The organism is Yersinia sp. 2545 StPb PI (assembly GCF_052217125.1).
Lineage (GTDB): Bacteria > Pseudomonadota > Gammaproteobacteria > Enterobacterales > Enterobacteriaceae > Yersinia > Yersinia enterocolitica_E.
In genome coordinates this window covers 1-115,343 of record NZ_JAZGPY010000001.1, presented here as the reverse complement: position 1 = coordinate 115,343, position 115,343 = coordinate 1, and the positions used below count along the sequence as shown (strand labels likewise).

The following is a 115,343-nucleotide window of genomic DNA, read 5'->3' as shown; positions in this document are numbered from 1 at the left end:
CTTGCGTGGCATTTTGCTGATTGAAATACAGGCGCGCCAAGGCCATTCGCAGCGCGACATTACCGGGGTATTGTTGGTCAAGCGCGGCTAATTTCTGGGTGGCGAGAGCTTCCTGCCCCGGTACACGTGCGACCAACCGCCAGTATTCCACAGCAAGATCCAGTGTTGGTGGTTTGCCTTGCAACAGTTGATCATATTGAACTTTGGCCTCAGTCACCCGCCCGGCGGTCGCTAACAGACGCGCTTGTTGTAATTGTTGGCGAACCTCCGGCTTAGTCAGCGCCAACAGCAGTTTAGCCCGCTGATAAGCCTCTGAGTCGGGTGCCAATTGTTGCAGCTTATCCAACTGTTTTTGTGCTTCAGCCAAATTACCCTGTCTCAGAGCTTGGCGCATTCCTGCCGCCACCACTTCCGGGTTATTCGAGTCCATCATATTCAAGCGATACAGTGATTGCTTAACCAACTCGTCTCTATTGGTTGCTTCCCCGAGCCGTACCTGCTCCAGTAAAAACTGGGTCGGTGAGATAGGCTCAGCGCCCTGCGCCGGAGTGGTAAAGGCTTGGGACAACAGCGCTAAGCTTAAGAGCCAGTATATTTTAATGTTGCGCATTGACTGTTCCATGAGGGCTGAAGCTCACCCTGACGATTGAAACTATAACGATGCTGCGCCCATCCCTGACCAAACAGTGTTAGCACCGCACTGTAATAGGCATCTGCGGGCGGTGGCGAATCTTGCACACGTTGTTGTTGCACGCTCAAGGTTTGCTGATTATAGGGTTCAGGGCTACTGGCTAAAAATGGCAGTAATGCCGCCGAGAACCCTTCCGATCCCTTACCACTGGTTTTACCGTTGCTGGTATCCGTATTTTCTGGTGGTACCCCACGTTGTTGGGTTACCGCCGCCATTGGCTGGAAGCGCTGGATTAATACAGCCTTTTCTGGGCTGTTATTGGACAACATACCAACCCACAAATAGCTGCGTATCGCATCGTAGCTACCGACATCGGGCCGTGTCTCATCAGGTTGCCAGCCTTTGCCCTCTTGCCAAACCACCCAATCAGGGGAGAAACCATAGGGTGCCGTTTCAAGCAATAAGCGCTGATTGACTTTAACCATCGCTTTCCACGGCCCCGCCAAAGAGGCAAAGCGGGCCAACAGTTGTGGCGGCAGATAACTCGGGTTGAGCCGCCAACGGTCATCATCATTAAAACCAATTTTCCCCGGCAATAGCATTTCGCCAAGGCCCGGAATATTCACCACTTCCTCTTGAGCAATACGTTGCAGCAACAAAGTACCCATCGTCTGGTAACGGCGGCTATCCCATAACCGCCCCGCTTCCAGCAAGCTGTATGCAATCCATAAATCCGCGTCAGAGGCCGAATTGGGGTCCAGAACATCCCAATTATTATCCTTGCGTTGTCCCCATAGCCATACCGGCAGACGTGCGGTTAAATCCCCGGCGGCCAGGTTGTTTTCCGTCCAGGACAATAATTGGTCAAAGGTTTCCCGATCATTGGCAACCAGAGCAAAAAACAACCCATAACTCTGTCCTTCCGACGTGGTGACTTTCCTCGGGCTGCTGGGATCAATAATGCGCCCGCCATCGCTGACATAGTCATGTTTGAACTGCTGCCATGCTGGCCAATCACATGTTGCTGCGCTACCAAAACTGACGAGCAGCAGGGCACAGATCTGTCGCTTAAACATCACGACCTTCAACGTCAATCTCGCTCATCAGGTGATAACCGGCGGCGACTGATCAGACGTAATACACGCCAGACCATCATTGCAGCCATAACCACGACCAATACGGCCACCCCTGCCAACAGTACCGGATGGGTAGATAAGGTATGCCAGATACGTTCCCACCACGGTAAATGACCGACATCATAGGTCTCACCAACCCGCAGGCTGTTGACGCCCGACTCGCGAATAACCGCGACTGAGCCAAATATCGCTTCGCGTTTGCCAGTATCGAGCATGGCATTGTTCAGCAAGGTATAACCACGCGAGCTGTCGGCCAATAACGCCACAATACTGCGCTGAGGGAAGTGAGGTGACTGTAGACCGATAATCGCCGACATCGCCCCTTCAGAGCTTATCGTCGCCTGGCTGTCTGCTACCCAATCTGATTGCGGTACCATCATGGTTGGTAAGCCGGTTTGCCGATTTGGCATTTTTACCCAACTCAGGGTCTGTTCCACCAGTACGTTAATCTTTCGATCATTGCGCAGTTCTGGCGGAATGGTGCCAATAATCAACACATCCGCATCTTTCTCCGCCGCCTGTGACCAATCATCGGTAATGTTAATACCGACCGCGGGGTAACCCACCTGCGCCCCGATATTTCCCACCGCATTGAGTAGGGTGGTTATCTGTGCTGGCGCCGGGTTTGGTGGTACCAGAACTAGCGTTTCGGAGAGATCAGCCATACGGCTGAAGGGGAATCCAGCATTGGCAAATGCCCGTAGATCAGGCATTTCCATAAAGTGACGGTAACCGGAGAAATCAATAGTAGAGTTACCGTCAATTACCGCGTGATTCGGCGCGGTAGAATAGGTTTCACATCGCCCCTCGGCACCGCTTGCCAGCAAGGTGCTGTAATCAAAATCAAAACGTAATTGGTTAGTCGCGCCCAGTTTCAAGGACGGAATGCTTAGCCTTTTGGCAGCATCCTGTAAGCCTTGTAGCAATGGCAGACGCAGGATCTTACTGTCTTCGGGCATATTCGGTGACAGTGGGTAATCCTGCACAAACTGATTATTCAAGCTAATACTTAAGCGGGAACCATCCATCAAACGTGTTGAGGTGTAACGATATATCAAGCGCATATCGATACCAGCACTGCGAGTCAAGAACAAATCCGGTGGCAGATTCATCGCTAATGAAATCGGCGGCGGCAGTAATCCCGATGTTTGCAGTTGCTCAGGATATTGCTGCAACTCAGCAAATGTCATCGGGCGGTCGGTACGCACCCAATTTGGTGCATCATAAGGCAGGCGAGGTGCTAATGGCTCAACCTTATCCACCGTTACATTCTGACCACGAAACAGAATATTGCCTTGCGCGATCCCCTGTGCCGCAGTAATCAGGTCATTATCATCGCGCCCCAGAATCAGCAATAACTTCACATACGGGTTATTCGGATGACTGATGATTTCCACCGTTGGAGCTTTCACCAGCGGGTAATCTTTTAGGAAATCAGGGCGTTGAGCATTAGTCGCGAATACTACGCCATGCTGAGTAGGCAGTTGGTTATACAATACCGGGAAGTTCTGCCCATGCCATTGCGCCTTATCACCAAACCATGAGGCCAGAATAGCGGCGGCCCGCTGCTGCGACACATCAGGTGCAGCAGCAAATATCACGGGTAGAATCAGCGGGCGATTATCTCTCGCATCAAAAAATGGCTCAGGAAAGTGGGATAAATCATTTTTAACCAGCAGCGATTGATAGCGCAAATCCAGTGAGCTGGACTTACTGACATCCAACCACAGGGTATTGCTCGCTGGGTTCTCACAGATATTTTGATAATGGCCGACAAAAACTAACCGCAAGCGGTTGAAATCAGTGATGTAACGCGGATCGATCGGTAATTGAAGGTGGGTGGGTTTACCAAGCTGATCTTTGGTGATCGCCATGACGCCCATCAGTTCATCATTCAGCAAAATTTTCACCTGCGACTCCACCGGGATCAGCGAAGGTGATGGCGTAAACTCAAGATTCAAGGTCGCATGAGTCACCACCTCATCACTGCGCACGCCGAACTCAAGCTGGCCTTCAGGGTTAGTGCCACGCAAGGAGAAGGTCCCCGGCGGCGGCGCGATTTTGGCAAACGAATATTCTACGTCGCGCATCGGTACATCACCCGATATTGCGGGTATCTGCGCCACGTCAGTGGCCATGACCGCCGATTGAGCTGACGGTACCGTTGGAGTTTCAGCATGGGTGAATGACGTCAATCCCAAAGCCAATGCGGTAAACCATGTTATTTTTCTCATCACCATACCATCATCAATGTTGAGCCACTGTCTGGCCTTGGCTACTCGGAGCCTGATTCTTACCGACGCCATGGGGTACAAATGACGCTATCCAGGCAATCAGGGAAGTAAATCCTACCAATACATTTCGCATTACCGGTGGCGCATAGCTGGCCATACGGACATATCCTCTAAAGCCCAGCGCCAACACATCGCGCAGACTTTCAATCGGCTTATCTTCAGGAAAACCATCCTGCCACAGCGCCCAGGTATCGGCACGGGCAAAGGTACACTGTATAAAATCAATATGTTGTGCCACGCTCAGTTGATGCATTCGCATCCCGGCTTTAGTGCCGAAGGCTCGGGTCACCTCACAGGGGAAGGTGTACTCCTGCGCCCCACGTTTGAGCAGTAAATGAACCGCCTCACCCTCTTGCAGTAATCCGGCTTCGCGCATTTCAATCCCCACGCCACCATCGGAATAGTCGCGCAATGTACAGGAGAACAAGTGACCATCAGCACGGGCTACTGCGGCTGGCATGGCTATCTCGACCCGGTGTGACTGGCGCACTTGTTTAGCTTCAACTGCCACCGCGACGGCACCGCCTAAAATCGTCATGTTATAAATCACCCACACCAAGCTGATAACCACCGTCATAATTTCATTCGACGGGCCATGACCCAAACGCCACAAACCCGCAATCAGGCCGGCAACGTTGAGAAGAACCAGCGCGATATACGGGCGGGTGATCACCCAATCCACATGCTGCTCTTCAACCAACCCCCCTTTCGACGTCACATTAAACGTTCCTTTGTGTGGGCTGAGAAGTGCCATGGTGGTCGGACGGGCGATATACCATGCCAACACCGTTTCATAGATTTCACTCCAGAAGGAATGGCGGTATTTCCCTTGCAGGCGGGAGTTGGTCAGACTGGCATGGATCATATGCGGCAACACATAGAGTGCAATCGCCAGTGCCGGAGCAAAAATGATGTAAGCATGCAGCAACAAGAAAGCCAGCGGAGCGGTTAGAAAGATTAAGCGTGGAATACCGGATAAAAAGTGCAGCATGGCATTGGCATAACATAAGCGCTGGACTAACTTCAGCCCCTTACCCAGTAGCGGATTATCCAGCCGGAAGATCTGAACCATGCCCCGCGCCCAGCGGATACGCTGCCCGATATGCGCCGATAAACTCTCTGTTGCCAAGCCTGCGGCCTGCGGAATGCGGATATAGGCGGAGGAGTATCCTTTACGGTGCATACGCAACGAGGTATGGGCATCTTCAGTCACTGTTTCTACCGCAATACCGCCAATAGCATCTAACGCACTGCGGCGCAGCACAGCGCAAGAGCCACAGAAGAAGGTGGCATCCCACATATCGTTACCGTCTTGCACCAAGCCATAAAACAGTGTGCCTTCATTCGGCGTCTGACGAAAACGCCCCAGGTTTCGCTCAAAGGGGTCGGGAGAGAAAAAGTGATGCGGCGTCTGGAGTATGCCCAACTTGGTATCTTTAAAGAACCAACCCAACGTCAGTTGCAGGAAAGAACGGGTCGGCACGTGGTCGCAGTCAAAAATGGCGACAAACTCACCGTTAGCCTGTTTCAGTGCATGGTTAATGTTACCGGCTTTAGCATGCTCGTGGGTGGGTCGGGCAATGTAGTGCACCCCGACCTCAGCAGCGAATGCTTTAAACGCGGGTCGGTTACCATCATCCAAAATATAGATATTGATTTTGTCTTTTGGCCAATCAATACCAAGAGCGGCATAAATAGTTGGTTTAACCACGCCAAGATCTTCGTTATAGGTCGGCACCATCAAATCAATGGTCGGCCAACTATTGATATCATCCGGCATTGCCACCGGCTGGCGATTAAGCGGCCAAATGGTCTGGAAGTAACCCAGCACCAGCACCACCCAGGCGTATGTTTCAGCGAACAGCAACAATAAGCCGCATACCAGACTGACGGGGTCATCCCAGTTCAGAGTTTCGGTATAGCGCCACCACAGATAGCGGCAGGAGACGGTTAAAGACAGCACGATAAGCATTAAGGTTGGTAAGCGACCCGGCACCCGTCGCACCACCATCGCCAACGCCCAAAGCAACAGCACAAAAACGAACTGCGCCATCATGCCAAACGGCTGAGAAATACACAGCAACGCTAATATGCCGGTAAAAATACCCAAAATAATAAACAGGACTCGGCGGGTGCGCTTTGATGACGGGGTTAATCGGGTGATAAGCGATTGTTCCAGTCGCTGGAGTTCAAAACGTTCGGGCATATTCCCCAGCCAACGGATATAACCTTGTCTGGTATGTTTTACCCACTTTTTGCCGACTGCGGCAGGCTGGTGCCTCTTTTCATTGCGCGATTCAGGATAAGTCAGTAGCAGCCACAGCCCTTGCAAGAGATACCGTAGGCCATCGCCAAGCCGTGGGCGAATAGGTGAAATCTGTGGGAACCAGTAAGTGCGGTTTTGTATTACACGTTGCCAACTGGGCGACTCCAGACGCAGAAAAATCCAGCACAACGGCAGCGCCAACGTGGTCAAAAAGGCGGTGAGCACGGTGCAACCTTGCTGCATATACAGATGATAACGACGGCGCATCCCCTGATAAACCGGGGTCAGAAATAACATCCGCATCAAGTAGTTCATAGCCTATTGTTCGCCACAGTAATCAAACACCAATTTGCCAGTGTGGTGACCTCTTCAGCAGCCAAACTTTGCTCACTGTATTCACCCAATGGTTGTTTGGCCGCCAACGCTTCAGCCATTGCTTCATCGCGATGAATAAATGTAGGCAATAAGTTATCTAGACTTTGTAGCCAAAGCTGATGTAAATCCTGTTGTAGATGGCTACTGGCAGAAAATTGGTTCAGCAGGAAATGGCAGTCGACAGGCAGATTTTGCTGATGTAGACGAATATGACAACTGGCATCGGCATGGATCAATACCAGCACCAGATCAGCCAGCGCTAAAATTTGGCGCGTGAATATACTATCACCCGCAGGGATATCCAATAGAATCCAGCAATCGGGCGCGCTGGCTTGCAACGCAGACAGGTTTTCTCGCCATTGACCGGGGTGCTGTTGTAAGGACGAGTTCAGTTGCTCAGTTTCAATGAGAGTTAGTTGGCCAAATGGCAGAAAATCCAACCCTTCGGTATAGCGCATCGCCCCTTGCTGCCAACCTTGGCCCTCAATTTCAGCTTTGGCCCAACCACGGGTTTGATCAAACGGCATATTGAAATGCAACCGCAATAAATTATCCGGTGAAAAATCGATCACCAGAACTGATTCCTTCAGTTGTTGCAATGCCCAAGCAAGCGCGGCGGTTACCGATGTGGTACCAGTCCCCCCTCTTATCCCTTGTAACGCCAGTACCGGCATAAACTATTCACTCCCTGTGGATTGTGCCAGTTCAGCCAACAATGGCCAGCGAGCCATCATCTGAGTTAATCGTTCCTGACGGACGATATCGATATAACTTAACGTTGGTAATGAGAAAGCCTGAGTTAATGCTAGTAGATCATCCTGAGATTCGAGCGATGTTTTGGCGTGAAATCGATTTATTATGGTTTTCATTTATCCGCCTTTAGAAAATAGGCTATGGTAATTAATTATAACAATAATTCGAGTATACTTTCTCCCAATAAGATGAGTCTTAGATTATTATCACGGGAAAGACATTGGTTAATAATTATTGCAATGTTACAATTGTTCACTGAATTTATCCAGTAATTGGCCCAATCGCATTTTAACCAAGCAGATAAAGAATCTATGCCACGATCTTTCACATTAGGTATTCGAAAAATCTGGGATGAATTAGCCGTGATGCAGGCGCCTGGGTTTTATTGGGTCAATATTGAACGTCAAATTGATGCTAATTTATTCTGTCAGCAACTTATTCGTAACCAATCTGAAAATACTCGGGCCGCCTTGATTTGTTGCGGGCTAAAACCTGAGAAATTACTGGCAAATATTGTGGGTTATGGCCCCTATAAATTGCCACTTTTTACCTTACCGGCACAAAGAAAAGCATTACTACATTTAACTCAAGATTTAATGCGTTCATTACGGCCGCAACAGCGACTGTTCATTCTGTTAGCACCGGCCAGTTTATGGCAAACATTCACTGGCGAAGAGATGCAGCAGTGGCTACAGCATATTCAGCAATGGCTGGAGGCGCAAAACTGTACGTTAATCGTAATTTGCCACAGTTCTGGTATTAATAAAATTAAGAATCAATTAGTTAGCCAGCACCGTTATTTACAAGGATTGGCTAGCCTGCAATGGCAGCAAGATAATGCCCAGTATGTTGCCTCTTGGTGGAGCACTGAAAAAGGGGTTACGGCCAATCAGTTAGTCCGATTGGAAGCAGATGAACAAGGCTGGAGCATGGCGGATGAAGTTCAACAGGCACTGCCGCTTTCACGTAATGATGAGCATCTGTATTTGGCGGAGCGCACTATTTTGGAAGGCGCTCCGCCACTCTCTACCAACTGGCAACTACTTGATAATAATGTAGTATTGGCGCAGCGGGCAATAAGTGCTCATGCCGCCACATTGATTTTTGCCCTTAATCAAAGTGAGCAAATTGACGATTTAGCACATCAGATCCATAACATACGCCGCCAACGGGGTGATGCTATCAAAATTGTGGTGCGTGAAATGAACGCCAGCCTGCGTTACAGCGATGAACGTTTATTGCTGGCCTGCGGCGCGAATCTGATCGTGCCTCACATCGCACCGCTGTCACGCTTTCTTACCATGTTAGAAGGTATTCAGGGCCAACATTCCTCTCGACATGTTCCTCAAGATATCAATGCGTTATTGGAGGCGTTACGCCCACTTCAGCTTAAAGGTTATTTACCTCCCGCTGAGTTCTGCCACTCTGTTTTGCAACTGATGAACAACACGCTGCTGCCAGAAAACGGCAAAGGTGTCATGGTTGCTCTGCGGACAGTCCCTGGGTTACAGGCCAGACAAGCACTAACACTGTGCCATCTACGCCGCTATGGTGATGTGGTAACGGTAGCTGATAACCACGTGGTATTATTCCTTTCTACCTGCCGTATCAATGATTTAGATACCGCTCTGAAGTATATATTCCGTTTGCCGGTGGCTGAAATTTTCAGTAATCAACGGGTGTGGTATCAGGATCAGGCAATTATCGCTGAGATTCATCGGATGAATACCCCCGATGCATGGCAAATGACCGGTGACAAAAAATCCTATACGCAACAAATTGATACAGCTGAGCAAGCCGAAGTTAGCCGACGAGTCCCCGTGCCTCTGGCACTGAATGTCGGACCGAACAAGGAGCGAACCCAATGAATCTCAACGATATCTGGCAAATCCTGCTGTGCGCTGCGGTTATCTTTTTCCCTCTGGGTTATGTAGCACACCGTTGGTTTCCACGCTGGTGGGAGAAAAGACAACATCTGTTTTTATCTGCGCGATATTTAAAATCAGAAGGGGTTTGGTTGCGTAATGGCTCCTCTTCACTGACGAAGAAACAACCATGAATGCAAAGAATAAACTGCAAGAATCACCGAGCCCGTGGCGCTATTGGCGTGGTCTTTGCGCATGGAATTACTATTTCCTGCTAAAGTTTGCCTTGCTGTGGTTTGGTTACCTGAACTTCCATCCGCTGGCTAACTTGGTGTTTATTGCTTTCCTGCTATTTCCGATCCCGGCCTATAGGGTCCACCGCTGGCGTCACTGGATTGCGATACCAATAGGTATTGGTTTGCTATATCACGACACCTGGCTACCGGGGCTCAACAGTATCCTGAGCCAAGGCTCGCAGATTACGGGCTTTAGCTTCAGTTATCTAATTGAATTAATTAGCCGTTTTATTAACTGGGCCATGATAGGGACCGCCTTTGTTATTCTGGTGGGCTACCTGTTTATTTCACAGTGGATTCGAGTGACGGTTTTTGTTGTTGCAGCCATGATTTGGCTGAATGTTACCAGCATCGCCGCACCGGCATTTTCTCTGGCACCTGCCGCTGAAACGTCGGTAGCATCATCTCCAGTAACACTGGGGGCTGAGCCGCCAACGCCTAATAGTCATCAGGTGGCGGCCAATGGCCCACCAACCGATGCCAATCTGACTGCTTATCTGAATGCATTTTATGAGCAGGAGAAAACCCGCCATACGGCATTCCCTACATCGCTGCCAACAGATGCGCAACCTTTTGATTTGTTAGTTATTAATATCTGCTCGCTGTCTTGGTCAGACATTGAAGCTATCCAACTGGATAAGCACCCGCTGTGGAATAAGTTTGATATTCTGTTCAAGAACTTCAACTCTGCCACCGCCTACAGTGGCCCAGCCTCTATTCGACTACTGCGCGCCAGTTGTGGCCAGTCATCGCACAAAGACCTCTATCTGCCACAAGAGCAGCAGTGTTATCTGTTTGATAATCTTTCGAAACTTGGCTTCACATCTCAGTTGATGATGGACCACTCAGGTGTATTTGGTAATTATCTGCAAAACATTCAAGATGACGGCAATATGCGCGCGCCGCTGATGTCACAAAAAGGCATCAGTAATCAATTGGCGTCCTTCGATGGTGAGCCAATTTACAATGATCTGGAACTGCTCAACTGCTGGCTGGAACAGCAGCAGAAAGGGGGGGATAGCCGCAGCGCAACCTTCCTGAATATCATACCGTTACATGATGGTAACCGTTTCGTTGGTACCAATAAAACGGCTGATTACCACGCTCGCGTCCAAACGCTATTTGACCAATTGAATACGTTTTTGGCGGCGTTGGAAAAATCAGGCCGCAAAGTTATGGTGGTGGTGGTACCAGAGCATGGAGCCGCGCTGGTTGGCGATAAAATGCAGATGTCCGGCCTGAGGGATATCCCCAGCCCAAGTATCACGCATATCCCTGTTGGGATTACGTTAATGGGAATCAAAGCGCCACAGCCCGCCAGCCCGGTGATTATCAATACGCCAAGCAGCTATCTGGCGCTTTCTGAATTAGTATCACGTATGGTCGATGGCAAAGTATTTACTGCGCCGACTATCAATTGGCAGACCCTGACACAAGGATTGCCGCAAACAGCGGTAATATCGGAAAACGATAATGCCATTGTGATTCAATATCAGGGAAAACCTTATATTCGATTAAATGGCGGTGACTGGGTGCCTTACCCACAATAAAAACCGAATAGTATTGTCTTCGGCTATTTGATAAAGGGTGCATTCATTGCACCCTTTATTATTCACATATCAACAAAATGATGTTTACATCGATAGTGACTGCATTTGCCAGATAGAACTAAAAATGTGATCTATATCATTTTAAGCGAATGTTAATCTCGACCTAAATAACAGGAGTACTCGGTTATTAAGTCACATTCAGCAATATTAAATTGTTGCGTAACTATTTATTTACAATATTACATTCACATTTACAGTAATTATTTTTAAAATGAAGTTATAAATAGTCAGTGGAAGGCTATTTTCAGTTATAAAAAAACGCCGAATTATCGGCGTTGTTGTAATTGATATCGCACTCGTCGATTGGACCCCAACCAACAGCGCTGGGGCCTTAACTCGTGTTAGCTGGCTTTTTCTGCTTCATCCTGATCAACCGCAAAGCAGGCGACCATTTGATCACCATATTGCTTCAGTTGCGGCTGTAGTTGGGTGCAAGTCCCAAACGCCCGACGACAACGGGCATTAAATGCGCACCCCGGTGGCGGGCTCATGGGGCTAGGTAGCTCACCCGTCAATTTAATTCGCTCACGGCGCATATCAGGGTTCAGCCGAGGGGTAGCAGAGAGCAATGCCTGTGTATAAGGGTGGCGTGGGTTATTAAAAATGGCTTCTTTACTGCCTTTCTCAACACAGCGCCCCAGATACATCACCATCACTTCATCAGCAATGTGCTCAACCACTGATAAATCATGGGAAATAAAGACATACGACAGACCCAGTTCCTGCTGCAAATCCATCATCAGGTTCAATACCTGAGCCCGCACCGAAACATCCAGTGCAGAAACCGGCTCATCGGCAATCACCACATCGGGATTCAACATCAGCCCACGAGCAATGGCGATACGCTGGCGCTGACCGCCGGAAAACATATGGGGATAACGGTCATAATGCTCGGTTTTTAGGCCGACCTTTGCCATCATTGCCAATGTTTTCTCACGCCGCTCTTTGCTGTTGAGATTAGTATTGATTTGCAGTGGCTCTTCCAGAATCTGCCCCACTTTCTTACGTGGGTTCAGCGAGCCATAAGGGTTCTGGAACACAATTTGAATCTTCTGACGCCGTAGTTTTTCCGCACTTTCATCCGGCTTAAGCAAATCCTGACCCTGGTAGTAAAGCTCACCGCCAGTTGGGATCTCTATCATGGTCAGCAAGCGGCCCAGTGTGGATTTACCACAACCGGACTCGCCAACCACGGCCAATGTTTTACCGCGCTCCAAGGTGAAAGAAACCCCATCCAGTGCTTTAACCAGACGCTCTGGTGCAAAGAACCCTTTTTTGACCGGATAGTATTTTTTCAGGTCGATAGCCTGTAATAGCGGCTTGGACACCTGTGATTCTTTTTTCATATCAGTTGGTTGTCTCATAAGGTCGGCCTCCCCGCATCATCGAGCGGTGTATGACATTTAACCTGACGCCCCGCTGGCCCCAGCAGTTCTGGCTCTTCACGGCGGCAACGATCATTGGCATACGGGCAACGTGGGTTCAACAAGCACCCGTCAGGACGGTCATATTTACCCGGTACCACACCCGGTAACGACGCCAGACGCGCTTTATCCTGAGCAAACTCCGGTAAGGCTCGTAACAATGCCTGAGTGTACGGGTGCCGTGGCGCGCGGAAGATTTCCGAGGCTTTACCGGTTTCCACTACCTGACCGGCATACATCACAATAATATGATGAGCCGCCTCAGCCACCAGTGCCAGATCATGGGTTATCAACAGCAGCGCCATATTTTCACGCTGCTGTAACTCCAGCAGCAATTCAATAATCTGGGCCTGAATGGTCACGTCCAGCGCAGTCGTTGGCTCATCAGCAATCAACAATTTCGGCCGACAAGCAATCGCCATCGCAATCATCACGCGCTGGCTCATCCCACCGGAAAGCTGATGCGGATACACATCCAGACGTGACGCGGGATCAGGAATGCCCACCAGCGTCAGCAAATCCACCGCCCGCTGACGGCGGGTTTTACGGTTGCCGCCCTGATGCACCTTCAGCGCTTCCATAATCTGAAAACCGACGGTATAGCACGGGTTCAAACTGGTCATCGGGTCCTGGAAGATCATGGCCACTTCCGAACCCACTAACTGACGTCGCTCTTTCTCGGAAATCTTGGTCAGGTCACGGCCATTAAACTCCAACTTGTCAGCCATCACTTTGCCGGGGTAATCAATCAGTCCCATAATCGCCAGTGAACTGACCGACTTACCGGAACCGGATTCACCCACAATCCCTACCACCTGCCCTTGCTCAATGCTGTAGCTAATACGGTCTACGGCCTTGAACGGCGCACCTTCGTCACCGAAGTGCACCGATAATTTATCTACATTTAAAAGTGCCATCTCTCTCTACCTCTGTTACTGCTTGAGTTTGGGGTCGAGAGCATCACGCAGGCCGTCCCCCATCAGGTTAAACGCCAGAACCGTCAGCAGGATCGCCACACCGGGGAAGGTCACGACCCACCAGGCGCTTTGGGCGAACTGCAACACGTCAGAGAGCATGGTGCCCCATTCCGGTGTTGGCGGTTGCGCACCCATGCCGAGAAAGCCGAGAGCCGCCATATCCAGAATGGCGTTAGAGAAGCCGAGAGAAGCCTGCACGATTAACGGCGCAAGGCAGTTGGGCAAGATATTGATAAACATCTGGCGCATCGCACCCGCCCCAGCCACTCTTGAGGCCGTTACGTAGTCGCGGTTAACCTCAACCAGCACCGCGGCACGGGTTAAACGCACATAATGCGGCAAGGCAACAAAGGTCAATGCGAGCGAGGCGTTAACGATGGAGGGGCCAAATACCGCCACCAGCACTAATGCCAGCAACAGGCTTGGCAGTGCCAGCATGATATCGACAACACGCATGATGATGGCATCAACGATACCGCCAAAATAACCGGCCAATAAACCGAAAATCACGCCCATCACCAGTGATAGCACCACCACCAGACAACCCACCAGCAGCGAGAGGCGAGCACCGTACATCAGGCGAGATAAGACATCACGGCCCACATCATCGGTACCCAGCAGGAATTTCCAACTGCCGCCCTCTTCCCAGACCGGCGGCTTCAGTAACGCATCACGAAATTGCTCTGCCGGCCCGTGCGGGGCAAGCCAGGTAGCACCGGCAGCAATCAATAGCATAATAATAATGTAGAACAGGCCGATAACAGCCCCTTTATTGCGCTTGAAATAGTGCCAAAACTCCTGCAATGGAGTCATCGGCTTCGGCGCACTTTTTACTGTAGAATCAGTAAGTTGAGACATTCTGCGCCCCTTATTTCTTGTGACGAATACGCGGGTTAACTACGCCATAGAGCACATCTACCAGCAAGTTAACTAAAATAATCATGATTGCGACCAGCAACACACCACCCTGAACCACTGGGTAATCACGGCGTTGCAAAGCATCCATCAGCCAGCGCCCTAACCCCGGCCAGGAGAAGATGGTTTCCGTCAGGATAGCGCCTGCCAGCATGGTACCAACCTGCAAACCAATCACGGTAACCACCGGCAGCAAAGCATTACGCAGTGCATGGACCACAATCACCCGCATCCGGCTCAGGCCTTTCGCCCGCGCAGTACGGATATAATCTTCACCCAAGACTTCCAGCATCGAGGAGCGCGTCATACGCACGATGACGGCAAGAGGGATAGTCCCTAAAACGATGGCAGGCAAAATCATATGCATCACCGCGTCTTTGAAATCACCCGGCTCACCCCAAACAAAGGTGTCAATCAGCATAAAACCAGTCAAAGGCAGGCTGTCATCAAGGAACACCGTATCACTGACGCGCCCGGAAACCGGAGTCAGGTTCCATTGGACCGAGACCAACATAATCAGCATGATGCCCCACCAGAAGATAGGCATCGAATAGCCGGTAAGGGAGATCCCAACAGCGGTGTGATCGAATATTGAACCGCGTTTAACTGCCGCCAACACCCCCACCGGAATACCCACCGCGATAGCAAACAGCATCGCGCAGATCCCCAGTTCCAGTGTCGCTTTAAAGCGTGGGACGAACTCTTCCCAGACAGCAATACGGCTTTTCAGCGAGATGCCGAGGTCGCCATGTAATACGCCATTCACATAATGGAAGTATTGTTGATAGAGAGGCTTGTCTAGCCCCATTTCCGCCATGATTTGAGCATGACGCTCGGTGGAGATGCCGCGTTCCCCAGCCATGATGGTCACCGGGTCACCTGGGATCATATGGACAAAAGCAAAGGTCAGCAAAGTAATGCCGATAAACGTTGGGATAACTAACCCCAAACGTCGGAGTATGAACTGCAACATATCCCGAACTCTCTGTATAGAATGCCGGGCTGCTCGTGGGCAACCCAGCTTATTAAAACCTTCCTAATAAGCTATTTTACTTGCCATTTTGACCTAGGGCAGTGCTCACCACCGTCACGTAGCCATGATTTACAAGGTCATGGTGTCCGCTCCAGTGCTTGCGCGCTGTCCATGCTCAAAATTTCTGCGACAATGACACTTATTGGGAGAGGTTATATGGCTCACATCTGTATCTGTTTTAACCTATACCCTTCATACTTCAAACTGCATGTGCGTTGGCTACACTCAATCACCCGAATCACTTACTTCAGTAAGCTCATCGGGACTCATTCGCTTGCCGCCTTCCTGCAATTCGAATTATTTTGGGTATCAATAAGAAACCGGCGAATATGCTTTTACACATACTCACCGGTCTTATGCACGGTTAAAATTAATCCAGGGACACGTTCTCGAAATGGTGTTTACCCAACGGATCTACAACATAACCCTTCACTTCTTTACGCACTGGCTCATACACAGTTGAGTGAGCAACAATCAGCGCCGGAGCTTGATCATGCATAACAACCTGAGCTTGTTTGTAAAGTGCGACACGTTTGTCATGATCAGACTCAGCACGAGCAGGCTGAATCACGTCTTCAAACGGCTTATAACACCATTTGGAGTAGTTGGAACCTTGCTTGGCCGCATCACAGCTAAACAGGGTGGCGAAGAAGTTGTCTGGGTCCCCATTGTCCCCAGTCCAGCCCATCATCACCGTTTCATGCTCGCCGTCTTTAGCACGCTTGAGGTATTCGCCCCACTCGTAAGTCACTATCTTGGCTTTCACACCAATTTTCGCCCAATCAGACTGGATCATTTCAGCCATACGACGGGCATTCGGGTTGTACGGACGCTGAACTGGCATTGCCCACAGATCGATAGCGAATCCATCTGGTAGGCCCGCTTCTTTCAACAGCTCTTTCGCTTTAGCCGGATCGTAAGCGTAATCTTTCACGTCATCGTTGTAGCCCCACATAGTCGGTGGGATCAGGTTCTTGGCTGCTTGACCAGCACCCTGATAAACCGCATCAATAATCGCTTCTTTGTTAACAGCCATGGTCAACGCCTGACGAACCTTCACGTTATCCAATGGTTTTTTCTCAACGTTGAAGGAGAGGTAACCGACGTTCAAGCCAGGTTGCTCCATCAGGTTGATGGTTTTGTCTTCTTTCATGCGAGCAATGTCAGCCGGGTTAGGGTATGGCATAACCTGACATTCATTTTTCTGCAATTTAGCGTAACGGACTGACGCATCTGGTGTAATAGAGAACACCAAACGATCAATTTTCGGCTTAGTACCCCAGAAACCCTCAAAGGCTTTGTACAGGATACGGGAGTCTTTTTGGTATTGTTGCAACTGGAATGGGCCGGTACCGATTGGGTTCAAATCGACTTTTTCCGGGGTGCCTGCTTTCAGCATCTTGTCGGCATATTCAGCAGACAGGATAGAGGCAAAGTCCATCGCCAGATCGGCAAGGAATGGCGACTCAGGACGCGCCAATTCAAAACGCACGGTGTTGTCGTCAACTTTAACCACATTGGTGATCAAATCACCCATACCCATGCCCTGGAAGTATTCATAGCTGCCGCCAGACACTTTATGGTACGGATGTTTGTCATCTTTCTGACGCATGAAGGAGTAGATCACATCGTCAGCATTGAGATCACGGGTCGGTTTGAAGTCTTTATTATCTTGCCACTTCACGCCTTTACGCAGATGGAAAGTATAGCTTTTGCCATCTGGGCTAACTTCCCACTTTTCAGCCAGACCAGGTTCAATTTCGGTAGTACCGAGTTTGAATTCAACCAGACGGTTGTAGATGGGTACCGAGCTGGCGTCATACGTTGTGCCAGAGGTAAAGAGCTGCGGGTTGAAACCCTCAGGTGAACCTTCAGAACAATAGACTAATGTTTTTGCTTGTACACTGGCCGCCACGGTCAGTGCAATCAGCCCAATACCGAATTTCAGTATCCCTGTTTTTCCCAAGGAAATCGTCATCGCTTGTGCTCCATTATGGTGATGTGTGTTGTGTGTACGGCCAGACCCTATAATTTTTTCGTCCGTGGACTGTACCGTTTTGGCTCATTAGCCGCAGGGATGCGGGATTGAGATGTCGGATAAAAGCTATCACGACAGCAATTTTGAATGCATTGAATCACCCAAACTGCTCTCTATGACTCCCCCTGAGGGTACCAATTTGGCAACAGTTGGTGGCAACGTCAATACGGTCTGAAAGGTTTTATCAAGACAATGAGAAACAGCATGCAAACATAAAAAAAACTTCTCGTTAACATTATTAGCATGAAAAATTATGCTAGCGGTAATATACCAGCGATATTGACTGGCCAATTAGAATAAAGCAGTCGCAACATCCAGTGACAAACGAAAAAACTTTGTTGCTAAATGATGCATATCTGGTCGGATTTTTTTGTAATCTCGACAGAAAACAGGAGGAAATGCTGTCGTGACAGCCGATAAGTGACGTGATCGTTGTCACACCCAGCCAGAATTTCACACATCTTGCGTGCCGTTAAAAAAGCAAAGTCAGCTTGCCACCCCCCTCACCGTCCAAGAGATAGCAAGGCTTCATACGAAAGTGCACCCTAATGGTGCCCCTTATGAGTGCATGACTGCGCAACAGATATTATCGGTGACCAAATCATGTCAGTGGGGGCGATTTAGATTAAGGAAATAGCGGGATGGATAGGCAAATTTGGCAGAAAAAACACAAAAAAAACCCTGACTTAAAAGTCAGGGTTCTTAAATTTGGTCGGCGAGAGAGGATTCGAACCTCCGACCCACTGGTCCCAAACCAGTTGCGCTACCAAGCTGCGCTACTCGCCGAATCGGGGCGCATCTTACTGCTACGATTTTTGGCCGTCAATCACTTTTTAACAAACGCTGAGTGACTGTTGTTAAAAACATCACCAACGGCTAAAACTGACGCATTTGCACGTAAATCAGGCTTCCGCTTGCTTTAATTCTGGCGATTGCGCCCGTAGGAATGGCAGCAAGAAGAATGCAGATAAACAGGCCGCAATGGAAATAACCACAAAGAAACCATTCCAGTGCCAAACCTCCATCACGCGGGCAATGGGGTAGCCAGATAAGGCCGCACCCAAGTAGGCAAACAACCCAACAAAACCGGTAGCAGCTCCCGCAGCATCCTTATGTGAGCATTCAGCGGCAGCCATACCAATTAACATCTGCGGGCCAAAAATGAAGAAGCCAATGGCAAAGAAGCAACTCGCCTGCAAGATGTAACTGACACCCGGCATAATCCACAACGACGCCACCGAGAGGAAAATTCCAATAGCAAATATCAAGTTCATTGGCCCACGGTTGCCACGGAACCACTTATCAGAACCCCAACCTGCCACCAACGAGCCAATAAAACCCCCCACCTCGAACAGTGAAATCGCCGAGTTGGCCGTCATCAATGAATAACCTTTCTCTTGTGTCAAATAAAGGTTACCCCAGTCATTGATAGCAGTACGAACGATATAAACCAGCACGTAAGATACCGCCAGCAACCAGATATATTTGTTGGTTAATACATAGCGCTTCACAATCTCTTTATTTGATAGCCCCTGGCCTTCAGATTCCTGGACCAATTCCATCGCATCATTGCGCCACTTACCCACACTCGGCAACCCCATCGTGCTCGGCTTATCACGCAAGCGCCAACACATCAGTAAACCGATCACTACACCGATAATACCAGGGATAATCATGCCGTAACGCCAGCTAAAGTGCAGAGAAATAAAGCCGACCAACAAGGGAATCAGTGCACCACCAAAGTTATGCGAAGTATTCCACATCGCCCACCAACCCCCGCGTTCTGAGCGCGAATACCAACTGGTCAGGATTTTGGAACAAGGCGGCCAACCCCAACCTTGGAAGAAGGCATTAAGGATCCACAAAGAACCAAACACAAGCAGTGACGAGCTCATGCCGAACAGGATATTGATAACCCCGGTCATAGCCAACCCAATGCCCATAAAGTAGCGCGGATTTGAGCGGTCACTTATCATGCCGGAGATAAATTTAGAGCAACCATAAGTGATATAAAAGAGTGTGCCTAAAATCCCGACATCAGACATGGTCAGCCCTAAATCACTCAGCATTGCAGGCATGATGAAGTTAAAGCTTTTACGGGTGAAATAGAACGCAGCGTAGCCGATATACATCGTCCACATTAGTTGAATACGCCAATATTTATAAGACGAATCAATTTGCGCTTGATCCGTGACGGGCGGCACGTTATCGCGGCTTTTGAGGAAAGACCACATGTGAACCTCAGAAATTTTTTCAAGTAGAGTCATCATGTTCCTCGTGCGTACAAAACCAATGAGAAAAAACCCTGCAAAAACCGAGAATATTTCTTAGTTTTCATTAGCTGGCAGAGAAACTGTGGGCAAGATCACATTTAAACAGGTGCCGTTATCGACACTCAGCGTAAAATCCCCCCCTAAAGCACTCACCCGTGATTGCATACCTCTTAGCCCATAACCTGGGGTTAATGTCGCCAAATCAACACCTTTTCCATTATCGCGAATCGTCAGTGTTATCTGTCTATCATTCTGTTGTGCATTAATTTCAATCCGGCTGGCAGCACCATGGCGATAGGCATTGGTTACTCCCTCCTGACAGATACGGTATAGGGTGATTTTCAGTGTTTCATCTATATCAGCGTCACTGAGTTGCCAGTTAAGCACACCGGTCACTGATTGATCCTGCGGAATAAGTTCACGTATTAGTGCAGCAATAGCCGCCGATAAGGGCAGATTATTCAATGCCGCAGGCCACAGTTTCGCCAAAACATCATGGACACCATCGTAAACCCGCAACGCCAGCGTCTCGACCATTTCGGCACTGGCCAATACCTGTGGTTGGGTAGTTAACCGTTTGATAATACTGGCTTGGGTTCGGATAACCGTCACTGTCTGCCCAACCTCATCATGCAGTTCACGTGCAACATCACGCCGGGCATGTTCTTCGGCCACCACCAATGCTTTAGCCAACTCACGATTTTCATTCAGCCGTAGCTGTAATTGGTAATTTAACTCGCGCTGACGCTGGATCCCCGCACCTAATAATAAGCCGGTCAAACTCTGCGCCAATAACGACAACAACAAATCACGGTGTGAATCTAATTCTGCGGGGGTATTGATCAATAACACCATGCCATTGAGCAATGTGGCCACCACCGCCCCTTGCCAACCATAGCGATAAGACATAAATACAATCGGGATTGCCAAACAGAACGGTGCAAACAAATACAAATCTGACTCGGTGACATGATGTTGTAGCCATATGCTCAAGGCGAATAGCAGCAGATACCACAGGATATGGCGCAAACGTAGATTAATGGGTTTATGAATCAGCCCCGGCTCCAGCGGAGCCCAGATTTGACGCGCCAGATAGTGCCACAACAACAGACAAATCGGCGCGATGGTAAATCCACCCACCAACCCCAATAACAGCGCCATCGCACCCTGACCACTGTTAATTTGCCATCCTAATGCTTGTATCAATGCAGCACCAAAAATCACCACACCTTGCATCAAGGGCCACTTCCATTCACTGCCGCTGCTCTGATTGCGCAACAGCCAAGGAGAAGCGATAACCGCCAATAACGTGGTCGCCAGCAGTAAGGGAATCGCAGCCCACAGCAAGCTATAAGGATAGCCAAACTGATCGGTCAGCAGCCACCATAGCAGTGCATCACCCAACAGAATGCCCGGCCAATATTGACGTGGGCTTTGCAATAAAATGCCCATCCGCAGGCCAAACGGGAACAGCAGTAGTGCCTGTAACGGCCGATCAACTAATTGAGTGCCAACGGACCATAAACAGAAAGCTGCAGTGATATAAATAAATAACAATGCCAGCAGCATAATAAAACGCTGCATCATAGATTCAATACCTGCTTAGCTAACTCAACGTTATTACTGACACCGAGCTTGGAAAATAAGTTAGCGCGATGAACATGCACGGTTTTCGGTGACAGGCCAAGTGACTCGGCTATCTCGCGCACTTCCATTCCTTGCGCTAATAACAAGGCAACTTCCCGCTCACGTCGGGTTAAGGGGTCAACAGCAATACGAGTCAATTGTTGGGCGATTTCAGGCATCAGATAGACGCCGCCACTGCCAACGGTACGGACAGCGGAAACCAGATCTTCTGGCTTACAACGCTTGGATAGGAACCCCCGCGCACCACGCTCCAACGCCATTTCCACTAGCGCTGGGCTGTCGTGCATCGAGAGCATAATGACCCCCATCCCTGAAGGGAGGTCTTTCAGTAAATCTAAACCACTCTCATCAGGCATCGAGATATCACAAATACAGATATTCGCCTGTAGGCTAGGTAATCCGAGGCGTGCCTGTTTTGCTGAACTAAACTCCCCCACCACTTGAATATCGTCTTCCAGAGAAAGTAGCTGGGCAAAACCTGAGCGCACAATGTCATGATCATCAATAAAGGCAACACGGTAAGTCATGGAAGACTCCAGCCAGTAGGGATTGGAACTGGAGTATACCGTAACCTAAAAGTGACAATGGGATTGGAATCAAAAATCATTCCGTATCGGATTATACTTGTGCTAAATGTTTATTTTGCGGGCCGCCCCGGTGCCTGGCACCAGTTATTCTGGGCATTAATGCCGCCATCTGGCGAGGTATAACCTAAACAACCCAAAATAGAATCAAACAATTCAACCTGACGATGGGTCTTACCCACCCGCTGCTCAGCCTGTAGTTGCTCAAAAGCTGCGAGATGATCCGGTTGCGCCAGGAATTTGTCCGAGGCCCAAACCATCAATGGCACACGGAATTGCTCCGGGGGCGCCATTTCACGTGGTGTTCCATGGAAGTGGGAGTTCTCGTCAATAGACTCACCATGATCCGATGCATAAAACACTAATGCTTTTTTATCCCGCATTTGGTCAATCACATTTGCGATAAACGAATCGGTATACAGCACACTGTTATCAAAAGCGTTCACCAATTGCTGCTTACTGCAAAAATCATCGACCCCCATACATTCAGGCTGATAGCGGGCATAACTGCGGGGATAGCGTTGGGAATAGAGGTAATGTGAGCCTTTGGTATGCAATACCACCAAATGTTTGCCTACAGGATAACGTCCCAGAGACTCCTTCAATTCATCAACCAGCAGCATGTCATCTACCGGCTTATCATCGTTGCGCTTCTCTGAAGCAATCAATTCACGGAACGAGTAATTATCAGTATTCGCATTGTTGTAGAACCAAATTTCGCTCTGCATGGCAAACAGTTCAGAGGTAAAACCCAATGATTTCATCACCGTAAACACATTTTGCTCTTTCAATGTGCGCTGTGGATTATTCTCAGTGCCGCCTTCGCGCACAAACATGCAGCGCAGTGAAAGTTTGGTTGAGGTATCACAAGATGTGCCACGGAAAGCGACTAAATTCTTCTCTTTACTCAGGCGAGGAGTGGTATCACGTGGGTATCCCAACAACCCCATATGATCCCAACGCGTTGTTTCGCCAATGATAAACACAACATAGGTGTCATCAATACCGGCAGGCGCGATATAAGTATGGTGTTCGGTCGGGTTATACAATGTTACCGCATCATAACGCTCGTTATATTGGGTATAAGCATATAAACCCAATGCAGCCAACCAGTTAGAGGGTAAATATGAGTGAGCAACCACACCGCCATAACTCGGCAAATCCACCGTTTTCAGTTGCTCATTAGCATCTTGTACATTATCCAGATAGCGTAACGGCAACCAAACCAGCGCCACAGCAACCGCCATCAACAAAACAGGCTTAATACGCTGCCCTGGTGTCAAAAATTGCTCAAGCAGGGTTAGCCGCAGAGTGTTTTTCCAGATAAGTAGTAACGGTAGTGTGCTGACCAATACCATCCAAATGACAAAATGTAACCCGATGACTTCTTTCGATAAATCTGTATCGGTGGTCAGCACCGAAATAACGATGCCGTAGCCAATGACAACATTGAAAAAAGTCATGTAATAGCTGGCAGCGACAGAAATTAGGACCAGCAGGGTGGCAATAACACGATAAAACCACCGGCCACCGAGGGAGATCACCCTCATAACAAAAAAGGTAAACAGAATAATGGCCATCACTTCGATGATAGCAGACACGACTTTTATGCCTTGGATACCTTGGCTAAAGGAGTCAAAACGACGATAAAAGACAGATATATTCAGGAAAATACCAATATAAACAGCCAACAACAAAGAAATGCTTTGCTGTGATAAAGATTTAACTCTGTCCATATAACGCCAGGTCTCCAGAGACACTATTTGCGGCTTGAATCAGTCAGACAGTGAACCCCCCCTCAGGTTCAGTGCGAGATCAATAAGCATGCTATTGATTTTAGTTACAAGAATTATCTTAACAATTCTTAGTTCGTCAATCCACGAACTAGCGCATAGTCTCTAGAGGATATATTGGCTTATTTATTTGAAGTTAGAGCAGAAAATTCGGGGATGCAGCATATAGCCCACAAGATAATTCTTATGGGCTGCTGAGATGAGAAATTGGCTTATTTGATATTCAATGTCACATCAATATTGCCACGCGTGGCATTGGAATATGGGCAGACAACATGTGCCTTTTTCACCAAATCTTCTGCTACGCTACGCTCGATACCCGGCAAGCTGATATCCAGTTGCACTTCAATACCAAAACCAGTTGGAATGGCACCAATACCCACGGTACCTTCAATGCTGGCATCATCCGGCACTTTCACCTTTTCTTTTGATGCCACAAATTTCAGCGCACCAAGGAAACAAGCTGAATAGCCTGCAGCAAAGAGCTGTTCTGGATTAGTCACAGCGCCCCCCGCCCCACCCATCTCTTTTGGGACGCCCAATTTCACATCCAATACGCCATCTGAGGATGTTGCCCGACCATCACGCCCGCCAGTGGCTTTAGCTTTGGCACGGTATACGACTTTTTCAATAGACATTTTGCTTTCCTTTCTGGGTCAGTAAATATGAACAACAGCTACGACTTGAAAGTATGGCACTCATTATGAAAAAGCCCCCGATTCGGAGGCTTTAACATCATCTTATTTCGCTGGTGCGTCTATCTTGTCATCTATCCGCTGCAACATGTACGAATAGAATGGATTTGATGAGATACGCATCAGTGAGTCTAACCCGACAACCAGTACCGCCCGCTCACCACGAGCGGCAAAAGTCCCCAAGCTGATACCGTATTGGTCACGCGGTTCTGGATAGCGGCCATACAGCGAATCACTCATTGGGAATGGCAATGCCACGTGGGATAACGAGAAAATGTCCGGTGGGTAAATCAAGCCGGTAGGTACTGAAACCTCGTTAGTCTCACCCGCCAAGGTAGTCAGCGCCACTGTTTCATTACTTTGCGGTGAAACGTTGGTAATCACCGTTACGCTATAATTACGTGGTGGTGGAGGCAACAAACGCGCCAGAGCAGTATAAGAAGAAGTTCTTAATAGCGGGCCGAAACTGGCGGCACGGTTCAAATCGAACAGCACCACTTCGCTACCATTCTTCGGCAAGTGGTTATAAAGAGCAGTAACAACCGCACGAGTACTGACCGTTGAATCCATTAACGACTGGAAGGTCAGAATCGGAGGTAACTCCTCCATCTTATTGTTTCTGGCATCACGTGCAATTTGCTGTTGCAGCACAGACGTCAGTAAATAAGACTGACGGGCAGCATTCACTGGGAACGAGTTATATTTGAAAGGATTAAACTCCGGCACAATCCCCAACCAGGCAGCTTTAGCAAAGGCCGGGAAGATAGCGGGCCAACCGGCAATACCGGCAAAACGCGCAAAACTGGTGACACCGATCATCGGGGATATCAAGATAACCCGCACCGGTTTCGCCAGTGTTGGGTCATCCATTGAATCCAACGTATATTTCATTGCCAACGCGCCGCCATTGGAGAAGCCGACCACGTGTAGCGGTAAATCAGGGCCACTCAGTGCTTTGGCTTCACGAACAGCTAAGCGCGTTGCCGCCAGCCAGTCCTGCCATTCAACATCGGTCAGAGCCGCAGGCACTGTTCCGTGAGCGGGCAAACGAATACCAATGGCAACATATCCACGCTGACGATAATTTTCAGCAATATGACGCAGGCTATAAGGGGTGTCAGTTAAACCATGCAGTAAGACCACAGCACCTTTAGGTTTACCTTCTGGCTCAAGAATATATGAGCGATTCCAGTCATTTTTGAAATGTGGGGGGTAAATCGAGCTACCAGAGTAATAACGATTTAATGGAATTTCATTCCTTGGTTCCAGTTTCTCGGTAACATTAATCCGCACTTCATCGAAAAGGTTATTTTCAGCTTTGATGTAATCCGCCCAACTGGCTTTATCAATCTCAGCCGCGCGCATATCATGAGGAACAAACGTATGCCAAAGCTCGAGCTTTGGGCCACGTTGTGTATCGTAAATTCGTATCGCCAGTATGGTAACTGACATTACCACCAAGACCAGTACAATCCGTTTAATCCACCGCTTAATGGCTATGGCAGGCATGGGCCGCTACTCCGTATGTATATAATTTTTCACAATTGAGGTCAGTTTATCACCATCTGGCCACGCCGCTACTTTAAACGCAAAACATTATCTTGGTATATAGTGCGATAACAATAAAATGAATATGTGATTATTCCATCAACTCAACATCTTTAGACGGGGTAATTATCCATTGCTCATCGGACCCCACTCTATAATTAAATAGTCTGAAGCATTAAGTAACCTGATTTAATTTTGTCGTGAGCTGACCTCAACAGAATCCTTCATCTACCGGGGTAACATCCTATGAAAAAAACTGAACCCGTGACCGAGCAGCCGCCACTACAGACACGTAAAGTCGATTATCTCCGCTACCATCGTGCTCATGAACACTTATCAACCCCTTTCGGCAACAGTTGGTTTGCCCAGAAAGCAGAAGCTTTTGCCCGTTTTTTCGGCACGCCAGTCTTCCTTGGCGCACAAACACTCATTGTGGTGATCTGGATTGGTCTGAATGTGATGGGTATTGTCAAATTTGATATTTACCCGTTTATTTTGCTAAATCTGGCTTTTAGCTTACAGGCGGCCTACGCAGCACCCCTTATTTTATTGGCGCAAACCCGCCAGGCAGAACGTGATAAGGCTAATGCACAAGCCGATGCACAACATCGCGAGGCACTAGCCATTGCGAATGAAGAGCGGCAAAGAATGGCAGCGCAAAATGCGGAACAAATGCTGGAGTTACTGCGGCAGAATACAGAACTCACCACCCTGACCAATCAATTAACCACCCGCCTTGAAACCATGGCGTTAGAATTACACCAAAAATTGGTGATCAATGTGCCGACTCGCCCCCCACAGAGCTAAAAAGCAACAGTATGGCCGCTGAATCGATCATCAGCGGCCAGTCGTGACTAAACCTCGCGACTTTCTATCTGTTTTTGCAAACTCTCTATCGGTTCTTGAAGAGACCGTGGTGAAGCCTTGCGTAACCAGACCCACCAGGCGAGAGTCATTAATACTACCCACGCCACCCCAACATACATGGCGATACGGGTATCAGGGAAGTAACCTAAAACCGCGATAATAAATGCCATAAAGATGATGGTCAGAATCGGTGCCACTGGCCAGAACGGTACCGGGAATGTCAGCCGGGCAATATTCTCTTTGCTCATAGAGCGGCGCATCGCCACTTGCGAGATAAGGATCATCAGCCATACCCAGACCGTCGCAAAGGTGGCAATCGAGGCAATAATCAGGAATACATTTTTCGGGATCAGATAGTTCAGCACCACACCACATAACAGTGCGATTGCCATCACCAAAATAGTCATCCATGGCACACCATTACGGGTCAGACGGCTAAAACACTTCGGTGCCAGCCCTTCTTGCGCCATGCCGTACATCATGCGACCCGCACCGTAAATATCACTGTTAATGGCGGAAATAGCCGCGGTAATAACCACCAGATTCAAAATATTAGCAGCAGAACTGATACCTAAACTACTGAAAATCTCAACAAAAGGACTGCCATTTTGCCCAATACTATTCCATGGATAAATAGCCATCAGCACAAACAAGGTCAAAACATAGAACAATAGAATGCGTATCGGTACGGTATTAATGGCACGTGGTAGTACTTTTTCTGGGTTCTTTGCCTCACTGGCCGTGACACCGATAATTTCTATCCCCCCAAAAGCAAACATCACCACGGCAAATGATGCAATCACCCCCGTCAAGCCATTCGGCATAAATCCTTGATGAGACCAGAGATTACTGACACCGGTGCTCTCATGACCTGCACCAAAGCCAAACATCATGATGCCCAAGCCGGCAGCAATCATGGCAATAATCGCCGTCACTTTTAGCAACGATAGCCAGAACTCCATTTCACCAAACACTTTGACTGAGCAGAGATTCAGCGCACCAATAAAGAAAATAATACTCAGCACCCAAACCCACTGTGGCGCATCAGGGAACCATAACCCCATATAGATACCGAATGCGGTGACATCAGCCAACGCCACAATAATCATCTCAAAGGTATAGGTCCAGCCAGTGAGAAAACCGGCCAGCGGCCCAAGATAACGGCTGGCATAGTGACCGAAAGAGCCTGCTACCGGGTCATGCACTGCCATCTCACCCAGCGCGCGCATCACCATAAACACGGCCGCTCCGCCGATGAGGTAAGCAAGTAAAACTGCTGGTCCCGCCAGACGAATCGCCTCGGCAGAGCCATAAAACAGACCGGTCCCAATGGCGGAACCTAACGCCATAAACCGGATATGCCGGGCACTGAGGCCTCGTTTGAGCGTGGATGAATCATTCTTCATGGTACATTCTCGCAAAATTTGTGCCTTTTCAGGCAGGGGTTCAGAGAGGGTGATCCCGGTAATCGGGACCACCCATAGGTTGATGTAATAACTGGTGACCGTTGTTATTAGTAGATTAATTGTTATTAGTTGATGAACGGTTATTAGTGGACAAATCGTTATTAAAGGCTGGGTAGTAGGTGCGCAGGCATCAGTTCATTCATATGACGCTGCGCAATGAGTTGGCTTGCCGCTTCAATATCGGGGGCAAAGAAACGATCTTTCTCGTAGTAGGCTACATGTTGGCGCAATAGCTGGCGGGCAGGCTCCAATGCATCCGAGGTTTTCAAACCTTTGCGCAAATCCAACCCCTGACATGCCGCTAGCCACTCAACAGCCAGAATGTCGCGCACGTTTTCGGCCATTTCCCACAAGCGTTTACCCGCACGTGGTGCCATAGAGACATGGTCTTCCTGATTGGCAGATGTAGGAATACTGTCAACACTGGAAGGGTATGCCAACCCTTTATTTTCGCTGGTTAATGCAGCAGCAGTCACCTGTGCAATCATAAAACCAGAGTTTACGCCGCCATTTTCCACCAGGAATGGTGGTAACTGCGACATATGTTTATCCATTAATAGTGAAATACGACGCTCGGCTAATGAACCTATTTCAGCCAGTGCCAATGCCAAATTATCCGCTGCCATAGCCACCGGCTCAGCATGGAAATTACCGCCTGACAGCACATCGCCTTGTTCGGCAAACACCAGCGGATTATCTGATACTGCATTCGACTCGATAGCCAGCACCTCTGCTGCCTGACGCATTTGAGTCAGGCAGGCACCCATCACCTGCGGCTGACAACGCAGAGAGTAAGGATCCTGTACTTTGTCACAATTCTTATGAGATTCAGAGACTTCACTGCGATCGCCCAACAGGTGGCGATAAGTATTGGCCGCGTCAATCTGACCACGCTGGCCTCGCACCGCATGAATACGTGCGTCAAACGGGCTACGGGAGCCTAAAGCCGCTTCCACGGTGAGGCTGCCAAAGACAGACGCCGCAGCATAGAGATCTTCGGCTTCAAACAAACCACGTAGTGCATAAGCTGTTGAAACCTGAGTGCCATTGAGTAATGCTAACCCTTCTTTGGCCGCTAAGGTGAGCGGTTCCAGGCCCGCTTTCGTCAGAGCCGTGCGAGCATCAAGCCATTCGCCCTGATAACGCGCTTTACCTTCTCCCAACAGCAGCAAGCTCATGTGCGCCAACGGTGCTAAATCACCGGAAGCACCCACGGATCCTTTTAGCGGAATATGCGGATAGACCTCTGCGTTAACTAACGTAATCAACGCATTAATGACTTCCCGACGAATACCTGAAAATCCACGCGCCAGGCTATTGATTTTCAACACCATAATCAGCCGCACAATGGCGTCGTCATTCGGCTCTCCGACGCCGGCCGCGTGGGAAAGGACTATCGAACGTTGCAGGTTCTCCAGATCTTCGGTAGCGATGCGAGTCGATGCTAACAGGCCAAAACCAGTATTAATGCCATAGGCAGTACGCTTTTCTGCCAATATTGCCTGTACGCACTTCACACTCTGCTGGATAGCCGCATCAGCACTTTCATCCAGCGATATGTTGACTGGATGTTGGTATATATGTCGCAAATCCGCCAACGTCATCAGCCCAGGGTGCAGTACCATTGTTTTATTGACTGTTTTATTGACTGTTTTCATGATTTTTTACCTTGAGTTGCAGCAACCATCGGCAGGTTCAACCCCTGCTCTTGTGCACAATTAATGGCAATGTCATAACCTGCATCTGCATGACGCATAACACCAGTAGCCGGATCGTTATGTAATACCCGGGCGATGCGCTCAGCAGCATCATCAGTGCCATCACAGACCACCACCATGCCAGAGTGCTGGGAGAAGCCCATCCCGACACCACCACCGTGGTGCAGAGAAACCCACGTTGCGCCACTGGCCGTATTGAGCAATGCATTGAGCAGCGGCCAGTCAGATACGGCATCAGAGCCGTCCTGCATCGCTTCGGTTTCTCGGTTAGGACTGGCAACTGAACCGGAGTCCAGATGGTCGCGGCCAATGACAATCGGGGCCGACAGTTCACCACTGCGAACCATCTCGTTAAAAGCCAAACCTAATTTAGCGCGCTGCCCCAAGCCTACCCAGCAAATACGGGCCGGTAGCCCTTGGAAACTGATACGTTCGCGGGCCATATCCAACCAGTGATGCAAGTGCTCATCATCAGGGATAAGTTCCTTAACCTTGGCATCGGTTTTATAAATATCGTCGGCGTTACCAGAGAGCGCAGCCCAGCGGAACGGGCCAATACCGCGACAGAATAGCGGGCGAATATACGCAGGGACAAAACCAGGGAAATCAAAAGCATGAGTGACCCCCATATCTTGTGCCATCTGGCGAATATTATTGCCGTAATCAAAGGTTGGAATACCCATATTGTGGAAGGCCAGCATCGCTTCAACATGTTCCGCCATGGAAGTTTTAGCGGCATTAACCACCAATGCGGGTTCGCTTTGGGCGCGCTGACGATACTCTTCCCAGCTCCAGCCTTTTGGTAGATAACCGTTTAGCGGGTCATGTGCGCTGGTTTGGTCGGTCACCATATCTGGGCGAACCCCACGACGAACCAGCTCAGGTAAAATTTCAGCCGCATTGCCACACAGTGCAATAGAAACAGCTTCACCCGCCGCAGTATATTTTTCGATTCGCGCTAACGCATCATCCAGATCGGTGGCTTGTTCATCGACATAACGGGTTTTAAGACGGAAATCGATGCGGCTCTGCTGGCACTCAATATTCAGAGAACATGCACCCGCCAAGGTTGCCGCCAGTGGCTGTGCCCCGCCCATGCCACCCAGACCTGCCGTTAATACCCAGCGCCCTTTCAGGCTGCCACCAAAGTGCTGTCGACCGGCTTCGACGAAGGTTTCATAGGTACCCTGCACAATGCCTTGGCTACCGATATAAATCCAACTGCCTGCGGTCATCTGGCCGTACATCGCCAACCCCTTGGCATCTAGTTCGTTAAAATGCTCCCAGTTGGCCCAATGAGGCACCAGATTCGAGTTGGCAATCAATACTCTAGGGGCGTTACTGTGGGTTTTGAAGACACCGACGGGCTTACCTGACTGAATCAGTAGCGTCTCGTCGTCATTCAGATGGGTCAGGCTTTCAACAATCTTGTCATAGCATTCCCAATTGCGGGCTGCGCGGCCGATACCGCCGTAAACCACTAATTCTTTTGGATTCTCAGCCACGTCTGGATCAAGATTGTTCATTAGCATACGTAACGGGGCTTCGGTCAGCCAACTTTTGGCCGTAAGTTGCGTACCACGCGGGGCACGAATCTCAGTATCACGGAATCTATTTGGGGCAGTCACGGCAATTTCCTTCAACCAGTTTTTCAGGTATCAACGACATTACTTAGCTTGAGTATTTATTAACATATACTCGTATAGACAAGTACAATCAAGCTCTGGTAAAAAGGCAATATTCTGCCGTACCCAAAAAAAATAATATTATGAATAGTGTTTTAAATTAATTAGTTATAATTAATTTCGTTCTGCGTTAAGGCAGAGTAGAAGGATTTTCAACGTGGTTTTACTGATGAAATCAGCATAAAATTGGTGTGTTTTTGCGCACGAAGTCACATATACGTCACATGGATTTTACATTGTGACACACTAAATCGGCGATATCGTCCCAAATACACTATACGGTTCCGCGGTTGACCATTAAGGGGCCACCAAACACAAAATGTATCCATCGTTACCTATAACTCATTGTTTATGATGAACCTGGCTATCAACAGGCGCTTGCTCTCGCTCAGTTAAGCCGTAGTCCCGTACCACCGCCGCTACCCGCAGGCGATAACCGGCGAACACACTCGCACGCCCCGCGGCTTGTGCGCTACGATGCTGTTCAATATTCCGCCACTGCTTAACGGCCGCCTCATCGCGCCAAAATGATAGCGATAACAACTTCTGCGGATTACTTAAACTCTGAAAACGTTCTACTGAAATAAAACCGTCCATTTGTTCCAATAAAGGTTTCAGTGCCCCGGCATAATCCAGATATGCGTGGTACTCACCCTCTGCCGGTTCAACTTCAAAGATAACTGCGATCATCGGTGACCCCATCGGATAAAATGAAAGAAAACAATATTAAACGAAGCCATCAATGTATTTAAGACATTTACGTCTTTTCTGGGGTTAGTTGGCGATTATATAGGATGTACGTCACTTACTATGCCGGTAGGGGAGCATGTGCTGGCGCGGGTTAAAAGCTTCAGTTATTGATGGGATTGGGGCGCCCTCATGGCGGTTATTTTGTTCTTATCGGGATAACAGCATTGGATCGCCCCGATAAAACGCAGTAATACAAAACCTTATAAAGCCACAATGATAAAAGCCCCGACTACAATAGTCAGGGCTTTTAAGGTACTACAGATTTAAAATTAAACATTAATCAACTTAATAACGTGACACTTATCTTAGTACTATTTACAAAGATGTACCTATTTCTACAGGAATATTTGGTGCTTACAACTAACTCTATCCTCCAATATATTAACTGAATGATAACATTTCCCGTTTGTTACATTTAGCCATGCTTATGATAACACTGACTAAATTAGTACATCACCCTCGCGATATATACTCTTACTACATGGCTTTACTTTCTTCGCGATATCCTCGACTTCATACTTACGTACACAAATCGCGAACATTACTATTAACAACAAAGCCTTAACTCATCGCGTTTTGGTCCACATATGCGATCGTAAAGATTTATTACGTGGCCTGAAATCATCATCGCACGAGTCCATTATTAAAAACCCATCGCGAATCTCACATAAAAAATATTTCGTGACCTTTATCGCATTATTTTAAATCAACTACATGGACACCGGCTAAATAAAGAGTTCGTTACTAATTGCACCGGTGTTGAATTCCAATCTACGTGTTCTGTACCAGATGTCAATACTGTTTTTAAGAACATGTTTTTATTATCAGTACTACTGAAAATAACTTGGCATTTTATTGGTTTAGAATCATACAAAATCATCCGTATCGAATCATCATAACTTCAACAAGCTGATTCTACTTATTTTTCATATTTACTTAAAATGGGGATATTTTGTAAGTGCTGAGGAATAGGCAAAAAAAATTTTTGGCGGAAGATCACAGGAGTCGAACCTGCCAGGGACCGCTGGCGGCCCCATCTGGATTTGAAGTCCAGCCGCCCCACCGGGGACGATGATCTTCCATTTGGAAGAATGGTGTAAGGCGGTGATTATAGCTTGTTTATTGTATGGTGCTAGCCATTCAATAAACATGATGAATAATCCCCTCAAGTAAGAGTGGGATGAGACATTATTGAGAGTACCGAATCAGTTAATAGCTCACTTCGCCATATTTATCGCGGTGTTCTTTCGGGGTAATGGAATAGCCTTTTTTGAATACCGAATAGAAGTATTGTAGCGATGGATAGCCGCACATTTGCGATATTTCATTGATAGGCAAGGAAGTGGCAGCCAATAAGTTACGCGCCCGATCAAGCTTTTCTTCATGAATTACGCCATGAATGGTCTGCCCAATGTCATCCTTAAAGCGTTTTTCCAGATTTGAGCGCGACATTCCTACCGCATCTAATACCTGCTCAACCTTAATCCCCTTACAAGCATGATGGCGAATATAATGCATCGCCTGAATCACTGCCGGATCACGTAGCGAGCGAAAATCGGTTGAGCGGCGGGCCATGACTTTAACCGGTGGCACCAGAATGCGCTGTAATGGCGCTGTCTCTTGTTGTTTCTGACGCTGATTAAGGCGTTGATGCAACAACTTAGCTGCCCGATAGCCCATCTGTCGGGTTCCCTGCACCACCGAAGAGAGTGCCACCCTCGATAAATAGCGGGTTAACTCTTCATTATCAATACCAATAACACTCAGCTTCTCGGGTACCGCAATATCCAGATGCTCGCACACTTGGAGCAAATGTCGCGCTCGCGCATCCGTCACAGCAATAATCCCGGTCTGGTGTGGTAAGGTCTGCACCCAGTCCGCCAGGCGGTTCTGGGTGTATTGCCAGTTAGCCGGCGCGGTAGCCATTCCTTGATAAACCACCCCTTGGTATTGCTCGGCCGCCACTAACTGTCGGAAAGCATATTCTCGCTCCTGTGCCCAGCGTTTATCACTGCTGGCAGGCAGTCCGTAGAAAGCAAAACGATTTAAACCCTTTTCTTTCAAGTGCATAAAAGCAGCCTCAACCAGCGCTGCATTATCCGTCGCAATATAATCGACCGGCGGATAATCTGCCGATTGATGATAAGAACCACCCACGCCAATAATCGGGACATCTACATTCGCCAGTAATTGCTCTATCTGCCGATCATCAAAATCGGCAATAACACCGTCACCCAGCCAATCTCGAATGTTATCGATACGGCAACGAAAATCCTCTTCAATAAAAATATCCCAATCACATTGTGAAGCTTGTAAATACTCACCGACCCCTTCCACCACTTGCCGGTCGTATACTTTGTTAGCGTTAAACAGCAAGGTTATCCGGTAGCGTTTCTCAAACATGGGAATGGCTCCTGAAATAGGTGGGATATCAAGACTCAATAAGCAGAGAGATCAACGCAGTATGGCATTGATCTCTCTGCAAAAAGATAGGGTTAAACCCGGCGTTTGGTCGCGGAATCCATCCATACAGCCAGCAACAAAATCGCACCTTTGACAATGTACTGCCAGAAAGTCGGCACATCCAGCATGCTCATCCCATTGTCGAGAGAAGCCATAATAAATGCGCCCATCACGGCACCAGCAACACTGCCGATACCCCCTGCAAGGCTGGTACCACCAATCACACAAGCTGCGATGGCATCCAATTCGGCAATATTACCCGCAGAAGGTGAACCCGCCCCCAGGCGGGAACTAAGAATCAGACCGGCTATTGCCACCATCAATCCATTGATAGCAAATACCGCCAGTTTGGTGCGTTCTACATTGACCCCAGATAAACGGGCTGCATCGATATTGCCGCCAATGGCGTAGATCCGGCGACCAAAAGCAGTCCGGGTAGCCATAAATATACCGGCCAGCATCAGCGCCGTAAGAATTAATACCGGGGTAGGGACACCACGATAATCATTCAATAAATATATAGCCCCAAGAACTATTACAGCAGTAATAGATTGGCGAGTAACATCTCCCTGGGGTGCCGCAACCGGCAAACCCAGCCGAATACGGTGACTACGCCGACGCCATTGCCAGGCCACAAACAACATCAGGCCAATCGCCCCGATACCAAAACCGAATCCATTAGGCAGGTAGCTTTGACCGATTTGTGACATCGCATTACTGGTTGGCGATACTGTGGTGCCGTTGGTAATACCGATTAAGATGCCACGGAAAGCCAGCATTCCGGCAAGGGTGACAATAAATGAAGGAACTTTGCGATAGGCAACCCACCAACCGTTCCATGCCCCCAGTACTAGCCCCAAGCCTAGCGTAACCACAATGGTTAGCGGCAACGGCCAGCCAAGCCACACATCAAAAATCGCGGCCACACCGCCCAGCAACCCCATCATCGAACCGACCGACAGATCAATCTCCGCTGAGATAATGACAAACACCATCCCCACCGCCAAGATGCCGGTGATCGCCGTTTGGCGCAGAAGATTCGAGATATTTCTGGCGCTGAGATAGGCCCCTTCAGTGGTAAAAGTGAAAAACAGCATAATAATTGCAATAGCGGCCAACATGACAAAAACTTGCAAATTAACTGATTTTAGCCGAAATAGTGGCTTTTTAACGCCATTTTCTGGTGTATTCAGTTCAGACTGATTAGCTTGCGACATGGGTTTCACTCCTGAGTGCGGCTTCCATGACCTTTTCTTGGGTCAGGTTATGGTTAATGAGATCAGCTTTGATGCGCCCCTGATGCATGACCAGCACCCGATCACTTAATCCCAAAACCTCCGGCAATTCAGAGGAAATCACAATGACCGCAATTCCCTGCTGGACCAATTGATTGATAAGTTTATAGATTTCATATTTTGCGCCGATGTCTATACCACGAGTTGGCTCATCGAGAATCAAAATTTTCGGGTTCAGTAACAGGCATTTAGCCAGAATCGCTTTTTGCTGATTACCACCGCTAAGGCGGGCAATCGCCAGCTCTGATGAAGAGGTTTTGACCTTTAACCGCGCCAGAGACTGCGCAATGGTGGATTGCTCTTTGGCATCATCCAGCATGCTAAAAGCACCGGTAAAATCATCCAAGGCCGCCAGTGTGATATTCGCGCCCACCCCCATCACCGGTACGATGCCGTCTTTTTTGCGATCTTCTGGCACCATCGCAATGCCCAGTTTCATCGCCTGCTGACACGTGTTGATGGTCACCGGTTTACCATCAATAAAAATATCTCCCTGCCAACGGCCCGGATAGACGCCGAACAGACATTGCACTGTTTCGGTTCGACCTGAGCCTACCAACCCGGCAACACCTAGAATCTCGCCACGTTTCAACACGAAAGAGACCTCATCGACCCGGCGAATATGGCGGTTGACCGGATGCCAGGCACAGAGATTTTCCACCCGTAGAATTTCTTCGCCAATATGGTGGGCTTCATGGGGGTAAAGCTCTTTCAGTTCGCGGCCTACCATCATAGCGATAATGTCATCTTCGCTCATGGTCGCCGCCGGGCGGGTACCAATATGACGACCATCGCGGATCACACAGATATGATCGGATATCGCTTTGACTTCATTCAATTTATGCGAGATATAGATACAGGCAATACCGTGGTTTCGCAGGTCACGGATAATATCCAGCAAAATAGCGGTTTCACTTTCAGTCAGTGAGGCGGTAGGTTCATCTAATACCAGTAGCCGCACTTGTTTATTCAGCGCTTTCGCAATTTCAACGAGCTGTTGCTGCCCAAGGCCCAACTCACCGACGGGAGTGTGAGGGTCGACGACCAGTTTGACCTGTGCCAACATCCGCTGGCAGCGTAAATACATGGCATCGTAATCCATAATGCCGAAGCGCCCCCATTCGGAACCGAGGAACATGTTTTCCAGCACCGACATCTGTTTCACTAACGCCAGTTCCTGATGAATTATCGCAATGCCCTTTTGCTCTGTTTCACGAATATTTTTGGCCTGTAACATTTCGCCTGAAAAAAATATTTCTCCCTGATAAGAACCGGTGGAATAAATACCACATAACACTTTCATTAGTGTGGATTTCCCCGAACCGTTTTCACCACATAACGATAATACTTGTCCGGCCTCTAATGTCAGGCTGATATTATCTACGGCTTTAACCACACCGAATTGCTTAGTAATATTTTTCATTTCTAGCAGGTAGGGCATAACCCCTCCTTAATACTGCTGATTTTATAGCATTGCGGCTACATTAAATAACGGCCATGTTAATAAATTAAATAACTGGCCGTTTATTACAAAGTCCAATCAGCAATATGCCAATCAATAAACATCTGCTTTTTTGTGGAATCCGTCGGCTATGATAGTGCTATCAATATTGCTTTTATCAACTTGAATCGGTGTTAATAAATAAGCAGGAACATCTTTTATACCATTATTTAATTTACTGTTGGCTTTTGGTTCCTCACCTTTACCCAAGGTGACTGCAATTTCTGCCGCATCATTGGCTAATTTACTGATTGGTTTATATACAGTCATGGTTTGCGTACCCGCAACAATTCGTTTTATTGCAGCCAAATCAGCATCCTGACCGGAAATAGCCACCTTCCCTGCCAACCCTTGTGCAGCTAACGCCTGAATTGCCCCGCCAGCAGTTGCATCATTGGATGCCACCACAGCATCAATCTTGTTATTGTTGGCAGTGAGTGCATTCTCCATAATTTTCAAGGCATTTTCTGGTAACCAGGCATCAACCCACTGATCACCGACAATTTTTATTTTCCCCTCTTTTATCAGTGGATTAAGCACTGTCATTTGCCCTTGACGGAACAACTTGGCATTGTTGTCGACGGGTGACCCACCCATCAGGAAGTAATTGCCTTGCGGCACCCGCTCAACCAGGCTTTTCGCCTGCAACTCACCCACTTTTTCATTATCAAATGAGATATAAAAATCAATATCAGCGTTATTTATCATACGATCATACGCTAATACCTTTATCCCTTCCCGTTTAGCCTCGGCGATAACGTTACTTAATACTTGACCGTTATAGGGAATAATAACTAACACATCAACGCCACGATTAATCATATTTTCTATTTGTGACATCTGTGTTTCTTCATTGCCATTTGCAGATTGCACAAATACTTTAGCGCCAAGTGATTCAGCTTTGTTAACAAAAATGTCGCGGTCTTTCTGCCAACGTTCCAGGCGGAGATCATCTATCGCCATACCGATTTTAATTTCTTTACTAAATCCGGGCTGGCTAATCATCACCAGAGCGGCACATGCGGAGAGTAAAATGTTCTTAAATTTCATCTTTCGGTACCTTTCTTATTGTGCAAGCAGGGTAAGAGAAACGGTAAACATCGACTGCAATAGGGATTGTTGACGCTTATTTGCACATCGGCAATTACAGATTTTCATCCGCCAATTATGTTTTTTGGTTTAATGTTAATTTTATGATAACGATCATGTTTTCTTCCTCATAAAATGCATAATTCCATTACGGGATGTTATCCGTGTAATGAATATCTAAGCATTTTTATAATTAAGCGGTTATTTATGAGATCTACACCACAATTAATAATTCTCTGAATTTAAGTGTGAAATAACGTAATTGAGAGAATCGCTAACAACTCCGAAGATAAAAGCTCATCAGCCCGGCAAAAGCGGGGCCAGCTTCCAAGGAGTATTGCATGCAATCTTATTTTGATGAATTAGAACAAGTGCGTTACGAAGGCAGCCAGAGCGCTAACCCGCTGGCATTTCATCATTACAACCCGGATGAAATTATTCTTGGTAAGCGAATGGCCGACCACCTCCGGTTTGCGGCCTGTTATTGGCATACCTTCTGCTGGGGCGGGGCCGATATGTTTGGCAGCAATGCCTTTGATCGCCCGTGGCAGCATCCGGGGGATGCACTGGCTCTGGCAAAACGCAAAGCCGATGTCGCATTTGAATTCTTTCATAAACTGAATGTGCCTTATTACTGCTTCCATGATATCGATGTCTCGCCAGAAGGCGCGTCAATGAAAGAGTATCTTAATAATTTTGCCGTTATGACCGAGGTATTGGCCGAGAAACAAGAGAGCAGCGGCGTAAAATTATTATGGGGTACAGCTAACTGCTTTACCCATCCACGCTATGGCGCGGGGGCAGCCACTAACCCTGATCCAGAAGTCTTTAGTTGGGCTGCAACTCAAGTCTTTACTGCCATGAATGCCACCAAAAAACTCGGCGGTGAAAACTATGTGTTATGGGGCGGGCGTGAGGGCTACGAAACACTGTTAAACACCGATTTGCGCCAGGAACGCGAGCAGATTGGCCGCTTTATGCAGATGGTGGTGGAGCACAAACATAAAACCGGTTTCCAGGGCACGCTATTAATTGAACCTAAGCCACAGGAGCCCACCAAGCATCAGTACGACTATGACGTGGCTACCGTTTATGGCTTCCTCAAGCAGTTTGGGCTGGAAAAAGAGATTAAAGTAAATATTGAGGCCAACCATGCCACATTGGCGGGCCACTCGTTCCATCACGAAATCGCCAGTGCTATTGCCTTAGGTATTTTCGGTTCAGTAGATGCTAACCGTGGTGATCCACAGTTGGGCTGGGATACCGATCAGTTTCCAAACAGTGTAGAAGAAAATGCGTTGGTGATGTTTGAGATCCTCAAAGCGGGTGGTTTTACTACCGGTGGGCTGAACTTTGATGCAAAAGTACGCCGCCAAAGTACCGATAAATATGACCTGTTCTATGGCCATATTGGGGCGATGGATACCATGGCGCTGGCACTGAAAGTTGCCGCCAAAATGATTGAAGATGGTCAGTTGGATCAACGCGTTGCCAAGCGCTATGCCGGTTGGAATACTGAGATGGGTCAGCAAATTCTGCAAGGTAAACTGTCGCTGGAAGAGCTGGCACGCTATGCCGAACAGCATAACCTGAATCCGCAACATCAGAGTGGTCATCAGGAGCAGTTAGAAAATCTGGTTAACCGCTATTTATTCGGCTGATGTTTAAGATGGGGCACCCGCTGCCCCAATCTCATCTATAAGGAAGGTATATGTACCTTGGCATCGACTTGGGCACCTCCGGCGTCAAAGCAATTCTACTGGCCGAAAACGGGCAAGTAGTTGCGAGCCAAAGTGCCGCTTTATCCGTCTCGCGCCCACGCCCGTTGTGGTCGGAACAAAACCCGGCTGACTGGTGGCAGGCAACCGATCAGGCCATGCAGGCTCTGGCCGCAGCACATGATTTGCAGCAGGTAAAAGCCCTTGGGTTAACCGGGCAAATGCACGGCGCAACCTTACTGGATAAACAACATCAGGTGCTGCGCCCAGCCATTCTATGGAATGATGGTCGCAGTTTTGCCCAATGTCAGGCACTGGAGCAAGCAGTACCCGAGTCGCGCCAGATTACAGGTAATCTGATGATGCCCGGGTTTACCGCACCAAAACTGAAATGGCTGGCTGAGCATGAGCCAGATATTTTTAGTCGTATTGATAAGGTACTGTTACCAAAAGATTATCTTCGTTTTCTGATCAGTGGTGATTTCGCCAGCGATATGTCCGATGCCGCCGGTACTATGTGGCTGGATGTCGCGCAGCGTGACTGGAGTGATGAGATGTTGGCCGCCTGCGGTTTAAACCGCCAGCACATGCCAGCACTGTTTGAAGGCAGCCAGATTACCGGCCATGTCAGTACAGCTATTGCCCACCGCTGGGGTATCAACACCATTCCGGTAGTGGCCGGAGGCGGTGATAATGCTGCCGGTGCTATTGGTGTTGGTCTGTATCAGACCGGACAGGCGATGTTGTCGCTGGGTACCTCCGGCGTCTATTTTGCCGTCAGTGACGGCTTTCTCAGCAACCCCGCCAGCGCAGTTCATAGTTTTTGCCATGCATTACCACATACTTGGCACCTGATGTCGGTGATGCTAAGTGCCGCATCCTGTCTTGACTGGGCTTGCCAACTCACCGGCGTCGATAATGTTCCTGCACTGATAGCAGAAGTGGAGAAAGCACCGCCAGCGGCTACCCCGGTATGGTTCTTACCCTACCTTTCTGGCGAACGGACTCCCCATAATAACCCCAATGCTAAAGGGGCATTCTGGGGCTTTACCCACCAACATGGCAGGGCAGATTTAGCCCGTGCGGTGTTAGAAGGGGTGGGATTTGCTTTAGCTGATGGGATGGATGCGGTGCATGCCAGCGGATTGCAGCCGACATCAGTCACATTGATTGGCGGGGGGGCTCGCAGTGCCTATTGGCGGCAAATGTTGGCTGATATCAGTGGCCAAACGCTGGAATATCGTACCGGGGGGGATATCGGCCCAGCGTTGGGCGCAGCCCGGTTGGCTCAAATTGCACTGAACCCAGAAACGCCATTAGCGGACTTATTACCTGAACTGATATTGGAACAAACCCATTTACCTGATACAGATCGCCATCACTATTACACTGCTCAACGGACAATCTTCAAAAAGCTCTATCAGCAATTACTGCCGTTATGTGAGTAAATAACACCTCAGGGCTGGTGAGTAATACCCCTCAGCCCTGAGCGTATTAGTAATAGTTGATTTTCACGATGGCTGTGGCATCAAATTGGCCTAATTTCACTGATTGCCCGGCAATAGCATTCAGGCTGGCAGTATAATTTTTTGTCACCTGACTCACATCGTTCAACTGTGCGAACTCGTTATAACGGTTATATACAATCGCCTGACTGGCATCATTATAAATCGTCAATTTCGTGCCGTTTTGCATATCAATGGCATTATCACCCACTAACGGATTCGTGGTTGAGAACTGCGCCTGAATAGAAAAATTGGACAAGCAACCTTGTTTCACTGCGGTAATGGAAAACGGCTGACTAATATTATTGCCGCTATTTTGTAGCAACGCTTTATTGAATACGCCAAAATTCACGATTTGCGATTCTGGATATACCACCAAGTCCGCACCGCAGGCAATAAACCGTACTCCCGTTAACCCTGATAAGGCATAGCGCAAGTTCTTTGCCCCAGAGGTCAGATTCAGCCCAGTTGAACCATCAAGTTGGAATACCGTGAAGTTATCTGCACCCACATAATAACCGCTCGAAGGTGGGTTACCGGTCACTTTAATATATAGCCGGAAAGTCACCGTAACGGTAACGTTTTGCCCTTTAACAATCGGAGAGGAATTGGTATTTAAACGGGCCGCGTTAGTTTCTAAATCCTGCCCATTATAACTGACACCTAATTGCAACCCCTGCCCCAACGATTGATGTAGCGGGTTAAAATAGAACCACACTTGGTCAACCGTCGAGCCTAATACGTTATCGCAATAGGCTGTAACAGTAATATCGTTCGATTCCCAGACTTTCGTCCCTGCCGCAACATTCGATGGTATCGCTAATTGCCCGATAGGTATCGCAGGCTTAATCACAATACCGGTTCCCTTTTCAACACAATCAAGGGCATAGGCCGCCTGCGATAACAGCAGCGTCACCAATAAAATAACTACCGAGCCACCCATCCGGCCCATTTTATTTAACATAGCATGAGTCATTGTCATTCCTTTACCGGTACCGGAACAGGCTGCGCGCATTACTTTTTCTTTTCCGCAGGTTGAATTTGGCAATCAACAGCCGAGCAGTTAAAAATACGGATGACCATGCCACCAAAATCATCCATATAACCAATGCTATAACGACTGCCACTATAACCTGGCGTCTTGGCAATCTCAGTACCAAAAGGCGCGATCATTAGGCTATCGAAACCGGGGAAATTACCGCGATTATCCTGGCTTAAATACCCTAACGTGATGTAATACGGTGTCGGGTTATGAATTTTTAGACTTTCACCTTGCTTACTAATCTGTAATTTTTCCTGCCAGACCTCGTTATAATCTGCTTTTATCGCCGTAGGGCGGTAAAATAGCTTCACTCTATTTTGAATCGCAATTTGTACCACGTTGGTCATTTCACTTTTTGGTGGTACTTCCCGCACGTTGAAATAGAATAGCGTCTCGCGATCTGTAGCTAATTTATCAGCATCAGGCAGTTTCATAATGCGCACCTGACTTTTTTGGCCGGCATTAATCCGCTGCATTGGCGGTAAAGCAACCAATGGGTTATCTACTTTCTGGCCAGCGGCATTTTCTAACCATGATTGCGCTAAATAAGGTGATGTTTTACTCTGATTTTGCAAAATAACACTGGCTGATTTATCGCTGCTGTTGAAGATAATCCGTGTCCGGTCAAGATTAATCGCCGCCTCACTGACCATCGTGGTAAGCAATAAGGCAATCCCTACTATGGCATTATTTATCTGCTGGTTCTTCCTAACCAGCATCATGTTATTAAGGTCTTTCATTTTCTGTTCCGCTCTAAATTAGATCGTTATGCTGTGAATAACTGCTTTAAGTAAGCAACAGTTTTGGGTAAAAAATAATTTACGGTCAATAATAGTTTTCGGTCAATAAACTATTTTAATTAATATTTTTCCATATCGCTGCCTAACCTACTGACAAGGAAGTAGAATTTTCCCTGAATTCATGCCGTTATTTTCCGGCAATACTATCTTGCACTGCTTTTTGCCCCACTGAACCGTCAGTTTCCCGGCATCTTCTAAGCCAGCCAAATAGGCCAAGCCACTTTCGCCTAAAATACCTACCTCGGCTCCGGTTTTATCAGCAATAACCGATGACCCAAGTGGTGGGAAACTACCGTCATTGAGGCGGATTATGGCCATAATTTGCTGACCTTTTACTGCCCTAATTTCACGGTAACCAATAGCACCTTCGGTTAGGGTTTTTTGAATAACAGTACTATAGACTTCAATATCTTCCGGCAGGCTTTGCACATCAACCCGAACGTCTGACTGCTGATAACTGGTAACGCCATTTACCACTGCCACACCAAACCGATTGGTAATCGCCGAATTATTATTCAATGACACACCTGAAACATTGCCGGTATCAATCATTATTCTTGGCTCATTACCCGATTTATTCTGGTGAGCTGAAACACCCTTCGCAGTCGCGGTTATCGAGCCATACCAGTTGGTATTCAACGAGTTATATTCATTATTTTTATGGCTGGCATCGACACCAAACTCACCATAAGGGGAGCTATGCTGATAGCCACCACGGAACACGCCATTTCCTTGCTGTATTTCAGGGCTGGCGCCCCCGGCGCTGACACGCCAGATATTCCTCGGGTCCTGGCTGTTGAAATAGGAGATATTCTGCGAGTAGCCGTTGTTCTTATCACGTTGCGCGTCATAACTGACCTGCTGCCCAACACCAATCGGGACGCTGAATGAGAAGAACACCTGATTTTCGCTTTCATACTGGTATTTCACTTTATTGGCAGAGATTGTCGTCGAAATGCCTTTAAAAGAGCCAATATCAAAAATTTTGCTGACAGAAACACCGTAATTATTACTGGATACATCATTCCAGTAAGTTTTATGGGTAGCAGATAAGTACATAGTGATATCCGGCCAGGCCAAATATTGGTTCGCGGTCACGGTGTATGTTTGCTTATCATTTTGTAGATAATTATTGCCATTTAGCCGATCCAAATACTGGCTCATGCTCATAAAGTTCTTTTCGGAAAAACGGTATCCGGCAAAGGTAATCTGGCTATTAGTCTGGTCAAAACGCTTGGAATAGTTAACCCGGTAGCTTTCACCACTCTGCTTCCCTTCATGCGGTAACTGAGAGCGGGAATGTGTAACATCGACAGACAGCGCACCGAAATCATGTAAATTTTGCCCAGCACCCATGGCTATCGCGGTGTAGTCCTGTGACGTCGCAATCACTCCGCCATACAAGGAAACATCATTAAATGCCCCCCATGAAAACTCACCATTAAAGAAAGTCGGATCACTTACCGCGTTATTGCTGCCCTGCATCGGACGGCCCAAAGCCGTTTTATAGCGGATGGCACCTTTGCGGGTTAAAAATGGTACGGTTGCGGCGCTAACTTGGAAAGTGGTTACACGACCATCTTCCTCTTCCACGCGGACATCAATATTGCCCTGTACCGCCTCACTAATATCTTGAATAACAAACGGCCCCGGAGCAACGTTGGTTTGGTAAAGGGTACGGCCATTTTGGCTCAGAATGACTCTGGCATTGGTGCGAGCAATGCCGATCACTTGCGGTGCATAGCCACGCAGTGTCGGTGGCAACATCCGCTCATCACTGGAAAGTGATGCCCCCAGAAAACGAAATGAATCGAAAATACTGGAGCTGAGATAGGTTTGACCACCAATAAATTTAGCCCCTATCGCTGGGATAGCCCGAAATGCATACACTTGTGACCAGTCAAAATTACTGTAGTGCGAGCCTTCTGTTTCATTATTGATATATTGGTAATCAGCACGGATACGCCATGGCCCCATATTGGCGCCCGCAGTTCCGTAGCTGCTAAAATTAGTGCTACTACTACCACTTTTCGGCGCATAACGATTACCAAACAGGTTGTAATCCAATATAGCGCCGGGAATGCCATCATCCCATTGAGAAGGCGGCACCCAATTAGGATCACTGTAAGCTAACCATGCTTGTGGAATAGAGATAATTAAATATTGTTTTTCTTTATCGTAATTTGCCGTAATTTCTTCTTTTTGATCAATAGAGACACACTTGCCATCATTCCATAATGTCAGCGACTCACGCACAGCCGGAGCTAACCCTAGCAGATCAACTAAATCTGGAGACAGGCATAATTTAGTTAATTTCCCATCATCGACAGGTAAATAGGGTATCAGGTAGCGCTCAGGTAACAGCCGGCCATTAATCAGGACATCAAGCAGATAATCACCAGGAGGGGTATAATCATCAACCTCAAAACGAGACAGATCGATATTACTGCGATCTTTTGCATCGATAATATTGGTATTAAACTCTACTGCTGCAGCCATTCCAGGCAATAATAAACTCAAACCTGCCAATGTTAATATTTGCACCATTCGAAAGATCATTTCTTTTCTTCTAGATTTATATTGCATAAATAAATCACTGTCTTATGGCAAAGTATTAATAAAGGGGAGTATCCTCCCCTTAAATTGAAGCTACATACGCCGCTGTAACGTCAAATAAGCAGGGTATGACCCAAAGTAATTGGTGTTTCAGCAAAGCAGCAAACAAGTGCCGCTAACGCTGCTGCAACGCCAAGTACGAAGGGTAATTTTATTTATAGTTCAGCGCGTAAGTAGCCTGGGACACGATAGTACCGGTTGTTACAGGTGCGCCAGTTGCTTCAACGCGCGCTGCGAATACTATCTGATTCGGGCCAGTTACCAGATTAACATCAGCACCGGTATCACCCACTTTCAGCAATGCGCCGTTAGTGTCGATCAGACGAATACCTGCACCACCTGCGCTACCGGTGTTTGCCAGCAATGCTGGAGAGGTTGCATCAGAAACGCCGCCGAAAGTTACGGTAACTTTAGACATTGCAGGGTAAGTTACTGAACCTGCGGTTTGTTCAGTCAGATCGCAATCTTGCAGGTCAATGTTGTACTGAACGTTCTGAGAATATTTATTACCGGTTTCCAGTAATTTATTCGCTACCTGCCCCATATCTACGCTGATATCAGTAGAGTTCGGCGCGATAGAGCATGGTGCATTAATAACAGTACCGGTAAAATGAATACGGCCATTACCTTCATCTGCAGCAAATGCTTGGGAAATGAAAGCAGAAGACGCCAACGCAATAATCAATGCACTTTTCTTAAAATTAGACATATTAAAAAACCTTTATTTAGACACCATATTTAAAGAATACGCTGATGGAATGCCATCAACGGCTCACGTCATTACCGATGGCTATAACCACGATAAAATAAATAAAAAACATGAAAGTAAAAATGCAATAAGATGAAATCACAAAATGACACTAAAATTAAATTGTAGAAATGCATTCCAGAATAAAAATCCCAGAATTAAGTCTCGACATTTAAATTATAATCATCAAAGTGTAATTTATATTAAATAGTAACCGATACTTTATAAACTCCCATGTATTTATATTATCTGGCTGTTCTCGCCCCGACTGGACATGGGTAGGACTATACGCGATCTTTTTATCTAGTAAATACGAATTTATCGGCCAAATCGATCGTTATATATAATTTATTTGGTGTTTTATGCCATGTTTATGATCAAAACCCAGTTATTTATGCCAAATAGGCTTGACTAAGCAAGGTTATACTTCAAATATTTTTATAATATCAGCAATAAATCTTATCTGTGTTTATTCGACAAATCAGAGATATCAACAATGTTGAAGGAAAAATCCTACAAAATATAGGAATATATTCATACGCCATCAATAGAACTATTCTTTTAATTAATTCAAATTGTATATAATAAGCAATGAATACATTTTTAATGTCAAATTTTGTCGATAAAAAAGATGTTGGAAACCAAATGATATATATCCCGAGATTGCAAAATGCAGGCTAGCACAACTAATACACCAGCAAGTTGAAGCATAAGGGGTATAAACAAATGGTTAACTGGTCCCTTTTACACCCTATGATGGCCGGATTTGGCATTCCGCTCTAGTTAAAACCAGCCCATGATTGAGCTACATCCATACGGCGGAGGGCCGGAAATGACTAACAGCGCATTACTGATTATTGATGTTCAACAATCTTTCGAACATAAATCTTTTTGGCAGCAGCAAGACTTACCCGCCTTCTCGGCGGCACTGAATCTATTAATTACCGGCTGTAAACTGCGAGGAGTGGCACTGGTCGATGTTTTTCATGTCGCCCCAGAAGGGCCTTTCTCACTGGCGTCAGGCTATGTTAAACCAATGTCGCTGGTTTCCCATCAGGCAGATGTTACCGTACAAAAGCGGGTACATAACGCGCTGACTGATTCAGGTCTGGATCAGTGGCTAAAGGAAAGGCAGATAGATCATCTAATTATTGCCGGTATGCGTACTGAGCAATGCTGTGAAACCACCGCCCGTGTGGCATCGGATTTAGGTTATCAAGTGACCTTCGTGACTGAAGCTACGCTAACCTTCCCAATGATGCAGCCAAATGGTGTGGTATTGAGTAGCGAAGAATTAAAGCTGCGCACTGAAACCGTGTTAGTCGATCGGTTTGCCACCATCCGTACCGTTGCGAAAACACTGGATGCTCTGGATACTCGGCCGTCAGAGGTGGTTGCAGAAAAAACAGTAAACTGGCAGCCACAGCCTTATTTGCCACGAGATATCACCCCTGCTGACGTTAAATATCTTAAGCAGTGGCAGTTGAAGCGCTATGTTATTCGTTACTCGCAGGCCCAAGGTGACACACCATATTACGCCCCCGCTTATCAGTTAGTTGGGCAGTGGTTACCTGAAGAAGCAGAAACGGTGAACCGCCCAGGCATTGGTTTTGTGATTGAGCATCAGGGGAAAACACTGAATTACCTGATTGTTGGATGGTGGGACAATGAGAATGAATTGCGCGTGAAAGTCTGGGTACAAGAGCAGGGAGTGTGGCGTGCGGCACGGGATGAATCGTTCTGTGTGTGGGATTTGCAGGTTATGGCCTTTGAACGCGATGCTTTTGTTGCTACTTTGCTACAGCACACCCCGGATATTCCGGCTTATCTGAACCGTTATCTGACGGTAACTGTGGATTAACCATGCAACGAAATGTCTATTTCCTATTGCTTCCCGGCGTGCTGTCGCTGGATTTAACTGGCCCGGCTGAAACCTTACGGTTGGCAGGGTCATTTAATCTCTTCTATATCAGTCCATTGCCGCAAGTGACGGCTTCCACCGACATGGTGCTAGGCCAGTTACAACCACTGCCTGACAGCTTGCCAGAGGGCAGTTTACTGGTCGTGCCGGGAGTGAGCGACTCACGCCACTACTTTGCAACCGAAACGGCCGCAGTGGCCCGTCACTGGTTACAACAGCAAAAAATAGCCATTACACAGCAAAAAATAATCTTGGTTTGTGTCTGCTCCGGTGCATTACTGGCGGCACAAGCGGGGCTACTGGATGGCTACCAATGCACCACTCATCACAATGTACTTGAGCGATTACGTCAGCAGGCACCCGCCGCACAAACCAAAGAAAACCGTATCTTTGTTGAAGACCGTGGCGTGTATACCAGCGCCGGAATTACGGCGGGTATTGATCTCTCTTTGCATCTGATTAGCCGCTATTGCAGCCCACAAACTGCATTAGAAGTCGCACGGGAAATGGTGGTTTATTTTCGACGGTCTGGCGATGATCCGCAGCTTTCCCCCTGGTTACGTTACCGCAATCACCTGCATCCCGCCGTACACCGTGCGCAGGATGTGATGTCGGCAGAACCGGAAGCCGAATGGTCACTGCTTCAGGTCGCGCAGAAAGCACATGTCAGTAGCCGCCATTTAACACGATTATTCCGCGAACATGTCGGGATCAGTGTGCGTGAATTTCACGAACAATTGCGAGTCGCAGTGGCCGAAGTTCGCCTGCAAGAAGGGTTTAATCTGGAGAAAGCCGCACTGGCTGCCGGGTTCTCCTCCGGCCGCCAGCTTCGGCGCGCACAACAGCGTGGGCAGGTCGTGGTTAACTGACCAGACGCCGCCGGTCAATGCGCTGTAATCCCATGGATAGCAAAGTGCTCAGGGCGAGAGCCAGTGCGAAAACATAGAAAATATCCAGTATCGGATAACCCGTAAAATCGTAATGATGGGTGCGAATAAAGTGAATAATGAGCGCGTGGAAGCCGTAAATCGCCAATGAATGCCCGGCGAGCCAGCTTAGCCAGCCAATTTGCTGGTTCATGCAGTTTTTAAACCACACCAGCAGTGATACCGCCGCAACGAACACCAGCGGGCCACAATACATATAGAAAGTATCCGCAAAACTGCCATTAATCCGCGTCTGCTTTTCAGTTGAGATGGCAATAAATATTACGCTGGTGATAAACAGCAATGCCGCCCCCCAACTGATCACCCTGCCTTTGGTTTCCAACATTCCAATTGCCCGCCCCAACAGCGCGTACAGCAAGTAATAAAAAGTATCACCGTAGATATAGAGGTTGATTGGCAATAAATGGAAACCGCCAATCGAATATTTGCTGGCTTGGGGATTGGCTAGCACTGCCAGCAGTAAAATCACCACCGCCAGATAGCGGCCTGACACCGGTTTGACATTAATCAGTGGTGATACCAGATAAACCACGATAATGGCGTAGAAAAACCACAGATGATAAAACACCGGTTTTTGCAGGATATTCTGTAGTGAGCTCCAACCGTTGATCGGCGTCAGGATCGAAATATAAATCAGGGCAATCACACTGTAGAACAGCAGGCATAGCCCAATTCGGGTGAAGTGCTTTTGCTGTGCACTTTTTTCACCAAAAAACAGATAACCAGAGATCATAAAGAACAGGGGCACGCAGGCACGAGAAGCAGAATTGAGCAGATTGGCAATATCCCAGTTAGCCTCACCCACCTGAGCACCACTGGTGACGTAATAGGTTGTGGCATGGATCATGACCACCATAATGCAGGCCACCGCCCGCAAATTATCAATCCAGCCAATCTTATTGGTCATGCATACTCTCTATCACCTGTCAGCATACTAAAAGCGTTGATCTATTTACGGCATCAATAATCAGGTTGCAAACAATAACGTAAATTTAACGTATCCCCAAAATAATTGGCATTGCCATATTCCTCTATTGACGGCAAAATAACCGACCTGACGCGCTTTGAATGCACACCCTGCCTGAGCCGTATCCTTTTTTACGTTTATTATTAATAGCTTAATTTATGCAAACTTCATTTTCACCCGCGACACGTTTAGGTCGACGGGCGCTTTTATTCCCTCTTTGTTTAGTATTGTTCGAATTTGCCGCTTATATCGCTAACGATATGATCCAGCCAGGTATGCTCGCCGTAGTGGCTGATTTTAATGCCAGTATTGAGTGGGTTCCGACCTCTATGACTGCCTATCTGGCTGGCGGGATGTTCTTGCAATGGTTACTTGGGCCGTTGTCAGACCGCCGTGGGCGCCGCCCGGTAATGTTGTTCGGTGTCGCATTCTTTGTGGTGACATGCCTTGCCATCTTGCTGGTCAATAGTATCGAACAGTTCATCGCCATGCGCTTCCTGCAAGGGATCGGCTTATGCTTTATTGGTGCCGTCGGTTACGCCACTATTCAGGAATCATTTGAAGAAGCGGTCTGTATTAAAATTACCGCGTTAATGGCCAATGTCGCCTTGATTGCCCCATTACTCGGCCCTCTGGCGGGGGCCGCCTTGATTCATGTCGCTCCGTGGCAGGCAATGTTTGTGCTATTTGCCGTGCTGGGGGCCATTTCATTTGTGGGCTTATGGCGCGCCATGCCGGAAACCGCCGCTCTGAAAGGGGAGAAACTGTCAGTGGCAGCGATGTGGCATGACTATAAGCTGGTGCTCGCCAACCGCCGTTTCATGTGTGGTTCCCTGGCGTTAGGCTTTGCCAGCCTGCCATTGCTGGCGTGGATTGCGCAATCACCTGTCATTTTGATCAGCGGTGAGCAGCTATCCACTGTTGAATATGGTGTTTTGCAGGTGCCCATTTTCGGCGCACTGATTATTGGTAATCTGACACTGGCGAGATTGAGCGGCAAAACCAGTATTCCACGTCTTATCCGCTACGGTGCCGGTCCGATGATTATTGGCTTGCTGATTGCCGCAGGCTCAACGCTCTATTCATCCCATGCTTATCTGTGGATGACGGCAGGACTGAGCCTGTATGCCTTTGGTATTGGCTTGGCTAATGCCGGTTTGGTGCGGTTGACACTGTTCGCCAGTGATATCAGTAAAGGTACGGTATCTGCCGCCATGGGGATGATCAGTATGATGGTATTCACCTTCGGCATTGAGTTTGCCAAAATCGCTTACTTGTGGGGCAACAGCGGTATCTTTAACCTGTTCAATCTGATCAGTGGCTTGCTGTGGCTGGGCTTGGTGATGATATTTATTCGCCGTCAGCCGGAGGCGGTTACTGCGGAGTAGTTTTAAAGCGGGAGAGAAGCAGCGCTTTTCTCCCGCTAAATATTTTTGTTAGCGTAACTTTAAAGCTGAAAAGCTGTCACGCCATATAACTATCCTTGCGAATTAGGTTAGCGCCAAAAGCAGCACCCAACAATTAATACATCTCATGCGCTGGATATCGTAAAAATTACACATTAGGAGATGTATTAAGAAATAGCCCACTGTCACGCAACAAATGGTCGTTACCTCGGCGGCGAGTAAACCCACTGCGGTCAAAGAATTCAAGGATTTGAATCGCCAGTTTGCGGCCAACACCCAGTCTATCGCGGAAATCTGAGGCACAGGCGCTGCCCTGGCTGGCATCCAGCTCACGTACCAAATCAGCGAATTGCTCAATACGCTGGCTGCGATAGTAGCGATCAGGAACAATTGCTGTGATATAGCCCAGTTGTGCCGCTTTGCGCAATAGTGTGCGCATCTCACCTTCTTCAATCTGCATCTGTGCCACCAAATCGCGCACCCACCAAGGGTCATCGGCAAAATAGGATGCGACCTGCGGCCACTGAACCTGCTCCTCGGCAGTAAATGCCAGGCCATGAGCTGGCAGATGTAGCCAGCCACGGGTATTCTTTAGCGCCCCTTCAGCCAGCAGATCATCAATCAAACGGAATACCAGCCCTTCATCCAGCGTTGGCAACGCCATACGCCGCAAGCGCGCCCGCCCTAATCCTAACTGATCACCATGCTGTTGATGATACAGGCACAGGACATGTAATAAAGTTTGTTGCGCTTGCTGAGCATGAGGGCGAGAGAGTGCAATATCACCGGCGACAACACTATCGGTCTGTGCCAGTAAGTCCGACATATCGCGTTCGGTTAGCTGGCGCGCCCAACTGAAATCATCTAAAGAAATCGGCCCTTGAGCCAGATGTAAATCCAGCAATTCACGGTCAGAGGCTGCCTGGGCCAGCGCGGTTAACCAAGATAAATACGCAGGTTGCCGTTTGCCGCGTTTGGGGGCCGTCAGATGAATCACCCGAGCACCGCCCAAGGTCTTCTTCGCCGCAATATCACGCAGAATAAGACGATCGTTTTCAGCCAGCGATAGCGGGTTATCCAACAGCAGTTCAGCAAGTATCGGCTGGGGGTTCTCGTCGGTAGGTTGTGGATTGGTCAGCAGCGAAAAACGCCCGGTAATATGGCTGGCGGCATGATGCAGATGTAAAGGTTGCCAATGTTGGATCGGTGTATCAGCATCCACAATGACAAGTACCCGCTCCGTGGCCTGCGGCGGCTGTTGCCTTAATAGCCAGTCACCGCGGTTGATCTGTTGTTTGCTGATATCGCCACTGATATTCAGGGCGATACGCTGGCCAGCTTGCGCCTGTGATGTATTTTGATTTTGGGCATGGATACCACGCACCCGCACCGGACAGTCGCCGCCGGTGAGCCATAAGGTATCACCGAGTTCCACCTGACCTGCCAACGCCGTGCCCGTTACCACCAAGCCAGCCCCTTTCACACTGAATGCACGATCGATAGCCAGACGAAAGCGCCGCTGTAACCGGCTGTGCTGTGCATTTTGTTGGTGGTATTGCGCCAGATGTTCACGTAATTCGTTAATGCCACGCTCGGTCGCCGCCGCCGTCACGAACAAAGTGACTTGCTCTGCTTGCCAGCCCTGTGCCGCCAGCTCTGCCAGCACCTGCTGGCGAGCCTGTTCGATACGCTCATCATCAACCCGATCAGCTTTGGTCAGTGCCACGGTCAACGTGGGGCGACCGCTGAGGCGCAAAATCGCCAGATGCTCGCGGGTTTGTGCCATGACACCATCATCACAGGCAACCACCAGCAAAGCATGATCAATACCGCCCACGCCCGCCAACATATTGGCTAAAAACTTCTCATGGCCGGGGACATCGATAAAACCCATAACGCTGCCGTCGGGCTGGGGCCAATAGGCATAACCCAGATCAATGGTCATGCCGCGCTGTTTTTCTTCCGGCAGGCGATCCGCATTCACCCCGGTGATAGCCTGTAAGAGTGTCGTTTTGCCATGATCGACATGGCCTGCTGTTGCAATAATCATCGAGCCAATTCCCTGAGCAACGCCGCCTCATCCTCCAGGCAACGCAAATCGAGCCACAAACGCCCATCAGCCACGCGGCCAATAACCGGCTTAGCCAAACCGCGCCAACGCGCTGTTAGGGCTTCCAGAGCACTTCCACGCCCCTCTTTTGGTGCGAACGTTACCGCCCAACTGGCCAGACGGTCTACCGGTAGCGAACCGCTACCGATCTGCGACCAGCAAGGTTCTGCCGCCAGCGTGAAATCGGTGCCATAACGAGCGGTTAGGGCACCCAATACCCGTTGTGCACTCTCGGCGATAACCTGTGTTGGCCGGGTGAGTAACCTCATGGTTGGCAGCAACTCTGTCAACCGGTCTGGCTGCTGATAGAGACGCAAGGTGGCGTCCAGTGCGGCCAGCGTCATTTTATCGGCGCGTAACACCCGCTTAAGTGGGTGCTGCTGTAGCTGCTCAATCCACTGTTTTTTGCCAAGAATAATCCCGGCCTGTGGGCCACCCAGCAGTTTATCGCCCGAAAAGGTGACTAAATCGATACCCGCTGCAATCAATTGCTGTGGCATTGGTTCTGCTGGCAAACCATAGCGGGTCATATCCACCAACGAACCGCTGCCCAGATCGGTGGCGGTCGGGATGGAGAATTCATGGCCTAATGTTGCGAGTTGCGCTTCGGCAACCGAGGCGGTGAAACCTTCAATACTGTAATTGCTGGTATGCACTTTCATCAGCAGGCCAGTGTGTTCATTTATGGCTTGGCGGTAATCTTTAAGGTGCGTGCGATTAGTGGTACCCACTTCGACCAATTCACACCCCGCCTGTCGCATCACATCCGGGATACGAAAAGCACCACCAATCTCCACCAGCTCACCGCGAGAAACCACTACCTGTTTCCCCGCCGCCATTACCGTCAGCATGAGAAACACCGCAGCAGCATTGTTATTCACGATACAAGCATCTTCCGCACCGGTCAGCTCACACAGCAAATCGGCGATAGCCCGGTCACGATGGCCACGCCCGGCACCACTCAGAGAGTATTCCAGTGTTACCGCGCCACGCATCGCATCATTCACCGCAGCAATAGCTGATTCAGCCAATGGGGCACGGCCCAAGTTGGTATGCAATACGGTACCGGAAAGGTTAAAGACGGGTTTTAACGCGGATTGGCGGCTATGTAAACGCTGCTTTAATGCTGTTGGCCAGTCACTGCACCAATCAGCCAGTGAATGAAATTGGCGGATATATTCACGAGCCTCAACCTGCATTTGACGCAAAATATCGGTCAATAAAACAGGGCCATATTCAGCCACTAAAGGGGCAACATCTGGCTCGCGTAGCAGGCGATCTATTGCGGGTAACTGACTGTATAACTGATGGGGTTCTGCGCTCATACTCACTCAGGTAATAAGGTCGAAAGAGCGCCATAATAATGGTACGGCGCTCGGTCTGAGTAATTAGTGTAGCGCGATAGAATCAACCACGCCATTCACTAACGTTTGGTGTTGCTTGGTTTTTTCAGCGGCAGAGACCATCTGAATAAATACCACTTTCTTATCTAACACAGTAAAGATTGTAGTCGCTACCATCGGCGAATTTTGTATTTTTTGCTTGGTATCAAACAGGCGGAACTTATGGCCATCAACGGTGATGTCTTTTTGTCCGGTTTGTTTAATATTCTGGTACTGAGCACTGAACCCCTGCAATAACCCTTTGTTTAACGCATCAAGGGACAAATCACTGGTATCAAGCAATTCAACGCCCGGCGGGTTAGTCACCGCAGTGACGGCCATTTGTTTACCGGCAGCATCAATCAATAACAACGTTTGATTTTGCTCATTGTTTACGTCACCCGCCAATTTAGTTTGGTCAACAAATGATGTTGGTAATACAAAGGTAACCTTACCATCAAATAGACTAACCTGCTGCTGGTCAGCGGAAAGTTTAGCGGCTGGCGTGGTTGCTGCTGGCGGAGTTACTGCGGGTGTAGAGGCTACCGGAGCGGGCGCGGGTGTTGTAGCTGGGGTCGATGCAGGGGCGGCATTGTTGGTGCTTTCCTTGCTCTCCTTACTGTTATCACACGCGGCCAGACCACCTACCAACACCATCACTACCGTCAGTTTTGCGACTATCTTCAACATACAATAAATATCCTTATTTAAGTTAGCGTATCGCTCGGATGATGGAGTAGCGCCTGTCAATAAAACCAACAGTAGTTACAATGGCCATCACATGTGAGCGCGACCATTGTATAATAACCATACAAACTATACTTCTATTTTGTGACCCGGAAACCTATTCCCCTGGAAACAAGAATGGATTGATACTGCTGCGGGCGAATCCTTCACCTTCCATTTTGGCATCAAGAATAAGCGAGGCCAGATCATCAGCAACCGCTTCAACTTGTGGGTCTTTTTCCTGATAGAGAATTTTCAGGTAAGTGCCGCAATCACCACAACTTTCCGCTTTTACTGCCGCCAGTTCACTGTCCAGTGACCAGTAATTCAAATCACGGGTCTGTTCGCAGTTACTGCATTTGATTCGGACCACATGCCACTCACTTTCACACAAGTTGCAGTGCAGATAACGTAAACCGTTTTGGGTACCGATATGCACCACGCTGGAGACCGGAATACTGCCGCAGACTGGGCAGAACTGGCGATGTTCACCATATTCAGCTCGCGCCTTACCGGGGATCTGGCTGGCCATCTGCGCCCAATACAACGATAAAGCCGCCCAGATGAATGGCGCTTTTTCACTGCCGATTTGGGCAAACTCGCGGTTTAACAGCGCATCAGCATACAGTTCCAGCTCATGTACCGATGCCTTATCCAGATTATCCAATACGGCCACAATATGATCCGGGGCATCAGGGCGTAGTTCAGCAATCAGTGCTGACAGGAGCTTACGCCAATGTTCAGTGCGAGGAAAAACACTCAGATCCAGGGGCGGTTTACCGCTGGCAGCGGATTGCTCCAACTCAGCCTGCATATCCAACACCAGCGGATGGTCATGCAGCGCTTTTTGCTGCGCTTGGGTAATTTTAGCCGCAAAATCCAGATAATCGGACAACGGGTTATCCAGCGCAAGTTGCTGTAAACGTTCAGTGCGCCGGGTATACAGGCTTTTTAAATTCGCGAAAAGTAACGGCGGGATATTCCCCGCCGTTGTGCCTTTTTCGCTTTGTTTTCCTAGTTGATCTTTAGGGACAATGCGAATACTCATCAGGGTTTCTCTTCCTGTTTTTTCTGACGCTGACTTTTGGCGTTAACCTCACGGTACCAGCGCGGATGGTGCTTTTTCGCCCACGCCGCCGGTACCCAGCCTTCTACCATCGCGGTAATGGTGCCCTTAACCCACAGGGCAGCATAAACGTGCACCATAATCACGATAATTAACCCGACCGCCGCCAGCGAATGCACCAGCAGTGCCAGGCGAATCAGCGGGATCGGGAAGGAAGGCGCAAAATAAGGCCGCCAGATAACAACACCACTGGCCAACAACAACACCAGACTGATAATAGCAGCCCAGAATACGCACTTCTGACCGAAATTATAGCGCCCCGTGTCGCCGACTTCCTCATTCATGGCGATTTTATGGATATTTTTAGCCCATTCCAGGTCTTCCTTATTGATCAGATTATGTTTCCAGTAACGGAAAAACATGATCAGGAAGGCGGCGAACATAATCACCCCGGCAAAGGGGTGAAGGATGCGTGCCAACTGCGGCGTACCAAAAATATTCATCAGCCAGTTAAATGACGGGAAGAAGAACCCCAAACCACTGATAGCGGCCAGTATAAAGCAGAAGGCCACTATCCAGTGGTTGATGCGCTCCGGCGCGCTGTAGCGCTGGATGCGTTTTTCTTTTTTCATTTGGGCGTCTCCCCGTCGTCTGAGTGCTCAGCGGTGGTCTGCTCCGGTGGCGGCAATGACGTGTCAGCAGGTGTTGAATCCGGCTTATCGTCTTCGTCCTCCTCTTCTTCAACCCGGTTCGGGCCGACACCCACATAATGGAAGATACTGGCCGCAAAGGTTGCAGCGAAGCCCACCGCTGCCAGTGGTTTCCAGATCCCCTTCCAGAAGGTGACTGTCGGACTGATGGTCGGGTTCTCCGGCAGACCATGATAGAGCTGCGGTTTATCCGCATGATGCAGTACATACATCACATGGGTACCCCCCACGCCAGCGGGGTCATATAACCCTGCGTTATCAAAGCCACGAGTTTTCAACTCAGCAACCCGGCCCGCAGCGACTTCTTTCATCGACTCTTTGGTGCCAAAGTGAATCGCTCCGGTCGGGCAGGTTTTCACACAGGCAGGTTCCTGGCCAACACCAACGCGATCGACGCACAAGGTACATTTATACACCCGGTTGTCATCTTTGTTCATGCGCGGCACATCGAACGGGCAACCGGCGATGCAGTAACCACAGCCGATACAGTGTTCTGACTGGAAATCGACGATACCATTGGCATACTGAATGATTGCCCCTTCCGACGGACATGCCTTCAGGCAGCCGGGGTCAGCACAATGCATGCAGCCATCCTTACGGATCAGCCACTCCAGCTTGCCGCTCTCTTCATCTTCAACTTCAGAAAAACGCATCACCGTCCATGATTTAGCGGTCAGATCTGCGGGGTTATCGTACACCCCGACGTTATGACCGACTTCATCACGGATATCATTCCACTCCGAACACGCCACCTGACAGGCTTTACAACCGATACAGGTGGTGACGTCGATAAGCTTGGCCACCTCTTGCTGGTGGTTACGATCCTGTGGCGGCGGCGTAAGGGAGTTGGTGCCGGAGCGCCGTATAATGTCTTGGGTTTGCAGTGACATAGGTTCTCTCCGTTACACCTTTTCCACGTTGACCAGAAACGCCTTGAACTCTGGCGTTTGCGTATTGGCATCACCGACAAACGGTGTCAGGGTATTGGCCAGGAAGCCTTTTTTCGCCACCCCTTCGTATCCCCAGTGGATCGGGATACCAATAGTGTCAACTTCCTGCCCATGAACATTCAGCGTACGAATACGTTTGGTCACCACCGCCTTGGCCTTGATATAGCCACGGTTGGAACTGACTTTCACGGTATCGCCCTGCTTAATGCCCTTTTTCGCTGCCAGTTTTTCGCCAATTTCCACAAACTGTTCTGGCTGTGCGATAGCATTGAGCAGCACATGCTTAGTCCAGTAGTGGAAATGCTCGGTCAGACGATAAGTGGTACCGACATACGGGAACTGCTCATGAGAACCCATTGCGGCCAAATCGTCTTTAAACACGCGCGCGGCCGGGTTGGATATCACATTCGGGTGCAGCGGGTTGGTGCCCAACGGCGTTTCAAATGGCTCATAATGTTCCGGGAACGGTCCTTCTGCCATTTTGTCGATGGCAAACAGGCGGCCCATGCCCTCTGGCTGCATGATAAACGGCCCGACATCGCTACCCGGTGCCGCGGCACTGTAATCTGGGATATCAACGCCACCCCATTTGGTGCCATCCCACTCCAGCAACTGGCGTTTCGGATCCCACGGTTTACCTTGTGGGTCAGCAGAGGCACGGTTGTATAGAATGCGGCGGTTAAGCGGCCATGCCCACGCCCAGCCCAGTGTATTGCCAAGGCCGGATGGGTCAGCGTTATCACGGCGTGCCATCTGGTTACCGGCCGGTGTCCAACTACCGGCAAAGATCCAGCATCCACTGGCGGTAGTACCATCATCACGCAGATGAGCGAAGGTACTGAGCTGCTCGCCTTTTTTGACCAGCACTTTGCCGTCAGCATCGGTGATATCAGCCAGTGCTTTACCATTGCTTTCCTGTGCCACTTCTTCTGGCTCTGGATTGTCTGGCGTCAGATAATCCCAGGTCATATTGAGCACCTGTTCTGGCACTGCACCACCGTCCCGATGGTACATGTCACGCAGACGACTAAAGATACCTGCCAAAATGGCACCATCGTTCAATGCTTCGCCCGGTGAATCAGCACCTTTCCAGTGCCATTGCAGCCAGCGGCTGGAGTTAACAATTGAACCGTTTTCTTCAGCAAAACAACTGGATGGCAAGCGGAACACCTCGGTTTGAATTTTCGATGGACTGACATCGTTAAATTCACCGTGGTTTTGCCAGAAATTCGCGGTTTCAGTATTGAGCGGGTCAATAGTTACCAGGAATTTCAGTTTCGACAGTGATGCTACTACTTTGTTTTTGTTCGGGAACGACGCGACTGGGTTAAAGCCCTGGCAAATATAGCCATTCACTTTACCCTGCGACATCATCTCGAAATACTGTAATACGTCATAGCCTTTATCCCACTTCGGCAACCAGTCGTAGCCCCAGCCGTTCTCTTTCTGGGCTTTATCACCGTAGAAACTTTTCATCAAACTGACGAAGAATTTCGGGTAATTGCTCCAGTAGTTAACCTGGCCCGGCAACAGGGTTTTCGGCGTGTTGGCCTTCAGATAAGTGTCAATATCCGGCTGTTTTTCTGACGGCAGATTCAGGTAGCCCGGCAAGCTTTGTGACAGCAAACCCAGGTCAGTTAAACCCTGAATATTAGAGTGACCGCGCAAGGCGTTAATACCGCCCCCCGCCATGCCCATATTGCCCAGTAACAACTGGATCATCGCCATGGTACGGATGTTCTGCGCGCCAACCGAGTGTTGTGTCCAGCCCAGCGCATACAGGAATGTGGCGGTTTTATTGGACACACTGGTTTCGGCGAGATATTCGCAAACCTGCAAGAAATCTTCTTTTGGCGTACCGCAAATATTGGAGACCACCTCTGGCGTGTAACGGCTGACGTGTTCTTTCAGCAAGTTCCACACACAGCGCGGGTCTTGCAGCGTGACATCGCGTTTGGCAAAGCCGTTTTCATCCAACTGGTAATTCCAGGTGGTTTTGTCGTATTTGCGATTTTCGGCGTCATAGCCACTGAACAGGCCGTCATCAAAGGTAAAGTCTTCCCGCACCAGCAAGCTGGCGTTGGTATAAGCTTCGACGTATTCGCGGTTAATTTTGTTGTTGGTCATCAGATACAACAACACGCCGGATAGGAACGCGATATCGCTACCTGAGCGGATTGGCGTATAGAAGTCCGCCACCGATGCAGTACGAGTAAAGCGTGGGTCTATCACCAGCAACTTAGCATTGTTGTGGATTTTGGCTTCCATCGCCCAGCGGAACCCCACCGGATGCGCTTCTGCCGCATTACCGCCCATGACGATAATTAAGTCTGCGTTCTTGATGTCAACCCAGTGGTTGGTCATCGCACCGCGACCAAATGTTGGAGCAAGACTTGCTACCGTTGGTCCGTGTCAGACACGTGCTTGGTTGTCTACGGCAAGCATGCCGAGAGCGCGACTAAATTTCTGGGTCAGATAACCCGTTTCGTTACTGGATGCCGAGGCACACAGCATACCGGTACTCAGCCAACGGTTGACGGTAACACCGGCGTCGTTGGTCTTAATGAAGTTAGCGTCCCGGTCTTCTTTCATCAGCTTGGCAATGCGGTCAAATGCATCATTCCAAGTGATTCGCTGCCATTTATCTGAACCCGGAGCACGGTATTCAGGATATTTCAGGCGGCTTTCGCTATGGATAAAATCCACCAGCCCTGCACCTTTCGGGCACAGCGCGCCACGGTTTACCGGATGGTCCGGGTCCCCTTCGATATGGAAAATACTCTCTTTGGCGTTTTTTGCGCCGTCACCGAGGCTATACATCAAAAGCCCGCAACCAACGGAGCAATATGTACAGGTATTCCGCGTCTCACGGGCGCGCAGCAATTTGTAATTGCGCGTTTCCGCCAGCGCCACTGACGGCGTAAAGCCGAGTGCCGCGACCGTGGTTCCTGCCATACCGCCAGCGCAGATCTTAAAGAACTGCCTTCTGCTGACCTGCATGGGTCTCTCCTTCGTTCATTGTCACATTATTTCAGTTCACACTTCCCTCAACGAAACCGGAAGCGCTAAAATCGCTTACGCGATATCACCTTTATCGGTGTGGGATACATTCTTCTGGAAATAGAATTATACCCATACCATTCTTAATGTGAATGTTACCACATTGTGATTATGGGTTATAACTTTCAGGGCCGCATAGTGAGCCAGATCAAACCTTCAACAATTGACCTCTCCACCGGAATCTGCGGTGCAAAACAACTTAACGTGCTACAGCGCCATCAAATGGCCGAGCCGCAATTGGATTGGCTGGCGGAGGAAGTGCCGGTAGCGCTGGTCTACAACGGCATTTCCCATGTGGTGATGATGGCAACCCCGAAAGATCTGGCAGCATTCGCGCTAGGTTTTTCGTTGTCAGAAGGCATTATTAGCGCCCCACAAGATATCTACGCCATTGATGTGACACCAGGCTGTAATGGCATAGAAGTTAACATTGAGTTATCCAGCCGTCGCTTTGCCGGTTTAAAAGAGCGCCGCCGGGCTATGGCCGGCCGCACCGGATGTGGGGTCTGTGGTATTGAACAGCTTGATGATATTTTTCGCCCCATCACCCCTCTGCCTTTCACTCAGACCTTTAATTTGAATCAACTCGATAACGCACTGGCACAACTCAAGCAGGTACAAACTGTGGGTCAGTTGACGGGTTGCACTCATGCTGCGGCCTGGATTAATCCGAAAGGTGAATTGTTGGGTGGTTGTGAAGATGTGGGCCGCCATGTCGCACTGGATAAGCTGCTGGGGATACGGGCCAAACAGCCGTGGCAGCAAGGTGCTGTGCTGGTTTCCAGCCGTGCTAGCTATGAGATGGTGCAGAAAACCGCAATGTGCGGTGCAGAGATTTTATTTGCTGTTTCTGCTGCAACAACCTTAGCGGTTGAAGTTGCCGAGCGCTGTAATCTGACGCTGGTTGGCTTCAGTAAACCCGGTAGAGCAACGGTTTACACCCATCCGCAGCGGATTAGCGAATAGAAAGACCATACAATTAGTACGGCATTGATAATCATTTTCAATATCATTTAATTAACTATAATGATCCGAATGCTTACGCGGCGCTTACTTTTTTTGCGCCGCCCTACACTACGGAGACGATGATTATGAGTTACTCACTGCCATCCCTGCCTTATGCTTATGACGCCCTGGAACCCCACTTCGATAAGCAGACGATGGAAATCCATCACACCAAACACCACCAGACCTATGTTAACAATGCAAACACGGTGTTGGAGAGCTTCCCTGAGCTGGCTAAATTCAGCGTTGAAGACCTGATCAAAGATCTGGACAAAGTTCCTGCTGAAAAACGCACTTTTATGCGTAACAACGCCGGCGGCCACGCTAACCACAGCCTGTTCTGGAAAGGGCTGAAACTGGACACAACCCTGAAGGGTGATCTGAAAGCCGCTATTGAGCGCGATTTCGGCAGCGTAGATAGCTTCAAAGAGAAATTTGAAGCTGCTGCGGCAACCCGTTTCGGTTCTGGCTGGGCTTGGCTGGTTCTGAAAGACGACGGCAAGCTGGCGGTTGTATCTACTGCTAACCAAGATAGCCCACTGATGGGCGAAGCAGTTTCTGGCGCATCAGGCTTCCCAATTATTGGCCTGGATGTGTGGGAACACGCTTACTATCTGAAATTCCAAAACCGCCGCCCAGACTACATCAAAGCATTCTGGAACGTGGTTAACTGGGACGAAGCAGCAGCGCGTTTCACTCAAGCCAAATAAGCCGCATAAACCGTATGTTGCATATCCAAAGAACGTGGAGTTGCAGCTAACAACCCTGTAGCTTCAAGTCCGAAGGATACATGCCAGCAAGGTCATCTTGCTGGCATTTTTATTGCTAAAGTTTAGCCAATTTCTGCCGATAGATTGTCCAAGAAGGGCGTTGGTATTCATGGATATAAAGCTCATGAACTATACCCTAAATAATTCGAGTTGCAGGAAGGCAGCCAACGCACATGCAACTTGAAGTATGACGGGTATATCGTTTGGGATAAGTACTCTTGCCAAGGCTACCCCACATACCACCAACTCCCCAAAATCTTCTAATAACTAGACCTCCCCAAACTCACCTACGCTGATTGATTTGCATCAGAGACACCGCATAACGGAGAAGAACATGGCAGTATTTAGCAACGTTTTTGGCAGCTTTGAAAATATGAAAGTCGGTAAAAAGCTGGGATTAAGCTTTTTCCTGATGTTGTTGCTGGTCGGGATCATCGCCGGTACCACCGCTTATCATTTCTCCGTGATTGAAGATCATGCTTATAAAGTTGACCTGAGTTACAAAGTTAACGATGAATCCAATCAGGCAAAATATAATCGCGCATTATATGAACGTACCTACTCTCTGCAATACATCAAAGAAAATTCTCAACATATCAATAATATAAAAAATCTTCTGACCCAGAGCGAAAGTCTTAGTTGGTCGGCAGATAACCGCAAAACCATTAGCAGTATTTCCGATGTGGTAGAGGAGTATCTGCAGCAGCAGAGTAACTTCGTCAATGCCGTAGCCCATAAAGATGATGTGCGCAAAAGCTGGAATATTTCTGAAACCCAGAAGAACCTCAACGAGCTGCAACAAAGCCTACTTAATGAAGGGGCAGATACCAATACCCAAATCCTGCTAGCAGAGATGAACCAGAAGTTGATGACCGTACGCTACAACGCACGCGGCTTATTGCTGGATCGCAACCAGGATGCAGAGTCCTCGCTGATTACCTCAATCAATATCGCTAATAGTGCCGCAAATGCTTTTATGCCGGTGCTATCGGCCGAACAGCAAAAGCTGCTGGCTCCGGTTATCTCCAGCCTGAGTACCTATAAAGATAACGTACTGGCCTATTTACCGGCTTATCAGCAAGAGCTGGAGACCGGTAAAGTGATGGAGTCGAATGCCAACGAATTGAATAAACTGGCCACCCATCTGTTCACCCAAGAGCTGCAAGGGACCCACGCAGAAATCAATAATGCGCAATTGCAGTTAACTATTGCTGCCATTGCCGCACTGCTGTTTGGTCTATTGATTTCATGGCGCATGACCCGCCAGATCACGGTACCACTGCGCACCACACTGGCGATGGCAGAGCGCATTGCTACCGGTGATTTAACTGCGGCGACAACATCAAACCGTACCGATGAGTTGGGCCTGTTGATGAATGCCGTCGCCCGGATGAATGAAAACCTGCGCGCCATGATTGATGAGATCCGCATTGGTGTCAGTCAGGTGTCTCATGCCTCCGGCGAAATTGCTGCCGGTAATACCGATTTATCTTCCCGCACCGAACAGCAGGCTGCGGCTGTAGAGGAAACCGCTGCCAGCATGGAGCAGTTGAATGCCACGGTTAAGCAGAATGCCGATAATGCCCACCATGCTAATCAACTGGCAACCGAGGCATCACAAACCGCACAACAGGGCGGTAAGCTGGTTAACGATGTGGTGCGCACCATGAACGATATCTCCGGTAGCTCCAAACGTATCTCTGAGATTACTTCAGTCATTAACAGTATTGCTTTCCAGACCAATATCTTGGCCTTGAATGCTGCGGTTGAAGCCGCCCGCGCCGGCGAGCAAGGCCGTGGTTTTGCCGTTGTCGCCAGCGAAGTTCGCAATTTGGCACAACGCAGTGCACAAGCGGCGAAAGAAATTGAAGGCTTGATTGGCGAGTCAGTGACTCAGGTAAATGCCGGAACCACGTTGGTGCAAAATGCCGGGCAAACGATGGAGAATATTGTCCGCTCAGTGACCCATGTGCGCGATATTATGGCGGAAATTGCCTCAGCATCCGATGAGCAGAGCCGTGGTATCACGCAGGTTAGCCAGGCTATCTCTGAAATGGACAGCACCACTCAGCAGAATGCGGCCCTGGTGGAAGAGTCTGCCGCCGCCGCCGACTCACTGGCTGAACAAGCCATTTTACTGGCACAGGCCGTCGCCGTGTTCCGCCTATCCGATGCAGAGGCAGAATCGGCACAGAAAAACGTCGGTGCATCCGTGGCACCTAAAAGTACCCCAACACCTCGCTCTGGCACAGAAAGCAGTCGCACCACTCAGCACGATAATTGGGAAACCTTCTGATTATCCGCTAAACCGCGTTACCCGGCAGGAGTAGCCAATGCGGTTACTCCTGCCTATCTCGTCGTTTCGCTCAATCCTATCGATAACCTCTTTTACCTTGGAACCCTGCGGTCAGGCAGGGTATTCTGATTCTCCCTTCCCAACGCAGACAAGGAGAGCAGATGAAGTATCCTCAGGTTTATATCGGTAAAATCGAGCCTTATAACGGCAGTTCCCCGAGCGCGATTGGTAAACGTCAGGTTCAGGGTGGCATCATGCTCACGACGCTGGGATTGGAAGGGGATGAACAAGCCGAGACCCGCTTTCACGGTGGGCCGGACCGCGCCTTATGCCATTATCCACGAGAACACTACTCCCACTGGATAGAGCGATTCCCTGCACAGGAAGATATTTTCGCAGCACCAGCCTATGGCGAAAATATCTCAACCCTCGGCATGACGGAACAAAATGTCTATATGGGGGATATCTACCGCTGGGGAGGGGCAATCATTCAGGTGACTCAACCGCGTTCACCTTGTTACAAGCTCAACTTCCATTTCGCTATCGAGGAAATGTCGGCACTGATGCAGCAGACCGGTTATTGCGGCTGGCTGTATCGCGTAATTTCCACCGGTATTGTTAGTGAGGGCCATGCATTAGAGCTGTTGGCGCGCACCAGTGATATCTCGGTGGCAGAAGCGATTGCCATCGCCTGGCATATGCCTTTCGATAAAGAACAGTATCACCGCTTGCTGGCTGTATCAGGATTATCCACCAGTTGGAGTAAAACTATGCTAACGCGTCTTTCGCAAGGAAAGATCGAGGATTTCAATCGGCGGTTATTAGGTTCTTGATGTATTAATTATCAAATAATACAACACACGATCTTGCCAAGGACGGCAAGTTATATGAAAGAGCAGTAATTAAATAGGTAATTTTAATCACCACCTTGAATATATGATTGGGTTGTATTTGTAAATTTTATTAGAAATGATGATTATTTACTCCAATCCTCAATTCGCAGCTTTTTAACTCTTTCAAACTCTCTAATGTTATTAGTCACTAATATTGCTCCAGCCGAAATTGCGTGTCCGGCTATTGCTGCATCATTTCCGCCAATTGGCGTACCCTGCTTTGCCAGCTCAACTTTAATATTAGTGGTAGCATCTACAGCCGCTGCATCCCACGACAAGATAGCATCTAATCGTTTCACAAATTCATCTACTAAATAGTTATGTTTCGGTGATGCTTTCTTACCAATTGCACCAAACCGCATTTCTGAGTATGTAATGGCTGAAACGACTATTTTATTCTGATGCTCAATACACTGTTGTAATTTTATAATTAATTCAGCAGGGCGTTCCCGCATAATAAAAGAGCAAATATTCGTATCGAGCATATATATTCTTTTCATCATAATTCGAAGCGTCCCTCTTCGATAACGTCTTGTCTTTCCGTAAGAAAATCGTTATCCGCTTTATCTTCATCCATGAATGATACCCATGTAGGGCGGATAGGTCTTAAAATGATATTATCGCCATCTTTGAGTATTTCCAGTTCGGTGACACCCGCAAAGTCCATATCTTTTGGTAAACGTATTGCCCGATTTTGGCCATTTTTGAAAATAGAGACTGTTCTCATATTTTTACTCCTGATAATCGTGTCACTAAAGACACTAGCATATGCTTAGCATATGTCAAGAGAGATGAAAACCCACAACAAACCGGGTAGCGGCCATGCCACACACCCGGTTATTTCGAAAGTCGCAATTAGAACGCTTTTTTCGCGTAGCCGGTCACTTCTTTCAAGCCCATCTCACGGCCTAATGCCGTCATTGGGTGTACCACCACAATACCGCGTACCGCTTTCTTCAGCGTGCCCATATCCGCCTGCTCTTTTTTAGTAATAGCACGGCTGAACGGCAGTTGAGCTAGCTTTTGTGCTTCAGCACTCAGGTTTTTAACCCGCACTTCTTTCAGGCGCTGAATTTCAGCCGCCAGTTTCTCTTTTTCTTTCATATGCTGCGCGATCAAATCCATATTACCCTGTTGGATCACGGTAGGGTCTTTGTGGTTCAACGCATCCAGCATATCGCTTAGACGTTTGATTTCTGCATGTTCTTTCATAGTATTGGCCCGTACATGCCACTGATGGGCACGATATTTCGCTAAAGTTGGGGATAGGATAGCACTGATTGTGCATCAAGATAGAGAGTGTATCAGGATGCGTGCTTTTCAGCAGCAGCCTCCTGTATTGGTTGCCACTGCATGCCGGCCGGTAGGCTGCTAATTTCACAAGCAACCTCCCCGAGCCTGACCAAAGCTTGGGTATAGTGGTGGTTGAACGGATAACAGCACGAGAGGCGAAAAGCATTACGATAGCGGCCACTCGGCGAGTAAAGCGTACCGGGGGTCAGGCATATCTGTTCTTGTAGCAATTGATGAAATAGCGCCACGGTATCGACACAAGCAGGGAACTCGACCCAGAAAACAAAACCCCCTGCTGGTTGGGTCACTTTGGTCCCACGAGGGAAGTACTGTGCAATGAGTTGCTGCGCCTGCTGTACTTGTTGCGCATAACGGCGCCGTAGCCCGCGCAGGTGGTGGTCGTAACCGCCAGACTCCAGAAACAGTGCCAGTGTTTCTGATAATAACGCCGGTTCCGCCATCGACGACACCGCTTTGAGCTTATGTAATGCCTCAGCGAAGCGGCCACCATCAATCCAGCCGATACGGAAGTCCGGGGCCAGTGTTTTGGTGAAGCTGGAACAGAACAGCACCCAACCGTCGCGGTCAAAGGCTTTTACCGCTGGGGACAAAGTAGAACCGAATTGTATTTCTGCATATAAGCCATCTTCTATCAGCGGCACCTGATGATCGTTCATCAACTGTGCCAGGCGCTTTTTCGCCGCCAGTGGCATCGTAAAACCTAACGGATTCTGCACCGTTGGCATAGCGATCAATGCATTCAACCGCCCCTCCTGAAGCAGTAACTCCAACACATCCAACGATAAACCTTGCTGTGGATCGGTTGGAATCTCCACGGCTTTCAGGCCAAGACTGGCAAGTAATGGCATCAGATAGAAATAGGTTGGCGATTCCAGCCCGACACAATCACCCGGCTTGGTGGTGACCCGCAACGCTAACTGCAACGCCTCCATACAACCATGCGTAATAGTGATATCTGCCGGATTAGCCAGCATCCCTAGGGTCATGGCGCGGCGGGCGATTTGCTGACGCAGGCGCTGGCATCCTGGTGGCAACGCGTACTGACTGATTAACTGCGGCTCACGACGCAATAGTGATGCCATGATGCGGCCCAACTTGGCGCTGGGGTAAAAATCCGCCGTTTGTGGACAGGCGAGCGAGATATTGGTAAAGCGAGGGTTTTGTTGTGCGGCAAATACCGTATCAATTAAATCCAGCACCTCATTTACCGGTTTGCCGACTGTCGCTGTTGGCACCACCGCCGTTGACGGACTACAAACATAAAACCCTGACTGCGGACGCGCTTCAATCAAGCCTCGATCCTCCAGCGTACGGTAAGCTGCCACCACCGTATTGATACTCACCTGATGGTTTTTGGCGTAACCGCGCACTGATGGCAGGCGGCTACCCGCCAGCAAACTGCCTTTCTTAATGGCCTGCGCCAGATTGTCAGCCACTTGCAAGTAGCGAATTTCATTCATAACAACGGGCATGGTGACAGTTCTCCGCAGGTTCAATGGGTACAGTTAAATCTTATACAAACTGTACCCACAACAATAGATAACTTCTGCTTCTGACGCCATAGCGGATTGCTGTTTATGCTGAATCTCTCGATAACATCAATAATATAATACCCACAGTAATTGGAGTTGCAGGTAGGCAACAAGCTTACTCACCCGTGCAGCTTCAAGTACGAAAGGGGAGGATATCCCATGCTAGACAGTGCTTTCATCAGTTACGTTACCGTTATGTCGATCACTCCAGGCCCAAATAACCTGTTATTAGCTGCATCTGGTGTCAATTTTGGCTTACGTCGTACCTTCCCAATGATGTTGGGGATTACCTTTGGCTGCGCGTTGCAATGTGCATTAATGACCACATTGTTGGCATTAATTCTCAGTTGGCTGGGGGTAATTCGCTTGCCACTGGTGACGCTGGGATGTGCATATTTATTCTGGTTATCGTGGAAAATTTTTAATTCCGGTAGCCCGAAGTCAAGAGATGGCCAGCAACCAATGGGGTTTATCCAGGGGGCTTTATTCCAGGCCATTAATCCAAAGGCTTGGCTGATGGCTATGAATGTCGCCATCTTATTTACACCACGTGAAGGTGCTACGCTGAGCCATACCCTACTGATTGTTAGTGGTTTTGCTCTGTTAAATCTGCCTTGTGTGGCCGTTTGGGCGGTGATGGGGGATCAGTTACGCCATGCGTTACGGGTTAACTGGAAACTACGATTATTCAATGGAGTGATGGGGGGCTTGATGGCAATAACAGCATTGTGGCTGTTAGTTGACGAATGGCTCAGTGTGTTGCCGTAACTCAGGCATGACCGAGTGGTGACAGCTTGGAAACCTGTTTTAAGCTGATGCGGGAGAGCAATTCTGTAATCGAGAGCACCATGGTGGAACGCACCATTTGCTGATAACGCTGGCGTTGCATGGCAATCAGCGACGCGTCTGCTTCATCCGGGCGCAGGAAAGTGGGCACTGGCGGCAATTCAGCCACACAATGTAATTCACCAAATGGCCCGAGGATTTCGTCATCAGTAAAGCGATACTCGGTGCCATCATGGTTTAACTCCTCACGAAGCGCCATCAATAGCTCAGCATCTTCGTATTCATGACGGGTGATCACACCCAAGGCATAAACCAACTTTAGTCGCACAGATAGCTCACCAAGCGGCCCATCGCCAACCAGCAATGGCTCCACGGCATATTTCACCGCATAGTCATCTTTACGAAAAACCTGCACCACGAGAATATTCAGCGCTTCTGCCAATAATTCGACAGCAGCCATCAGGAAACTCCGAACGGTCTTGCCTGCGTTCAGATGCTCAAGTACCCGATTCTCAAATGCCTGTGTTTTTTCAATCATCGCTTGTCACTGAGGTGGTTTCAGAATATCGGGCTACGAAAAGATAAATACCGCGCAATCTGACACGGTATTTATCCCCGTCATACTTCAAGCCGCATGTGCGTTGGCTACGTTCAATAACCCGAATCACTTGACTGCGTAAGCTCATCGGGATTAATGAGCCTCATCCTGGAGGCTCACCCTACGGGCTAGCATAAATGCTGTACAAATCGGTTCCCGACCGATTTGTATCTCGCTTGTCGCCTTCCCGCAACTCGAATTATTTAGGGTATATCACCTAACGCAAACTCATTTTGTTCATCACAAAATTAGTGCGTCAGCTTGTCCTGCATGGCGTTATACACACTCACCGCCTGTTCGACAACCTCGCCATCAGCGGGTAAGCCTGAAATTTGCGCCAAAGCAGCTTTCGGCCCCAATTTCGCCAGTAATTCAACCAACTCCTGAGCTTGTGAGTCTTGCTCACTGCGATAACTCATGGCCGCCGCAATACCGGTTACCAGATTGGTGTGTGGCAGTTGATACTCAAGTGTACCCAATAGCGGTTTGATCAATCGATCACCGGCACTCAGTTTACGCAGTGGCTGACGGCCAACACGTTCAACATCGTCATGCAGGTAAGGGTTCTCAAAACGGGAGATGATTTTATTGATATAAGCGGCATGTTTTTGTGGATCAAAAGCATAGCGTTTAATCAGCACTGCACCGCTCTCTTCCATCGCGCCTTTCACTGTCTGGCGTACTGCTGGGTCCAGAATGGCATCACGGATGGTTTGATGGCCGGCCAGTTGCCCCAGATAGGCCGTTATCGCATGACCGGTGTTCAGGGTGAAGAGTTTACGCTCCACAAACGCCATTAGGTTGTCGGTCAACTCCATACCTGCGATTTCCGGTGGCTGCCCTTTGAACTGGGTACCATCAACAATCCACTCACTGAAGGTCTCTACCGTCACTGCCAGAATATCTGTACTGCCCGCTTCTGATGGCGGCACAATACGGTCTACCGCGGAATCGACGAAACCGACATGTTGCTCAACCCACGCTTGTTCACTTTCCGGTAACGCAGCGAAGACATGCTGTTTTAACTGGCTGGTACCGCGCACCATATTCTCACAGGCGATAATATTCAGCGGACGAGTATTACCTTGTTGATGACGAGCGACTAAGCCTTGTGCCACGGTGCCGGCAATACGTGCCAGAATCTGCGGTCCAACAGCGGTGGTGACAATATCGGCATCAGCAATCAGCGCCACCACGTCTGGGCTACTACTGTTTACTGCACTCACGTTTTTGACTTCTTCAACCCGCGCCTGCTCACCAACCACATTGACCTGATAACTTTTACGTTTATTCAGTTCGTCCAGCAGCGGCTGGTTAACATCTGCGAAGGTCAGTTGCGCACCGGCATCAGCAAGAAGTTTACCAATGAAGCCCCGGCCAATGTTACCTGCGCCAAAATGTAATGCTTTCATATTCGTTACCTTTTGCTGTAGAAGGGCCGTTTCTCCCAACGGCCCTATTCAGTTATTGCTGGGTTACTTTTTGCCACCCAATAAGTCCAATACTTCCTGCACGCTGGTAGTTTTACTTAAGCGCTCAATCACCGACTCATCATCCAGCGCATTCGTCAGGCTGGTAATAACATGAATATGCTCATTATTACGGGCCGCGATACCAATCACCAAACGCGCCACTTCATCTTCTTCGTCACCAAAGCGCACGCCGTCAGGGTATTGGCAGAATACTACACCGGTTTTCAACACACGGTCTTTCGCTTCAATGGTACCGTGTGGTACCGCGATAGATTCGCCCAGATAGGTGGAGGTCAGTTTTTCACGTTCCAACATCGCTTCAACATATTCCGGCTCAACATAACCGCCCTTCACCAACTGCTCACCAGCGAAGCGAATAGCTTGCTCTTTGGTGGCTGCGTGTTGATTGAGGAAAATATTCTCCGCGCCCAGCTTGAACAAGTTGGCTTCAGAGGCTTCAAAGCTATCGTCCAGCGTTTCAATCACTTTCTGAGTGCTTGCTGTCGTGTTAGCCGCCTCCACCAAACGTGCTGTCAGGTTGGTGTACAACTGGCTATCAAGGAAGTTGGTCAACGAGATATGTTGTGCCTGTGGCGCATGGCGCATGGCTCGCTCAGTCAAATCACGGTGGGTGATAACCAAGTCCACATCTTCTGGTAAGTTGTTGATAGCACAGTTAGTCACCGAGATATGTCTCAAGCCCGCATCTTGTACTTTCTTACGCAGCACACCGGCCCCCATCGCACTAGAACCCATACCCGCATCACAAGCTACGATGATTTTACGTACGGTGGTCAGGTCGCCTGCGGCAGCGGCAGCATTCGCCGCTTGTGCGCCTTTAGATTGCGCTTTCATATCTTGCATACGGCGAGTCGCATCTCCCAGACTGTCTTCCTCGTCGTCTTTGACTTTAGAGGTTTTCAGCAAGATAGCAGACACCACGAAGGACACAGCAAACGCAGCAGCAACTGCAGCAATGTTGGCAAAATAAGCACCTTTAGGTGTCATCGCCAATACTGCCAGGATAGAACCAGGAGACGCAGGTGATACCAGACCGCCGTTCAGCACAGTCAGAGTGAACACGCCGGTCATACCGCCCAGAATAACCGCCAGCAATAAGCGCGGGTTCATCAGCACGTATGGGAAATAGATTTCGTGGATACCACCGAAGAAATGGATGATAGCCGCGCCGCCAGCAGATTGCTTAGCGTTGCCTCTACCGAAGAACATGTAAGCCATCAACACACCCATACCTGGGCCTGGGTTTGCTTCGATCAGGAAGAAGATAGACTTACCGGTTTCAGTCGCCTGCTGGATACCCAGAGGTGAGAAGATACCGTGGTTAATCGCGTTATTCAGGAACAGGATTTTAGCTGGTTCGACGAAGATAGACGTTAATGGCAGCAGGTTAAGCTGCACCATGATATGCACACCAGCAGCCAGTGCTTTAGACAACACTTCTACAAATGGGCCGATCGCCATAAAGGCCAAAATCGCCAACAGCATACCGATGATACCGGCTGAGAAGTTGTTAACCAGCATCTCAAAGCCGCTTTTGATTTTACCTTCAACCCAACGGTCAAAGTGTTTGATTGCCCAGCCACCCAGCGGACCCACAATCATCGCACCGAGGAACATTGGCATATCCGCACCAACGATAACACCCATGGTGGTGATAGCACCTACCACACCACCGCGATCACCCCCCACCAAACGGCCACCGGTAAAACCGATCAGCAGTGGTAACAGGTAGGTGATCATTGGGCCAACCAGTTTGGCTAGTGTTTCATTTGGCAGCCAGCCGGTTGGAATAAACAGTGCGGTGATAATACCCCAGGCAATAAACGCCCCGATATTGGGCATAACCATGTTACTGAGGAATCGGCCAAAATTTTGAATTCTGACCTTTGCGTCTGGTGAAAACATAAAACACCCCTATTGGTACGCGCTAACAATAAGAGCGCGATATAATTGTTTTGTTGAGGCAGTTCTGCAAAACCCGCCGGTGCTATCGAATACAAACACGCTGTATGCAAAACAAACTCTAGCATGCTCCTTTATTCACGCGTAGCTCACTGCATTTATGTGACATAAGTCACACCAAACCCCCTATTATAGGGGTGTGTTTGTTGACGCAGATCACACTAAATGACTGTAAGAAAACCACGACGACGAATTTTTAAGCTAAAAAGCTCGATAAGAGTGATATAAATCACATTTTGCGTGGGTTAGTTTGTTTTGAAAATGTGATGTTAATCACAAGTTATTTTTGCTCGTAGAGAGGAGATGAGACATTCACCCTGCTAATAACCTCTCAGACTCAACTCTCGGTAGAAATGTGTAATAAAATAACAGGGGGAAGGGGGCACATTATTGGAGCGGGTTTCGGTTGATATGGGTTTAGTGCTTAGGTTCGGATCAGGTTTCGGTTGATAAACGCTCAGAGGTCATTTTAGCTCAGTCGCCTCAACCGAGTTAAGGCCCATAAGCGTGGGCCTTAACAATCCGCGCTTGCGCACGTATCGCTTGCCTGCTGCGCAGGTTCCCTCGCTCAAATGTGCTTTTAAAGTCAAAAGAGAAAATCAAAACCTAAAGCGATGGTTTTGACGTTGAGCGCAATCAGGAATATTGCCGACAAGGAATGAGGGTAGAGTGAGCGGGCATGGACGCCCGCGAAAAGCGCGCTTGAGCAGGAGCGAATCGCGCTGGCTCGTCAGCCCGAAAGACGCGGACGGTTTACCCGCAGGGCAATATTTCGCGCAAGCGCGGGATTGCACAAGGGGCCACGCTTATGGCCCCTTTGCCGGTTGGTTCATCGCAGGTTAAGTAAATTCAGTTACTTTAACAACCGAACTTATTCACTTATCAAATACTAACCGAAAGAATAACTCGATCAGTCCTAACAACCGAACCGATCACCAAATCAAATCAAATCAACCAAAACCATCACTGCATGACACTCGCAACACTCTTCTGTGCCGTCATCATCGCCGGATACTTGGCGACTAAATTAGCCATCATCGTGTTATATAGCGCTGCTTGCTGTGGGGTCTGGAATTGAACGCCGCCATTATTGAAAGTGACCTGCGTTCCCTGCTGCTGCAAGAAATCACCAACTTGTGCCAGATCCTGCACAAAAGCAGAAATCACCGGCACTGCTGGGATCAACACATTGGCTGGCTGAGTCACAATATTATCGAAAGCTTTATTAAATACCACTTTCAAATCATCAGGCTGTTTCAATGCAGCAACCGCACTATCGGCTTGTGTTTTTGCCGTACGAATCTGTTGCACTAACAAGTTCAATGCACCTGCGGACTGCTGTAATGCATCACGCTTGGCGAGATAATCCTGCGCCACGCGAATCTCATTGATTTGAGCAATCGCCGGGCTCAAGCTGGCATCAACAGATTTGGTAAGCTGCTGTGAAAAAGTGACTAAAATCGCATAATCACTGACATAAGGGCCAAATTTCTGTTTTTGATCTTCGCTCAGTGTTGGCAGTTTCATCCCGCTACGCATCACTGTATTTTGCAGATAATCAATAAAAGCCTTACGTTGTTCTGGCTCTTTATCCCCGCAGGCGGTCAATTGGAACACCACCAGTAACGCCAGTAATGGCGCTAACCAACGTGAATATCGGGCTGTATTCAGTGCAAAAGTCATGTGAAACTACTCCTGTAGTAAGTACTTATTTTCACAAAATCCCATTCTTATCATCTAACGTGAGTAATAAGAATAGCTAAGGGGAGCGATATACGCTCCCCTGTGACCAGCCAAGTACAGAATTACTGTAATAACGAAATATCAGCAACCTGCAAGAATAGCTCGCGTAATTTACTCAGCAATGTCAGACGGTTGATCCGCACTGCATCGTCCTCTGCCATAACCATAACACTGTCGAAGAACTCATCGACCGTTTCTCGCAGAGCTGCCAGTTCCACCAGCGCTTCCTGATAGTGACCCGCAGCAAAGACTGGCTCCAGTTTGTCACGCAACACCACTAAATGTGTTGCCAGTTTCAGCTCTGCCGGCTCTTTTAACACCGAGGCATGCACATGGTCATTCAGGGTATCAGTGGATTTCGCCAGAATATTCGATACACGCTTGTTAGCAGCAGCCAATGTCGCTGCGGCATCCAGGGTACGGAAATAGGTCACCGCCTTCACCCGCGCATCAAAATCAGCCGGTTTGGTTGGACGACGAGCCAGTACCGCCTGAATAGTGTCAACGCTGTGACCTTCATCCTGATACCAGGCACGGAAACGGCCCAGCATGAACTCAATCACTTCATCGACCACGTTGCCATTGGTCAGCTTGCTGCCATACAGGCGCACCGCCTCTTCAGTCAGCGTTTGCAGATCAAGTGGCAAGTTCTTCTCGACGATAATGCGCAGTACTCCCAACGCCGCACGGCGCAGCGCAAACGGGTCTTTATCACCTTTCGGATGTTGACCAATGCCGAAAATACCGGCCAATGTGTCCATCTTATCGGCAATCGCTAATGCACAAGCAACTGGGTTAGATGGCAAATCATCACCGGCAAACCGTGGCTGGTATTGCTCATTCAGCGCTACAGCAACATCTTCAGCTTCACCATCGTGACGGGCATAGTGCATCCCCATCACACCTTGAGTATCGGTGAATTCAAACACCATGTTGGTCATCAGGTCACATTTGGACAGCAGACCTGCACGGGTAGCATGGTTAACGTCCGCGCCAATCTGTGCGGCAACCCAGCCCGCCAATGCTTGAATACGGTCGGTCTTGTCACGCAACGTCCCCAATTGCTGTTGGAACAGCACGGTTTCCAGACGCGGCAAATTGTCTTCCAGACGTTTTTTACGGTCAGTCTTAAAGAAAAACTCCGCATCAGCCAAGCGCGGACGAACCACTTTCTCGTTACCGGAAATAATCTGTTGAGGATCTTTAGATTCGATATTGGCAACAAAAATGAAGTTTGGCAGTAGGCTACCGGCAGCATCGTAAACCGGGAAGTACTTCTGGTCACCTTTCATGGTGTAGACCAGTGCTTCCGCAGGTACTGCTAGGAATTTCTCTTCAAACTTGGCGGTTAGCACCACCGGCCATTCAACCAGTGATGTCACTTCTTCCAGCAAGCTTTCACTCAGATCAGCAATACCGCCAATCTTCTGCGCTGCCAGTTCTGCATCACGCTTGATTATAGCTTTACGTGATTCATAATCAGCGATGACTTTACCGCGCTCCAGCAAAATCTGCGGGTATTGGTCAGCGTTATCAATAGTGAACTCAGCCTCACCCATAAAGCGGTGACCACGAATAATGCGGTCTGAATCGATACCTAACACAGTGCCTGGAAGCAATTCGCTGCCTAACAGCAGGGTTACAGTATGAACCGGGCGAACGAATTGGGTTTCTTTATCACCCCAGCGCATCAGTTTTGGAATAGGCAGCTTACTCAGCGCGCTATTCACCATATCTGCCAGCAGTAATTGTGCTGATTGGCCTTTGACATGGGCGCGGTACAGCAGCCATTCGCCTTTGTCAGTAACCAGGCGTTCAGCCTGATCGACAGTAATACCACAACCCCGTGCCCAGCCTTCGGCGGCTTTGCTCGGTTTACCTTCAGCATCAAAAGCTTGCGCAATGGCAGGGCCGCGTTTTTCAACTTCACGATCCGCCTGAGCCGCGCTTAAATCGGCCACTTTTACCGCCAGACGGCGCGGCGCAGCATACCAAACCACCTCACCATGAGGCAGGTTGGCGTTATCCAGTTCAGCAGTAAAGTTGGCAGCAAAAGATTCGGCCAGAGAACGAAGAGCCTTCGGCGGCAACTCTTCCGTGCCGATTTCCACCAGGAAAGTCTGTTGAGTCATGACAGCCTCTTAGTTCTGATTCTTTTTGCACATAGGGAAGCCCAACGCCTCGCGGGAAGCATAATAAGCCTCGGCGACAGCTTTGGTCAGCGTACGAATGCGCAGAATATAGCGTTGGCGCTCGGTCACCGAGATGGCTTTACGGGCGTCCAGCAGGTTAAACGTATGGCCAGCTTTCAGAATGCGCTCATAAGCGGGCAGCGGCAGCGGGTTTTCCAGTGCCAGCAGCGACTGAGCTTCTTTCTCATACTGCTCAAAGCAGGAGAACAGGAAATCCACATCGGCGTATTCGAAGTTATAGGTGGATTGCTCCACTTCATTCTGATGATAAATATCGCCATAAGTGGTTTTGCCCAGCGGGCCGTCGCACCAAATCAGGTCATAAACGCTGTCTACACCCTGAATGTACATCGCTAAACGTTCCAGACCATAGGTTATCTCGCCAGTGACCGGTTTACATTCCAAACCGCCCACTTGCTGGAAGTAAGTGAACTGCGTCACTTCCATCCCGTTCAACCACACTTCCCAGCCCAGACCCCAGGCACCCAAGGTCGGGTTCTCCCAGTTGTCTTCGACAAAGCGGATATCGTGGATAGTCGGGTCCAGACCCAGTTCTCTCAGCGAGCCTAAATACAGCTCCTGAATGTTGTCTGGTGAAGGCTTAATGATCACCTGGAACTGATAATAGTGTTGCAGGCGATTTGGGTTCTCACCGTAGCGACCATCGGTCGGGCGGCGTGAAGGTTGTACATAAGCGGCAGCGATTGGCTCTGGGCCAAGTGCACGCAGGCAGGTCATTGGGTGGGAGGTACCCGCGCCGACTTCCATGTCCAGTGGTTGAACAATGGTGCAGCCTTGGCGCGCCCAATAGTCCTGTAACGTCAGGATCAGGCCCTGAAAGGTCTTGGTATCAAACTTTTGCATGTTGGATTCGCACGCGATACAAGTGGATTAAAATGGAATGAGTCAGTATACCCGTTGACCGTAAGATATACAGCCAGAATCCGGCAAGATGCAACAATCAAGATCGATTTGTCGATAAAATGAGCCTTTCACTGTATTCCAACTGATTATTCTGCTCTGCGCCAACAAAGGTAAAGAGTCCGTCGATAGGTTGCTAATCAGCTAATGAACAGCGATCATCCTCTGCTAAGTCAGATAATAAAAAGGAAGACGAGTTATGAGTCTACAACGCTGCGGTTGGGTCACCTCTGATCCTCTCTATCTCGCTTATCACGACACTGAATGGGGTATCCCACGGACCGACAGTCAGGCGCTGTTCGAAATGCTCTGCCTCGAAGGGCAACAAGCCGGACTGTCATGGATAACCGTGCTGAAAAAACGTGAACACTACCGCAAGTGCTTCCATAATTTTGATCCGGTGCGTGTGGCGAAAATGGGGCCAGACGATGTAGAAAAACTGGTGCTGGACAGCGGTATTATCCGTCATCGCGGTAAGATTCAGGCCATTATCACCAATGCACAGGCTTATCTGGCCATGGAAGCCAACGGTGAGGATTTTTCGCGCTTTATCTGGAGTTTTGTTGATGGCGAGCCAAAAATTAACCATTGGTGGTGTCTGGCGGAGTCACCCGCAACCACACCCGTATCAGATGCAATGTCAAAAGCATTGAAAAAAAAAGGTTTTAAATTTATCGGTTCCACCATTTGCTACGCATTTATGCAGGCCAGCGGTTTAGTGAACGACCATCTGGCAAGCTGTTTTTGTCACCCGGATAACGCCGTAAAATGATTCGACCTTACCAACCAAGCGATCTCGATGACCTGATGCAATTGTGGCTGACCAGTACCATTGCTGCGCATCCTTTTGTGGCCGAACAATACTGGCACGAGAGCGCCCCGTTGGTACGGAATACCTATCTCCCGGCGGCACGCACTTGGCTATATTTGTCAGCGGAAACTACCGGTGATGCTAACCCCATTGCAGGCTTTATTAGTATTCTCGAAGAACAACTGGTCGGCGCGCTGTTCGTCACCCAATCCTTGCACGGTAAGGGGATTGGGCAAGCGTTGATGGATTACGTTCAACAGTGCTACTGCGCGCTAACTCTAGAGGTCTACCAACGAAATCAGCGTGCCTATCACTTCTATCGTAAACAAGGTTTTACCGTAGTAGGGAAAACCTATAATGCAGAGACCAAAAACACTATCCTGACCCTGCATTGGCAGCGCCCATTTAACTCATCCCTGCTTTAACTCTCCCTGCATCTGACAAATTTTAATAACCGGTTCAAATCCATAATTGCATTACTCTATTCCTGAGCCTATTTTCCTGTGGGAATTAAGTGAGGGATTTAATATGATAGGGACATTGCTAAATATCCAATTAGCCTTAATTTTCTTAATAACATCCTCCCAATTAGCCATTGCCGATGGCATTAAAATCAGAGAAGTTTGTTTATATTCTGAAGATAAATATCAAGTTGATACTGCCGTAACGGATAACATTGAATATAGTGGATGCAGTAGAAAGGTACGGGATGCCGCAGGCACGCTAGGCTGCACCTTCATCCCCGCATTGGCGATTTATAATTATGTTACCCATAGCCATTGTGATCAGGCGGATAAATTATGGCGTCAGATATCACATTGGTTTTCCGATGATAATCAAGACAAGGTAGTCTTGATTACCGGCAACACTCCTTTACTTGAGCCACAATCCTCCCGCCGCGAAAACAACAATAACCAAGCCAGCCCGCTCGCATTTATATTAAGTAAAGTTCATACGCAATTACATCATCAAGCCCTGACATTACCAGCCAGCGCAAGATTTTGTAAAACCTCGCTAGAGAATCTCCTCGCCGCGCGCTATCCCCGCAGCCCAGATGAAAACTGCCCTCATTGGGTATCAAAAGTCTTGGCAGATTTTACCCTGTTATTCGGTCATTCTGTGCGGGACTGGACACCAGAGCAACTACAGGATGTCGTCACGCGGATTGATGAACAATATACGACGGGCTATGCAGGTAACGATCAGGCCACTGAGGGTCATCTGGTCAGTGGTGTCCGTGCGATTATCCAACAATTTGGCTTGGCTGAAACCATCCGGCAGATCACCCGCGCATTTCGCTATGCCCAATTAAATTATGCCAATTATGTCGAACATAATCCCAACGCCACACAATCACCTGCCGCTGCACAAAGTCTTCCGTTAGGGGAATATTCACTTTCGCTGGAGTCTTATCACTATCCCGCCGAGCCACCTACCGTCCGCATTCGTCAGCGTAATGCATGGGTGACCAGACCCGACTTACATTTTGAGGTGGAGATCATTGATGCCAGCACCACAGATAGATCAACGATTACTCGTGCGCACACAGTGATGGACCATTGGTTTAATACTTATCTTTTCACACCATTAGAAACTGACCAGCAAGACAATCCTCTAACTGACCTTGATCGCACCATCAGTGCCGCACGCACCACCAGTACCTCGCTGTTGCTCGAGTTGGAAAACACCAGTAATGACTATCTGTTTGTGGTGGTGCGGCTTGAGGGCGAGATTGTTAGCGTGCTGGGGGCCGCGAAGGGGAACGCTAACGATGAGTTCTATATCGATGTTTCGGTGAGCGCACCGCGCAATGTGCTAACGCCAGATGCAGAGGGAAATATTCGCGGGGCAGGTACCGCAGCAGTGTATGAATTGGCTCGTTATCTGAAAGAAAAGGGGGTGAAAACACTACGTTCTACCGTTATTTCACAACCCTCTGCCCGAGTAAAAATGAAACTAGGCTTCAAACATGATGAGTTTTGATATTCCCCCCCTTCCACTTTTCGGAGAAAACGAATAGAGGTAAAACCATGAAATTAAAAGTCATAACTAATAAATTTATGTTGCTTTCATTAATAATATTATCGCCGATGACCATGTCTCATGAAATGGACCGCGACTGCATTAAGCATAATCATTTATCACCTAATAACAGATATATCCCTCAAATAAACAACACAAAGGTTTGTTTATATAATGAAGATGATTTTCAGGGAGAATCGATGTGCTTATCTCATGAGCAAGGAATCGATTTTATCGATCAAGATGATGAGGTTATTAGAAATGACAGTATATCCTCAATCTCCATTCCAAATGGCATGTTCGCCACCATCTATAAAAATGATAGTTACAATATGCCTTACTTTAATTTAGCCGAGTCAATCGGGCAGCGTGATTTAGCTGCTTTGGATATGGATAATCAAATCAGCAGCGTTATAGTTGCTAATTCTCCCCTTAAAGTCTGTAGTGAACGTTGTATCATTTTAAAGCGAATGCAATTTCCTTTATCCAAAATTTTCGCCTCATACTGGAACAATATAAATCACCCTAACAAACAGGTTTTATTAAGTTTCGATATTAATAATACCAGTGACTTTATGGTGGGTTTACCACAAGCCCCAGTCATATGGTTATCTAACAGAGAACTTTCCATTTTTGGCCAGGTTGGTGACGAACCATTGGTTTTCCATCTCCACCCAGATGCCAATCGTTTATCCCTGACATTCCATTTGAACAGTAACAGGATTGCGATAGATTATATGGAAAGTCGTGGAACCGAACAAATTGCCTTATCGCCCACCATTGAACTTGGCACCTTCCCATTCAATAATTCCCAGTTTGATGCAAGGTTAACCATTAATAACAATGCCAGCCAGCCACTGATCATCGACCAAATAGTGATGGTTGCCAGCACTGAAGATATTCAGCCTGTGCACCACAGAAGCGAACGGGATACCGCCGGAACATTAGGCTGTGCCTTTATTCCCGCGCTGGCGATTTATAATTACGTCACTCACAGCCGCTGCAATCAGGGCGATACGCTGTGGCGTAAAGTAAAACATTGGTTTTCTGATGATAACAAAGATAAATCGGTTGTGATTACCACCAAGCCACCCTTACTTGAGCCACAGCCACAACGCCCAGAAAATAGTGACAGCGCTGGACTGATGTTAACCAAGCTCGACACCCAACTACATAATCAGGCTCTTACACTCCCCGCCGCGGCGCAATTTTGTAAAACCTCGATAGATAATATCCTCGCCGAGCGCTATCCCCGAGACGTAAATTTAAACTGCCAACTGTGGGTAGCAAGAGTATTAGCCGATTTCACGCTGTTATTCGGTGATTCACTGCGCGACTGGACTCTGGATGTTCTACGCCGGGTATTAATGCAAATCCATACTAATGATACCACGGGCTATGCGGCCAGTGATCCGGCAGCAGAAAGTCGCCTGGTGAATGAGGTCCAGTTAGTTGTTCGTCAATTCGGAATAGATGAAACCATCCGCCAACTATCTCAGGCTTTTGATTATACGAGATTAAATTACGCACGTTATTTGCTACATAACCCTACCGCTACTGCCCCTCCCTCTGGTGCACAGCGCTTGCCATTAGGCACCTATTCACTCTCTTTAGCCTCTTATCATTACCCCACCGATCCGCCTACCGTACGAGTGCTTGAGAATGATCAGTGGGTCACCCACCCCGATTTATATTTTGATGTCGATATTTTTGATACCACCATTCCGATACGGCCAGATATCGATGCCGCCTTTATGGATGATGCCTTAGCGGCGGTAGGCGCATGGTCAGACATTTATAACGAGGCGCCCATCTATTACCACATAACTAGCGAACCCTGGTCGGAACATAACCGCACTATCGAAGCCGGGCGGATAAACAACTTCGTCCTGTATAGCGAATTGATCTCTTTCGAAAATAACTATGTGTACGTGGCGGTACGGCTGCAAGGAGATATTGTCAACATTCTGGCAGCCCGCAGAGATGAGACTTTTGAAAATAGTCACGAGAACTACTACATCGAATTTTTTGTGACTGATCCCAACTATGTGCTGCTGCCTGATGATGAAGGAAGTGTTCGCGGGGCCGGTAGCGCCGCACTGCACGGGCTGGCACGTTATCTACAACAACATGGGGTAAAAGTTTTACGTTTTCGCACCCCGAGTCAGCCCGCTGCGCGAGTAGCCACAAAACTCAGCTTCCAGCATGATGAGTTTTGATAGTTAACACTTTTACGGTTTCCTGAAATACCCGGCAGCGAGTAAAGCGCTTTTCTGTGCTTTTTCTGCCGACAAACACAGCATTTAGACTAACGCCACAGCACTATGAGAGTTTTCTCAATGGTATTCCCCCCCTTTTTACCGGATAACGATGGCAGATAAAAACCAGCAACAGGACTTAATGCTGGTTACTGATTTTTTAATCTGCTATTGGGCGACGTTATCTATCTTTTCGCCAAAATAGAGTGCCATTTAAGGGAAATTCAATGAAAAAACGCATTCTGGCCACGGTGGCCGCCGTTGCTGTGGCGCTTACGCTTTCCGCTTGTACTACCAATCCTTATACTGGCGAGTCTCAAGCCGGAAAATCCGGTTACGGTGCTGGTATTGGTGCGGCATTAGGGGCTGGCATTGGTATGTTGTCATCATCGAAACACGATCGGGGCAAAGGGGCGTTAATTGGCGCAGCAGCAGGTGCCGCGTTGGGTGGTGGTGCCGGTTATTACATGGATGTGCAGGAAGCCAAACTGCGTGAAAAAATGAACGGTACCGGTGTTAGTGTCACCCGTCAGGGCGATAATATCGTGTTGAATATGCCAAATAATGTCACATTTGATACTGACAGCAGCAATCTGAAACCCGCGGGTGCCAACACCTTAACCGGCGTGGCGATGGTATTGAAAGAGTATGATAAAACCGCCGTCAATGTGACGGGTTATACCGACAGCTCCGGTGCCAGAGCTCATAACATGACCCTTTCACAACAACGCGCCGACAGCGTGGGTAGCGCACTCATCGTGCAGGGCGTGGCCGCTAATCGTATTCGCACCAGTGGTGCAGGCCCGGACAATCCGGTCGCAAGCAACAGCACCGCCGCCGGTAAAGCACAAAACCGCCGGGTTGAAATCACCTTAAGCCCGCTGTGATTCTTAATACTTTCTCTGCGGATAGTGCCTCAGGCTTTATCCGCATTTTCATTACAGCAGCAGCCAATCGGTCATCATAATGACGCCAATCTAATGCGATAAGTACAACGGCGCGAGCCGGATAGAATATGCTCAACACGCTCAACCGGTACCCCTAACACCTGCTGGAACACGGCTAACTCCGCCCGACAAAAACCCTGGCAACTGGCCGCTGCGGCACAGATCGGGCAGTGATTTTCGATCAACAAGAGTGACCCATCAGCCTCCTGCTGCATTTGTGCCATATAACCTTCACGGCTGCGGATGGCCACCAGCCGCTCAACCCGCTCGGTCACACTATTTGCCCCCACCATCGCCTGACAATATTGAGTGCGGGTTTCCTGTTCGCGGCTATCAATCAGCAACTCAAGGGCGCTGTCACCCAATTGAGAACGGATTAAACCTAAGAGTTGTACCGTCAGTTCGCTGTGCGTATCAGGGAACTGCGCGTTACCCACCTCGGTTAGCTGCCATAATTGAATCGGCCGACCCACACCGCGCGTTTGCGCCTCGGAGACCACCAACCCCTCCTTAGCCAATTTGACGAATTGCTGCCGGGCCGCTTCACCTGTCGTGCCTAAAATCATCCCGGCATCACTCGCTTGCATCGGACCACGAGTTTTAAGCAGCATCAGTAGGCGTTTCGCCACCGATTGTGGCTGACTGGTGGTATGGTCGATATTCATATCTTCCCCGGTATCATTGCTAGGTTTTTTATTTTTGATCAATCAATGCCAGCATAACATTTTCCAAGCGCATGCTTGACTTATTATTAGTAACTGCCCTAAGTTATTCCAAGAATTTACTTGTTTAATTTTATCGTAACCACCAAATCAACTCAACTCAACAACCAGATTTCTGGCAGGATAGAAACGTGATAATAAATGATGCAAGCCGTTGGAGTGACCTGTTCTCCGGTAAAAATGCGGCCTTTGCCATAGCCCTGTCAGGTGGTGTGGTGTTACATGCCATCAATATCTACATCGCCACCACCATTTTACCGTCCGTGGTGCTGGATATTGACGGCCTGAGCTTGTACGCCTGGAATACCACGCTATTCGTTACCGCCTCGATCCTCGGCTCTGCCCTTTCTGCGCGCTTACTCAGTGGCTACGGGCCACGTAGCGCATACCTGTTTGCCTCGCTAATCTTTATGCTCGGCAGTGCGTTATGTGCCATGGCACCGAATATGCCACTGATGCTGCTGGGCCGCACTGTGCAAGGCTTAGGGGGTGGTTTCCTGTTTGCCCTTTCTTACGCCATGATTAATCTGGTATTTCCACAATCGTTATGGCCGCGGGCAATGGCGCTGATTTCAGGTATGTGGGGTGTTGCTACCCTGGTTGGCCCTGCGATTGGTGGCATCTTTGCTGAAATGAATGCCTGGCGTTTTGCGTTTTGGACGCTACTCCCCATCACCCTTATTTATGCCATTTTTACCTGGCGAATCCTGCCAGCGGGCCGATCCAATACCACGACAGCGTCGGCATTACCCGTCACGCAATTGATGTTATTAACCGCGATTGTTTTGACTATTTCTGCCAGCAGTATTGCCAGTAGCGGCCTAATAAACATGGTGGGTATGGTGTTTGCCATCTTACTGTTGCTGTTGTTACTGCGCATCGAGTCACGTGCCACCTCTCGGCTACTGCCAAAAGATGCATTGCGCCTTAACTCACCGCTGGCAGCACTCTATATCACCATTTCTCTGCTAGCGATCGGCATTACCTGTGAGATATTCGTCCCTTACTTCCTGCAAATCCTCCATGGTCAGTCACCGTTGATTTCAGGTTATATTGCAGCCACCATGGCGGCTGGCTGGACCCTTTCTGAAGTAATGAGCGCGGGTTGGAAGAAATCAGGCGTCCGCTGGGCGATTATCAGCGGCCCAATTATTGTGCTAGTGGGGTTAGTGGCACTGTCTATCTTGATGCCAGCCGGTTCACTCGGTGGTTGGCAACATATGGTGCCGATCGCTATTGCATTAACACTGGTCGGTTTTGGTATCGGTTTTGGCTGGCCACATTTGCTGACCCGTATTCTGCAAGTGGCTGCTGAAGAAGATAAAGACATTGCCGGAGCCTCGATTACCACAGTTCAGATGTTTGCCACCGCACTCGGTGCGGCGATGGCTGGCATGGTAGCCAACCTCTCTGGCCTTAATTCCCCAGGGGGAGTAGCGGGGGCAGAAAATACCGCCCATTGGCTGTTTATTCTGTTTGCCATCGCACCCGCATTGGCGATTATTACCGCACTACGTTGCGCTGCCATCAGTTCGCATACCCTGACGGCTAAAAATACCGCCCGCAGCGAAGCACAATAATTCGACGTCACCGACCTGCCAACGCAGGTTGGTTTTCATGCGTTGTAACATGACGAAGGTGATTAGCGCTTGATCCCACAATAGTGATCACTGGTATGCTGGCTTTAAATTTCACCCACCCAAAGTAATTGAGGTTGCGGGCAGGCATCAAGTGATGCAAACCCCGATGAACTTACACAGTCAAGTGATTCGGATTAGTGAATGAAGCTAACCCCCTACGACTTCAAGTATGAAGGGTAACGTCATTGGAGTTTGCGATGAAGCCTTCTATTGTGCTGTACAAAAGTATTCCCAGCGATCTGCATCAGCGTTTAGCCCAACATTTTACCGTAAACAGTTTTGATGGCTTAGCGCCTGATAATCAGCCAGAGCTATTGTCTGCGTTGCAACAGGCACAGGGGCTTATCGGTTCCGGCGGTAAAATCGATCAGGACTTTCTACAATTAGCACCGCGTTTGCGCGCTGCCTCAACCATTTCTGTCGGTTATGACAACTTTGATGTTGATGCCCTGAGCCAGCGTGGTGTGGCCTTGATGCACACACCAACGGTACTGACGGAAACCGTCGCCGACACCATGATGGCCTTGGTGCTGTCTTGCGCCCGTCGAGTGGTTGAATTGGCTGAACGGGTGAAAGCCGGTGAATGGCAAGATAGCATTGGCGATGACTGGTATGGTGTTGATATTCACCACAAAACTATCGGCATTCTCGGTATGGGTCGCATTGGGATGGCACTGGCCCAGCGGGCACATTTCGGTTTCAGTATGCCGGTGTTGTATACCAGCCGCCGCCCACATGAAGAAGCCGAAAAACGCTTTAATGCCCGTCGCTGTTCTCTCGATACCTTATTGGCTGAAGTTGATTTTCTCTGTATTACGCTGCCGATGACCGAGCAGACCTACCATATGATTGGCCGTGACCAACTGGCTAAAATGAAATCCAGCGCAATTCTGATTAATGCGGGCCGTGGGCCGGTTGTCGATGAGCCAGCGCTGATTGCCGCGCTACAAGATGGCACGATTCATGGCGCTGGGTTGGATGTGTTTGAACAAGAGCCGCTACCGATAGATTCGCCCTTACTCTCACTGCGCAATGTCGTTGCCGTGCCACATATTGGTTCCGCCACCACCGAGACCCGTTACAACATGGCTGCCTGTGCAGTGGATAACCTGATCGCCGCGCTAACCGGTACCGTGACGGAAAACTGCGTGAATCCGCAGGTTTTGCAGAAAGCCTAACCACGCCCATTGGCCTGCTAGCAGGCCAATTCCCACTCCTCCGCGCGTCTCCTCCCCATAAAATCCACTCAGGGATGAGGCTATTTCCTCACCAAACGGCACACTAAGTCAGCCTCAATTCGCATAAACCTCTCGCTCCCTAAATAGGAAGATGTGCCATGAAACATCTCAAAACATCCTTGCTGCTGCTACTTTCACCGGCGGCGATGGCTAACTGGTCACTCCAGCATTTCCCGGTGTTCACCGAGCAGGACAATGGTATTTTTGTCAGTAATAGCGCACTGACTAAAGGGGAGTATCCGCTTAAGTTTTATCAGAATAAACAGTGCTGGCAACCCACCGGACCGGTGAAGTTGAACCAGACGTTTTCGCTGCAACCCTGTCAGAATAAGGCCGATATTCAGTGGCGATTGTTCCGTGATGGTCAGTATCAGGCACGCATTGATACCCGCAGCGGTACGCCGACGCTCACTTTAAGCCTCACAGAACCTGTGGCGGAAGTGGCAAAAGTCGTAACCCACAGTTGCCAGCGCTGGAATGGCTTGCCTGTTACCGTAGATGTGAGCAAAACCTTTGCTGAAGGCGAAACGATACGGGATTTCTATTCCGGCCAAACGGCAACAGTCTCGCTGGGGAAAATCACGCTACAACCGGCCCCCGAAAGCGGTGGTTTATTACTACTGGAATCAGCCCAAACTCAACATGCCGCGCCATTTAGCTGGCAAAATGCGACTGTTTATTTTGCGCTGACGGATCGTTTTAAAAATGGCAATCCCGCCAATGACCACAGCTACGGCCGCCATGGCGATGGTATGCAGGAAATTGGCACATTCCACGGTGGCGACCTGGCGGGTTTAACCGAGAAACTTGATTATCTGCAACAACTTGGCGTTAATGCCTTGTGGATAAGTTCGCCACTGGAGCAGATTCACGGTTGGGTCGGTGGCGGTACTAAAGGCGATTTCCCGCATTACGCCTATCATGGCTATTACGGGCTGGATTGGACCCGTCTGGATGCCAATATGGGGACTGAACAGGATTTACATAAGCTGGTTGAACAAGCCCATAAACGCGGTATCCGTGTTCTATTTGATGTGGTGATGAATCATGTGGGATACGCCACTTTAGCGGATATGCAAAGTTACCAGTTCGGGGCACTCTATTTGCCAGGCGACCAACTGGAAAAAACACTGGGTAAAAAATGGACCGACTGGACGCCCGGCAAAGGCCAAACCTGGCATAGTTTTAATGATTACATCAATTTCAGTGATAAAACCACCTGGGACAACTGGTGGGGCAAGCAGTGGATCCGCACCGATATTGGCGATTACGACTCACCGGGTTATGACGACCTGACCATGTCATTAGCTTTCTTACCGGACATCAAAACTGAATCCACCCAACCCAGCGGCTTACCGGTGTTTTATCGGCATAAACCCGATACCGCAGCGCGGGAAATTACCGGCGCCACACCGCGTGATTACCTTACTCATTGGTTGAGCCAATGGGTACGTGATTACGGTATCGATGGTTTTCGAGTTGATACTGCCAAGCATGTGGAGAAACCAGCATGGCAACAGCTTAAACAACAAACTACCGCCGCATTGGCTGAATGGAAAGCGGCTCATCCTGAACAAGCACTGGATAACTTACCGTTCTGGATGGCCGGAGAGGCATGGGGCCACGGTGTGATGAAGAGCGATTACTACCAAAACGGCTTCGATGCGATGATTAACTTTGATTTTCAGGATCAGGCGAAACAAGCGCTAGCGTGCTTCTCTTCTATTGATAGCACCTATCAGCAAATGGCTGAAAAACTGCAAGGTTTCAATGTATTGAGTTACCTGTCATCACACGATACCCGATTATTCTTCAAAGATGATGCCCAGCAGTCATTACTGAAACAGCAACAGGCGGGCTCACTGCTGCTGCTGGCCCCAGGTGCAGTGCAAATCTTCTATGGCGATGAAAGTGGGCGGCAATTCGGCCCAACGGGTTCAGATCCGTTGCAGGGCACCCGATCAGATATGAACTGGAATGAACTCACCGGTGCCAAAGGTGCGCTGCTGACACACTGGCAAAAAGTCAGTCAGTTCCGCGCTCGCCATCCGGCGATTGGTGCCGGAGTACAACAATCCCAACAAACTGATGATTATTATGCTTTTAGTCGCCAGTATCAGGGGGATAATGTGCTGGTGGTTTGGGTCGGAGACAAGAAAGAGTAAATAAGAATATTATCCCGCAAAAACACTCCCTGCCGACACTTTCCATCGGCAGGAAGAAATCTTTCCGCATTGCACCCACTTTTATCTACGCGTATGGTACTTGTTCACTTACGGATAACAATAAATTTTCATTTATGAAGTTTTCACTTTTCGGCGATAAATTTACCCGCTACGCGGGTATTACCAGACTGATGGATGACCTCAACGACGGCCTTAGAACCCCAGGTTCTATCATGCTTGGCGGCGGTAATCCGGCACATATTCCAGAGATGGATGCCTACTTCCAACAACTGTGTCAGGAGATGCTGGAGCGCGGGCAATTGACTGAGGCGCTGTGTAATTACGACGGGCCACAAGGCAAAGACTTGCTGCTGAAAGCGCTGGCAAAAATGCTGCGCGAGGAGTTGGGCTGGCAAATTGAGCCACAGAATATTGCACTGACAAATGGCAGTCAGAGCGCATTTTTCTACTTATTTAATTTATTCGCTGGTCGCTATGCTGATGGCAGCCGCCGTCGAGTGCTGTTCCCACTGGCACCGGAGTATCTAGGCTATGCCGATGCAGGTTTGGATGAAGACCTGTTCGTGTCTGCCAAGCCGAATATTGAGCTGCTGCCAGAAGGCCAATTCAAATATCACGTCGATTTCGATCACCTCAATATTACCGATGATATTGGCCTGATATGTGTATCGCGGCCAACCAATCCTACCGGTAATGTAATTACCGATGAAGAGCTGATTCGCCTTGATGCAATAGCTCAGCAACGTGATATTCCGTTATTGATTGATAACGCCTATGGTGTGCCCTTCCCCAGCATCATCTTTACTGATGCGACCCCACTGTGGAATCCGAATATCATCCTGTGCATGAGCCTGTCCAAGCTGGGTTTACCCGGTTCTCGTTGCGGCATTGTGATTGCCGATGAGAAAGTGATTTCGGCCATCACCAATATGAATGGCATTATCAGCTTATCGCCCGGCAGTATGGGGCCTGCGATCGCTGCCGAAATGATTGAGCGTGGTGATTTGTTGCGCTTATCCAATGAGGTGATCCGGCCATTTTACTTTGAACGGGTGCAGCAAACTATCGCTATCCTGCGCAAATACCTGCCGCCTGAACGCTGCCTGATCCACAAACCCGAAGGTGCTATTTTCCTCTGGTTATGGTTTAAAGAGCTGCCGATCAGCACCGAACTACTTTATCAGCGCCTGAAAAAACGGGGGGTGTTGATGGTACCGGGCCACTATTTCTTCCCTGGTCTGGAACATGACTGGCCGCACACCCATCAATGTATGCGGATGAACTATGTGCCCGCGCCTGAGCAAATCGAAAAGGGTGTCGCAATTCTGGCCGAAGAGATTGAGCTGGCATTTCAAGAAGCGAAGTGATTATTAAGCAGCAAATTGCGTAACTTGCTATTCCTTTGGAAAATATCACCTTAGTCTTTATACGGTGAGGATAGGCAGAAGAGTAAAGCGTCCGCGCCAGGGATGGCGCGGCTCGAGCCTCCCGGGATGGATTGACGGCGTCTTTACGATCTGCCTGTTCTCACTGTATTAACACCCTATACGCAGGATAATCGGCTATCCATTACAATGTCCAAAACAGCACGGCCAATATCTGCGGCGACATTATTCGTAAGAACATCGCCAGTGGGTAAACCGTGGCATAAGAGAGCGCTGCCGCACCGCTGGTTGGGTGCAGGCCATTAGCAAATGCCAACGCCGGAGGATCGGTCATTGACCCGGCTAACATGCCGCACAGCGTCAGATAGTTCATCTTAGCTAACATGCGTGCCAGAATCCCCACAGTCAGCAACGGGATGCCGGTAATCATCGCGCCATAACCAATCCATGCCAGCCCATCACCATTAACCAGCGTATTAATAAAATCACCGCCGGACTTCAGCCCGACCACTGACAAGAACAGCACAATCCCCAGTTCACGCAAAGCCAGGTTGGCACTCGGTGGCATAAACCAATACAACTTACCGATGCTACCAATACGCCCAAGAATCAACGCCACCACCAGTGGCCCACCCGCCAGCCCGAGCCGTAATGCTGCCGGGAACCCAGGAATGAACAGCGGTATCGACCCCAGCAATACCCCCAGACCGACACCGATAAATACCGGTAACATCTGCACTTGTTGCAACTTCTGTTGCGCGTTACCCACGACAGCGGATACCGCCTCAATCGCTTCTGGGCGACCCACTAAATTAAGAATGTCACCGAATTGCAGACTGGCACTGTTACTGGCCACCAGTTCGATACCCGCACGATTAAGGCGCGTAATAGCCACGTCATACTTCTGCTTCAGATTGAGGTCACGGATTTTCTTACCTAACACCGCTTCGTTGGTGACTACCACCCTGGCGGTTTGCAACGCCGTCCCCGCAGTGGAAAGCGTAACGTCCACCTCTTCCCCCACCACCAGCCGCACTTTTTCTAAAGCTTCACGCTGACCAACCAAATGCAAATAGTCCCCCAGTTCAATCACCGTGGCGGGCAACGGTACCATCAGCAAATCACCACGTTTCAATCGGGAACAGACCACCTCATCACTATTGAGCAACGGCACATCCTGTACTGACAAACCATTCAGATTAGGGTTGCGCACCGCAACGTTCATGGTTTGCAACAATTCACGATTCTGCCCGTGGCTACTATCAAACTCTTTGGCCTCACGATCGACGTTGATTTTAAAGAATAAACGAATCAGCCACATCACCAGCAAAATGCCACAAATCCCAAATGGGTATGCCATGGCATAACCCATCCCCATTTGGCTAACCAATTGAGGTGGTGACCCCAAATCAGTAAGGATCTGCTGTGCCGCCCCGAGTGCCGGTGTATTAGTCACCGCCCCCGAAAATATCCCCAAAATAATCGGCAGCGGCACGGCAAACAGTTTGTGAATAATGGCAGTCACTAACCCACCGACAATCACCATCAGAATGGCAAAGCAGTTAAGTCGTAACCCCGATACTCGCAGTGAAGAGAAGAACCCCGGTCCGACTTGAATACCAATAGTGTAGACAAACAGAATCAGACCAAACTCCTGAATGAAGTGCAGCATGTCCCCATTAAGAACAACGTCATAGGTTTGTGCAAAATGGCCCACAATAATGCCGCCAAACAGCACCCCGCCAATACCTAATCCAACACCATAGACCTTCCAATTACCGATCCATAACCCCAATACAGCGACCAGCGCCAACATACTGACGGTAAGGGCGATAGCACTCATAAATCACTTCCTTGCCTAAGTTTAAAAACCGGTCGGCCATGTGAAATATCACCAATGTCATACATAGCCTTAAATTCTTATATCCTAAATAATTCGAGTTGCAGGAAGGCGGCAAGCGAGAGAACCCCGATGAGCTTACATGAGTAAGTGATTCGGGTGATTGAACGCAGCCAACGTACATGCAGCTTGAAGAATGACGGACATATAATTAGTAGGGATTCTGTCAGAAGGGGGAACGGTTGAATGTGTGATACACCACAAAATGCACCGGAGAGCGGGGAAACTCTCGGTTAGAAAACGCCGCTAACAAAGCGGCGGCGTTAAGTAAGAAGGGTATACCGGCACCTCACACAGAGGTACCGGTCATCATAATTACTGCTGTTCAGTTTGCTCGGTTGCCGCCGGGCTATCTAATACTTGACGCTCCGCAGGTGCAGCATTGCCGATGGTAATACGCTGTGGTTGCAGCGCTTCTGGCACTTGGCGCAGCAGATCAATATGCAGCAGGCCATTTTCAAACTGAGCATTATCTACATTCAGATGCTCAGCCAGAGTAAAGGTCAATGAGAACTCTTTACGTATCAAGCCTTGATGCAGGTATTCAACCTGTTTTTCTACTGGCGCGGGCTTACCGCGTACCGTCAGGCGTGGGCCTTCTACTTCGATATCCAGTTCGCTCTGCTTAAATCCGGCTAATGCCAGTGAGATGCGATAGTGGTTATCATCAGTTTTCTCAATGTTATATGGCGGGAACCCTTGGGCATCCTGACTGCCTTGCATTGAGCTGGCCAGTTTATCAAAACCAATCCACTGACGAAGTAAAGGTGACAAATCATAATTACGCATAAATATAACTCCTTCTAAGAAGCGAGATAATAGAAAGCCGGTCAGTCCCCGATTACGGCAGACTTGGCTCAGTTATTAATAATGTGACTTAGCCATATTATTGAAAAAACATATTAAGCTGATTGCTTAATTTCAATACGGCGCGGTTTTAAACTTTCTGGTACCAATCGCTCAAGATCGATATACAGTAAGCCATTCACTAAGTTGGCACCTTTAATTTTAATGTGCTCAGCCAACTGGAATTTCCGCTCGAAGTTACGCTCAGCGATACCTTGATATAAATAGGTGCGAGCCACAGGCTCACCAGCATGAGACCCTCGAATAATCAATATGTTATCCTGAGTAACAATTTCCAACTCCTGCTCTGCAAAGCCTGCCACAGCAATAGCAATGCGGTAGTTGTTTTCATCTACCAACTCGACGTTATAGGGAGGGTAACCGCCATTACTTTGGTTCTGGCCGGATTCTAATAGATTAAATAACCGGTCGAAACCGATAGCTGAACGGTACAATGGAGCAAGCTCGGAATTACGCATAAAAACTGCCTCCTAAATATATTAGCAAGGGTGTTATCCTATTTTTAATTAAGCCTTCCACTATGGACAGACTAATGGTCTGAATACCCTATCGGCGTATTCTCTCTGACCTGATAATAAGATGGTATCGGTCTTGTTTTTTTCAAGAGTAAAATCAAAAAAAATTTACACGAAAAATCTCAATAGGATGTTTATTAAACTAATATTCGATAAATCAGCTGTTATAACTTACACTTAAGTTAAATCAGTCCACAAGATTGAATCTTTGACCATCGGAAGTGTCTGTAAATGGGTGTAACAATTTACGACAAAACCTGACATAGTGTCGTGTCAGTTAATCACGGTATCATGAGAGCTGAGTACAACAATGAGAAATACAGTTATCCCTTTTGTTACCGGTTGTTCTCTGCTGTTCGTTAGTGGCTGCTCAAGCATTATGACCCATACCAGCAGCAGTCAGGGCTACTACTCCGGCACTGAAGCCAATGTGGCGATGCTTAAAGATGACAATACCGGCTGGGCGCTACGGCCCCTGTTGGCAGTAGATCTGCCCTTCTCTGCGGTGATGGATACCCTGCTCCTACCCTACGATTATCTGCGCTCAGACAATGAAGACAAAATGGCCAGCTCACCGCGCGAGCGTATCCGCCAATCGGAAACACAAAATCAGCAACCGACACAAACTGTCAGTGCACCGATACAGTAATCACAGCTCGTGGCCTCTCCAGCCCCTGACCGTATTAGCTAAGGGGCCTAGCTTACATTCACAGTAAAGATTTGCACCCACCCATCTATTTCCCGCATAAATGCCACCTTATTACCGTCTGGTGCAAAAACCACCGCATCCGCCAGTGGCGCAACCGTACTGCGAGCCGTCAAACGGCGCAGTTGACCGGTGGTGCTATCACAGAGCATCACACTGTTATCACAGACAAAAGCCAAACTACCGCCCTGTGGATGCCAGCTAAATGCTGATTGAATCCCTCCCTCGCTGAATGTCAGTTGCCGTAGTGAGTCACCATTGGGGGAAACCAGCCATAATTGTACGATACCGCTATCATCTTTCATCAAACAAGCAATGGCACTGCCATCCGGCGATGAACGCAACCAATGACGCGGGCTGGTAGCAAGACCAGGGAAAGGCCGCTCGCTGGTGTAAGTTAGCCGCCGCTGAATCACCCCTGCGGGTGGCGCAGGTAGCGTGCTTTGCGTCCCCTCAAGTGGCATCGTTCCGGCATGGGCATACTCTCGGTCATGTTCGGGCAAATCAGCAATAAAGATTTCTGGGATTTTTTCGCCCTGTGCTGAAAGGGTGTCGCCGATAAAGGCCAATGCCCAACGCTGACGGGTACCGTCCGTTTTAAGATACCCCTGCGTACCAATCCACCCCTCCTCGTATGCCCGATTTATCTGGTCGCTGCCCGCTTGTGGTATGGGCGTGGTGTGACTGACCAAAACACAGAAATGGCTGCCATCATATTCACGAGGATGCTGTTTAGGTGGATTCACGCCATGCAGCGGCAGTGCAATACCCACGTTGCGACAATCCAATAACGGGTCTAATTCATGTAATACATGGTCGTTATAGGTGAAGCTAAGGCGGCTGCCGTCTGGGCTGAAAACATGGACATGGCTACCACCACGCAATGCCCCACGGGTATAGGGCGGGGTGATATCCATCGCATCCAGTGTTACCGCCAGCTCTCTATCCGGTTCGGACACAATCACACCGCGCCGATGATGAAAATCATAGTGCCAGTGGCTATCCGGGTGCTCTGGCCCGTGGATAAACACATAACGCGCGGGTGAGTCTGGGCTGACCGTCACCACACCAACATGCGCCCCCTGCTGAGCGCGATAAATCACCTCAATATCACCAGTAATACAATTAACCCGCTCAATCGTTAAGCCACTAAAAGTGCTACCATTGGGCCGCACATCATAGGCCAACCATTGGCTATCAGGGGTCCAGACATTGATATTAGTGAGTTGATGACCGCGAGGATCAAAGGTGAGTTGCTGTTCTTGTGAAGGGGCATCTTGCTGACAGGTCATCTTGGCTCCGGTGATACGGAAGGCTAAATCATTTATACGAATTATATCACCACCCGGTGCTCTGTCTCTGGTCAAATGCTCTGCATATCACCACTATCAGCGACATGCAGAGTCAGGGTTTATCCCACCCGTTCTACATCTCCGACCAGGAAGATATAAGAGAGTGCGCCCATAAATGCCACTGCTGCGATATAAATCAGGGAAGGAGCAAAACCATAATCCTGTGCCAGATAACCGACCACCAGTGGAACCGTGATCCCCCCCAGCCCACCGACAAAGTTAAAGACGCCACCCGTCAGGCCAATCAACCGCACTGGTGCCAATGATGAAACCAGTGACCAGGTAATAGAAGCGAAGCCGTTACCGAAGAAAGCCAACCCCATTAACACCATAATCCAGAACGGATCGTTGGTATAGTTAGCCCCCATAATGCAGGTAGAAAGCAATAAACCGCAGATAATTGGTGTTTTACGGGCAAAGCCAATGGACTTGCCTTTGCGCACCATGCGATCGGCCACTAGCCCAGAGAGCAATACACCAAAGAAAGCCGCCAAAAACGGTACGGTGGTCATAAAACCGGCAGTCAACGCACTGATATGTTTCTCTTGGGTCAGATAGTTAGGGAACCAAGTCAGGAAGAACCACAGCGTCGAGGTTATGGCAAACTGCCCAATATAGACGCCAACCAGTTTGCGGTTAAATACCAGTTTCCACTCAGCAGCGGTGATGGGGGTTCGGGCTTTTTTCTCGCTCGCCGCATCACCATCAACAATACCGCCACCCGATTGAATGTAATCCAGTTCGGCCTGATTAATACCTTTGGATTTACGTGGTGGCTGATAAACAAAGTGCCATATCAATGCCCATATAACGCCGATCCCCCCAGTGATAATAAATACCCAGTGCCAACTGAGGACTTCCTGTACCCAAATAAGTAATGGAGTCAGAAATGCCAGGCCGACAAACTGACCTGAGGTATAAAAACCAACTGCCGAGGCTCGCTCCTGCTCTGGGAACCAACTGGTGACAATGCGGTTATTGGTTGGGAAAGCAGGCGCTTCAAATAAACCGGTAATCGCACGTAAACCAATTAAGGTGCCCAGCCCGTTCGCAAACCCCTGTAATAAGGTCGCGACTGACCACCCCAAAATAGCAATGAAATACGTCATTTTGGAGCCAACGCGATCGAGGAACCAGCCTCCGGGGATCTGGCATAAGGTATAGGTCCAGGCAAAAGCGGAGAAAATATAACCCATCTGGGTTTTGGTGATACCAAATTCTTCCTGAATATGGGCTGAAGCAACGGCAAGGTTGGCTCTATCAACATAACAAATGACAACCGTGACAAATATCATAAATAGTGTCAGATAGCGCCTTTTGCTTGGGGCAGTAGCTAAGGTCATTTCCATGGTAATGATCCCAATTATAATCGGATTAATATACGCCGAAGCTCCCTGCCCAAATTGCTGATAACACTGTCGCATTACCGTATTTTGGGCGCAAGGGAACTCCTGCGTGTAGGGTCGCAATAAATTGTTATTTAATATAATTTCTATTTTTCCACCCGAATTATTAACCGGAAGAAAATAGTTTTTTAACGGCTGATATACGCTTTATCTTTGTTAGGATTATTTCCCTGATAATTGTATTAGATAATTTATTAATTAATCGAACGAGGGCAACTTACCATTCGGCGACGGCACCATCAGGATAGCGCCAAACCGGATTTCTCCAATCAGGGGCATTCTTGCTGCGTTCAATCACTAATTCCTCATTGATTTCTACCCCTAAGCCGGGTTTTGTCAGTGGATAGAAATGACCATCGGTCATTTTGAAATCGTCTTTATTAATCACATAATCCAGCAACTCAGCACCTTGGTTGTAATGAATCCCCATGCTTTGCTCCTGCAAGACTGCATTGCGGGCGACAAAATCAAGGTGCAAACAAGACGCCAATGCAATTGGCCCAAGTGGGCAATGTGGTGCTAATGCCACATCATAAGACTCTGCCATAGCGGCAATTTTAAAGCACTCAGTCAGGCCACCAGCATGAGATAAGTCAGGTTGAATAATTGCCAGCCCGCCATCGGCCAATACCCGTTTAAATTCAAAACGGGAGAACATCCGCTCGCCTGCTGCGATAGGAATATGGGTTTGTGCCGCCAGACGGGGATAATATTCTGCCTGTTCAGCTAATACGGGTTCTTCAATAAACAATGGGCGATAAGGTTCCAATTCTTTAATCAGGATTTTTGCCATTGGCGCATTAACCCGACCATGAAAATCTAAACCAAATTCAATACGGTTACCAAAGGCTTCACGAATTTGTGCTACGACCGCTACTGCGGCATCAACTTTACGGGCATTATCAATCAGGCCCATTTCCTCACATCCATTGAGTTTAAACGTATCAAAACCAATCTCAGTAAGTTTATTAATACCGCTAATCACATCAGACGGACGATCACCGCCAACCCAACTGTAAGCTTTAATTTTATCGCGAACCAATCCACCCAATAATTGGTAAACCGGAACTCCCAACGCTTTACCTTTAATATCCCATAGCGCCTGATCGATGCCGGCAATAGCACTCATCAGAATAGGACCACCGCGATAGAAACTGCCGCGATATAATGTCTGCCAAATATCGTTGATACGCGCCGGGTCTTGCCCGATAACATATTCCGATAACTCATGTACCGCAGCTTCAACGCTACGAGCACGCCCTTCAATTACCGGTTCACCCCAACCAATAATGCCTTCATCGGTTTCGATTTTCAGAAACATCCAGCGTGGGGGTAAACGGTAAGTGGTTAGCTTGGTAATTTTCATTTTGTAGCATCCTTAAAGGCTTTAATAAACGCAGCCGCTTGTTGTGCGGTCTGAGATACCGATTGGCCTGCGCGGTAAAGGTCACCGCCCAAACCAGCACCAGCACAACCCGCAGCCAAATAAATAGACAAATTCTCAGGTGTAATCCCACCAACGGCAAACACCGGCACCTCAGGGGGCAATACGGCTTTTAATGCTTTGATATAGTCGGGACCAAAAGAGACCGAGGGGAAAATTTTCAGGGCTTGCGCGCCTGCATCCAGCGCCGTGAAAGCTTCAGATGCGGTGGCACACCCAGCGCAAACCGTCATGCCTAACTCAACAGCCCGACGGATCACCGCCGGTTGGGTGTTCGGCGTGACCACCAGCTTGCTGCCCATGCTATGCAACACATCCAGTTGCTCGGGTTTCAGTACCGTGCCCGCACCAATTAATGCACGATGACCAAATTCCGCGACCGTTTGCGCGATACTCACTTCCCATTGTGGGGAATTCAGCGGAATTTCAACCGCATCAAAGCCTGCATCAAGCAGAGCGGCCACATGGTCATGAACTTCCGCCGGTGTGATGCCGCGCAAAATGCCAATCAATGGCATGTTAGTATTCCATTTCATTTACAATACTCCTGATTCCCGCTTGAAAAGCCTGATCGCCATCCAACACCTGATAAAGCATCCCAGCCATCTCTAACCCTTGGGTATAGCGCTCAACCAGTTTAGGATTGCCAATCACCGTAATACACTCTCCAGCAGCGAGCGGATATTGCTGCTGCATCTGCACGATTTCATTGCCAATCAGCAGGCCAGAAAGCCAGTCGCCGACCGATGTTCGCTTCAATCGACCCAACACATGGGCAGCACGCGTCTCAAACAGACAACGCATGATATTGCTGTCATTAAAGCTTTGCGTCAGGCCATCGATAAACGCAGTATTGTCCGGTAATTGAGCCTCCAGCCCTGCCCCCACCAATGAATTATTCAGCAGCAAATAGTGCAATTCACCTGTCATCAGAGTGCGGAAATCCATGACCTGATCACCCTGCATTTGCACCCATTTACTGTGAGTTCCCGGCATTAAATAGACTGATGAAGGCCGTTCGCTATACGCACCGATCAGTTGGGTTTCTTCACCACGCATCACGTTGCGGTTATCTGGCTTATCAACACATAAACCGGGGATAATCCATGCCCGAATTGGCTCAGCCTCCGCCACACAAGTTAATTGACGCGATACCTGCGTAAGACGGGTTGGGCAAGCAAGATAAGGCACTGAAATCCAACCCGCATTGCTGCCAATCATGCCCGCCATCAGCACTGGCAAGTCATACTGTTGCTGCTGCTCGCGCCACGGCGCGATAACCTGCTGAAATATCTGCTGCGCACTTTGCCCATTAAAGCGAGTGACCCCAGCTTCTGAGCGCAACATATCTACACATTCACCACGTAAATAAAGCCAAGCACGCAGATTGGTCGATCCCCAATCAATGGCGATATAGCTTTTATCCATAACTCTGCTCACTCATGTAATATCCTTTAGCCGTTTAGCGGAGCTGGCTATCATGGTTAACGCAGCCCGTTCTGCCGCATCAGCATCTTGATGGCGAATAGCGTCATAAAGATCCTGATGCTCTTGTAATGTGCGCGGCATGTTTTCTTCATCAGGCATGTAGGTTCGTTCAAACACCGCCCGTTGCAGAGAGCTGATTGCCACACTGAGTTGCTGTAATACCGGATTGTGTACCGAAGCCAATACCGCCTCGTGATAGCGGATATCCGCTTCGTTAAATTCGTCTCTATCTTGATGATTGGCGATCATTTCATTGAGTGCCGTTTCAATCACCGCCAGCTCTTTCGAGGTTGCCCTTTCGGCAGCCCAGCGGGCGATAGTTGGCTCGACCAGATTACGCACTTCGCTCATCGCACTGATTAACCGTGGGTCATAATCACTGGCCAGCGCCCATTGCAGTACATCGGTATCGAGATAATTCCACTGATTACGTGGCCGGACAAACGCCCCACGAAAGCGTTTCACTTCAATCAATCGCTTTGCCATCAGCGCCCGAAAAACCTCACGAATCATGTTACGAGAGGTTTGAAATTCCTCACAAATTTCCGCTTCGGCAGGCAACGGTGAGCCCGGTGGATATTTGCCTTCAACAATCTGCTGACCAATAACCAAAATAATGCGGTCTGTTTTACTGAGTTGTTCTTTTGTCATGTTCGCTCCGGTTATTTCAGGTTAACCAATAATGATTCCCTTACTTTACGCATCTCTTGATTAACCGTCCCCACAACGCCGCACAATTTTCAAACTTTGTCATTCAACACAAACAGATTGTAGAGCTATACTTTATTTTTGTACTACAATTTGGATCGCAAAATAAGCAATCCATCACAAAATGAATGAAAAAAACGGCATAACCCCTGTGCATTTAGAAATAAAAGTCTAATATGGATTTTTAATTCCAAATAAAATGACCTATGCTTAATCGATACCAGCCCATTGCCGATGCAATCGCCACCCTTTTCTCTCCCTATGCAGAAGTCGTCATTCATGACTTAACCAGCCAAAAATTGGTTTATATCGCCAACAACTATTCACAGCGGGAATTAGGGGAAGACTCCAATCTCAGTGAGTTGCGATTTGATCAGCACTCACAGGTGATCGGGCCTTACCAAAAGCGTAATTGGGATGGCCGTCAACTGCGTTCCATCAGCACGGTATTACGTGATGACAATAGGCAGCCAATTGGATTGTTATGTATCAATCTGGATATCACCGTATTTGAAAGTGCCAAAGCAGCACTGGAGCTATTCCTGTCAGGGCAACAACTACAGCCACAACCGGATGTGCTGTTTCAGGATGATTGGCAGGAACGCATCAACACTTATATCCATCATTGGTTACAGCAGCAGCAGCTCACGCTAGCAGCTTTGAATAATGCTAGCCGCCGGATGCTCATTGAGACCCTCTATCAACAGGGCGCATTCAACGGTAAGAATGCAGCAGGTTACGTGGCAAAAATCCTCGGCATTGGTCGGGCGACTGTTTATAACCATTTGAAAAATATAAAAACTAGCTAAAGGATTTTAAGGAACCGTCATGAATACATTATTCGATGCCATTAAAGAAGCTCATCAGGTATTACGCCCACAAGTGAGAGTGACGCCGCTGGAATATAGCCCATTGCTATCGCAGCACAGTGGCTGCGAAATCTATCTTAAGTGTGAGCATCTGCAACATACCGGTTCTTTTAAATTTCGTGGAGCCAGTAACAAGTTGCGTTTGTTGACCGATGAACAGCGCCAGAACGGCGTTATTACTGCCTCGACCGGTAACCACGGGCAAGCTATGGCGCTAGCGGGGAAACTGGCAGGAGTGAAAGCCACCATATATGCGCCAGAGCAAGCGGCAGCTATCAAGCTGGAAGTTATTCGCGCACTGGGCGGCCATATTGAACTGGTAGCAGGAGATGCTTTAAATGCCGAACTGGCTGCGAGTATCGCCGCAGAGCAGCAGGGCAAAGTCTATATCTCTCCTTATAACGACCCGCAAGTGATTGCCGGGCAAGGTACCTGTGGCATGGAGATGGTGGAACAGCAACCAGACCTTGATGCTGTGTTTATTGCCGTTGGCGGTGGTGGCCTGATTTCTGGTATTGCGACAGTTTTAAAGAAATTATCGGATAAAACACAGGTGATTGGTTGCTGGCCGGCGAATGCCACCAGCATGTATACCTGCCTGCAAAATGGCCAAATTCAGGAAGTGGCAGAGCAGGAAACCCTGTCTGACGGTACCGCCGGAGGTGTTGAACCCGGAGCCATCACCTTCGCACTTTGCCAACAGTTGATCGATCAGAAAGTCCTGGTGAGTGAGCAGGAAATCAAAGATGCCATGCGCTTGATTGCCCACACAGACCGTTGGATGATTGAAGGTGCTGCTGGTGTGGCATTAGCGGCAGCGTTGAAACTGGCACCACGTTGGCAAGGTAAGAAAGTGGCAGTGGTGCTGTGCGGTAAAAATATCGTACTGGAAAAATATCTGGGAGCCATCGCCGAATGCTAATTTTGAGTAAGCAACAAATTCTTGACAAGTTCGATGCAGATGCCATCACCTTGCTGCTCAAAGAGGGCTTTATTGCATATAGCCAGCAGCAAGTGCAAATGCCCCCAGTGCAACATTTGCTGTTTGGGCAAGCCAACGGTGATTGCTGTATTAAAAGTGGGTATTTGCAAGGTGACAGTCAGTTTGTGGTAAAGGTTTCCGGCGGTTTCTATGATAATCCCGCGCAAGGATTGGCCAGTAATCAAGGGCTGATGATGGCCTTTTCCGCCCTTACTGGCGAGCCACAAGCTATCTTGCTCGATGAGGGGTGGCTAACTGCGCTGCGTACTGCGCTGGCCGGGCGAATTGCCGCCGAGCTTTGCGCACCAAAACATATCAGTGCTATTGGTATCATCGGTACCGGTATGCAGGCACGGCTACATCTGATGTACCTAAAAAGTGTGGTGGCATGCCGTCAGCTATGGGTTTGGGGTCGCAGTGAAACGGCATTAGAGGAGTATCGGCAGTATGCTGAAGATGAAGGTTTCGCGGTTAATACTACACTGAATGCCGCAAAGTTAGCCCGTCAATGCCAGTTGATTATCACCACCACACCGAGCAGAGAACCTATCTTGCAAGCGGCGGATATTCAGCCAGGAACCCATATTACGGCGGTCGGTGCAGATAGTGCAGGTAAACATGAGCTATCCCCTGAACTGGTAGCTAAAGCCGATAAAATCTTGCTGGACTCATGGGCGCAATGCTCAGAATTTGGTGAGATTTCGCAGGCATTCCAGCAAGGGCTATTAGCAACTCACACCTTAACTGAGGTGGGTTCAGTTTTAGCGCAAGGTATCTCTTTTAGAGATAATGACCAACAGATCACTCTGGCGGATTTAACCGGATTAGGGATTCAGGATGTGCAAATAGTGAAAGGGATTCTAGGGTGATAAAAGAGAGGGTAGGCTTTTAGATTTTCTCTGTTGACCTTGAGCGCAATCAGGAATATTGCCGACAAAGTTTACAGGCCGAATGAGCCGCATGGACGCGGCGAAAGGTGCTGTCGAGCTGGGAGCGAGTCAGCACCGGTTCGATTAGCCGGTAAGCTGCCGGAGGGTATGGCGAAGCCACAATATTTCGCGCAAGCCGCAGGTGCAGGAGGGCCGGCCAGCCCTCTTGCTCGGTTGAGGCATAACGGTCGGCAATAGCAACAAATTGAATATCAACCGAAACCTGATCCGAGCAGCAAATTAATGAGCTACTGCATCAGTTAAATATCAAAGTACAAATTTCTCTATCGCTACCGCCACACCGTCTTCACTGTTGGTGCACGTGACAAACTGCGCTATCTCTTTCAATTCAGGGATAGCATTCCCCATTGCAACACCGACACCAGCATAGTTAACCATCGCAATATCATTACCCTGATCACCCAAAGCCATCACATTTTCCTGCGCAATGCCTAAGTGATCTGCCAGCATTTTCACCCCAGTCCCTTTATCCACTCGCTTACTCAGGATTTCCAGATAAAACGGTGCACTCTTCATGATAGTGAAACGCTCAAAAGCTTCGGCTGGCATCATCGCTAAGGCACGATCCAGTTTTTCTGGCTCGTCAATCATCATCACTTTAGGAAAGCGTAATGTTGGGTCCATCTCTTCGATTGCACGATATTTCAATGGAATACCGGTCAATAACACTTCATGTAGGGTGTATTTGCTGATGTCTTTGTTCGCGGTATATAAGGTATCAAAATCAAAAGCCTGGAAGCTAACATCCATTTTGCGCGATAAAGCCTCGAAATAGAGGTAATCCTCAAAACTGATAGTTTCCTGCAAAATACACTCACCCGTGGCGGCTTTTTGCACTAATGCACCGTTATTGCTGATGCAATAATCACCACTGTTTTGCATATTTAATTCACGTAAATAACGTTGGACCCCAATATAGGGCCGACCCGTGGCCAATACCACACAGACCCCTTTAGCCCGGGCAGCATCAATAGCCTGCTTTACCCGTGGAGTGATTTCGTGCTGCGGATCCAGTAACGTGCCGTCCATATCGATAGCGATCAGTTCAATAGCCATAGGTCCTCACATTTATTTAACTAATGCCTCATGCTAACGCGATTCAGCGCTCAAATGCTAGTGAATGGGGTATGAGAGCCAATGGAATAAAAGCGTACGCGCGAGAAATCAATCAGGTAACGACGCATATACAGTCCCGACTTGGACTGGCACTGCAACTGGCATCAGCACAATTTCCCGCCATATATCTTGTATTGGGGTGACAGATTTCTTTGCGTAAACCGGATGTACGAATGATGCGTTTTTTATCCTCAATTAGCATGATCACCCAGGCCCGTCGCTGCCTGCCGCAAGAAGTGGAACGATGACATCACTGAACGGTGTTGGAATATTATGCGCACGCCCGCACCGCTGCACCACGCCGTTACGAATATCCCATTCCAGCGGACGATTCGCCTGACGGTCGGCAAGGATCGAAGTACCTAAATCAGCCGGGGCGCGATGAAAGCCATCCACAATCTCCTGCGGCACGTCATCACTTAGTTTTGCGCCTTCAGCTCGCGCGATGGTGAGGCATTCCCGCAGATAAGCGAGTGCCAACTCGGTGATGTCGGGACGTGTGTACATGCCAGCACGGCGATTCGCCAGTACCATCAACCCCGCCACCGCGTTCTGGAGCAGCTTGCGCCAGGCGATAGAGGTGAAATCAGCCGCCAGCTCGACTAAGCAACGGGTGCCACTTAGCGCGGTGAGCACCAAATTCGCCGGCGGAGAATCCGGCAAGGTAAGACGTGGTTTAGCACGCAGCCATACAGAAGCATCCGGTTCACGCTGTGCGGGGAACCACACTACTGAAGGCAGAACGGTGGCGCCACATACGTAAGGCGCAAGTTGGCTCATCTGCTCAACACCATTTTGCAGTGCGCACACCACGGTATTCTCATTGCATAAAGTCGCCAGCCATGGCGCTGCCGCGTCAACCTGAGTCGATTTTACAGCAACAAAAACCAGATCGACCGGCCGGGTAATCGCTGCGGGATGGATCTGCACTGGTCCGGGTACAATAATCTGGCCGCCGTCATAGCGTAGCTCTAGCTGCGAATGCGCAGTTCGACCGCAAAGTACCGGTGTACGTCCCACCTCATGCAGTACTGCTGCGATGGTGGTGCCAATAGCGCCCGGACCAATAAGCGCAATGGTTGGATTCAAAGACATCTTTCATTCTCCTGATTATCCTATGCTGTCCTGCGGCAACCTGATTGGGATATTCCATGCCCCCCAACCGTTACCTAATGAGGATCGCACCGATAGCAATTACGGTGCACGCCACCACTTTTCTGATGGACAGCGATTTGCCAAGAAATACACAACCTATCACCACGGCAAACAGCACGCTAGCTTCACGCAAAACTGACATCGCCCCATTGGCACATCCGACATAGCGTAAACCTGGTTTGCTGCTCTTGAGTTGATTTTGAATGTCATAACCCGATGAATTCTCAATGGGGTGCAAATAGGCAAAAAAAAGCCCAGAGGCAGCTTACTGCCCTGGGCTTTTCTATCCGATCAATCGCTTATCGGATTAAATATCGATATTGGCTGCGCGTAACGCATTCTCTTCGATAAAGGCACGACGAGGCTCAACCGCATCACCCATCAGGGTGGTGAATAACTGATCCGCTGCAACGGCATCTTTCACCATCACTCGCAGCATACGGCGGCTGGTTGGGTCCATGGTGGTTTCCCACAACTGCTCTGGGTTCATTTCACCCAAGCCTTTATAGCGCTGAATTGCCAAGCCACGGCGAGACTCTTTCACTAACCAGTCCAGCGCATCTTCAAAGCTTGAAACCGGAACTCGGCGTTCGCCACGTTCAACAAATGCGCCTTCTTCAATTAAGCCACGCAGTTTTTCGCCCAGTAGGCAGATCTTGCGATACTCACCGCCGTGGACAAAATCAAAGTCCAGATCATAATCGGTATCTACACCGTGGGTACGGATACGCAATATTGGCTCGAACAATTGACGCTCACGGTTTTCGCGCACCACAGAACTGTAGCTGCTGCCGTGCTGCTCTTTTTCATTCAGTAACACCACCAGTGAATCAATCCACTGTGTCACCACTGCTTTATCGCTCAAATCCTCTTCTTTCAAGGTTGGCTGATAAATCAGGTTATTCAGCAAAGCACGCGGATAACGGCGCTCCATACGAGCAATGGTCTTCTGAACGCTATAATGCTCAGCAACCAGTTTCTCAAAATGCTCGCCCACTAGCGGTGGTGCCTCAGGATTGACGTGCAATGCAGCGCCATCCAGTGCCAGTGTCATCTGATACTGTTCCATCGCATCATCATCTTTGATGTATTGCTCTTGTTTGCCTTTTTTCACTTTATACAGTGGCGGCTGAGCGATAAACACATGGCCACGCTCAATAATTTCCGGCATCTGACGGTAGAAGAAGGTCAATAGCAACGTGCGGATGTGAGAACCATCCACGTCGGCATCGGTCATGATAATGATATTGTGGTAGCGCAGTTTGTCAGGGTTATATTCATCCCGGCCAATACCACAACCCAATGCAGTAATCAGCGTTGCGACTTCCTGCGAAGAAAGCATTTTGTCAAAGCGCGCTTTCTCAACGTTCAGGATTTTACCTTTCAACGGCAAAATGGCCTGGTTCTTACGGTTACGGCCTTGTTTCGCAGAGCCGCCCGCAGAGTCCCCTTCCACTAAGTAGAGTTCGGACAACGCCGGATCTCGTTCCTGACAATCTGCCAGTTTGCCTGGCAAACCTGCCAGGTCCAGCGCGCCTTTACGGCGTGTCATTTCACGCGCTTTACGTGCAGCTTCACGTGCACGGGCAGCATCGATAATTTTGCCAACCACGATTTTGGCGTCGGTTGGGTTTTCCAGCAAATACTCAACCAACTTCTCGTTCATCAGCGTTTCGACCGCCGTTTTCACTTCAGAAGAAACCAATTTATCTTTAGTCTGTGAGGAGAATTTAGGGTCCGGCACTTTAACAGAAACAACAGCAATCAGGCCTTCACGGGCATCATCACCAGTGGCGCTGATTTTCGCTTTCTTGCTGTAGCCTTCTTTGTCCATATAGCTGTTCAGCGTACGGGTCATCGCCGTGCGGAAGCCCACCAAGTGAGTACCACCATCGCGCTGCGGAATGTTATTGGTGAAGCAGTAGATATTTTCTTGGAAACCATCGTTCCACTGCAATGCCACTTCCACACCGATATCATCTTTCATGGTGGAGAAATAGAACACTTTCGGGTGGATCGGGTTTTTGTTTTTGCTCAGATACTCAACAAACGCCCGAATACCCCCTTCATAATGGAAGTGGTCTTCTCTGTCGTTACGTTTGTCTTTCAGTTTGATTGATACACCGGAGTTCAGGAACGACAGCTCGCGCAGGCGTTTAGCCAGAATTTCATACTGGAATTCGATGTTATTGGTGAAGGTCTGGAAACTTGGCCAGAAACGCACGGTCGTCCCGGTCAGATCGGTTTCACCCACCATTTTCAGCGGTGCCTGAGGCACGCCCATTTTGTAGGTTTGCTCGTGAACTTTGCCATCACGGCGAATGACCAGTTCCAGCTTTTCAGACAGGGCGTTAACAACGGACACGCCCACGCCGTGCAAACCGCCGGAAACTTTGTAAGAGTTATCGTCAAATTTACCGCCAGCATGCAACACGGTCATGATGACCTCTGCGGCTGATACCCCTTCCTCTTCGTGCATACCGGTTGGGATACCACGGCCATCATCCTGCACAGAAACAGAGTTATCCGAATGGATGGTGACTATAATTTCTTTACAGTGGCCAGCGAGGGCTTCGTCGATAGCGTTGTCCACAACCTCGAATACCATGTGGTGCAGACCGGTACCGTCATCAGTATCACCGATATACATGCCCGGACGCTTACGAACCGCATCCAGCCCTTTTAATACCTTGATACTTGAGGAGTCATAAGTATTCGACATCAACGTTTCTCGCTCATTTTTAATCCTGTGGTTGAACCTCTATTTTGCCATGTTCCACGCGGAACATCTTGCCCTTTTCGCCTACCATGTCGGCAACTTGCTCAGCACTCACTGCGCTGACAAAAACCTGTGCCTGGGTAGCCTTGAGACGCTCGGCCAATAATCGACGACGGCCGGTGTCCAATTCGGAAGCAAAATCGTCAAGCAGATACAGGCAACGCCGCCCGCTCTGTCGGGTGAGAAACTCACCCTGCGCTAACCGCAGTGCGCACATCAGCAACTTCAACTGACCACGCGATAGCAAATCTTCTACCGGCGTACCCTCGGCCCGAATGCGGAAATCCGCTTTATGTGGCCCGATGGCGGTATAAGTTAGCGCGCGGTCACGCTCAAACTGGCGTTCCAGCAACTCACCATAGTCACTCTCTTTATCCCAGCCGCGCTGGAAAGAGAAACTCAAGGCAAACTCTGGCAGGAACAGGGAGCATGTGGCTGAAATATCTGCCGCAATTGCATCACTGTATGCCGCCCGCCACTCACTAATGCGTTCAGCCAGTGGGATAATTTCCTGATCCCAAGGCCGGATTTGCGCATAGCGACTAACCTGGCGCAGCGCGGCGTTGCGCTGCTTAAGTAATCTTTTTAGATTGCTCCAGGCCGTAAAAAAACCGGGTTCATTATGAAAGCAACCCCAGTCTAAAAAAGCGCGCCGGAATTTTGGCCCGCCATTCAATAAGGTGAACCCCTCAGGGGTGATCAATTGCATGGGCAGCATTTGCGCCAATTCGGCCACTTTGTGGCCGTCAGTGCCATCGATCCGCACCTTGCTATCACCCTGCCGGCTTTTACTTAGCCCAATAGATGATTCACGTTCATTCACATCAACCCGGCCATGTAACACAAACTCGGCACAGTCGTGACGGATCACTCTGCCTGCTTGTAAACTACGAAAAGCCCTACCATGGCCAAGGGTATAAATCGCTTCTAACACACTGGTTTTACCGCTACCGTTGGGGCCAACTAAAAAATTAAACCCCGCTGCCAGCGCCAAGTCTGCCGATTCGATATTACGAAAATCTTTAATTAACAACCGTGTCAGAGCCATGCTGCAAATGTCTTCATTATTGAACATCAAACCATCAAGGGCGTTATCGCATTACCTCTGAAAGAGGGCGTAATTGTCGCAGACAGATTGGGTGCGGACAGCGCACAACCACCGGAGCGTACTTAATGTACGTGAGGATGGTGAGCACTGCCCAATCCCAAGCTGGCAAGTAAGATAGCCCGCTATAGTTCAAAGACGCATTGGCATGACAACATAGGCCGCAGCCTGACTAGCACCGTCTTCAATCTGCACACTGGAGACCGAATCGGTCAATAACAGGCGCACATCTTCGCATTTCAGTGCATTCAGCACATCAAGTACATAGCTGACGTTGAAACCGATCTCCATTTCCGTTCCCTCGTAGCTAACATCGAGGATTTCTTCCGCCTCTTCCTGTTCAGGGTTATTGGCGGTGATTTTGAGCTGATTGTGACTGACATAGAGCCGAACGCCGCGGAACTTCTCATTTGACAAAATTGCTGCACGGGCAAAAGCCTGTTTCAGCAAGTCACAACCCGCTTCTAGCGTTTTGTCAGGGTTCTTCGGCAATACCCGGCGATAATCAGGGAAACGGCCATCAACCAGCTTAGAGGTGAAAATAAAATCCCCCACATGCGCGCGGATGTTGTTGCTGCCGATTTGCAGGCGCAGTGGTGTATCACCCCCATCCAATAACCTGACCAGCTCCATCACACCTTTACGCGGCACGATCACCGAATGTGAAGGTAATGTCTGCCCGATTGGCATGGAACATACCGCCAAACGGTGGCCATCGGTCGCCACAGTGCGCAGCTCTTCACCTTCAGTCTCAAACAGCATACCGTTCAAGTAATAGCGCACATCCTGATGAGCCATCGAGAACTGAGTGGACTCAATCAGACGTTTCAGTGTGGCTTGCGGTAAGGTGAACTCCACCTCACTCTGCCAATCATCCAGATTAGGGAAGTCCGCCGCGGGCAGGGTAGACAGCGAGAAGCGGCTACGGCCAGAGCGCACCAGTAGACGATCACCATCCAGCGCCACCGTGATTTCTGCCCCTTCTGGCAAACCGCGCCAGATATCAAAAAACTTCCGGGCCGGTACGGTGGTTGCTCCCTGGGTATGGGGATTAGACAGCGCCACGCGCGCGACCATCTCCATTTCCAGATCGGTCCCCGTCAGCAACAAAGAGCCTTCGGTCACTTGCAACAACAAGTTACCTAAAATTGGCAACGTAGGACGTCCACCCAGCGGGCTACTGACCTGTTGCAGCGGTTTTAGCAGATGCTCACGTTCAATGATAAATTTCATAGCGCTAGGAGGATAATGTTCTGATTAAGTTAGAGAAATCTTCTTTGATGTCGTGGCTTTCTTCACGCAATTGCTCAATCTTGCGGCAAGCATGCAACACCGTGGTATGGTCGCGGCCACCAAACGCATCGCCGATTTCAGGCAGGCTGTGGTTGGTTAGCTCTTTTGCCAGCGCCATCGCCATTTGGCGCGGGCGGGCCACCGAACGAGAACGCCGTTTGGAGAGCAGGTCAGCGACCTTAATTTTATAATATTCTGCGACAGTCTTTTGAATATTATCGATGGTAACCAGCTTTTCCTGCAATGCCAGCAAGTCACGCAGAGCTTCGCGCACGAAATCAATGGTGATTGCCCGACCGGTAAAGTTGGCATTAGCTATCACACGGTTCAATGCCCCTTCCAGCTCACGCACATTGGAACGCAGACGCTTGGCAATAAAGAACGCAACCTCACCGGGCAAGCGAATATCATTTTCATCCGCTTTCTTCATCAGGATCGCGACTCGGGTTTCTAGTTCCGGCGGCTCAATGGCAACCGTTAAACCCCAGCCAAAACGCGATTTCAAACGATCTTCGACGCCATTGATCTCTTTTGGATAGCGATCTGAGGTCAAAATGATCTGCTGATTACCTTCCAACAAGGCATTAAAGGTGTGGAAAAACTCTTCCTGGGAACGCTCTTTATTGGCAAAGAACTGAATATCATCGATTAATAATGCATCAACGGAACGATAATAGCGTTTAAATTCTTCTATTGCGTTGTTCTGCAAGGCCTTAACCATGTCCTGCACAAAACGCTCCGAATGCATGTAAACCACTTTGGCATTGGCTTTACGCGCCATGATGCCATTCCCTACTGCATGTAACAGGTGAGTCTTACCCAAACCTGTACCGCCATAGAGGAATAACGGGTTATATGCGCCACCCGGATTATCAGCAACCTGACGTGCCGCAGCACGAGCCAGTTGGTTGGATTTACCTTCAACGAAGTTATCAAATGTGTGCTTCGGGTTCACATTCGAACGGTAAGAATGTTCAGGTTGAGCGGGCGAACTGTCCCAACTCGGGCGTACAGGGGCGCTGCGGGTAACCGGAGCGACAGGTGCACTAACACTGGCGGTTACTGGATGGCTGTGTGTTCTTACCGCCGGTTTACTCCCTACTTCAAAACGCAGTAAAGGAACCTCGGAACCACAAAAGTCATTAAGTAAGCCATTGATATTGTTTAAGTACTTATCACGGACCCAGTCCAGTACAAAACGATTAGGGGCGTAAAGCGCCAGAGTATTGTCACTCAGTTCCGCCTGTAGGGGGCGTATCCACATACTAAATTCTGTGGCAGGTAACTCATCCTGCAATCGGGCAAGACACTGCTGCCAAAGCGAAAGTGACAC

90 protein-coding genes and 2 tRNA genes (1 of these 92 running past the window's edge) are annotated in these 115,343 nt (G+C 48.9%); 27 read left to right on the top strand and 65 right to left on the bottom strand.

The features are described 5' to 3' along the window. The 6 genes in view from bcsC to bcsR are tightly spaced (at most 14 nt apart) and all read right to left on the bottom strand, a layout consistent with a single transcriptional unit that may run on beyond the window. A protein-coding gene (bcsC, locus tag V1955_RS00460) for a cellulose synthase complex outer membrane protein BcsC (protein ID WP_442820416.1) crosses the window boundary here: on the bottom strand, positions 1-610 show its beginning. It extends 2,873 nt beyond the left edge of the window; the window shows 610 of its 3,483 coding nt (coding positions 1-610); its start codon is at positions 608-610; its stop codon lies beyond the left edge, outside the window. After that, on the bottom strand, positions 580-1,707 hold the full coding sequence (gene bcsZ / locus V1955_RS00455) for a cellulose synthase complex periplasmic endoglucanase BcsZ (protein ID WP_372568461.1): 1,128 nt from the start codon (positions 1,705-1,707) through the stop codon (positions 580-582). Before bcsZ ends, bcsC begins: the two co-directional genes overlap by 31 nt. A 14-nt stretch (positions 1,708-1,721) precedes the next feature. Beyond that, positions 1,722-4,007, bottom strand: a complete 2,286-nt coding sequence (bcsB, locus tag V1955_RS00450) for a cellulose biosynthesis cyclic di-GMP-binding regulatory protein BcsB (protein ID WP_083161383.1) — start codon at positions 4,005-4,007, stop codon at positions 1,722-1,724. 7 nt (positions 4,008-4,014) lie between these two features. After that, positions 4,015-6,642 (bottom strand): UDP-forming cellulose synthase catalytic subunit, encoded by a 2,628-nt coding sequence (gene bcsA / locus V1955_RS00445; protein WP_083161385.1) that lies wholly within the window; start codon positions 6,640-6,642, stop codon positions 4,015-4,017. Further along, a complete protein-coding gene (gene bcsQ, locus V1955_RS00440) occupies positions 6,639-7,376 on the bottom strand; it encodes a cellulose biosynthesis protein BcsQ (protein ID WP_083161387.1) in 738 nt (245 codons plus the stop codon). The genes bcsA and bcsQ overlap by 4 nt, the downstream gene beginning before the upstream one ends. Positions 7,377-7,379: 3 nt before the next feature. Beyond that, entirely contained in the window at positions 7,380-7,571 is a 192-nt protein-coding gene (bcsR, locus tag V1955_RS00435; RefSeq protein WP_083161389.1) for a cellulose biosynthesis protein BcsR, read from the bottom strand. 195 nt (positions 7,572-7,766) lie between these two features. On the opposite strand from bcsR, the gene bcsE reads away from it, so the two are divergent. The 3 genes from bcsE to bcsG are packed head-to-tail and all read left to right on the top strand — an operon-like array spanning position 7,767 to position 11,166. After that, a complete protein-coding gene (bcsE, locus tag V1955_RS00430) occupies positions 7,767-9,323 on the top strand; it encodes a cellulose biosynthesis protein BcsE (RefSeq protein ID WP_420073019.1) in 1,557 nt (518 codons plus the stop codon). Further along, a complete protein-coding gene (gene bcsF, locus V1955_RS00425) occupies positions 9,320-9,514 on the top strand; it encodes a cellulose biosynthesis protein BcsF (RefSeq protein WP_083161393.1) in 195 nt (64 codons plus the stop codon). The genes bcsE and bcsF overlap by 4 nt, the downstream gene beginning before the upstream one ends. Next, the gene (gene bcsG / locus V1955_RS00420; protein WP_442820415.1) at positions 9,511-11,166 is read left to right on the top strand and encodes a cellulose biosynthesis protein BcsG; all 1,656 of its coding nucleotides are present in this window, start codon (positions 9,511-9,513) and stop codon (positions 11,164-11,166) included. The genes bcsF and bcsG overlap by 4 nt, the downstream gene beginning before the upstream one ends. A 401-nt stretch (positions 11,167-11,567) precedes the next feature. Here the strand turns inward: bcsG and dppF are convergent, their stop codons facing one another. The 12 genes from dppF to V1955_RS00360 all read right to left on the bottom strand — a co-directional run bounded on the left by dppF (position 11,568) and on the right by V1955_RS00360 (position 26,114). Further along, positions 11,568-12,572 (bottom strand): dipeptide ABC transporter ATP-binding subunit DppF, encoded by a 1,005-nt coding sequence (gene dppF, locus V1955_RS00415; protein ID WP_083163965.1) that lies wholly within the window; start codon positions 12,570-12,572, stop codon positions 11,568-11,570. A gap of 14 nt (positions 12,573-12,586) precedes the next feature. Next, a complete protein-coding gene (gene dppD / locus V1955_RS00410; protein ID WP_083161397.1) occupies positions 12,587-13,567 on the bottom strand; it encodes a dipeptide ABC transporter ATP-binding protein in 981 nt (326 codons plus the stop codon). 15 nt (positions 13,568-13,582) lie between these two features. Then, positions 13,583-14,485 (bottom strand): dipeptide ABC transporter permease DppC, encoded by a 903-nt coding sequence (gene dppC / locus V1955_RS00405; RefSeq protein WP_442820414.1) that lies wholly within the window; start codon positions 14,483-14,485, stop codon positions 13,583-13,585. A gap of 10 nt (positions 14,486-14,495) precedes the next feature. After that, entirely contained in the window at positions 14,496-15,515 is a 1,020-nt protein-coding gene (gene dppB, locus V1955_RS00400) for a dipeptide ABC transporter permease DppB (RefSeq protein WP_005174906.1), read from the bottom strand. Between the two features lie 430 nt (positions 15,516-15,945). Further along, positions 15,946-17,553: a dipeptide ABC transporter periplasmic-binding protein DppA gene (gene dppA, locus V1955_RS00395; protein WP_083161401.1), complete on the bottom strand. Its 1,608-nt coding sequence runs from the start codon at positions 17,551-17,553 to the stop codon at positions 15,946-15,948. A gap of 769 nt (positions 17,554-18,322) precedes the next feature. Further along, positions 18,323-18,399 (bottom strand) — tRNA-Pro (locus V1955_RS00390). Between the two features lie 116 nt (positions 18,400-18,515). After that, positions 18,516-19,847 carry an MFS transporter gene (locus tag V1955_RS00385; protein WP_442820413.1) on the bottom strand — a complete coding sequence of 444 codons (1,332 nt, stop codon included), beginning with the start codon at positions 19,845-19,847 and terminating at the stop codon, positions 18,516-18,518. Positions 19,848-19,940: 93 nt separating this feature from the next. Then, positions 19,941-21,473 carry a signal transduction histidine-protein kinase/phosphatase UhpB gene (gene uhpB, locus V1955_RS00380; RefSeq protein WP_083161403.1) on the bottom strand — a complete coding sequence of 511 codons (1,533 nt, stop codon included), beginning with the start codon at positions 21,471-21,473 and terminating at the stop codon, positions 19,941-19,943. Then, positions 21,470-22,060, bottom strand: coding sequence for a transcriptional regulator UhpA (gene uhpA, locus V1955_RS00375; protein WP_083161405.1), 591 nt, complete (start codon positions 22,058-22,060; stop codon positions 21,470-21,472). The genes uhpB and uhpA overlap by 4 nt, the downstream gene beginning before the upstream one ends. A gap of 110 nt (positions 22,061-22,170) precedes the next feature. Then, the gene (eptB, locus tag V1955_RS00370) at positions 22,171-23,853 is read right to left on the bottom strand and encodes a kdo(2)-lipid A phosphoethanolamine 7''-transferase (protein WP_083161407.1); all 1,683 of its coding nucleotides are present in this window, start codon (positions 23,851-23,853) and stop codon (positions 22,171-22,173) included. Positions 23,854-24,122: 269 nt separating this feature from the next. Then, complete coding sequence (locus V1955_RS00365; RefSeq protein ID WP_004713820.1) at positions 24,123-24,548, bottom strand: organic hydroperoxide resistance protein; 426 nt, start codon at positions 24,546-24,548, stop codon at positions 24,123-24,125. A 102-nt stretch (positions 24,549-24,650) separates the two neighbouring features. Further along, positions 24,651-26,114 (bottom strand): alpha/beta hydrolase, encoded by a 1,464-nt coding sequence (locus V1955_RS00360; protein WP_083161409.1) that lies wholly within the window; start codon positions 26,112-26,114, stop codon positions 24,651-24,653. Positions 26,115-26,399: 285 nt separating this feature from the next. Here V1955_RS00360 and V1955_RS00355 point away from each other — a divergent pair, with 285 nt between their 5' ends. Then, the gene (locus V1955_RS00355; RefSeq protein ID WP_083161411.1) at positions 26,400-26,960 is read left to right on the top strand and encodes a DUF1003 domain-containing protein; all 561 of its coding nucleotides are present in this window, start codon (positions 26,400-26,402) and stop codon (positions 26,958-26,960) included. 47 nt (positions 26,961-27,007) lie between these two features. Here the strand turns inward: V1955_RS00355 and V1955_RS00350 are convergent, their stop codons facing one another. From V1955_RS00350 to xylF, 9 genes are all read right to left on the bottom strand, one after another. Continuing rightward, positions 27,008-28,426: an amino acid permease gene (locus tag V1955_RS00350; RefSeq protein WP_083161413.1), complete on the bottom strand. Its 1,419-nt coding sequence runs from the start codon at positions 28,424-28,426 to the stop codon at positions 27,008-27,010. A 161-nt stretch (positions 28,427-28,587) separates the two neighbouring features. Then, complete coding sequence (hutH, locus tag V1955_RS00345; protein WP_420073021.1) at positions 28,588-30,111, bottom strand: histidine ammonia-lyase; 1,524 nt, start codon at positions 30,109-30,111, stop codon at positions 28,588-28,590. Between the two features lie 29 nt (positions 30,112-30,140). Next, a complete protein-coding gene (gene hutU, locus V1955_RS00340) occupies positions 30,141-31,832 on the bottom strand; it encodes a urocanate hydratase (protein WP_083161415.1) in 1,692 nt (563 codons plus the stop codon). A 399-nt stretch (positions 31,833-32,231) separates the two neighbouring features. Further along, positions 32,232-32,579 (bottom strand): antibiotic biosynthesis monooxygenase family protein, encoded by a 348-nt coding sequence (locus tag V1955_RS00335; RefSeq protein ID WP_083161417.1) that lies wholly within the window; start codon positions 32,577-32,579, stop codon positions 32,232-32,234. Positions 32,580-33,625: 1,046 nt separating this feature from the next. Further along, positions 33,626-33,720 (bottom strand) — tRNA-Sec (locus V1955_RS00330). Between the two features lie 128 nt (positions 33,721-33,848). After that, positions 33,849-35,042: a D-xylose utilization transcriptional activator XylR gene (gene xylR / locus V1955_RS00325; RefSeq protein ID WP_442820412.1), complete on the bottom strand. Its 1,194-nt coding sequence runs from the start codon at positions 35,040-35,042 to the stop codon at positions 33,849-33,851. A gap of 92 nt (positions 35,043-35,134) precedes the next feature. After that, positions 35,135-36,319, bottom strand: coding sequence for a xylose ABC transporter permease XylH (gene xylH / locus V1955_RS00320; protein WP_083161431.1), 1,185 nt, complete (start codon positions 36,317-36,319; stop codon positions 35,135-35,137). Further along, on the bottom strand, positions 36,306-37,838 hold the full coding sequence (locus V1955_RS00315) for a xylose ABC transporter ATP-binding protein (RefSeq protein WP_420073509.1): 1,533 nt from the start codon (positions 37,836-37,838) through the stop codon (positions 36,306-36,308). Before V1955_RS00315 ends, xylH begins: the two co-directional genes overlap by 14 nt. A gap of 114 nt (positions 37,839-37,952) precedes the next feature. After that, positions 37,953-38,948 carry a D-xylose ABC transporter substrate-binding protein gene (gene xylF, locus V1955_RS00310; RefSeq protein ID WP_050086873.1) on the bottom strand — a complete coding sequence of 332 codons (996 nt, stop codon included), beginning with the start codon at positions 38,946-38,948 and terminating at the stop codon, positions 37,953-37,955. Positions 38,949-39,328: 380 nt separating this feature from the next. On the opposite strand from xylF, the gene xylA reads away from it, so the two are divergent. Both xylA and xylB read left to right on the top strand, forming a co-directional pair. After that, positions 39,329-40,648, top strand: coding sequence for a xylose isomerase (xylA, locus tag V1955_RS00305; RefSeq protein WP_083161436.1), 1,320 nt, complete (start codon positions 39,329-39,331; stop codon positions 40,646-40,648). A gap of 50 nt (positions 40,649-40,698) precedes the next feature. Beyond that, positions 40,699-42,153, top strand: coding sequence for a xylulokinase (xylB, locus tag V1955_RS00300; RefSeq protein WP_372568446.1), 1,455 nt, complete (start codon positions 40,699-40,701; stop codon positions 42,151-42,153). A 46-nt stretch (positions 42,154-42,199) separates the two neighbouring features. Here the strand turns inward: xylB and V1955_RS00295 are convergent, their stop codons facing one another. The 4 genes from V1955_RS00295 to V1955_RS00280 all read right to left on the bottom strand — a co-directional run bounded on the left by V1955_RS00295 (position 42,200) and on the right by V1955_RS00280 (position 47,377). Further along, positions 42,200-43,186 (bottom strand): fimbrial protein, encoded by a 987-nt coding sequence (locus V1955_RS00295; protein WP_083163973.1) that lies wholly within the window; start codon positions 43,184-43,186, stop codon positions 42,200-42,202. Positions 43,187-43,224: 38 nt separating this feature from the next. Further along, positions 43,225-43,992 (bottom strand): fimbrial biogenesis chaperone, encoded by a 768-nt coding sequence (locus V1955_RS00290; protein WP_083161439.1) that lies wholly within the window; start codon positions 43,990-43,992, stop codon positions 43,225-43,227. Between the two features lie 147 nt (positions 43,993-44,139). Then, positions 44,140-46,599 carry a fimbria/pilus outer membrane usher protein gene (locus tag V1955_RS00285; RefSeq protein WP_227746574.1) on the bottom strand — a complete coding sequence of 820 codons (2,460 nt, stop codon included), beginning with the start codon at positions 46,597-46,599 and terminating at the stop codon, positions 44,140-44,142. 220 nt (positions 46,600-46,819) lie between these two features. Then, positions 46,820-47,377, bottom strand: coding sequence for a fimbrial protein (locus V1955_RS00280; RefSeq protein WP_083161443.1), 558 nt, complete (start codon positions 47,375-47,377; stop codon positions 46,820-46,822). 871 nt (positions 47,378-48,248) lie between these two features. On the opposite strand from V1955_RS00280, the gene V1955_RS00275 reads away from it, so the two are divergent. Together V1955_RS00275 and V1955_RS00270 are read left to right on the top strand one after the other, a co-directional pair. Further along, on the top strand, positions 48,249-49,277 hold the full coding sequence (locus V1955_RS00275) for a cysteine hydrolase family protein (protein WP_193784752.1): 1,029 nt from the start codon (positions 48,249-48,251) through the stop codon (positions 49,275-49,277). 2 nt (positions 49,278-49,279) lie between these two features. Next, positions 49,280-50,206, top strand: a complete 927-nt coding sequence (locus V1955_RS00270; RefSeq protein WP_442820411.1) for a GlxA family transcriptional regulator — start codon at positions 49,280-49,282, stop codon at positions 50,204-50,206. Here V1955_RS00270 and V1955_RS00265 read toward each other — a convergent pair. Continuing rightward, on the bottom strand, positions 50,199-51,191 hold the full coding sequence (locus V1955_RS00265) for an acyltransferase (protein WP_083161449.1): 993 nt from the start codon (positions 51,189-51,191) through the stop codon (positions 50,199-50,201). The genes V1955_RS00270 and V1955_RS00265 overlap by 8 nt on opposite strands. Positions 51,192-51,409: 218 nt before the next feature. Here V1955_RS00265 and V1955_RS00260 point away from each other — a divergent pair, with 218 nt between their 5' ends. Beyond that, the gene (locus tag V1955_RS00260; RefSeq protein ID WP_372568445.1) at positions 51,410-52,639 is read left to right on the top strand and encodes an MFS transporter; all 1,230 of its coding nucleotides are present in this window, start codon (positions 51,410-51,412) and stop codon (positions 52,637-52,639) included. A 166-nt stretch (positions 52,640-52,805) separates the two neighbouring features. Here V1955_RS00260 and selB read toward each other — a convergent pair whose 3' ends face one another. The 7 genes from selB to fdnG form a co-directional block, all read right to left on the bottom strand. Next, on the bottom strand, positions 52,806-54,707 hold the full coding sequence (selB, locus tag V1955_RS00255) for a selenocysteine-specific translation elongation factor (protein WP_442820410.1): 1,902 nt from the start codon (positions 54,705-54,707) through the stop codon (positions 52,806-52,808). Next, complete coding sequence (gene selA / locus V1955_RS00250) at positions 54,704-56,092, bottom strand: L-seryl-tRNA(Sec) selenium transferase (protein WP_083161455.1); 1,389 nt, start codon at positions 56,090-56,092, stop codon at positions 54,704-54,706. The genes selB and selA overlap by 4 nt, the downstream gene beginning before the upstream one ends. A gap of 63 nt (positions 56,093-56,155) precedes the next feature. Next, positions 56,156-56,839: a hypothetical protein gene (locus tag V1955_RS00245; RefSeq protein WP_372560229.1), complete on the bottom strand. Its 684-nt coding sequence runs from the start codon at positions 56,837-56,839 to the stop codon at positions 56,156-56,158. Positions 56,840-56,993: 154 nt separating this feature from the next. Next, positions 56,994-57,923 (bottom strand): formate dehydrogenase accessory protein FdhE, encoded by a 930-nt coding sequence (gene fdhE, locus V1955_RS00240; protein ID WP_083161459.1) that lies wholly within the window; start codon positions 57,921-57,923, stop codon positions 56,994-56,996. Beyond that, positions 57,923-58,573: a formate dehydrogenase cytochrome b556 subunit gene (fdoI, locus tag V1955_RS00235; protein WP_083161461.1), complete on the bottom strand. Its 651-nt coding sequence runs from the start codon at positions 58,571-58,573 to the stop codon at positions 57,923-57,925. The genes fdhE and fdoI overlap by 1 nt, the downstream gene beginning before the upstream one ends. After that, positions 58,570-59,541 (bottom strand): formate dehydrogenase subunit beta, encoded by a 972-nt coding sequence (gene fdxH, locus V1955_RS00230; RefSeq protein ID WP_420072741.1) that lies wholly within the window; start codon positions 59,539-59,541, stop codon positions 58,570-58,572. Before fdxH ends, fdoI begins: the two co-directional genes overlap by 4 nt. A gap of 12 nt (positions 59,542-59,553) precedes the next feature. Then, positions 59,554-62,601 carry a formate dehydrogenase-N subunit alpha gene (gene fdnG, locus V1955_RS00225; protein WP_102970500.1) on the bottom strand — a complete coding sequence of 1,016 codons (3,048 nt, stop codon included), beginning with the start codon at positions 62,599-62,601 and terminating at the stop codon, positions 59,554-59,556. A gap of 171 nt (positions 62,602-62,772) precedes the next feature. On the opposite strand from fdnG, the gene fdhD reads away from it, so the two are divergent. The 4 genes from fdhD (at position 62,773) to yiiM (ending at position 67,565) form a co-directional block, all read left to right on the top strand. Further along, positions 62,773-63,627 (top strand): formate dehydrogenase accessory sulfurtransferase FdhD, encoded by an 855-nt coding sequence (gene fdhD / locus V1955_RS00220; RefSeq protein WP_050311297.1) that lies wholly within the window; start codon positions 62,773-62,775, stop codon positions 63,625-63,627. A 125-nt stretch (positions 63,628-63,752) separates the two neighbouring features. Then, the gene (sodA, locus tag V1955_RS00215) at positions 63,753-64,376 is read left to right on the top strand and encodes a superoxide dismutase [Mn] (RefSeq protein ID WP_050311298.1); all 624 of its coding nucleotides are present in this window, start codon (positions 63,753-63,755) and stop codon (positions 64,374-64,376) included. Positions 64,377-64,770: 394 nt separating this feature from the next. Then, positions 64,771-66,732, top strand: coding sequence for a methyl-accepting chemotaxis protein (locus tag V1955_RS00210; RefSeq protein ID WP_083161467.1), 1,962 nt, complete (start codon positions 64,771-64,773; stop codon positions 66,730-66,732). A gap of 161 nt (positions 66,733-66,893) precedes the next feature. Beyond that, positions 66,894-67,565 carry a 6-hydroxyaminopurine reductase gene (yiiM, locus tag V1955_RS00205; RefSeq protein WP_083161469.1) on the top strand — a complete coding sequence of 224 codons (672 nt, stop codon included), beginning with the start codon at positions 66,894-66,896 and terminating at the stop codon, positions 67,563-67,565. A gap of 143 nt (positions 67,566-67,708) precedes the next feature. Here yiiM and V1955_RS00200 read toward each other — a convergent pair whose 3' ends face one another. The 4 genes from V1955_RS00200 to V1955_RS00185 form a co-directional block, all read right to left on the bottom strand. Then, entirely contained in the window at positions 67,709-68,128 is a 420-nt protein-coding gene (locus tag V1955_RS00200) for a type II toxin-antitoxin system VapC family toxin (RefSeq protein ID WP_050086921.1), read from the bottom strand. After that, positions 68,125-68,352: a type II toxin-antitoxin system VapB family antitoxin gene (gene vapB, locus V1955_RS00195; protein ID WP_050086923.1), complete on the bottom strand. Its 228-nt coding sequence runs from the start codon at positions 68,350-68,352 to the stop codon at positions 68,125-68,127. The genes V1955_RS00200 and vapB overlap by 4 nt, the downstream gene beginning before the upstream one ends. Positions 68,353-68,480: 128 nt before the next feature. After that, on the bottom strand, positions 68,481-68,837 hold the full coding sequence (locus V1955_RS00190) for a YibL family ribosome-associated protein (RefSeq protein ID WP_075337794.1): 357 nt from the start codon (positions 68,835-68,837) through the stop codon (positions 68,481-68,483). Between the two features lie 92 nt (positions 68,838-68,929). Further along, positions 68,930-70,411: an aminotransferase-like domain-containing protein gene (locus V1955_RS00185; protein WP_372568441.1), complete on the bottom strand. Its 1,482-nt coding sequence runs from the start codon at positions 70,409-70,411 to the stop codon at positions 68,930-68,932. 219 nt (positions 70,412-70,630) lie between these two features. Between V1955_RS00185 and V1955_RS00180 the strand changes: the two genes are divergently transcribed. Next, entirely contained in the window at positions 70,631-71,239 is a 609-nt protein-coding gene (locus tag V1955_RS00180; RefSeq protein ID WP_083161473.1) for a LysE family translocator, read from the top strand. A gap of 1 nt (position 71,240) precedes the next feature. Here V1955_RS00180 and V1955_RS00175 read toward each other — a convergent pair whose 3' ends face one another. From V1955_RS00175 to glyQ, 6 genes are all read right to left on the bottom strand, one after another. Beyond that, positions 71,241-71,795, bottom strand: a complete 555-nt coding sequence (locus V1955_RS00175; RefSeq protein ID WP_005186837.1) for an MltR family transcriptional regulator — start codon at positions 71,793-71,795, stop codon at positions 71,241-71,243. A gap of 308 nt (positions 71,796-72,103) precedes the next feature. Beyond that, positions 72,104-73,267, bottom strand: coding sequence for a mannitol-1-phosphate 5-dehydrogenase (locus V1955_RS00170; RefSeq protein WP_420072742.1), 1,164 nt, complete (start codon positions 73,265-73,267; stop codon positions 72,104-72,106). Positions 73,268-73,330: 63 nt separating this feature from the next. Next, a complete protein-coding gene (locus V1955_RS00165; protein WP_420072743.1) occupies positions 73,331-75,253 on the bottom strand; it encodes a PTS mannitol transporter subunit IICBA in 1,923 nt (640 codons plus the stop codon). A gap of 1,020 nt (positions 75,254-76,273) precedes the next feature. Further along, on the bottom strand, positions 76,274-76,993 hold the full coding sequence (locus V1955_RS00160; RefSeq protein WP_083161480.1) for a DUF3053 domain-containing protein: 720 nt from the start codon (positions 76,991-76,993) through the stop codon (positions 76,274-76,276). Between the two features lie 122 nt (positions 76,994-77,115). Then, positions 77,116-79,185 (bottom strand): glycine--tRNA ligase subunit beta, encoded by a 2,070-nt coding sequence (gene glyS, locus V1955_RS00155; protein WP_442820409.1) that lies wholly within the window; start codon positions 79,183-79,185, stop codon positions 77,116-77,118. 9 nt (positions 79,186-79,194) lie between these two features. Continuing rightward, positions 79,195-80,109, bottom strand: a complete 915-nt coding sequence (gene glyQ / locus V1955_RS00150) for a glycine--tRNA ligase subunit alpha (RefSeq protein WP_005186828.1) — start codon at positions 80,107-80,109, stop codon at positions 79,195-79,197. Positions 80,110-80,365: 256 nt separating this feature from the next. Here glyQ and V1955_RS00145 point away from each other — a divergent pair, with 256 nt between their 5' ends. The 5 genes from V1955_RS00145 (at position 80,366) to V1955_RS00125 (ending at position 86,144) form a co-directional block, all read left to right on the top strand. After that, a complete protein-coding gene (locus V1955_RS00145) occupies positions 80,366-80,938 on the top strand; it encodes a DNA-3-methyladenine glycosylase I (RefSeq protein ID WP_083161484.1) in 573 nt (190 codons plus the stop codon). After that, a complete protein-coding gene (locus V1955_RS00140; RefSeq protein ID WP_083161486.1) occupies positions 80,935-81,402 on the top strand; it encodes an N-acetyltransferase in 468 nt (155 codons plus the stop codon). The genes V1955_RS00145 and V1955_RS00140 overlap by 4 nt, the downstream gene beginning before the upstream one ends. 103 nt (positions 81,403-81,505) lie before the next feature. After that, positions 81,506-82,960, top strand: a complete 1,455-nt coding sequence (locus tag V1955_RS00135; protein ID WP_442820408.1) for a GNAT family N-acetyltransferase — start codon at positions 81,506-81,508, stop codon at positions 82,958-82,960. Between the two features lie 239 nt (positions 82,961-83,199). After that, positions 83,200-85,218: a GNAT family N-acetyltransferase gene (locus V1955_RS00130; RefSeq protein WP_442820407.1), complete on the top strand. Its 2,019-nt coding sequence runs from the start codon at positions 83,200-83,202 to the stop codon at positions 85,216-85,218. A gap of 266 nt (positions 85,219-85,484) precedes the next feature. Continuing rightward, entirely contained in the window at positions 85,485-86,144 is a 660-nt protein-coding gene (locus V1955_RS00125) for an OmpA family lipoprotein (protein WP_083161492.1), read from the top strand. A 74-nt stretch (positions 86,145-86,218) separates the two neighbouring features. Here V1955_RS00125 and V1955_RS00120 read toward each other — a convergent pair whose 3' ends face one another. Further along, entirely contained in the window at positions 86,219-86,869 is a 651-nt protein-coding gene (locus V1955_RS00120) for a helix-turn-helix transcriptional regulator (protein WP_372568435.1), read from the bottom strand. 194 nt (positions 86,870-87,063) lie between these two features. Between V1955_RS00120 and V1955_RS00115 the strand changes: the two genes are divergently transcribed. The 4 genes from V1955_RS00115 (at position 87,064) to V1955_RS00100 (ending at position 93,357) form a co-directional block, all read left to right on the top strand. Further along, on the top strand, positions 87,064-88,506 hold the full coding sequence (locus tag V1955_RS00115; protein WP_193784851.1) for an MFS transporter: 1,443 nt from the start codon (positions 87,064-87,066) through the stop codon (positions 88,504-88,506). A 257-nt stretch (positions 88,507-88,763) separates the two neighbouring features. Further along, positions 88,764-89,744: a glyoxylate/hydroxypyruvate reductase GhrB gene (gene ghrB / locus V1955_RS00110; protein ID WP_442820406.1), complete on the top strand. Its 981-nt coding sequence runs from the start codon at positions 88,764-88,766 to the stop codon at positions 89,742-89,744. A 158-nt stretch (positions 89,745-89,902) separates the two neighbouring features. Beyond that, the gene (locus V1955_RS00105) at positions 89,903-91,969 is read left to right on the top strand and encodes an alpha-amylase (protein WP_442820405.1); all 2,067 of its coding nucleotides are present in this window, start codon (positions 89,903-89,905) and stop codon (positions 91,967-91,969) included. 134 nt (positions 91,970-92,103) lie between these two features. Then, positions 92,104-93,357, top strand: coding sequence for a valine--pyruvate transaminase (locus V1955_RS00100; RefSeq protein WP_442820404.1), 1,254 nt, complete (start codon positions 92,104-92,106; stop codon positions 93,355-93,357). Positions 93,358-93,559: 202 nt separating this feature from the next. Here the strand turns inward: V1955_RS00100 and V1955_RS00095 are convergent, their stop codons facing one another. From V1955_RS00095 to ibpA, 3 genes are all read right to left on the bottom strand, one after another. Beyond that, complete coding sequence (locus V1955_RS00095; RefSeq protein ID WP_083161504.1) at positions 93,560-95,218, bottom strand: putative transporter; 1,659 nt, start codon at positions 95,216-95,218, stop codon at positions 93,560-93,562. A 372-nt stretch (positions 95,219-95,590) separates the two neighbouring features. Then, positions 95,591-96,064, bottom strand: coding sequence for a small heat shock chaperone IbpB (ibpB, locus tag V1955_RS00090; RefSeq protein ID WP_083161508.1), 474 nt, complete (start codon positions 96,062-96,064; stop codon positions 95,591-95,593). Positions 96,065-96,177: 113 nt separating this feature from the next. Beyond that, complete coding sequence (ibpA, locus tag V1955_RS00085) at positions 96,178-96,600, bottom strand: small heat shock chaperone IbpA (protein WP_372568433.1); 423 nt, start codon at positions 96,598-96,600, stop codon at positions 96,178-96,180. 367 nt (positions 96,601-96,967) lie between these two features. Between ibpA and V1955_RS00080 the strand changes: the two genes are divergently transcribed. Beyond that, positions 96,968-97,306, top strand: a complete 339-nt coding sequence (locus tag V1955_RS00080) for a YceK/YidQ family lipoprotein (RefSeq protein ID WP_083161512.1) — start codon at positions 96,968-96,970, stop codon at positions 97,304-97,306. 47 nt (positions 97,307-97,353) lie between these two features. Here the strand turns inward: V1955_RS00080 and V1955_RS00075 are convergent, their stop codons facing one another. The 6 genes from V1955_RS00075 to dgoR form a co-directional block, all read right to left on the bottom strand. After that, entirely contained in the window at positions 97,354-98,655 is a 1,302-nt protein-coding gene (locus V1955_RS00075) for a DUF3748 domain-containing protein (RefSeq protein WP_372568432.1), read from the bottom strand. 119 nt (positions 98,656-98,774) lie between these two features. Then, positions 98,775-100,064, bottom strand: coding sequence for an MFS transporter (locus tag V1955_RS00070; protein ID WP_102970574.1), 1,290 nt, complete (start codon positions 100,062-100,064; stop codon positions 98,775-98,777). Positions 100,065-100,338: 274 nt separating this feature from the next. After that, positions 100,339-101,487, bottom strand: coding sequence for a galactonate dehydratase (dgoD, locus tag V1955_RS00065; protein ID WP_083161516.1), 1,149 nt, complete (start codon positions 101,485-101,487; stop codon positions 100,339-100,341). Then, positions 101,484-102,101: a 2-dehydro-3-deoxy-6-phosphogalactonate aldolase gene (locus V1955_RS00060; RefSeq protein WP_050087293.1), complete on the bottom strand. Its 618-nt coding sequence runs from the start codon at positions 102,099-102,101 to the stop codon at positions 101,484-101,486. Before V1955_RS00060 ends, dgoD begins: the two co-directional genes overlap by 4 nt. Next, positions 102,085-102,993: a 2-dehydro-3-deoxygalactonokinase gene (locus tag V1955_RS00055; protein WP_083161518.1), complete on the bottom strand. Its 909-nt coding sequence runs from the start codon at positions 102,991-102,993 to the stop codon at positions 102,085-102,087. The genes V1955_RS00060 and V1955_RS00055 overlap by 17 nt, the downstream gene beginning before the upstream one ends. A 12-nt stretch (positions 102,994-103,005) precedes the next feature. Beyond that, entirely contained in the window at positions 103,006-103,704 is a 699-nt protein-coding gene (dgoR, locus tag V1955_RS00050) for a D-galactonate utilization transcriptional regulator DgoR (protein WP_083161520.1), read from the bottom strand. 263 nt (positions 103,705-103,967) lie between these two features. Here dgoR and V1955_RS00045 point away from each other — a divergent pair, with 263 nt between their 5' ends. Genes V1955_RS00045 through V1955_RS00035 form a run of 3 tightly spaced genes read left to right on the top strand, consistent with a single transcriptional unit; the run spans position 103,968 to position 106,481 of the window. Next, the gene (locus V1955_RS00045; protein ID WP_083161522.1) at positions 103,968-104,570 is read left to right on the top strand and encodes a helix-turn-helix transcriptional regulator; all 603 of its coding nucleotides are present in this window, start codon (positions 103,968-103,970) and stop codon (positions 104,568-104,570) included. 19 nt (positions 104,571-104,589) lie between these two features. After that, the gene (locus V1955_RS00040; protein ID WP_083161524.1) at positions 104,590-105,552 is read left to right on the top strand and encodes a threonine/serine dehydratase; all 963 of its coding nucleotides are present in this window, start codon (positions 104,590-104,592) and stop codon (positions 105,550-105,552) included. Continuing rightward, positions 105,546-106,481, top strand: coding sequence for an ornithine cyclodeaminase family protein (locus V1955_RS00035; protein ID WP_083161527.1), 936 nt, complete (start codon positions 105,546-105,548; stop codon positions 106,479-106,481). Before V1955_RS00040 ends, V1955_RS00035 begins: the two co-directional genes overlap by 7 nt. Before the next feature lie 327 nt (positions 106,482-106,808). Here the strand turns inward: V1955_RS00035 and yidA are convergent, their stop codons facing one another. From yidA to dnaA, 6 genes are all read right to left on the bottom strand, one after another. Beyond that, positions 106,809-107,618 carry a sugar-phosphatase gene (yidA, locus tag V1955_RS00030; RefSeq protein WP_420072749.1) on the bottom strand — a complete coding sequence of 270 codons (810 nt, stop codon included), beginning with the start codon at positions 107,616-107,618 and terminating at the stop codon, positions 106,809-106,811. Positions 107,619-107,882: 264 nt separating this feature from the next. Continuing rightward, positions 107,883-108,773, bottom strand: coding sequence for an oxidoreductase (locus V1955_RS00025; RefSeq protein ID WP_372568427.1), 891 nt, complete (start codon positions 108,771-108,773; stop codon positions 107,883-107,885). Positions 108,774-109,140: 367 nt separating this feature from the next. Continuing rightward, entirely contained in the window at positions 109,141-111,555 is a 2,415-nt protein-coding gene (gene gyrB, locus V1955_RS00020; protein WP_083161534.1) for a DNA topoisomerase (ATP-hydrolyzing) subunit B, read from the bottom strand. Positions 111,556-111,574: 19 nt separating this feature from the next. Then, entirely contained in the window at positions 111,575-112,660 is a 1,086-nt protein-coding gene (recF, locus tag V1955_RS00015) for a DNA replication/repair protein RecF (protein ID WP_083163975.1), read from the bottom strand. A 189-nt stretch (positions 112,661-112,849) separates the two neighbouring features. Then, entirely contained in the window at positions 112,850-113,950 is a 1,101-nt protein-coding gene (dnaN, locus tag V1955_RS00010) for a DNA polymerase III subunit beta (protein ID WP_005186756.1), read from the bottom strand. 4 nt (positions 113,951-113,954) lie between these two features. Continuing rightward, a partial coding sequence (gene dnaA, locus V1955_RS00005) for a chromosomal replication initiator protein DnaA (RefSeq protein ID WP_372568425.1) occupies positions 113,955-115,343 on the bottom strand: 1,389 nt, incomplete at its 5' end.

Bases quoted from the DNA above. Each gene is read 5' to 3' on its own strand.
- vapB (WP_050086923.1), bottom strand. From the start codon at position 68,352: ATGAGAACAGTCTCTATTTTCAAAAATGGCCAAAATCGGGCAATACGT.
- V1955_RS00175 (WP_005186837.1), bottom strand. From the start codon at position 71,795: ATGATTGAAAAAACACAGGCATTTGAGAATCGGGTACTTGAGCATCTG.
- bcsR (WP_083161389.1), bottom strand. From the start codon at position 7,571: ATGAAAACCATAATAAATCGATTTCACGCCAAAACATCGCTCGAATCT.
- V1955_RS00045 (WP_083161522.1), top strand. From the start codon at position 103,968: ATGCTTAATCGATACCAGCCCATTGCCGATGCAATCGCCACCCTTTTC.
- V1955_RS00105 (WP_442820405.1), top strand. From the start codon at position 89,903: ATGAAACATCTCAAAACATCCTTGCTGCTGCTACTTTCACCGGCGGCG.
- yiiM (WP_083161469.1), top strand. From the start codon at position 66,894: ATGAAGTATCCTCAGGTTTATATCGGTAAAATCGAGCCTTATAACGGC.
- V1955_RS00360 (WP_083161409.1), bottom strand. From the start codon at position 26,114: ATGCCTGCCATAGCCATTAAGCGGTGGATTAAACGGATTGTACTGGTC.
- fdhE (WP_083161459.1), bottom strand. From the start codon at position 57,923: ATGAGTATTCGCATTGTCCCTAAAGATCAACTAGGAAAACAAAGCGAA.
- V1955_RS00270 (WP_442820411.1), top strand. From the start codon at position 49,280: ATGCAACGAAATGTCTATTTCCTATTGCTTCCCGGCGTGCTGTCGCTG.
- V1955_RS00170 (WP_420072742.1), bottom strand. From the start codon at position 73,267: ATGAAAGCATTACATTTTGGCGCAGGTAACATTGGCCGGGGCTTCATT.
- selB (WP_442820410.1), bottom strand. From the start codon at position 54,707: ATGATTATTGCAACAGCAGGCCATGTCGATCATGGCAAAACGACACTC.
- V1955_RS00165 (WP_420072743.1), bottom strand. From the start codon at position 75,253: ATGTTTTCACCAGACGCAAAGGTCAGAATTCAAAATTTTGGCCGATTC.
- V1955_RS00260 (WP_372568445.1), top strand. From the start codon at position 51,410: ATGCAAACTTCATTTTCACCCGCGACACGTTTAGGTCGACGGGCGCTT.
- hutH (WP_420073021.1), bottom strand. From the start codon at position 30,111: ATGGTACTGCACCCTGGGCTGATGACGTTGGCGGATTTGCGACATATA.
- gyrB (WP_083161534.1), bottom strand. From the start codon at position 111,555: ATGTCGAATACTTATGACTCCTCAAGTATCAAGGTATTAAAAGGGCTG.
- V1955_RS00190 (WP_075337794.1), bottom strand. From the start codon at position 68,837: ATGAAAGAACATGCAGAAATCAAACGTCTAAGCGATATGCTGGATGCG.
- dppA (WP_083161401.1), bottom strand. From the start codon at position 17,553: ATGACGATTTCCTTGGGAAAAACAGGGATACTGAAATTCGGTATTGGG.
- V1955_RS00095 (WP_083161504.1), bottom strand. From the start codon at position 95,218: ATGAGTGCTATCGCCCTTACCGTCAGTATGTTGGCGCTGGTCGCTGTA.
- V1955_RS00160 (WP_083161480.1), bottom strand. From the start codon at position 76,993: ATGACTTTTGCACTGAATACAGCCCGATATTCACGTTGGTTAGCGCCA.
- dppF (WP_083163965.1), bottom strand. From the start codon at position 12,572: ATGAAAAAAGAATCACAGGTGTCCAAGCCGCTATTACAGGCTATCGAC.
- uhpB (WP_083161403.1), bottom strand. From the start codon at position 21,473: ATGATGCAGCGTTTTATTATGCTGCTGGCATTGTTATTTATTTATATC.
- V1955_RS00385 (WP_442820413.1), bottom strand. From the start codon at position 19,847: ATGTGGTCTTTCCTCAAAAGCCGCGATAACGTGCCGCCCGTCACGGAT.
- V1955_RS00055 (WP_083161518.1), bottom strand. From the start codon at position 102,993: ATGGATAAAAGCTATATCGCCATTGATTGGGGATCGACCAATCTGCGT.
- eptB (WP_083161407.1), bottom strand. From the start codon at position 23,853: ATGGACAGAGTTAAATCTTTATCACAGCAAAGCATTTCTTTGTTGTTG.
- glyS (WP_442820409.1), bottom strand. From the start codon at position 79,185: ATGACTCAACAGACTTTCCTGGTGGAAATCGGCACGGAAGAGTTGCCG.
- dgoD (WP_083161516.1), bottom strand. From the start codon at position 101,487: ATGAAAATTACCAAGCTAACCACTTACCGTTTACCCCCACGCTGGATG.
- bcsG (WP_442820415.1), top strand. From the start codon at position 9,511: ATGAATGCAAAGAATAAACTGCAAGAATCACCGAGCCCGTGGCGCTAT.
- V1955_RS00180 (WP_083161473.1), top strand. From the start codon at position 70,631: ATGCTAGACAGTGCTTTCATCAGTTACGTTACCGTTATGTCGATCACT.
- V1955_RS00145 (WP_083161484.1), top strand. From the start codon at position 80,366: ATGAGTCTACAACGCTGCGGTTGGGTCACCTCTGATCCTCTCTATCTC.
- V1955_RS00245 (WP_372560229.1), bottom strand. From the start codon at position 56,839: ATGTTGAAGATAGTCGCAAAACTGACGGTAGTGATGGTGTTGGTAGGT.
- V1955_RS00350 (WP_083161413.1), bottom strand. From the start codon at position 28,426: ATGAAGAATGATTCATCCACGCTCAAACGAGGCCTCAGTGCCCGGCAT.
- xylR (WP_442820412.1), bottom strand. From the start codon at position 35,042: ATGTTTGAGAAACGCTACCGGATAACCTTGCTGTTTAACGCTAACAAA.
- ibpA (WP_372568433.1), bottom strand. From the start codon at position 96,600: ATGCGTAATTCCGAGCTTGCTCCATTGTACCGTTCAGCTATCGGTTTC.
- V1955_RS00210 (WP_083161467.1), top strand. From the start codon at position 64,771: ATGGCAGTATTTAGCAACGTTTTTGGCAGCTTTGAAAATATGAAAGTC.
- V1955_RS00140 (WP_083161486.1), top strand. From the start codon at position 80,935: ATGATTCGACCTTACCAACCAAGCGATCTCGATGACCTGATGCAATTG.
- V1955_RS00265 (WP_083161449.1), bottom strand. From the start codon at position 51,191: ATGACCAATAAGATTGGCTGGATTGATAATTTGCGGGCGGTGGCCTGC.
- V1955_RS00070 (WP_102970574.1), bottom strand. From the start codon at position 100,064: ATGGAAATGACCTTAGCTACTGCCCCAAGCAAAAGGCGCTATCTGACA.
- V1955_RS00040 (WP_083161524.1), top strand. From the start codon at position 104,590: ATGAATACATTATTCGATGCCATTAAAGAAGCTCATCAGGTATTACGC.
- ibpB (WP_083161508.1), bottom strand. From the start codon at position 96,064: ATGCGTAATTATGATTTGTCACCTTTACTTCGTCAGTGGATTGGTTTT.
- V1955_RS00120 (WP_372568435.1), bottom strand. From the start codon at position 86,869: ATGAATATCGACCATACCACCAGTCAGCCACAATCGGTGGCGAAACGC.
- V1955_RS00280 (WP_083161443.1), bottom strand. From the start codon at position 47,377: ATGTCTAATTTTAAGAAAAGTGCATTGATTATTGCGTTGGCGTCTTCT.
- recF (WP_083163975.1), bottom strand. From the start codon at position 112,660: ATGGCTCTGACACGGTTGTTAATTAAAGATTTTCGTAATATCGAATCG.
- fdxH (WP_420072741.1), bottom strand. From the start codon at position 59,541: ATGTCACTGCAAACCCAAGACATTATACGGCGCTCCGGCACCAACTCC.
- yidA (WP_420072749.1), bottom strand. From the start codon at position 107,618: ATGGCTATTGAACTGATCGCTATCGATATGGACGGCACGTTACTGGAT.
- V1955_RS00135 (WP_442820408.1), top strand. From the start codon at position 81,506: ATGATAGGGACATTGCTAAATATCCAATTAGCCTTAATTTTCTTAATA.
- xylA (WP_083161436.1), top strand. From the start codon at position 39,329: ATGCAATCTTATTTTGATGAATTAGAACAAGTGCGTTACGAAGGCAGC.
- V1955_RS00285 (WP_227746574.1), bottom strand. From the start codon at position 46,599: ATGGTGCAAATATTAACATTGGCAGGTTTGAGTTTATTATTGCCTGGA.
- V1955_RS00275 (WP_193784752.1), top strand. From the start codon at position 48,249: ATGACTAACAGCGCATTACTGATTATTGATGTTCAACAATCTTTCGAA.
- V1955_RS00290 (WP_083161439.1), bottom strand. From the start codon at position 43,992: ATGAAAGACCTTAATAACATGATGCTGGTTAGGAAGAACCAGCAGATA.
- V1955_RS00130 (WP_442820407.1), top strand. From the start codon at position 83,200: ATGTGCTTATCTCATGAGCAAGGAATCGATTTTATCGATCAAGATGAT.
- selA (WP_083161455.1), bottom strand. From the start codon at position 56,092: ATGAGCGCAGAACCCCATCAGTTATACAGTCAGTTACCCGCAATAGAT.
- bcsE (WP_420073019.1), top strand. From the start codon at position 7,767: ATGCCACGATCTTTCACATTAGGTATTCGAAAAATCTGGGATGAATTA.
- dppC (WP_442820414.1), bottom strand. From the start codon at position 14,485: ATGTCTCAACTTACTGATTCTACAGTAAAAAGTGCGCCGAAGCCGATG.
- dgoR (WP_083161520.1), bottom strand. From the start codon at position 103,704: ATGACAAAAGAACAACTCAGTAAAACAGACCGCATTATTTTGGTTATT.
- bcsQ (WP_083161387.1), bottom strand. From the start codon at position 7,376: ATGCCGGTACTGGCGTTACAAGGGATAAGAGGGGGGACTGGTACCACA.
- V1955_RS00125 (WP_083161492.1), top strand. From the start codon at position 85,485: ATGAAAAAACGCATTCTGGCCACGGTGGCCGCCGTTGCTGTGGCGCTT.
- dppB (WP_005174906.1), bottom strand. From the start codon at position 15,515: ATGTTGCAGTTCATACTCCGACGTTTGGGGTTAGTTATCCCAACGTTT.
- V1955_RS00060 (WP_050087293.1), bottom strand. From the start codon at position 102,101: ATGAAATGGAATACTAACATGCCATTGATTGGCATTTTGCGCGGCATC.
- xylH (WP_083161431.1), bottom strand. From the start codon at position 36,319: ATGTCGCAAGCTAATCAGTCTGAACTGAATACACCAGAAAATGGCGTT.
- fdhD (WP_050311297.1), top strand. From the start codon at position 62,773: ATGGGTTATAACTTTCAGGGCCGCATAGTGAGCCAGATCAAACCTTCA.
- uhpA (WP_083161405.1), bottom strand. From the start codon at position 22,060: ATGACTTACCGTGTTGCCTTTATTGATGATCATGACATTGTGCGCTCA.
- V1955_RS00295 (WP_083163973.1), bottom strand. From the start codon at position 43,186: ATGACTCATGCTATGTTAAATAAAATGGGCCGGATGGGTGGCTCGGTA.
- V1955_RS00315 (WP_420073509.1), bottom strand. From the start codon at position 37,838: ATGCCCTACCTGCTAGAAATGAAAAATATTACTAAGCAATTCGGTGTG.
- V1955_RS00080 (WP_083161512.1), top strand. From the start codon at position 96,968: ATGAGAAATACAGTTATCCCTTTTGTTACCGGTTGTTCTCTGCTGTTC.
- bcsA (WP_083161385.1), bottom strand. From the start codon at position 6,642: ATGAACTACTTGATGCGGATGTTATTTCTGACCCCGGTTTATCAGGGG.
- bcsZ (WP_372568461.1), bottom strand. From the start codon at position 1,707: ATGTTTAAGCGACAGATCTGTGCCCTGCTGCTCGTCAGTTTTGGTAGC.
- dppD (WP_083161397.1), bottom strand. From the start codon at position 13,567: ATGGCACTTTTAAATGTAGATAAATTATCGGTGCACTTCGGTGACGAA.
- V1955_RS00100 (WP_442820404.1), top strand. From the start codon at position 92,104: ATGAAGTTTTCACTTTTCGGCGATAAATTTACCCGCTACGCGGGTATT.
- dnaN (WP_005186756.1), bottom strand. From the start codon at position 113,950: ATGAAATTTATCATTGAACGTGAGCATCTGCTAAAACCGCTGCAACAG.
- bcsF (WP_083161393.1), top strand. From the start codon at position 9,320: ATGAATCTCAACGATATCTGGCAAATCCTGCTGTGCGCTGCGGTTATC.
- glyQ (WP_005186828.1), bottom strand. From the start codon at position 80,109: ATGCAAAAGTTTGATACCAAGACCTTTCAGGGCCTGATCCTGACGTTA.
- fdoI (WP_083161461.1), bottom strand. From the start codon at position 58,573: ATGAAAAAAGAAAAACGCATCCAGCGCTACAGCGCGCCGGAGCGCATC.
- V1955_RS00355 (WP_083161411.1), top strand. From the start codon at position 26,400: ATGAAAAAAACTGAACCCGTGACCGAGCAGCCGCCACTACAGACACGT.
- sodA (WP_050311298.1), top strand. From the start codon at position 63,753: ATGAGTTACTCACTGCCATCCCTGCCTTATGCTTATGACGCCCTGGAA.
- ghrB (WP_442820406.1), top strand. From the start codon at position 88,764: ATGAAGCCTTCTATTGTGCTGTACAAAAGTATTCCCAGCGATCTGCAT.
- V1955_RS00025 (WP_372568427.1), bottom strand. From the start codon at position 108,773: ATGTCTTTGAATCCAACCATTGCGCTTATTGGTCCGGGCGCTATTGGC.
- V1955_RS00365 (WP_004713820.1), bottom strand. From the start codon at position 24,548: ATGTCTATTGAAAAAGTCGTATACCGTGCCAAAGCTAAAGCCACTGGC.
- xylF (WP_050086873.1), bottom strand. From the start codon at position 38,948: ATGAAATTTAAGAACATTTTACTCTCCGCATGTGCCGCTCTGGTGATG.
- bcsB (WP_083161383.1), bottom strand. From the start codon at position 4,007: ATGGTGATGAGAAAAATAACATGGTTTACCGCATTGGCTTTGGGATTG.
- V1955_RS00200 (WP_050086921.1), bottom strand. From the start codon at position 68,128: ATGATGAAAAGAATATATATGCTCGATACGAATATTTGCTCTTTTATT.
- V1955_RS00335 (WP_083161417.1), bottom strand. From the start codon at position 32,579: ATGATCGCAGTTATCTTTGAAGTTGAACCGGCAGAGGGTGAGTACCAC.
- V1955_RS00185 (WP_372568441.1), bottom strand. From the start codon at position 70,411: ATGCCCGTTGTTATGAATGAAATTCGCTACTTGCAAGTGGCTGACAAT.
- V1955_RS00035 (WP_083161527.1), top strand. From the start codon at position 105,546: ATGCTAATTTTGAGTAAGCAACAAATTCTTGACAAGTTCGATGCAGAT.
- V1955_RS00075 (WP_372568432.1), bottom strand. From the start codon at position 98,655: ATGACCTGTCAGCAAGATGCCCCTTCACAAGAACAGCAACTCACCTTT.
- xylB (WP_372568446.1), top strand. From the start codon at position 40,699: ATGTACCTTGGCATCGACTTGGGCACCTCCGGCGTCAAAGCAATTCTA.